107 protein-coding genes, 2 tRNA genes, 1 other RNA gene, 1 pseudogene and 2 riboswitches (1 of these 113 running past the window's edge) are annotated in these 115,343 nt (G+C 47.4%); of the genes and pseudogenes, 76 read left to right on the forward strand and 35 right to left on the reverse strand.

The genetic code is table 11. The features are described 5' to 3' along the window. Positions 1-216 precede the first annotated feature (216 nt). The gene (locus tag ACJMM4_RS06830) at positions 217-1,275 is read right to left on the reverse strand and encodes an alpha/beta hydrolase (protein WP_405381085.1); all 1,059 of its coding nucleotides are present in this window, start codon (positions 1,273-1,275) and stop codon (positions 217-219) included. Between the two features lie 191 nt (positions 1,276-1,466). On the opposite strand from ACJMM4_RS06830, the gene ACJMM4_RS06835 reads away from it, so the two are divergent. From ACJMM4_RS06835 to thiC, 4 genes are all read left to right on the forward strand, one after another. Next, positions 1,467-1,925: a MerR family transcriptional regulator gene (locus tag ACJMM4_RS06835; protein ID WP_405383719.1), complete on the forward strand. Its 459-nt coding sequence runs from the start codon at positions 1,467-1,469 to the stop codon at positions 1,923-1,925. A gap of 177 nt (positions 1,926-2,102) precedes the next feature. Further along, on the forward strand, positions 2,103-3,194 hold the full coding sequence (locus ACJMM4_RS06840) for an alpha/beta hydrolase (RefSeq protein ID WP_405381081.1): 1,092 nt from the start codon (positions 2,103-2,105) through the stop codon (positions 3,192-3,194). Between the two features lie 38 nt (positions 3,195-3,232). Beyond that, on the forward strand, positions 3,233-3,850 hold the full coding sequence (locus ACJMM4_RS06845) for a flavodoxin family protein (protein ID WP_405381079.1): 618 nt from the start codon (positions 3,233-3,235) through the stop codon (positions 3,848-3,850). A 56-nt stretch (positions 3,851-3,906) separates the two neighbouring features. Further along, positions 3,907-4,005: riboswitch (TPP riboswitch) on the forward strand. 67 nt (positions 4,006-4,072) lie between these two features. After that, positions 4,073-5,374, forward strand: coding sequence for a phosphomethylpyrimidine synthase ThiC (thiC, locus tag ACJMM4_RS06850; protein ID WP_405383721.1), 1,302 nt, complete (start codon positions 4,073-4,075; stop codon positions 5,372-5,374). A gap of 225 nt (positions 5,375-5,599) precedes the next feature. On the opposite strand, the gene ACJMM4_RS06855 is transcribed toward thiC, so the two are convergent. The 8 genes from ACJMM4_RS06855 to ACJMM4_RS06890 form a co-directional block, all read right to left on the reverse strand. Continuing rightward, positions 5,600-6,838 carry a 2-hydroxyglutaryl-CoA dehydratase gene (locus ACJMM4_RS06855; protein WP_405381075.1) on the reverse strand — a complete coding sequence of 413 codons (1,239 nt, stop codon included), beginning with the start codon at positions 6,836-6,838 and terminating at the stop codon, positions 5,600-5,602. A gap of 11 nt (positions 6,839-6,849) precedes the next feature. Beyond that, complete coding sequence (locus tag ACJMM4_RS06860; protein WP_405381073.1) at positions 6,850-9,783, reverse strand: acyl-CoA dehydratase activase-related protein; 2,934 nt, start codon at positions 9,781-9,783, stop codon at positions 6,850-6,852. A gap of 187 nt (positions 9,784-9,970) precedes the next feature. Continuing rightward, complete coding sequence (locus ACJMM4_RS06865; protein WP_405383723.1) at positions 9,971-11,368, reverse strand: FAD-binding oxidoreductase; 1,398 nt, start codon at positions 11,366-11,368, stop codon at positions 9,971-9,973. Positions 11,369-11,397: 29 nt separating this feature from the next. Continuing rightward, positions 11,398-12,798, reverse strand: coding sequence for an FAD-binding oxidoreductase (locus ACJMM4_RS06870; protein ID WP_405383725.1), 1,401 nt, complete (start codon positions 12,796-12,798; stop codon positions 11,398-11,400). 11 nt (positions 12,799-12,809) lie between these two features. Continuing rightward, complete coding sequence (locus ACJMM4_RS06875; protein ID WP_405381067.1) at positions 12,810-14,216, reverse strand: FAD-binding oxidoreductase; 1,407 nt, start codon at positions 14,214-14,216, stop codon at positions 12,810-12,812. After that, positions 14,216-14,992: an EFR1 family ferrodoxin gene (locus ACJMM4_RS06880; RefSeq protein ID WP_405383727.1), complete on the reverse strand. Its 777-nt coding sequence runs from the start codon at positions 14,990-14,992 to the stop codon at positions 14,216-14,218. Before ACJMM4_RS06880 ends, ACJMM4_RS06875 begins: the two co-directional genes overlap by 1 nt. A 167-nt stretch (positions 14,993-15,159) precedes the next feature. Then, on the reverse strand, positions 15,160-15,993 hold the full coding sequence (locus ACJMM4_RS06885; RefSeq protein WP_405383729.1) for a nucleotidyl transferase AbiEii/AbiGii toxin family protein: 834 nt from the start codon (positions 15,991-15,993) through the stop codon (positions 15,160-15,162). Continuing rightward, positions 15,990-16,583: a hypothetical protein gene (locus ACJMM4_RS06890; protein WP_405383731.1), complete on the reverse strand. Its 594-nt coding sequence runs from the start codon at positions 16,581-16,583 to the stop codon at positions 15,990-15,992. Before ACJMM4_RS06890 ends, ACJMM4_RS06885 begins: the two co-directional genes overlap by 4 nt. Before the next feature lie 297 nt (positions 16,584-16,880). On the opposite strand from ACJMM4_RS06890, the gene ACJMM4_RS06895 reads away from it, so the two are divergent. Continuing rightward, complete coding sequence (locus tag ACJMM4_RS06895) at positions 16,881-18,551, forward strand: choice-of-anchor I family protein (RefSeq protein WP_405383733.1); 1,671 nt, start codon at positions 16,881-16,883, stop codon at positions 18,549-18,551. Positions 18,552-18,883: 332 nt separating this feature from the next. Here ACJMM4_RS06895 and ACJMM4_RS06900 read toward each other — a convergent pair whose 3' ends face one another. The 6 genes from ACJMM4_RS06900 to pcrA all read right to left on the reverse strand — a co-directional run bounded on the left by ACJMM4_RS06900 (position 18,884) and on the right by pcrA (position 27,799). After that, entirely contained in the window at positions 18,884-20,146 is a 1,263-nt protein-coding gene (locus tag ACJMM4_RS06900; protein ID WP_405383735.1) for an S-layer homology domain-containing protein, read from the reverse strand. Positions 20,147-20,396: 250 nt separating this feature from the next. Then, positions 20,397-21,698, reverse strand: coding sequence for an OmpP1/FadL family transporter (locus tag ACJMM4_RS06905; RefSeq protein ID WP_405383737.1), 1,302 nt, complete (start codon positions 21,696-21,698; stop codon positions 20,397-20,399). Between the two features lie 107 nt (positions 21,699-21,805). After that, positions 21,806-22,624: a hypothetical protein gene (locus ACJMM4_RS06910; RefSeq protein WP_405383739.1), complete on the reverse strand. Its 819-nt coding sequence runs from the start codon at positions 22,622-22,624 to the stop codon at positions 21,806-21,808. Positions 22,625-22,639: 15 nt separating this feature from the next. Then, the gene (locus tag ACJMM4_RS06915) at positions 22,640-23,518 is read right to left on the reverse strand and encodes a hypothetical protein (protein WP_405383741.1); all 879 of its coding nucleotides are present in this window, start codon (positions 23,516-23,518) and stop codon (positions 22,640-22,642) included. Continuing rightward, positions 23,515-25,563, reverse strand: a complete 2,049-nt coding sequence (ligA, locus tag ACJMM4_RS06920) for an NAD-dependent DNA ligase LigA (protein ID WP_405383743.1) — start codon at positions 25,561-25,563, stop codon at positions 23,515-23,517. The genes ACJMM4_RS06915 and ligA overlap by 4 nt, the downstream gene beginning before the upstream one ends. A gap of 10 nt (positions 25,564-25,573) precedes the next feature. After that, a complete protein-coding gene (gene pcrA, locus ACJMM4_RS06925) occupies positions 25,574-27,799 on the reverse strand; it encodes a DNA helicase PcrA (RefSeq protein WP_405381047.1) in 2,226 nt (741 codons plus the stop codon). A 457-nt stretch (positions 27,800-28,256) separates the two neighbouring features. Between pcrA and ACJMM4_RS06930 the strand changes: the two genes are divergently transcribed. Genes ACJMM4_RS06930 through ACJMM4_RS06940 form a run of 3 tightly spaced genes read left to right on the forward strand, consistent with a single transcriptional unit; the run spans position 28,257 to position 31,304 of the window. Continuing rightward, a complete protein-coding gene (locus ACJMM4_RS06930; protein WP_405381045.1) occupies positions 28,257-29,531 on the forward strand; it encodes an ATP-binding protein in 1,275 nt (424 codons plus the stop codon). A gap of 56 nt (positions 29,532-29,587) precedes the next feature. Then, positions 29,588-30,442 carry an ATP-binding protein gene (locus ACJMM4_RS06935; protein ID WP_405381043.1) on the forward strand — a complete coding sequence of 285 codons (855 nt, stop codon included), beginning with the start codon at positions 29,588-29,590 and terminating at the stop codon, positions 30,440-30,442. Next, entirely contained in the window at positions 30,435-31,304 is an 870-nt protein-coding gene (locus ACJMM4_RS06940) for a DMT family transporter (RefSeq protein WP_405381041.1), read from the forward strand. The genes ACJMM4_RS06935 and ACJMM4_RS06940 overlap by 8 nt, the downstream gene beginning before the upstream one ends. 62 nt (positions 31,305-31,366) lie before the next feature. Here the strand turns inward: ACJMM4_RS06940 and ACJMM4_RS06945 are convergent, their stop codons facing one another. The 3 genes from ACJMM4_RS06945 to ACJMM4_RS06955 all read right to left on the reverse strand — a co-directional run bounded on the left by ACJMM4_RS06945 (position 31,367) and on the right by ACJMM4_RS06955 (position 32,688). Next, the gene (locus ACJMM4_RS06945; protein ID WP_405381039.1) at positions 31,367-31,795 is read right to left on the reverse strand and encodes a hypothetical protein; all 429 of its coding nucleotides are present in this window, start codon (positions 31,793-31,795) and stop codon (positions 31,367-31,369) included. Between the two features lie 106 nt (positions 31,796-31,901). After that, positions 31,902-32,189, reverse strand: a complete 288-nt coding sequence (locus tag ACJMM4_RS06950) for a LysM peptidoglycan-binding domain-containing protein (RefSeq protein WP_405381037.1) — start codon at positions 32,187-32,189, stop codon at positions 31,902-31,904. A gap of 160 nt (positions 32,190-32,349) precedes the next feature. Continuing rightward, positions 32,350-32,688: a hypothetical protein gene (locus ACJMM4_RS06955; RefSeq protein WP_405381035.1), complete on the reverse strand. Its 339-nt coding sequence runs from the start codon at positions 32,686-32,688 to the stop codon at positions 32,350-32,352. Between the two features lie 193 nt (positions 32,689-32,881). Between ACJMM4_RS06955 and ACJMM4_RS06960 the strand changes: the two genes are divergently transcribed. Both ACJMM4_RS06960 and ACJMM4_RS06965 read left to right on the forward strand, forming a co-directional pair. Then, positions 32,882-33,301 (forward strand): RrF2 family transcriptional regulator, encoded by a 420-nt coding sequence (locus tag ACJMM4_RS06960; RefSeq protein ID WP_405381033.1) that lies wholly within the window; start codon positions 32,882-32,884, stop codon positions 33,299-33,301. 47 nt (positions 33,302-33,348) lie between these two features. Further along, positions 33,349-33,927 (forward strand): hydrolase, encoded by a 579-nt coding sequence (locus tag ACJMM4_RS06965; RefSeq protein ID WP_405381031.1) that lies wholly within the window; start codon positions 33,349-33,351, stop codon positions 33,925-33,927. Between the two features lie 61 nt (positions 33,928-33,988). Here the strand turns inward: ACJMM4_RS06965 and rsmA are convergent, their stop codons facing one another. From rsmA to ACJMM4_RS06995, 6 genes are all read right to left on the reverse strand, one after another. Continuing rightward, entirely contained in the window at positions 33,989-34,843 is an 855-nt protein-coding gene (gene rsmA, locus ACJMM4_RS06970) for a 16S rRNA (adenine(1518)-N(6)/adenine(1519)-N(6))-dimethyltransferase RsmA (protein ID WP_405381029.1), read from the reverse strand. Between the two features lie 2 nt (positions 34,844-34,845). Beyond that, positions 34,846-35,382, reverse strand: coding sequence for a ribonuclease M5 (gene rnmV / locus ACJMM4_RS06975; RefSeq protein WP_405383745.1), 537 nt, complete (start codon positions 35,380-35,382; stop codon positions 34,846-34,848). Between the two features lie 9 nt (positions 35,383-35,391). Continuing rightward, positions 35,392-36,360, reverse strand: a complete 969-nt coding sequence (locus ACJMM4_RS06980; protein WP_405378263.1) for a 3D domain-containing protein — start codon at positions 36,358-36,360, stop codon at positions 35,392-35,394. A gap of 202 nt (positions 36,361-36,562) precedes the next feature. After that, a complete protein-coding gene (locus ACJMM4_RS06985) occupies positions 36,563-37,390 on the reverse strand; it encodes a MetQ/NlpA family ABC transporter substrate-binding protein (RefSeq protein ID WP_405378261.1) in 828 nt (275 codons plus the stop codon). A 78-nt stretch (positions 37,391-37,468) separates the two neighbouring features. Further along, complete coding sequence (locus tag ACJMM4_RS06990) at positions 37,469-38,128, reverse strand: methionine ABC transporter permease (RefSeq protein ID WP_405378259.1); 660 nt, start codon at positions 38,126-38,128, stop codon at positions 37,469-37,471. Beyond that, a complete protein-coding gene (locus ACJMM4_RS06995; RefSeq protein WP_405378257.1) occupies positions 38,118-39,155 on the reverse strand; it encodes a methionine ABC transporter ATP-binding protein in 1,038 nt (345 codons plus the stop codon). The genes ACJMM4_RS06990 and ACJMM4_RS06995 overlap by 11 nt, the downstream gene beginning before the upstream one ends. 78 nt (positions 39,156-39,233) lie before the next feature. Then, a riboswitch (SAM riboswitch) is annotated at positions 39,234-39,333 on the reverse strand. 294 nt (positions 39,334-39,627) lie between these two features. Between ACJMM4_RS06995 and ACJMM4_RS07000 the strand changes: the two genes are divergently transcribed. The 14 genes and pseudogenes from ACJMM4_RS07000 to ACJMM4_RS07065 all read left to right on the forward strand — a co-directional run bounded on the left by ACJMM4_RS07000 (position 39,628) and on the right by ACJMM4_RS07065 (position 50,711). After that, the gene (locus ACJMM4_RS07000; RefSeq protein WP_405378255.1) at positions 39,628-39,936 is read left to right on the forward strand and encodes a YerC/YecD family TrpR-related protein; all 309 of its coding nucleotides are present in this window, start codon (positions 39,628-39,630) and stop codon (positions 39,934-39,936) included. Further along, positions 39,926-41,095, forward strand: coding sequence for an ATP phosphoribosyltransferase regulatory subunit (hisZ, locus tag ACJMM4_RS07005; protein WP_405378253.1), 1,170 nt, complete (start codon positions 39,926-39,928; stop codon positions 41,093-41,095). Before ACJMM4_RS07000 ends, hisZ begins: the two co-directional genes overlap by 11 nt. A gap of 16 nt (positions 41,096-41,111) precedes the next feature. Then, a complete protein-coding gene (gene hisG / locus ACJMM4_RS07010; protein WP_405378251.1) occupies positions 41,112-41,762 on the forward strand; it encodes an ATP phosphoribosyltransferase in 651 nt (216 codons plus the stop codon). A 2-nt stretch (positions 41,763-41,764) separates the two neighbouring features. Then, positions 41,765-43,114: a histidinol dehydrogenase gene (gene hisD / locus ACJMM4_RS07015; RefSeq protein WP_405378249.1), complete on the forward strand. Its 1,350-nt coding sequence runs from the start codon at positions 41,765-41,767 to the stop codon at positions 43,112-43,114. 1 nt (position 43,115) lies between these two features. After that, on the forward strand, positions 43,116-44,318 hold the full coding sequence (locus tag ACJMM4_RS07020; RefSeq protein WP_405383747.1) for a pyridoxal phosphate-dependent aminotransferase: 1,203 nt from the start codon (positions 43,116-43,118) through the stop codon (positions 44,316-44,318). Next, positions 44,312-44,899, forward strand: coding sequence for an imidazoleglycerol-phosphate dehydratase HisB (gene hisB, locus ACJMM4_RS07025; protein WP_405383803.1), 588 nt, complete (start codon positions 44,312-44,314; stop codon positions 44,897-44,899). The genes ACJMM4_RS07020 and hisB overlap by 7 nt, the downstream gene beginning before the upstream one ends. 226 nt (positions 44,900-45,125) lie before the next feature. Continuing rightward, positions 45,126-45,737, forward strand: a complete 612-nt coding sequence (hisH, locus tag ACJMM4_RS07030; protein WP_405383749.1) for an imidazole glycerol phosphate synthase subunit HisH — start codon at positions 45,126-45,128, stop codon at positions 45,735-45,737. Beyond that, positions 45,734-46,462, forward strand: a complete 729-nt coding sequence (gene hisA, locus ACJMM4_RS07035) for a 1-(5-phosphoribosyl)-5-[(5-phosphoribosylamino)methylideneamino]imidazole-4-carboxamide isomerase (RefSeq protein ID WP_405378243.1) — start codon at positions 45,734-45,736, stop codon at positions 46,460-46,462. Before hisH ends, hisA begins: the two co-directional genes overlap by 4 nt. A gap of 1 nt (position 46,463) precedes the next feature. Next, positions 46,464-47,222 carry an imidazole glycerol phosphate synthase subunit HisF gene (gene hisF, locus ACJMM4_RS07040; RefSeq protein WP_405378241.1) on the forward strand — a complete coding sequence of 253 codons (759 nt, stop codon included), beginning with the start codon at positions 46,464-46,466 and terminating at the stop codon, positions 47,220-47,222. Further along, positions 47,222-47,533 (forward strand): annotated as a pseudogene (hisI, locus tag ACJMM4_RS07045) (phosphoribosyl-AMP cyclohydrolase); the annotation flags it as partial. The gene hisF and the pseudogene hisI, both read left to right, overlap by 1 nt. A 263-nt stretch (positions 47,534-47,796) precedes the next feature. Continuing rightward, positions 47,797-48,366, forward strand: coding sequence for a tryptophan transporter (locus ACJMM4_RS07050; RefSeq protein ID WP_405378239.1), 570 nt, complete (start codon positions 47,797-47,799; stop codon positions 48,364-48,366). Continuing rightward, positions 48,366-49,238, forward strand: coding sequence for an energy-coupling factor ABC transporter ATP-binding protein (locus tag ACJMM4_RS07055; RefSeq protein WP_405378237.1), 873 nt, complete (start codon positions 48,366-48,368; stop codon positions 49,236-49,238). Before ACJMM4_RS07050 ends, ACJMM4_RS07055 begins: the two co-directional genes overlap by 1 nt. Then, positions 49,238-50,038 carry an energy-coupling factor ABC transporter ATP-binding protein gene (locus tag ACJMM4_RS07060; protein WP_405378235.1) on the forward strand — a complete coding sequence of 267 codons (801 nt, stop codon included), beginning with the start codon at positions 49,238-49,240 and terminating at the stop codon, positions 50,036-50,038. Before ACJMM4_RS07055 ends, ACJMM4_RS07060 begins: the two co-directional genes overlap by 1 nt. A 1-nt stretch (position 50,039) precedes the next feature. Beyond that, the gene (locus ACJMM4_RS07065; RefSeq protein ID WP_405378232.1) at positions 50,040-50,711 is read left to right on the forward strand and encodes an energy-coupling factor transporter transmembrane component T; all 672 of its coding nucleotides are present in this window, start codon (positions 50,040-50,042) and stop codon (positions 50,709-50,711) included. Between the two features lie 145 nt (positions 50,712-50,856). Here ACJMM4_RS07065 and ychF read toward each other — a convergent pair whose 3' ends face one another. Further along, entirely contained in the window at positions 50,857-51,963 is a 1,107-nt protein-coding gene (ychF, locus tag ACJMM4_RS07070; RefSeq protein WP_405378230.1) for a redox-regulated ATPase YchF, read from the reverse strand. A 12-nt stretch (positions 51,964-51,975) separates the two neighbouring features. Beyond that, the gene (locus tag ACJMM4_RS07075) at positions 51,976-52,686 is read right to left on the reverse strand and encodes a hypothetical protein (protein WP_405378228.1); all 711 of its coding nucleotides are present in this window, start codon (positions 52,684-52,686) and stop codon (positions 51,976-51,978) included. Between the two features lie 206 nt (positions 52,687-52,892). Between ACJMM4_RS07075 and ACJMM4_RS07080 the strand changes: the two genes are divergently transcribed. From ACJMM4_RS07080 to ACJMM4_RS07190, 23 genes are all read left to right on the forward strand, one after another. Further along, positions 52,893-53,735: a universal stress protein gene (locus tag ACJMM4_RS07080; protein WP_405378225.1), complete on the forward strand. Its 843-nt coding sequence runs from the start codon at positions 52,893-52,895 to the stop codon at positions 53,733-53,735. A gap of 155 nt (positions 53,736-53,890) precedes the next feature. Continuing rightward, positions 53,891-53,980, forward strand: a tRNA-Ser gene (locus ACJMM4_RS07085). Further along, positions 53,976-54,157, forward strand: an RNA gene (gene ffs, locus ACJMM4_RS07090) — signal recognition particle sRNA large type. The genes ACJMM4_RS07085 and ffs overlap by 5 nt, the downstream gene beginning before the upstream one ends. 99 nt (positions 54,158-54,256) lie before the next feature. After that, positions 54,257-56,134, forward strand: coding sequence for a DNA polymerase III subunit gamma/tau (dnaX, locus tag ACJMM4_RS07095; RefSeq protein ID WP_405383751.1), 1,878 nt, complete (start codon positions 54,257-54,259; stop codon positions 56,132-56,134). A 48-nt stretch (positions 56,135-56,182) separates the two neighbouring features. Further along, positions 56,183-56,509 carry a YbaB/EbfC family nucleoid-associated protein gene (locus tag ACJMM4_RS07100; protein ID WP_405378221.1) on the forward strand — a complete coding sequence of 109 codons (327 nt, stop codon included), beginning with the start codon at positions 56,183-56,185 and terminating at the stop codon, positions 56,507-56,509. Position 56,510: 1 nt separating this feature from the next. After that, the gene (recR, locus tag ACJMM4_RS07105; RefSeq protein WP_405378219.1) at positions 56,511-57,110 is read left to right on the forward strand and encodes a recombination mediator RecR; all 600 of its coding nucleotides are present in this window, start codon (positions 56,511-56,513) and stop codon (positions 57,108-57,110) included. Between the two features lie 21 nt (positions 57,111-57,131). After that, on the forward strand, positions 57,132-57,419 hold the full coding sequence (locus ACJMM4_RS07110) for a pro-sigmaK processing inhibitor BofA family protein (RefSeq protein ID WP_405378217.1): 288 nt from the start codon (positions 57,132-57,134) through the stop codon (positions 57,417-57,419). Positions 57,420-57,780: 361 nt separating this feature from the next. Then, positions 57,781-58,992: a dicarboxylate/amino acid:cation symporter gene (locus ACJMM4_RS07115; RefSeq protein ID WP_405378199.1), complete on the forward strand. Its 1,212-nt coding sequence runs from the start codon at positions 57,781-57,783 to the stop codon at positions 58,990-58,992. A gap of 419 nt (positions 58,993-59,411) precedes the next feature. Continuing rightward, positions 59,412-60,092, forward strand: coding sequence for an NUDIX hydrolase (locus tag ACJMM4_RS07120; protein ID WP_405378197.1), 681 nt, complete (start codon positions 59,412-59,414; stop codon positions 60,090-60,092). Continuing rightward, positions 60,089-61,468, forward strand: coding sequence for an LCP family protein (locus ACJMM4_RS07125; RefSeq protein ID WP_405383753.1), 1,380 nt, complete (start codon positions 60,089-60,091; stop codon positions 61,466-61,468). Before ACJMM4_RS07120 ends, ACJMM4_RS07125 begins: the two co-directional genes overlap by 4 nt. A gap of 256 nt (positions 61,469-61,724) precedes the next feature. Continuing rightward, positions 61,725-62,585: a DegV family protein gene (locus ACJMM4_RS07130; RefSeq protein WP_405383755.1), complete on the forward strand. Its 861-nt coding sequence runs from the start codon at positions 61,725-61,727 to the stop codon at positions 62,583-62,585. A 17-nt stretch (positions 62,586-62,602) separates the two neighbouring features. Then, the gene (locus ACJMM4_RS07135; RefSeq protein WP_405383757.1) at positions 62,603-64,219 is read left to right on the forward strand and encodes a DAK2 domain-containing protein; all 1,617 of its coding nucleotides are present in this window, start codon (positions 62,603-62,605) and stop codon (positions 64,217-64,219) included. 6 nt (positions 64,220-64,225) lie between these two features. Then, positions 64,226-64,657: a Fur family transcriptional regulator gene (locus ACJMM4_RS07140; RefSeq protein WP_405378189.1), complete on the forward strand. Its 432-nt coding sequence runs from the start codon at positions 64,226-64,228 to the stop codon at positions 64,655-64,657. 138 nt (positions 64,658-64,795) lie between these two features. Then, positions 64,796-65,605, forward strand: coding sequence for an MBL fold metallo-hydrolase (locus ACJMM4_RS07145; protein ID WP_405383759.1), 810 nt, complete (start codon positions 64,796-64,798; stop codon positions 65,603-65,605). Positions 65,606-65,625: 20 nt separating this feature from the next. Then, positions 65,626-66,723, forward strand: a complete 1,098-nt coding sequence (locus ACJMM4_RS07150) for a S1C family serine protease (protein WP_405383805.1) — start codon at positions 65,626-65,628, stop codon at positions 66,721-66,723. Continuing rightward, positions 66,720-67,199, forward strand: a complete 480-nt coding sequence (gene rlmH, locus ACJMM4_RS07155) for a 23S rRNA (pseudouridine(1915)-N(3))-methyltransferase RlmH (RefSeq protein ID WP_405378185.1) — start codon at positions 66,720-66,722, stop codon at positions 67,197-67,199. The genes ACJMM4_RS07150 and rlmH overlap by 4 nt, the downstream gene beginning before the upstream one ends. 106 nt (positions 67,200-67,305) lie before the next feature. Continuing rightward, the gene (locus ACJMM4_RS07160) at positions 67,306-67,749 is read left to right on the forward strand and encodes a GtrA family protein (RefSeq protein ID WP_405378183.1); all 444 of its coding nucleotides are present in this window, start codon (positions 67,306-67,308) and stop codon (positions 67,747-67,749) included. 1 nt (position 67,750) lies between these two features. Next, positions 67,751-68,692: a diacylglycerol/lipid kinase family protein gene (locus ACJMM4_RS07165; protein ID WP_405378181.1), complete on the forward strand. Its 942-nt coding sequence runs from the start codon at positions 67,751-67,753 to the stop codon at positions 68,690-68,692. A gap of 16 nt (positions 68,693-68,708) precedes the next feature. Beyond that, complete coding sequence (locus ACJMM4_RS07170; RefSeq protein WP_405378179.1) at positions 68,709-70,733, forward strand: LTA synthase family protein; 2,025 nt, start codon at positions 68,709-68,711, stop codon at positions 70,731-70,733. Positions 70,734-70,824: 91 nt separating this feature from the next. After that, complete coding sequence (gene dcuC, locus ACJMM4_RS07175; RefSeq protein WP_405378177.1) at positions 70,825-72,081, forward strand: C4-dicarboxylate transporter DcuC; 1,257 nt, start codon at positions 70,825-70,827, stop codon at positions 72,079-72,081. 334 nt (positions 72,082-72,415) lie between these two features. Beyond that, on the forward strand, positions 72,416-73,204 hold the full coding sequence (locus ACJMM4_RS07180; RefSeq protein WP_405378175.1) for an MBL fold metallo-hydrolase: 789 nt from the start codon (positions 72,416-72,418) through the stop codon (positions 73,202-73,204). Between the two features lie 7 nt (positions 73,205-73,211). After that, positions 73,212-75,467, forward strand: a complete 2,256-nt coding sequence (locus ACJMM4_RS07185) for a heavy metal translocating P-type ATPase (RefSeq protein WP_405383761.1) — start codon at positions 73,212-73,214, stop codon at positions 75,465-75,467. A 27-nt stretch (positions 75,468-75,494) separates the two neighbouring features. Then, a complete protein-coding gene (locus ACJMM4_RS07190) occupies positions 75,495-75,701 on the forward strand; it encodes a heavy-metal-associated domain-containing protein (RefSeq protein ID WP_405378171.1) in 207 nt (68 codons plus the stop codon). Between the two features lie 238 nt (positions 75,702-75,939). Here ACJMM4_RS07190 and ACJMM4_RS07195 read toward each other — a convergent pair whose 3' ends face one another. From ACJMM4_RS07195 to ACJMM4_RS07225, 7 genes are all read right to left on the reverse strand, one after another. Beyond that, a complete protein-coding gene (locus tag ACJMM4_RS07195; protein ID WP_405383763.1) occupies positions 75,940-77,286 on the reverse strand; it encodes an MATE family efflux transporter in 1,347 nt (448 codons plus the stop codon). Positions 77,287-77,395: 109 nt separating this feature from the next. Then, positions 77,396-78,160 (reverse strand): fumarylacetoacetate hydrolase family protein, encoded by a 765-nt coding sequence (locus ACJMM4_RS07200; RefSeq protein ID WP_405378167.1) that lies wholly within the window; start codon positions 78,158-78,160, stop codon positions 77,396-77,398. Then, the gene (locus ACJMM4_RS07205; RefSeq protein WP_405378165.1) at positions 78,157-78,945 is read right to left on the reverse strand and encodes a PHP domain-containing protein; all 789 of its coding nucleotides are present in this window, start codon (positions 78,943-78,945) and stop codon (positions 78,157-78,159) included. The genes ACJMM4_RS07200 and ACJMM4_RS07205 overlap by 4 nt, the downstream gene beginning before the upstream one ends. 115 nt (positions 78,946-79,060) lie before the next feature. Beyond that, a complete protein-coding gene (locus ACJMM4_RS07210) occupies positions 79,061-80,008 on the reverse strand; it encodes a dipeptidase (RefSeq protein ID WP_405378163.1) in 948 nt (315 codons plus the stop codon). Between the two features lie 113 nt (positions 80,009-80,121). Beyond that, positions 80,122-81,492, reverse strand: coding sequence for a C4-dicarboxylate transporter DcuC (gene dcuC / locus ACJMM4_RS07215; protein ID WP_405383765.1), 1,371 nt, complete (start codon positions 81,490-81,492; stop codon positions 80,122-80,124). 162 nt (positions 81,493-81,654) lie between these two features. After that, entirely contained in the window at positions 81,655-82,653 is a 999-nt protein-coding gene (locus ACJMM4_RS07220) for a sirohydrochlorin cobaltochelatase (RefSeq protein ID WP_405383767.1), read from the reverse strand. Between the two features lie 132 nt (positions 82,654-82,785). Continuing rightward, on the reverse strand, positions 82,786-83,148 hold the full coding sequence (locus ACJMM4_RS07225; protein ID WP_405383769.1) for a metal-dependent transcriptional regulator: 363 nt from the start codon (positions 83,146-83,148) through the stop codon (positions 82,786-82,788). Between the two features lie 106 nt (positions 83,149-83,254). On the opposite strand from ACJMM4_RS07225, the gene ACJMM4_RS07230 reads away from it, so the two are divergent. From ACJMM4_RS07230 to ACJMM4_RS07280, 11 genes are all read left to right on the forward strand, one after another. Continuing rightward, positions 83,255-84,334 (forward strand): FkbM family methyltransferase, encoded by a 1,080-nt coding sequence (locus tag ACJMM4_RS07230; protein WP_405383771.1) that lies wholly within the window; start codon positions 83,255-83,257, stop codon positions 84,332-84,334. 107 nt (positions 84,335-84,441) lie between these two features. Further along, positions 84,442-84,516: transfer RNA gene (locus ACJMM4_RS07235), tRNA-Gly, on the forward strand. Positions 84,517-84,694: 178 nt separating this feature from the next. Beyond that, complete coding sequence (gene tig, locus ACJMM4_RS07240; protein ID WP_405378153.1) at positions 84,695-85,978, forward strand: trigger factor; 1,284 nt, start codon at positions 84,695-84,697, stop codon at positions 85,976-85,978. Between the two features lie 36 nt (positions 85,979-86,014). Next, positions 86,015-86,608 (forward strand): ATP-dependent Clp endopeptidase proteolytic subunit ClpP, encoded by a 594-nt coding sequence (clpP, locus tag ACJMM4_RS07245; protein ID WP_405378151.1) that lies wholly within the window; start codon positions 86,015-86,017, stop codon positions 86,606-86,608. A 21-nt stretch (positions 86,609-86,629) separates the two neighbouring features. After that, positions 86,630-87,883 carry an ATP-dependent Clp protease ATP-binding subunit ClpX gene (gene clpX / locus ACJMM4_RS07250; RefSeq protein WP_405378149.1) on the forward strand — a complete coding sequence of 418 codons (1,254 nt, stop codon included), beginning with the start codon at positions 86,630-86,632 and terminating at the stop codon, positions 87,881-87,883. A 58-nt stretch (positions 87,884-87,941) separates the two neighbouring features. Next, positions 87,942-90,284 carry an endopeptidase La gene (lon, locus tag ACJMM4_RS07255; protein WP_405378147.1) on the forward strand — a complete coding sequence of 781 codons (2,343 nt, stop codon included), beginning with the start codon at positions 87,942-87,944 and terminating at the stop codon, positions 90,282-90,284. Position 90,285: 1 nt separating this feature from the next. Then, positions 90,286-90,942, forward strand: a complete 657-nt coding sequence (gene yihA / locus ACJMM4_RS07260) for a ribosome biogenesis GTP-binding protein YihA/YsxC (RefSeq protein WP_405383773.1) — start codon at positions 90,286-90,288, stop codon at positions 90,940-90,942. Between the two features lie 60 nt (positions 90,943-91,002). Then, positions 91,003-92,037 carry an AbrB family transcriptional regulator gene (locus ACJMM4_RS07265; protein ID WP_405383775.1) on the forward strand — a complete coding sequence of 345 codons (1,035 nt, stop codon included), beginning with the start codon at positions 91,003-91,005 and terminating at the stop codon, positions 92,035-92,037. Between the two features lie 8 nt (positions 92,038-92,045). Next, positions 92,046-93,362 carry a hypothetical protein gene (locus tag ACJMM4_RS07270; protein ID WP_405383777.1) on the forward strand — a complete coding sequence of 439 codons (1,317 nt, stop codon included), beginning with the start codon at positions 92,046-92,048 and terminating at the stop codon, positions 93,360-93,362. Between the two features lie 370 nt (positions 93,363-93,732). Beyond that, positions 93,733-94,989 carry an amidohydrolase gene (locus ACJMM4_RS07275; protein WP_405383779.1) on the forward strand — a complete coding sequence of 419 codons (1,257 nt, stop codon included), beginning with the start codon at positions 93,733-93,735 and terminating at the stop codon, positions 94,987-94,989. A gap of 19 nt (positions 94,990-95,008) precedes the next feature. Continuing rightward, complete coding sequence (locus ACJMM4_RS07280; protein WP_405383781.1) at positions 95,009-96,451, forward strand: MFS transporter; 1,443 nt, start codon at positions 95,009-95,011, stop codon at positions 96,449-96,451. A 138-nt stretch (positions 96,452-96,589) separates the two neighbouring features. Here the strand turns inward: ACJMM4_RS07280 and ACJMM4_RS07285 are convergent, their stop codons facing one another. Then, on the reverse strand, positions 96,590-97,624 hold the full coding sequence (locus ACJMM4_RS07285; RefSeq protein ID WP_405380909.1) for a threonine aldolase family protein: 1,035 nt from the start codon (positions 97,622-97,624) through the stop codon (positions 96,590-96,592). Positions 97,625-97,715: 91 nt separating this feature from the next. Then, positions 97,716-98,360: a DedA family protein gene (locus ACJMM4_RS07290; RefSeq protein WP_405380911.1), complete on the reverse strand. Its 645-nt coding sequence runs from the start codon at positions 98,358-98,360 to the stop codon at positions 97,716-97,718. 148 nt (positions 98,361-98,508) lie between these two features. Between ACJMM4_RS07290 and ACJMM4_RS07295 the strand changes: the two genes are divergently transcribed. The 18 genes from ACJMM4_RS07295 to ACJMM4_RS07380 form a co-directional block, all read left to right on the forward strand. Next, entirely contained in the window at positions 98,509-99,378 is an 870-nt protein-coding gene (locus tag ACJMM4_RS07295; RefSeq protein ID WP_405380984.1) for a methionyl aminopeptidase, read from the forward strand. Between the two features lie 25 nt (positions 99,379-99,403). Next, positions 99,404-100,780: an NCS2 family permease gene (locus ACJMM4_RS07300; RefSeq protein WP_405380913.1), complete on the forward strand. Its 1,377-nt coding sequence runs from the start codon at positions 99,404-99,406 to the stop codon at positions 100,778-100,780. Between the two features lie 27 nt (positions 100,781-100,807). After that, entirely contained in the window at positions 100,808-102,523 is a 1,716-nt protein-coding gene (ade, locus tag ACJMM4_RS07305; RefSeq protein ID WP_405383783.1) for an adenine deaminase, read from the forward strand. 3 nt (positions 102,524-102,526) lie between these two features. Next, entirely contained in the window at positions 102,527-103,834 is a 1,308-nt protein-coding gene (locus ACJMM4_RS07310) for an ATP-binding protein (protein WP_405380917.1), read from the forward strand. Between the two features lie 108 nt (positions 103,835-103,942). Then, entirely contained in the window at positions 103,943-104,146 is a 204-nt protein-coding gene (gene rpmE / locus ACJMM4_RS07315) for a 50S ribosomal protein L31 (protein WP_405380919.1), read from the forward strand. A gap of 61 nt (positions 104,147-104,207) precedes the next feature. Continuing rightward, positions 104,208-105,098 carry a DUF1385 domain-containing protein gene (locus tag ACJMM4_RS07320; protein ID WP_405380921.1) on the forward strand — a complete coding sequence of 297 codons (891 nt, stop codon included), beginning with the start codon at positions 104,208-104,210 and terminating at the stop codon, positions 105,096-105,098. A 20-nt stretch (positions 105,099-105,118) separates the two neighbouring features. After that, on the forward strand, positions 105,119-106,186 hold the full coding sequence (gene prfA / locus ACJMM4_RS07325) for a peptide chain release factor 1 (RefSeq protein WP_405380923.1): 1,068 nt from the start codon (positions 105,119-105,121) through the stop codon (positions 106,184-106,186). A gap of 1 nt (position 106,187) precedes the next feature. Next, on the forward strand, positions 106,188-107,114 hold the full coding sequence (prmC, locus tag ACJMM4_RS07330) for a peptide chain release factor N(5)-glutamine methyltransferase (protein ID WP_405383785.1): 927 nt from the start codon (positions 106,188-106,190) through the stop codon (positions 107,112-107,114). Further along, positions 107,077-108,174: an L-threonylcarbamoyladenylate synthase gene (locus ACJMM4_RS07335; protein ID WP_405380927.1), complete on the forward strand. Its 1,098-nt coding sequence runs from the start codon at positions 107,077-107,079 to the stop codon at positions 108,172-108,174. The genes prmC and ACJMM4_RS07335 overlap by 38 nt, the downstream gene beginning before the upstream one ends. Before the next feature lie 34 nt (positions 108,175-108,208). Continuing rightward, positions 108,209-108,652, forward strand: a complete 444-nt coding sequence (gene rpiB, locus ACJMM4_RS07340) for a ribose 5-phosphate isomerase B (RefSeq protein ID WP_405380929.1) — start codon at positions 108,209-108,211, stop codon at positions 108,650-108,652. Between the two features lie 35 nt (positions 108,653-108,687). After that, positions 108,688-109,248, forward strand: coding sequence for a TIGR01440 family protein (locus ACJMM4_RS07345; RefSeq protein ID WP_405380931.1), 561 nt, complete (start codon positions 108,688-108,690; stop codon positions 109,246-109,248). A 31-nt stretch (positions 109,249-109,279) separates the two neighbouring features. Next, positions 109,280-110,533 (forward strand): serine hydroxymethyltransferase, encoded by a 1,254-nt coding sequence (glyA, locus tag ACJMM4_RS07350; protein ID WP_405380933.1) that lies wholly within the window; start codon positions 109,280-109,282, stop codon positions 110,531-110,533. A gap of 31 nt (positions 110,534-110,564) precedes the next feature. Continuing rightward, positions 110,565-111,185 carry a uracil phosphoribosyltransferase gene (gene upp / locus ACJMM4_RS07355; RefSeq protein ID WP_405380935.1) on the forward strand — a complete coding sequence of 207 codons (621 nt, stop codon included), beginning with the start codon at positions 110,565-110,567 and terminating at the stop codon, positions 111,183-111,185. A 1-nt stretch (position 111,186) separates the two neighbouring features. Beyond that, positions 111,187-111,642, forward strand: coding sequence for a deoxycytidylate deaminase (locus ACJMM4_RS07360; RefSeq protein WP_405380937.1), 456 nt, complete (start codon positions 111,187-111,189; stop codon positions 111,640-111,642). Between the two features lie 347 nt (positions 111,643-111,989). Continuing rightward, complete coding sequence (locus tag ACJMM4_RS07365) at positions 111,990-113,537, forward strand: AbgT family transporter (protein WP_405380939.1); 1,548 nt, start codon at positions 111,990-111,992, stop codon at positions 113,535-113,537. Positions 113,538-113,617: 80 nt separating this feature from the next. Then, the gene (locus ACJMM4_RS07370; RefSeq protein ID WP_405383787.1) at positions 113,618-113,974 is read left to right on the forward strand and encodes a peptidase dimerization domain-containing protein; all 357 of its coding nucleotides are present in this window, start codon (positions 113,618-113,620) and stop codon (positions 113,972-113,974) included. Position 113,975: 1 nt separating this feature from the next. Further along, the gene (locus tag ACJMM4_RS07375) at positions 113,976-115,154 is read left to right on the forward strand and encodes an amidohydrolase (RefSeq protein WP_405383789.1); all 1,179 of its coding nucleotides are present in this window, start codon (positions 113,976-113,978) and stop codon (positions 115,152-115,154) included. Between the two features lie 7 nt (positions 115,155-115,161). After that, positions 115,162-115,343 carry the 5' portion of a type II asparaginase gene (locus ACJMM4_RS07380; protein WP_405383791.1) on the forward strand. The gene runs 820 nt beyond the window's last position, so only the first 182 of its 1,002 coding nucleotides appear in the window; it begins with the start codon at positions 115,162-115,164; its stop codon lies beyond the right edge, outside the window.

The following is a 115,343-nucleotide window of genomic DNA, read 5'->3' on the forward strand; positions in this document are numbered from 1 at the left end:
GCAACGGAGTGGGCTAACAACCTACCTAGGAAGTGCTTGGGGTACAAGTCCCCCAATGAGTATTTTGATGAATATCTAGACCGCATATATGCAGCCTAGAGGATTGAAAAAAGTGTGCAACTTGCTATTGCAATTTAGATAATATTTATTCTTAAAAATTAAGCCTCCCGCTGTTTTAATTTTAGCGAGAGGCTATTATTATACCTAGAATTTATTTTACAGAGTTCTGCCAAAGAATTCTTGCAGTTTATTAACTTCTTGGTCTACAAATTCTGGAACGTAATAAGTTTTAATATGGGTTGCCTTGGGGATTAGGTATAGCTCTTTATCCTTGGTACCTGTAGCTTTGGCAAAAGCCTCTTCGGTCATATAGAGGGAGTCCGCTTTTTCTCCAGCCATCATCAGCAGGGGGACATTGATTAAGTCAATATTATCAGTAGCATCCCAGCTCATTAGTTCCATAAGGCTGCTAGTAGTATAGCGGAAGGTGGAATTAGGGTGACGGTGGCTGCGACCGTAGTATTCCATGCCTTCACGATAAAGGTCATTGGTTATTTTAGCAATGCTTTCGTCAGTAAGGGCATCAAAATCCACAGTGCCGTAGTAGCTGATTTTACCAGTTGCAGTTTCTTCTGCACGGGCTGTGGCAGCTGCTGCCATCCGTTCTTGGATGCTGTCTAATTGGCTGTCCATATAGCCATTGCGGCGGACGCGGCCGGTGTTGAACATGCTGAGAGTTGCTACAGCTTTAACACGTTTTTCGCTTTTGGCAGCATTCAAGGTGTAACCGCCGCCACCGCAGATACCAAAGGAACCAATGCGGTCAGTATCAACGCCGGGGTATTGGCTAATGAAGTCCACCATGCCATGAATGTCCTCTGTGCGGTAGTAAGGGATATCCAAGTTGCGAGGATTACCGCCACTTGCGCCTTGGTAGGCAGCGTCGGCTGCAATGGTGATGTAACCAAGTTCTGCCAAGCGTTGGGCAAAAAGGCCGGCAACCTGTTCCTTAGTACCGCCGTTAGGATGAGCCACAACAATAGCTGCGTATTTTTTGGAGGGGTCGTAGTTGGCAGGGGTGTAAATATTGGCGGCAATTTTTACACCGTGCAGCTTATAGTTTATGGGATGAATATTTACTTCACCTTTTACGTTTTTGGTAATGGCGTGGTCGTAAACCAAAGTATAAGGATTATCTTTGTGCGGAGCTGCGAAACCAACACCGGATACGCCGAGGGCTAAAGTCATCAATGTTGCTAAATAAATTTTCTTCATAATTTGTGCCTCCTTAATAGGTAAGATTGATATCGTTTGATTTACAAATTACTTATCTCTTGTTATAATCACCTTAGAGCTTGCTTAGAGCATATCAGTTAAAGTCAACTTTAAGTCAAGAGGCTTTTTATAAAATTTTTGAGAAAATATTTTGTAGGGTAACGACTGCAGATATAGAAAGGACGATGGTGATGTATTACACAATCGGAGAAATGGCAAAGCTTTTGCATATTGCTACTTCTACCCTGCGCTATTACGACAAAGAAGGTTTGCTTCCATTTGTAGAGCGTAGCAGCGGCGGTATTCGGATGTTCAAGGAAATCGATTATGAATGGCTTTGTGTTATCGAATGCCTAAAGGGTGCAGGGATGCCTTTGAAAGATATTAAAGAGTTTGTGCACATGTCCATGCAAGGTGATGTTACCATGCAGGAACGCTTGAAGCTGATTTTGAAACAGCGGGAAGCTGTGCAGCAGCAAATGGCGGAACTGCAGCGCACTCTTGATGTTTTGGATTACAAAAAGTGGTACTATGAAACGGCGGTATCCGCAGGCACGACAAAAGTGCCTCGGGAAATGAGCGATGAGGAAATGCCACCGCGTTTTGTACCTGTCCGTAAATATTTAAAAGATATTCATTCCAGATCCTAAAAGAAGCTCCTTGCTTATTTGCAGTAAGCAGGGAGCTTTTTGCTGGTAGGAGTTGTCCTGCTAAATTTTGCAAGGATACAAAATTTTTACGCCTCCGTAGGCTTGACTTAAAGTCAACTTTAAGTTGTAGAATAATAGTAGAAGTTCAATAAGTAATACGGACGGAGGTATAAAGAAATGCAAAAGTTGCACAAGAGAATTTGTTTAGGGTTGTTGTCCATGGCTTTTGCCGGTACGGTTATGTTCGCTAGTAACAGTGCTTTGGCAAAGCCCCTAGTAATTGCAGAGCAGGGCAGCTTCGCTGCCGGTGGTACGGTGGTGCAGACTGCAGGGGAGTTTGATTATACTAAGCCCACTAATCCTGCAGGACAGACTCTTCATGGTGATCATGCTTATGTGTTTTATCAAAGGCCCGTGCATGCTAAAAAGCTACCATTAGTTTTCCTTAATGGGGCAGGGCAGAGCGCCAAGACATGGGAAAGTACCCCCGATGGTCGGGACGGATTTCAAAATATTTTCTTGCGCAAGGGTTACAGTACCTATTTAGTTGATCAACCTCGTCGTGGGCGTGCAGGACAATCTACGGTAGCAGCCAATGTTCCTGCTGCCACTATCGATCAATTATGGTATAGTAATTTCCGCCTTGGCAATTGGCCTGACTTTTATCCCGGAGTGCAGTTCCCACAGGATAAAGCTTCTTTGGAACAGTTCTTCCGTCAGATGACACCTAATACGGGGGCCTATGATGAAGGTGTAATTGCCAAGGCCATGGCCGCAACTTTTGCTAAAGCAGGGGATGGTATTTTAGTGACCCATTCCCAAGGCGGTGGTCCGGGTTGGCGTACTGTGATGCTTAGCGATAAAGTGAAGGCAGTGGCTGCTTTTGAACCGGGGAGTGGTTTTGTCTTCCCAAAAGGGGAAGTGCCAGACCCCTTGCCGTCCACCAGTCCCTTTGGTGCTTTGGGCGCCAGTGCTGTGTCTATGGAAGATTTTATTAAATTGACCAAGGTGCCCATTATCATCTACTATGGTGACTATATTCCTGCGGAAATGACTGACGAGTGGAATAAGGATAACTGGCGTGTGCGCCTGATTATGGCACGTAAATTTGCGGATGCTATTAATCGTCATGGTGGTGATGCTACAGTGGTACATCTGCCGGAGATTGGCATTTATGGCAATACCCATTTCCTTTTCTCTGATTTGAATAATGTGGAGATTGCGGAGCATTTTGCTAAATGGCTCAAGGAAAAGCATCTTGATAAATAAAAAAGTGGTATAATAGACGGAACGAGGAGGTAATTTTCATGAAAGTTTTATTGATTAATGGCAGTCCCCATGCCAATGGCAACACTGCTTTAGCTTTACAGGAAATGATAAAAGTCTTTAATGCTGCCGGAGTGGAAACTGAATTGGTGCACGTAGGCAATAAAGTGGTACGTGGCTGTATTGCCTGCCGTAAATGCGCAGAGATTGGCAAATGCGTTTTTGATGATGTGGTTAATGAACTAGCTCCTAAATTTGCCGCCGCAGATGGCTTGGTAGTGGGCAGCCCTGTTTACTACGCTTCTGCTAACGCAACTTTGATTGCTGTTTTGGACCGCCTGTTCTTCAGCACTAAATTCGATAAGACCATGAAGGTTGGTGCCAGCGTAGTTGCTGCCCGTCGCGGCGGCCTTTCTGCTACCTATGACGAGCTGAACAAATACTTTGGCATTAGCGGTATGCCCATTGCTTCCGGTCAATATTGGAACAGTGTGCACGGTCGCGAACTGGGCGAAGCAGCTCAAGATGCGGAGGGTATGCAAAGTATGCGCACTTTGGCTCGCAACATGACATTCCTGATGCAGAGCATTGCTTTGGGCAAGGAAAAATACGGCCTGCCGGAAAAAGAGCCTTGGATTGGTACTCATTTCATCCGCTAATTTTTTAGCTTGCCAAAAAAGTAGATTAGTGTTAAACTACAGCTGTATAACTTCATAAGATCCGCTAGGGGCGCAGAAATGCTGAGAGGACGCAAGTCCGACCCTTTGAACCTGATACGGTTAACACCGACGTAGGAAAGCGATGTATTTGTTCTTTGGGCATAAAAATAGCCGCTTTCCCTGCAGGGAAGGCGGCTTATCTATTTCTAGGAGGTAAAGTATATGGCAACACAAATGCAGTTAGCCCGTCAGGGCGTCATTACTGAGGCAATGAAGCTTGTTGCAGCTCAGGAGCATGTTAGTGAAGAATTTATTCGTGAGGGCGTAGCGAAAGGTACCATTGCTATTCCCTGCAATATTAATCATAAGAACCTTGTACCTCGCGGCGTGGGACAAGGACTGAGCGTCAAGGTGAACGCCAACATCGGCACTTCCAGCAGTTACCATGACCCTGCGCCGGAGCTGGAGAAATTGGCTGCTGCTGTGGCCGCAGGTGCCGACGCTGTAATGGATTTGTCCACGGGGCACAATATCAGCGCTTCCCGCCAAGCAATCATCAACGCATCTACAGTGATGGTAGGCACTGTGCCTATGTACCAAGTTACTGTAGAAACTATTTTAAAACGTGGTGCTGTTGTGGAAATGACCAAGGAAGATATTTTTGACGTTATCCGCCAACAGGCTGCAGATGGTGCGGACTTTATGACGATTCACTGCGGCATTAACCGTAATGTGCTGAAAGCGTTGTTGGACGAAGGCCGTGTGATGGACGTTGTCAGCCGTGGCGGTTCCTTTATTACCGGTTGGATGTTGCACAATGACAAGGAAAATCCTCTTTACGAATACTATGACGAGATTCTTGATATCTGTGCCGAGTACGATGTAACCATCAGCTTGGGTGACGGTCTGCGCCCGGGGTGCATTGCCGATGCTACGGATAGAGCGCAGATCCAAGAACTGCTGAGCTTAGGCGAGCTGACCCAGAGGGCGTGGGACAAGGGTGTGCAGGTTATGGTGGAAGGTCCGGGACACGTACCTTATAACCAAATCGCTGCTAATATGCAGCTGCAGAAACGTCTTTGCCATGGTGCACCATTCTACGTTCTGGGGCCTTTGGTAACGGATGTTGCGCCCGGTTATGACCATATTACCAGCGCTATTGGCGGCACTTTGGCAGCAGTGAGCGGTGCGGACTTCCTTTGCTACGTAACTCCTGCAGAGCATCTTGGCCTGCCCGATATTAATGATGTGCGCGAAGGCGTAGTAGCTGCCCGTATTGCTGCCCATGCTGCTGATCTTGCCAAAGGCAACAAGCAGGCGTGGGAGTGGGATTTGGCTATGGCTAAGGCCCGCAAGGCGTTGGATTGGCCGGAGCAGCTGCGTCTTGCTATCGACCCGGTGAAGGCGACAGAGTATCGCAAACGCAAAAATAAGAGCGATGACGAAGCCTGCTCCATGTGCGGTGACTACTGTGCTGTAAAGATTGTAGGACAATATTTAGAAGAACATATGCGTAAACGCTAAAAAAAGACTGTGACCTTTTGTGTCATTTCATCATATCCCCGCCTCACGTGCGATTTTGTAACGCTCACTTCGTGCAGAATCACAACGAAGATTCGCGGCCGATCTTGTTCGTGGAACAATTTGCTATTGGGTTCGCATCACTTCGGTGATTCTAAGCACTCGTGTGCTAAAATCGCAAATGATTCGTCTGGGGATATGATGACAATGAAGGTAGTCACAGTCTTTTTATTTTGCTGTTGCCAGCATGAGTTTGATGCGGTTTTCTTGGTTTACTTTGGAAGCGCTGGCATCGTAGTCGATGGCTAGGATGTTGGCTTCTTCTGCAATTTCTTTGATTTTGTTAATCATGCCGCGTCCGGCGATGTGGTTGGGGAGGCAGCCGAAGGGTTGGGCGCAGATAATGTTGGTATAACCATTGCGTACCAGTTCCAGCATTTCTGCAGTCAAAAGCCAGCCTTCGCCCATGTTGTTGCCGTAGCCGATAACGCCTTTGACCATAGCTTTAGTTTCTTCATAGGCAGCAGGGGCGGTGAAGGGCGGCGTGTCCAGAGCATCACGCAGGATACTTTCCAAATGCTTTAGATACCACATGGCAGCTTTATTGGTGCCATATTTCCAAAAACTACCGCCGTACAGCTTGTAGTCTGTCAAATAGGTATCTACGCAGTACATGACAAAGTTGAGCAGGCCGGGGAGCATATATTCGCAGTTTTGCTGCTGTAGAAATTTCTCCAGATTGTTATTGCCCAAAGCAGCGAATTTAATATAGATTTCGCCTACGATACCGACTTTGATTTTTTCCTGATTGGTAATGGGCACTTGGGAAAAATCTTCCGCAATGGTTTTGGTAAATTTCTTCATGGTGCTTAAAGCTTGGGCTTTACCATCATGGAAAGCTTTGCCCAGCTTTGTCAACCATTGTTGGGCGAGGGCATCCGTTGCACCTTGCACCACTTCGTAGGGACGCACTTTGTTGGTCAGGTACATTAAAGCATCACCATAAATAACGGCAGCCAAGAATTTGCGTAGCATGGAGCCATTAAGGTGGAAACCCGGTTGTTTTTCTAAACCATTAACATTGAGGCTGATAACGGGAATATGGGCAAGTCCTGCCTTTTCCAATGCTTTCCGCAGTAGGAAGATGTAGTTGGACGCTCTGCAGCCACCGCCTGTTTGAGTGATAATCAAGGCGGTGTGTTCCAAGTCATATTTCCCGCTTTTCAGGGCGTTGATTAGTTGGCCGATGACCAAGAGCGCAGGATAGCAGATATCGTTATTTACATACTTCAACCCTGTCTCTACCACTTCGCGACTGGTGTTCTGCAGTACCTCTGCTTTATAGCCGCAACTATTTAGGGCATCACGCAGTAGGGAAAAGTGGAAGGGCAGCATGCCGGGGATGAGGATGGTATGGGTCTTTTTCATGTCCTCGGTGAAGGGAACAAAATGAGTTGCTTCTAACATAGGGTAACTCCTTAGTTATTATCTAAATCGAAAAGGTTGGCTGCTGAGAAAAGACTGCGAATACGGATTTTGGCAGCACCAAGATTATCGATATCATCGATTTTGATTTGGGTGTAAATGCGGCCGTTGCTTTCTAGAATACGGCGACATTCATCGGCAGTGATGGCATCGCAACCGCAGCCAAAGCTTACCAACTGGATCATATGCATATCAGGGTTGTCTTTAACGTATTCTGCAGCGGCGTACAGGCGGCCGTGGTAGGTCCACTGGTTGAGCACCTGTAGGTCGCGCTCCAATTCTTGGGGCTTAATATGGCTGCTGACAGCGTCCTCACTGACCACGGCTGCACCCATAGTGGTAATCAGGCGGTCGATACTGTGGTTGACTTTGGGGTCGATGTGGTAGGGACGGCCTGCTAAAATTACAATGGGCTTATGGTTGGCACGTGTTTCCGTAATAATCTTCTGCCCACGTGCCTTCACTTGATCTTCAAAAGCGTAGTAACAGGAGAAAGCTTTATTGACGGCCTCTTTGACTTCGCTTTTAGAAATATCCTTGAAGGAAGGATGGAGCATTTCGTAAAGCTTATCTGTCAGCTTGTCCTTATGGAGAAGTCCTAAATAATCAAAAAAGAAATGAATCTTTTCTAATTCCCGCATATTAGCGTGGAGCACTTCCGGGTAGTAGGCTACAACAGGGCAGTTATAGCAGTTTTCCGTGCCGTGTTCATCAATATTATAGGTCATGCAGGGATAGAAAATATTGGTAATGCCTTGACCAAGAAGCCACTTGATGTGTCCGTGCATCAGCTTGGCAGGATAGCAGACTGTATCGCTGGGAATGGTGTTCTGACCTAAGCGGTAAATAGTTTTATCTTCAATAGGGCTGGTGACTACTTTGAACCCTAAGCTGCTGAAAAGACCTTGCCAGAAGGGCAGCAGTTCGTACATATTGAGTCCCATGGGAATACCCATAATGCCGCGGGTAGGTTTTTCGTTAACAGGCAGTTCCTTTAATAGCTGCAGTTTTTGGCGGTAAAGATTGTAATCATCTTTCGGCGCCATGTGGGTAATGGGACGTTCACAGCGGTTGCCGCTGATAAAACGCTTGCCGCTGGCGAAAATATTGATGGTTAAATGGCAGTGGTTATTGCACAAGCCACAAGTGGCACCTTTCACCTGATGGCTGAAGGTGGCAAGCTCCTGCTCTTTGATAATCGTAGTTTCCTTGGGATTGTCCGTATAGCGGCGTTGGGCGTACAGGGCAGCACCATAGGCACCCATCAGTCCTGCGATGTTGGGGCGTACTACTTCTAACTCCAACTCCTGTTCAAAGGCGCGGAGAACGCAATCGTTGAGGAATGTACCGCCTTGGACAACAATGTGCTTGCCGATGGCTTCCTTGCTGCTGGGGCGGATAACCTTGTAGAGGGCGTTCTTTACGATGCTGATAGAAAGGCCGGCACTGATATTGGCTACGGAAGCACCATCCTTTTGTGCCTGTTTGACGCTGCTGTTCATAAAGACGGTGCAGCGACTACCTAAATCTACAGGCATATCGGCAAAAAGGCCGATGTGGGCAAATTCTTCCGCAGTGTAGCCTAAAATCTCGGCAAAGGTCTGTAGGAAACTACCGCAACCGCTGGAGCAGGCTTCGTTTAAGAAAATGTTATCAATGGCACCGTTATGGATTTTGAGACACTTCATATCCTGTCCCCCAATGTCCAAGATAAAGTCTACATTGGGCTGCAGGTAGCGTGCTGCGTAGAAATGGGCCATGGTTTCCACAATGCCGTAATCCATGCCAAAAGCGTGGCGAATCAAGTCCTCACCATAGCCTGTGACAGCGCCTGCCAGTAAACGGCAGTGGGGATATTTTTTATAAAAATTAGTCAAGTAATCGCGGACAGCGACTACGGGATTACCCTTATTGCTTTGGTAGAAAGAGTCCAGCAGTTCTCCCGTAGGACTCATAATAGCTATTTTAATAGTGGTGCTGCCGGAATCGATACCGATAAAAGCTTCTGTCGCTTTTTCCGGTGTGCTGATGGTCACGGAGTCCCGCTCATGGCGTGCCTTAAAAGCATCATATTCTTCTTGACTGGCAAAAAGCGGAGGCAGATGTTCAAAAGTATGGTTTTTAACTGCTGCCTCTAGCTTAGCAGGCAGAGTCGTTAAATCTACACTGCGCTCAGCGCAGAAGGCTGCACCCATAGCTACGTAGTAAAGGCTGTTTGCTGGGCAGTGGCCTTTAATGTTTAAAATATTGTCGAAACTATCCCGCAGGCAGCTCATAAATGTTAAAGGTCCGCCTAAATAGAGAACGTTGCCTTCGATGGGGCGTCCTTTGGCTAGGCCGGTTACCGCTTGGCTGGCAACAGCGTGAAAAATGCTGGCAGCTAAATCGCTTTTGGCTGCACCTTGGTTTAACAGGGGTTGGATATCGCTTTTAGCAAAAACACCGCAACGGCTGGCGATGGTGTAGTTAGTCGTAGATTGGGAAGCAAGGTCGTTCATGTCCGTCGTTTCTACGTTAAGCAGGGATGCCATTTGGTCGATAAAGGCACCGGTACCACCGGCGCAGCTATCATTCATGCGGGCATCGAAATGGCGGCCGAGGAAAAGGATCTTGGCATCTTCACCGCCAAGCTCGATTACGGCGTCTGTGCCGGGATTCAAGCGTTCGGTACAGATTTTTTCGGCAAAAACTTCCTGTACAAACTGCAGGTCGCAGTCTTCAGCTAAGCCGATGCCGGCGCTGCCGCTAACTGCTAGACGTGCCGTACGCAGATGGGGAAACTTCTGCAGCACTTCTTTCTGTAATTCTAGTAATTTGGACGCAATCTGGCTGTAGTGGCGTTGGTATTTGCTAAAGAGCAAAGTACCGCTATCATCCATAACTGCAATTTTGATTGTTGTACTGCCTATATCTAAACCTATCTGCATAGTGACCTCCATGAACATGCTTTGAGCAAATCATAATATATCACTATATATTTTAATACTTTCGCTGTTAATAGTAAAATGTTAGGGGCATTTAGAAAGTAAAAAAAGTGCGAACTTTTTACTCTTTCAATTAAAAAGAAAACGCTTACGTAGATTGTTATGTCTACGTAAGCGTTTTTTCACTTTTTTATGCGTTGATCAGTTTGCCGGGGTTGAGGATGTTGTTGGGGTCCATAGCGCGTTTGATAGTCTTCATAATGGACATTTCTACAGGGTCGCAGTATTTTTCCAATGCTGCAGCCTTTTTCGCGCCAATGCCGTGTTCGCCGGACAGGCGGCCGCCCAGGCTGTAAACATATTCATAGCAGATGCTGTGGAATTCTGCCAGTTGGCGTTCCCACTCTTCGTCGCTCATATCCATCTTTAAAACGTTGAAGTGCAGATTGCCGTCGCCGGCGTGAGCCAAGCACATGCATTCAAAGTCATAGTTTTTGGAAACTTCCATCAGATGATTCAAGCAAACTGCAATCTTATCAATAGGCACAACCAAATCATCGGAGGTAGAAACTTTGCTCTTAGCTTTGGAGCCTTCCAAGCAGCTGCGGCGTACTTTCCACACGCGTTCATCAGCTTCTACAACATCGGTAGCGCCGCAAGCAGTGCAGATTTCGTCCAATTGTTCCATCTTCATGTCTAATTCGTCTTCGTTAAAGGTTTCTACAGTAACGATTACATAGCTGCCGTCTTCATAATGGGGCAGGCGCAACTCTGCGTAATCGCTGGCAGCACGTACAAAGCCATTATCCATAAACTCTACGCTGGTGGGATTCAGGCCTGCTTTAATCAGGTTGGGTACCAGGTCAACTGCTTTGGCAACATCGGTGAATACTGCCAAAATATCCAGACGATAAGGGCACAGGGGTAGCAGCTTCAAGGTTGCTTTAGTGATAATGCCCAAAGTACCTTCACTGCCCATTACCAATTGGTCCAGGCAGTAACCGGTGCTGCATTTTTTCAGGCGGTTGCCCAGCTCTACGATTTCACCGGTAGGAGTAACAACTTCGATGGAATATACTTGGTGACGGGTGGTGCCATAGCGTACAGCTTTATTGCCGCCTGCGTTGGTTGCGATGTTGCCGCCAATCAAGCAGCTGTCTGCGCTGCAGGGGTCGCCTGCATAAAGCAAGCCTGCATCGTTAGCCATTTTTTGGATTTCTACAGTGCGTGCGCCTGCTTCTACAACCATGTACATAGCATCAGTATTCATTTCGATAATTTTGTCCATGCGTTCCATGAGCAGCACGATACCGCCGAAAGTGGGGATAGCACCGCAGGATACGCTGGTGCCGGCGCTGCGGGGAGTTACGGGAACCAGATATTTATTAGCGATTTTCATAACAGCAGCTACTTCTTCGGTGCAGCCGGGCAGTACCACTACTTCCGGCAGATGGTGGTAATGGGGGTCCGGCTCTTCGTCGGTTTTGTAGCGCTCCAAGGTTTCGGGATCAACTTTAACGTTTTCTGCGCCCAGGGCTGCGCGCAGCTCCTCTAGGACTTCTTCGGTTACAGGATTGAATTTAGACATATACTTTTTCTCCTTTTCTACCATTCTACTTAAATATCAAAAACTTTGCCGGGATTCAAGATTAAATTAGGATCCCAAGCCAGTTTGATTTTCTTCATCAAAGCAAGCTCGCCACGAGGGGTGAATTCCTCCATAAAGCCTGCTTTTTTGGAGCCGATGCCGTGCTCGCCGCTTAAACGGCCGCCATGAGCATAAACGTAGGTATATACCTCGCGGGTGAATTTGCCCAGCTGTTCTTCCCATTCTTCGTCGCTCAAATCCATTTTGCAAAGGACGATGTGCAGGTTACCGTCGCCGATGTGGGCGTTGATGCGTAGGGGGAAGGGGTATTTGGCTACAGTTTTAATAATATATTGGAGCATGGGGCCCATTTCGTCCACAGGTACAACCACGTCATCAGTGGTGCAGACCAAACTTACCAGTCGCACAGATTCCAAGCAGTTACGGCGCATTGCCCAAATGCGGTCATCGGCTTCCAAAACGTCGATAGCGCCACATTCTTCGCAAATATCGTTCAACTGCTCCATCTTCATATCCAGTTCGTCCTCATTAAAGGCTTCGATGGTAAAGATAACGTAAATACCGTCTTCTTTGTGAGGAGCACCGGGGAAGTCCAAAAATTGGCTGGTAGTGCGTACGTTGGGGTTATCCATGTACTCGATGCTGGTGGGGTTGATGCCTGCTTTGGCTACCTTGGGTACTACGCTGATAGCTGCCAAGGGGTCGGTAAAGACTGCCAGCATATCAAGACGGCAGGGAGGCAGGGGCTGCAAGCGCAAGGTTACTTGGGTAATAATGCCCAAAGTGCCTTCGCTACCGATTATAAGCTGTTCCATGCAGTAACCGGTGCTGCATTTTTTCAAAGGCGCACCCAAATCCACAATGTCGCCCATGGGGGTGACAATCTGCACAGCGTAAACTTGGTTGCGGGTTACGCCGTAGCGTACTGCCTTATTGCCACCGGCATTGGTAGCAAGGTTGCCACCGATTTGGCAGCTTTCCGCACTGCAGGGGTCACCTGCGTAAAGGAAGCCGTTTTCATTGGCTAATTTTTGGATATCGATGGTGCGTACGCCTGCTTGGGCAATCAGGTACATGCCTTCGCTGTTCAGCTCGATAATCTTGTTCAAGCGCTCCATGAGTAGTACAATACCGCCGCAGTTGGCAATGGAGCCATCCACAATACCGCTGCCGCCACCGCGAACGGTAACAGGGATAAGGTATTCGTTGCTCAACTTCATAATGGCAGCGATTTCTTCAGCGTTAGCAGGATCCACCACTGCATCAGGCAGGTGGAAACAGCGCTCGTCTGTTTCTTCGTCGGTTTTATATCTATCTAAGGTTTCCGCATCCATGCGCACATGCTCCGCACCTACAATGGTTTGGAGTTTGGCGATGAATTCCGGAGTCAGGGAATTATAAGTCTGCATGGGTTCATCTCCTAGGCATTGAAAACTTTGCCTGGGTTGAGAATGTTGTTGGGGTCCCAAGCACGTTTGATAAGGCGCATCAGATTCAGTTCGCCTGCAGGGGTAAATTCTTCCATATAGGATAGCTTTTTAGCACCAATGCCGTGTTCGCCTGCCAAACGGCCGCCTTGGGCATAGGCATAAGCATAAACTTCTTCATGGAATTCATGGACATATTTTTCCCAATCGGCGTCGCTCATATCGCATTTGCACAGTACCAAGTGCAGATTGCCGTCGCCAATGTGGGCGTTAACCTTTACAGGTACGGGGAAGGGATATTTAGTGCTGATTTCCATAATTTCTTTAATAGTGGAAGCAATCTTGTTGACAGGCACAACTACATCGTCAGTCAAAGATACTTTGCTGATCAGGCTGACGGATTCTTGGCAGTTGCGGCGCATGGACCAAATACGGTCGTCTGCTTCCAAAACATCCACAGCGCCTGCTTCTTCGCACAGTTCGCTGAGCTGTTCCATCTTCATATCCAGTTCGTCTTCGCTGTAGGTTTCTACAGTAACGATTACATAGATGCCATCTTCGTAATGGGGAGCGCCTTTGAACTCGATAAAATCCGCAGTGCCGCGTACGTAGGAATTGTCCATGTATTCGATGCTGGTGGGGTTGATGCCTGCTTTGTTAATGCGTTCAACAAGGCTCAGCGCCATGTGGGGATCAAGGAAGACTGCCAGCACATCAAAACGGAACGGAGGCAGGGGCAGAAGCTTCAAAGTAGCTTTGGTGATGATGCCCAAAGTACCCTCGCTGCCCATTACCAGTTGTTCCATGCAGTAACCGGTGCTGCATTTCTTCAAACGGGCGCCCACTTCGACGATTTCGCCGGTAGGAGTAACCATTTCCAAGCTATAGACTTGGTTGCGGGTTACGCCATAGCGTACTGCTTTGTTACCACCTGCGTTGGTAGCCAGATTGCCACCGATCAAGCAGCTTTCTGCACTGCAAGGGTCGCCTGCATAGAGGAAACCGGCTTCATTAGCCATTTTTTGGATGTCAATAGTACGCACGCCTGCTTCTACAACCATGTACATACCTTCGGTGTTCATTTCGATAATCTTATTCAGACGTTCGGTCAGCAGGATGATACCGCCGCAAACAGCAATAGCACCATCTGCCAAGCTGGTACCACCGCCGCGTACGGTTACAGGCACCATATATTTGTTGCACAGTTTCACAATTTCAGCAATTTCTTCCGCACTGCCGGGAATCACAACAGCTTCAGGCACACGGAAACGGCGAGGGTCGTATTCCTCGTCAGTTTTGTACATATCCAGTTTTTCTGCGTCGGTAAGCACGTAGTCAGCACCAATAACGGCACGCACTGCGTCTAAAAATTCAGCGCTTACAGGATTATATGTGGTCATTATTTACCCTCCTCATGATACATTTCTTGAATATTTATATTAGGATTGGTATAACTTTCTTTTGCTTTGGACTTCATGCCGCCCATTTTAATAATGTGTTGGGGACACCAATGACGGCAGGCGAAGCAGGCAACGCAGTTGCTGCCAAAAACGGGGCGACCGTTTTCCATAGTAATATTGCCCACAGGGCAGACCTTGGCGCATTTGCCGCAGCTGATGCATTTGCCTTGCATCAGACTCAATTGCCCAATATGCAGTATATCGTGCATAAACCACCAACACGCGTCTACACCGAACCATTTCAGCAGACCGCTTTCTCGGCACAGGGAAGTGTCTTCCTGTCTGCCGTGGATGGCGTCCACAATCTTGAGCAATGCTTTATCCGCATCCGCCAACATTTGCGGGAATTTGCTCCTGCCGTTCAAAAAGAAGTTGTCCGGCATGACGAGGGTAGCCGCGTAGTTCAGCGTGATGCCTCTGGCTGCCAACAGTTCCTGCAGGTGCTTCAAGGTACGGCCTTGGCTGCCACCCATAGTGGCGATGGCAAAGGTGTAGCTGGGCTTGGCTTCCAGCTTGCCCAAGAACTCCTGCACAAAAGGAGGCAGGTCAAAGCAGTGGACGGGGAAGGCAAAGCCAATCTCTGTATCTTCAATTGTGTAGGGCTGCTTGAGGTAGGCAGCCATGGATTCCAGACGGCAGTCAGCCAACGCGGCGGCAGCTTGTTTGGCTGCATCCAGACTGTTGCCGGAGCCGGAAAAGTAAAAAATAACTGACATAAGCGTCACCTACAATACAGTGTATTTCAACTTTTTATTATAATATAAAACCAGCTTTTTGTCTTGCTTTTATCCATAAAAAAGTGTTACAGGCAGGGCGTAAACGTAAATTTTACACAGCCTTTGCATACATTTAAAACGTGTTTAGTTGCAAGTGTATTTTTGATTTATACTAAATCTTCTACCAAGGCTCTAAGTGTTTTCACAATCATCTCGTAAGTGATTTCCTTCGCATAGGCAAACTGCTTACGATATTTTTCCCACATGTTGCGTAGATTCTGGTTGGTTTCGACTTGTCGGAGAATTTCCGAGACTTCTGCAATCTGCTCTGTTGTGCCGCGATGAGCGGCTGTTGCTGCTAATGCTTCGAAGAAAACAGTTTTATCGAACTTCTGCGTTGTTGCAAGTATGTAGGCGTCGTAGAAATCCCTGGGGCGGGTAGTGAACACGCCTCTGCGGAGAATGGTTTCTACTTTTTCTGCCATAACAGTTTCAATATTGTAGGCCCAAAGTTCATAGGATTTTTCATCATCGAAGATTTCTGCGAACTGATAGGAAACAGCATGGGGCGTGATAACATCCCCTGTGGAAACATCGATGCTTAAGGGAGTAAGCAGTGTGTCAAAGCGGGCATTCAACATTACACGGTAGCCTCCGTAAATATCATCTTCCCGTATGGGTGAGATTGTCCCTAGCTCAAAGGTTACAGCATCATCCATGACGATTGAGCAGATATGTTGCAATGCACTCCTGATTGCCTCTGGGGTGAGGGGGAAGTTTTTAAGCGTGGTGTCTAAATCCATGGTGGCTCTATTATCTAAGCCGACGATGGCGGCTACGAGCATACCACCTTTCAGTAGAAATTTACCTTTGTATTCTGATTTCGATAGTCGTACTAATAAACGTTCAAACATATAATTCTGCAAAATTACCTGAGCAGGTATATTTTTCTGCTTGGCAATGTTGCGTATACGTGCTTTCAAACTCATGGCATTGTTCATAGAAGTACCTCCAAATATTGTCGTAGCACATTGGCGATTCGTAGTTGGGTAGCGTAAGAGTTTAGCTTATTCAAATTTTTCTTCGGATTTGCCGCATACATCTTCAGTGCCGCTAGGAAGGTTTCGGTTCCCAGTTTGTTACGGCTGCGGATGATATCGCAAATGGTTCTTTCCAAGTCATAAACAGGAACCATATTCCCCGCAGGGGTAGCCAAAGTACTCTTACCCATCTCGAACAGTTCCGGTTTTATATAGTAGACTTTGCATTCCGCTTTGATGGCTGCGGAAGGCACGCAGTCAGAGGGTGCCGTTATGGTGTGCTCGAAAGGGGTTCTGTCTGAAATTCCGTGGAGAAACAGAGCTGTTTCATGGGAAAAGATAATTCGATCAGAGCGCCTGCTTATGGATAGCAGTTCATCTTGCATATCATCAGGCAGGATGTACTGGCCTTTTACAATGCGATGGATTTTTTCATTTTTACATAGTTTGGAGAGCATTGCCTTTGAGATGCCACGGTCCGTAGCTGTTTTTGTATCTATAATTCCACCATGCTCTTTGGCGATGGCAGACAGTTCCTCCATATAATTCATTGGCTCACCTCCCGATAACAATTCAATAATATTGTAGTTGAAATTATGATTAAAGTCAACGATGTGATAATAACAATATCATAATATTACGACTGATATTGTGATGAAAGTAAATATTTACTGCGGAAGGAGTGGCTTTTCTGATGCATAGTCATAAGCGAAGTATTCTTTACTTTTTTAAGCCGTAAATTTTACACAGCCTTTGCATACATTTAAAGCACTGCTGCTAGTTAGACACGCATTCTTGTTTTATACTGAAACTGGCTAAGAAAGCCTAAAGAAGAAAGGATGAAATGAATGTCTAAAAATATTGCTAGTAAAGTAGCCTATCTGCTGTGCGCAGGCTCCATGTTCTGCAGCGTGGCAGTTGCTGCAGAAGTTGCTCCTCTGCCTGCCTATACTGTGCAGAACGCAGGCTTTGAAAACGCTTATTCCCCTCTTGATGTCCAAAAGGTTGGCGCCTACCACGCAGGCATGAGCGATGCTGATGGCGGTGTGTTGGAAATAGTTGACTATTGCAAGGCCAACGGCCATGCTTACGCTGTTAACGGTAAAAGCGGACAGTTGGTAGTGATTGCGATGGCTGATTTGAGAAACGGTGTAGGAGTAACGGAACTCTCCGGTACTAATGTTGACGTTAAAGCTTTAGTAGAAGATGCTACCTTTGTTTATGGTGATATGACCTCCGTAGCAGTTAGCCCCGACGGTAAAACTTTGGCAGTGGCTATTCAAAGCGAAGACTACGCTGCCAATGGACGGGTAGCCTTGTTCGACTGCCAGGCAGATGGCTCTTTAAACTTCCGCCAAACCTACGTTACCGGTGTACAGCCTGATATGGTGACCTTTACCCCGGATGGTAGTAAGATTCTGACTGCTAACGAAGGCGAACCGCGCAAAGGCTATGGTGCGGGAGCGATTGATCCTGCAGGCTCCGTGACAATTGTAGATTTGGCAAAAGGCAGCACGGCTGTAACCGTAGGCTTCACTGCTTTTGATAGTGCGGAAGCACGCCAGGCAATGGTGAATAAGCAGATTGTGCTGAAAAAAGGCGCTGCTCCTTCCGTTGATTTAGAGCCTGAATACATTGCTTGTAACAACGACACTGCCTATATTTCCTTGCAGGAGGCAAATGCCATCGCCGTTCTTGATTTGCACAGCAATAGCTTCAAGGGCATCCATTCCGTAGGTTTTGAGGATTACTCTAAAGTGGCAGTGGACATTGATAAGAAAGACGGCAAATATCGTGGCAAAACCTATGCTTCCCTGCGTGGCGTGCGTATGCCGGATGCTATTGCTTTGACTAATATTGGCGGTCAAGATTATCTGCTCACTGCCAACGAAGGCGATTCCCGTGATTGGGATGGCTACTGCAACGAAGATGCCCGCAATTTTGGCAAGGGACAGACTTCCCCCAGTGGCAAAATTACTGCTGCTAACGGTTTAAGTGGCAAGGTAACTTTCCTCAACGCCAAAGACAACGATGGCTTGGACAGCAGTCTTGATTATTTATACGGCAGCCGTTCCTTTAGCTGCTTCCGCATTGGCGACAATGGTTTGGAAGAAGTTTTTGACAGCAGCAATGATTTTGAAAGCAAAACTGCTTTGTACTTGCCTAAATACTTCAACTGCTCCAATGATGATGTAACTATTGACGACCGCTCCGGCAAGAAAGGTCCTGAACCGGAAACTGTGGTTACAGGTAGGGTTAATGGCAAAGATGTAGCTTTCGTAACCTTAGAGCGCATTGGCGGCGTGATGATGTACGAGCTGTTGCCCGGTGGTAAAGCTAAATTTGCTAACTACATCAACACCCGTGACTTCAACCAACACATTGGCGATGACGACTCTCCCGAAGGCTTAAAATTTATTCCTGCAGCGGACAGCCCCACAGGCAAGGCTCTGCTTTTGGCAGCCTGCGAAGTGGGGGGGACTGTTGCTGCTTATGAAATTACATATAACGGTAAATAATCACACACCATTAAACATATCCATCCTAGGCAGAAGGGCCGTTCCTACGGGGGCGGTCTTTTTGCTACGCTTTTTCAAGGCATAAAAAAGAGACCGGGACAATGAATAGTCATGTTACCATATCCCGACTCACGCGCGATTTCTTAACGCTCATTTCGTGCAGAATCACAACGAAGATTCGCGGCCGATTTTGTTCGTAAAACAAGTTTCTCTTCGGTTCGCTTCACTTTTGTGATTCTAAGCACTCATGAGCTAAAATCGCAATGATTCGTCTATGGATATGGTAACACTGACTTGTTTCGTCCTAGTCTCTCAAAAAGGAGTAAGCGGGATTAGAATTTGAAGACTAATTCACTGTAGATGGTTTTTTGGTCTACATCGCCAACTTTGGATTCTAAATCATAGTATTTAACTGCGCCGACAATGTTTTTAGCAAAAGCATATTCAGCACCGATTTCGTAGCCTTTGAAGCCTTCGCGTTCAACCTTCATACCGGGGTCTTTAGCATCCATGGTGTGGGTTACATAGGTGCCGTAGCCTTGGTCGAAGTAGTTAGCCCACACGCCCCAAGAGCCTGCTTTTTTAGATTTAGCACCTTTGTATTGCAAGCCTACTACGTAGCCATCGTCATCGCCATTGTAGGTTTGCATATCTAAATCGGATTTCAAGTAGTTAGCATGGAGTTTTAAATCTTTAGCAATGGGGGCTTTGAAGCCTACTGCCCATACTTTGTTGTCGCGGGCAAATTCCTTCTTTTTGCCATCAACTTTAATTTTTTCGGTAAAGTCAGCAGCACATTCGTCAAATTTGTAGTAGCCTGCTTTGACTTTGACAACGCCAACTTTAGCGCCCAGTTCGCCATAGTACATAGTATCGCAAGCACTGGGGTCTTCGCTTATTTCGTCTTCGTTAGAGCCTTTGCCTGCACCCAGAGTCAGCTTCAAATCTTTGCCATAGGAAATTTGCGCGCCGTCCATAAGATCGTCGTAAATCCAACCATCAAAGGTGTCAGTGAATTTGTAACGGCCTGCTTGTACTTTCAAACCACCCAATTTACCATTTACGTAAGCGCGGGGCAGTTCAGTTCTTTCGTCGCCGTTGTTGTTCTTTAAGTCTTGGGTGTTTTCCAGCATACCGGTGTAGGACCAGTCTTCATTGATTTGGCCGTTAACGTAGATACGGGTACGCATTTTGTTTTTATATTCGTTTTTGGATTTTTCATGGTCGCCAGAGTAATCCCGGTAGCGGTATTTTACTTCGCCGGTTACGCGGACATTATCAGCCTTCTTTTCCAAGTTGGCAACACGTACGCCCAAGCTGTCCAGTTCGTCTGCAAATTCTGCAGCAAGTTTGTCTACGTTAGCACCTTTAGCCATCGCACGCGCTACGATTTGCGCCATTTCGTAACGGGTCATCAGCTTATCACCACCGAAGGTAGCATCACCGTAGCCGTCTACTACGCCTGCTGCTGCCAGTTGGTTAACGCTGTCATATGCCCAATGGCCTGCGGGTACATCGCTGAAAGGGTTGGCTGCATAAGCGGAGGCAGTTACGCCCAGTGCCATAGCCATAGCTAAAATTAAAGACTTTTTCATCATATTTCCTCCTCGATTATCTGCAAATAAAAAGCAGTGCATGCCGCAATGCGGTCAAGCCCGCCTGTTAAATATTGTAGCAAAGGAGGAGTATGGTCAAAAGCAAGGCTGTGTTAAATTGCTTGTTCCTATGTAAAATGTAGGCAAGGTACTGAGGACTTATGTAAAATCGCTTTACATTGCTAAGAATAGACGTATGAGAACGCAAAAAGAGCTTCCTCTTGTGAGGAAGCTCTTTAACTTTTTTAAATTAGAAGTTGCGTTGGTAGGAGATGCTGTACATCTTGGTGTAGCTGTCGCGAGTGTGCGCGCGGTCGAACATGTCGGTGGTGCCATTGCCCACAAAGTCCAAGGAGCCTACATCCATCCAACCAATGGATACAGCTAAGGTTTGATCTTTATCCTTGTATTGAGTACCCAAGGAATAGGTTTTACGGGTACCGGTAGGAATCATGAAGTCGCCGCCATCGTAGGGGATGGAGCTTTCGTCGAAAGCATAGCCAGCCAGCAGAGCATATTTATCGCTGAGTTTGTGCTCTACGCCGATGGCATAACGCCAGCCATTAGACCAGTTTTTATCGCTAGGTACAGTACCCAACATGCCTACACCACCACCGAAGGTAATGTCCAAAGATTCGTAACGATCCCAGCGGGTCCAGATACCATTCAATTCTACACGAGTCTTATCGTTAAATTTGTGGTTATAACCAATGGATAAGCTTTCCGGCAGAGTAACAACACCATAAGCGGAGCCGTACATATGTTGACCAAGCATAGGAGTGTGCATGTCAGCATCTGCTTCCATGGAGTGCTTTACTTTGCTGCGGTACACTATACCAATTTCGTTTTTGTCATCGAATTCATAGTTGGCAGCAGCATTCCAACCTAATGCATAGGTGTCGCCTTCAATATGAAGTGCAGAACGGACAGCAGGCTTGGCGGTATGATCCATGGGAAGAGTAGGAGTGCCATCGGCAATAGTGGTTTGCTGATTAATATCTCTATTCATATACAGGTTTTTATCTAATTGCAAACCAACATAGTTGATTTCTGCACCCAAGGATGCAGACCATTTATTAGTCAGTTTACGAGCGTAGTTAAAGCCAGTGGAAACACCGAACATTTTGGAGCTTACTGCATTGGAGCCAGCGATGGAGTTAGCTTCAAACTGGGAGATCAGACCGAAACGGCTGTAAACGCCCATACCAATCCATTCTTTATCGTTCAATTGTTGTACATAGTAGGTGCCAGGGGCCCAAGCAGGATGAATGCGGTTAGATGCAGTTTCTACTTTCTTATCACCTTGGAAAGAATCGAACTTACCGTGGGGACTCATATAGGTAGCGCTGATTTTAGCAGCTTTACCTTTTACTTTAGTAATGGAAGCAGGATTATAAGCCATGTTAGCAGCATCGTCCTCTGCAAACATGCGGGCACCTGCCATGCCCATACCTTCTGCGGACCATTCATATACAGCGTAGCCTTCAGCGCCTACGGCTTGAGGAGCAACAAAAGCAGCGGCAACAGCCAAAGCCAATAATTGTTTCTTCATCAGTTTTATACATCCCTTCTCAAAAAATTACAAAAATTAACTGTCATTTCAAACTGTTCTCTATTGTATCAGTTTTTTTGAGAATGCGTATAAAAACCTTTAATTACTCATTTTAACTGATTGATTAAGTTAGCCACGCCTTCCGCGCCCTGTGCTTTCGCTGCCTCGCGCTTACGCATGTTTTCTTCCTGCAGACGGCGCACATCGTCCAAGGTGGGGATGTTGCCGCGTTCCCAAGGTTGGTACTGAATGGTAGTGCAGTGGTGGTAAGCTTCGTAACGTTCTTTGGCATCCGCCAGTGCTGCAGCCTCTGCCAAATCACGCTCTGCTGCTTCCGTTACGGGGAAGGATTGGTATGCTTCCGTAATCAAGATGGAGCCTTTGTTGTAGTCACCTTGGGCAGCCATACTTTCCGCAATAAACTTCAATGCGTGGAAACGATAGGGGTTGATGCCTGGGGTAGCCTTTTCAGCTTCCAACATAGCGTGGGCCTGCACCAATGCTTTTTCTTCTTCGCCACAGCTGCGCATGATTTCCAACGCACGTACCCAGATTTTGCCTCTGTCCGCGCTGCGGAAAATATGCTCGTAGTCACGGCACAGCTTATAGGCTTGCTTCAGGTAGAAGACGGGAGCATCGCCTGTACCTGTGAGCTGCCACACGATTTCCGCAATATCGCGGAGGCAGAGCACCTTATGCTCCGCTTCGCTGAGGCCGTATTCGGGAGCGTCGTTCATGTCGGGCTGCACATCCTTAACAGTGGCAAGCACTTCCATAGCGCCTTCCATATCTTTTAAAATCAGCAGCATACGGCCAACGATGCTGCGGCATTTCCAATCTTCAAAATCATTGATCATGGTCAGGGGGATGGGGACATCGCAGGAAGCTACCTTCTGCACATAACCTTGCCAATCAAGTTTATCCATGACTATTCCTCCTTTTTATTCAAAACTGGTCAGGAAAAATTCCATACATTCATTAACACCGCGTTTTACGGCTTTAGCGCGGCTGGGCTCGCCAATCTTCCAAAAGTTGATGGAGGTGGAGGAGCCAATGCCTTCTACATTTTGGTTAAAGAGATATTTTTCTTCATTAACATCGACACATTTCAACTTCATCATTACTGTAGCGCTGTAGGTTTGGCTGCCTGCAATAACCATAAAGCCTGTTTCCTTTTCCCTTGCAGGCAGGATGCTGACAAAAATTACGCGGTCAGCGCCGCAGTCCTCGCCAATGGCAACTAATTCGCTCAGTGTGGGCGTTTCTGCATTTTCCATGGGATTAGCTAATAACGCCGCTTGTACCGCATTATTGCTGGCGATTTTCGTAACGCTGGTGTTCTTGCCGGGGTATTTCTTTTTCAAAGCGTCTTTAATAGCACCGATTGCCATTTCTCTGCTGCGTCCTTCCAAGCCGGAAGTGTCAACGTAGGGAAGCACGGCAACGGTGTAGGGCAAAGTACATTCGGTAACTTTTTTATCGGTTTTCGTAAAATGGGTTTCGCCTGTATCGGCAACGCCCATATCCAAGGCATCGATGGAACTTACTTCTTTACCATTATTCTTGGCAGGCTCTACCGTTACTTTGGGTGTAGCTTTAGGGGCAGTGGCCTTAGTGGGCTTATTGCTGACCACGGTTTCCGCCACAGGCCTTGCTTCGCCATTGCGGGCATCCACAATATCCATGGTGGAAGTAGTTGCTTCGCTAGTATTTTGCTGATTAATAGGAATAGCTTCGGACATGGTGGGTTCTGCTGCCAAACCAGTGCAGGTTACACCGCACAGGAGCAATCCTAAAGCCATATTTAATGCTTTTTTCATTCTGCATCATCTCCTTTAAGCATTTGCAGAAATTCTGCTTCATCAATAACCTTGACGCCAAGGGCGTTGGCTTTATCAAGCTTGCTGCCTGCTTCCTCGCCGGCAACAACGTAATCGGTCTTTTTGCTGACGCTACCGCTAACTTTGGCGCCTGCATCCTGGGCCATGGTTTTAGCTTCTGCTCTGCCAAGGGTGGGCAAGGTGCCGGTAAAGACAATGGTCTTGCCAAAGAAGGGATTGTCCTCCTGGCTGGCGGGAGCAGTAAAGGTCATGGTCAAGCCTGCTGCGGCAAGGCGTTCCAGCAAATCCCTATTAGTGGGGACGCTGAGCCAGGTAACTACGCTTTCTGCAATTTTGTCGCCAATATCGCGAATAGCTGCCAATTGTTCCGGCTGTGCTTCCAAGAGACGCTCCATGCTGCCAAACTCTGTAGCCAAAGTCCTAGCAACCTTAGCGCCCACGTGACGGATGCCTAAAGCAAAGAGCAACTTGTCCAATTCGTTGGCTTTGCTGGCTTCCAAAGCTGCCAAAAGCTTGTCAGCAGACTTTTCGCCCATACGGTCTAATTTTAGTACATCTTCTTTTTGCAGATTATAAAGGTCCGCTGCATCGCGCACCAAGCCTGCATCCATAAGAGCGTTGATAACGGAAGGACCGCAACCATCGATGTTCATTGCATCACGGCTGACAAAGTGGATTAAGCCTTCGCGGCCTAAAGCGGGACAGTGGGGGTTGGTGCAGCGGATGGCTGCTTCGGCGCCCTTGCGCTCCACGCTCCAACCACATTCGGGGCATTTATCGGGAATCACAACAGGTTTTTCCGCGCCTGTGCGCTTATCCACGGCTACACGGAGCACTTCGGGGATGATTTCCCCTGCTTTGTTGATAATAACGCGGTCGCCGATGCGGATATCTTTCGCTTTAATAAAATCTTCGTTGTGCAAGGTGGCACGGCTGATGACGCTGCCACTAAGCTTTACAGGAGTCAGTACTGCCGTAGGGGTGAGCACGCCTGTACGGCCTACGCGCCAGTCGATATCTTCTAAAGTGGTTTCTGCTTGCTCCGGGGGATATTTATAGGCAATAGCCCAACGGGGGTCTTTACCCGTAGCGCCCAAAAGCTGCTGCAGATGTACATTATTGACTTTGATAACAGCACCATCAGTATCGTAGGCGAGGGAGGCGCGTTTTTGGTTGAAGTCTTCTATATATTGCAGTGCGTCGTCAATATTGGGCACCACTTGATAGTTTTCGCTGACTTTAAAGCCATACTTCGCTAAAGTTGCTAAGCTGTCGCTGTGGTTGGCTTTGGCACCTTCGCCCACAAGGTAGTAGGCAAAGAAGCTGAGAGAACGGCTGGCGGTGACTTGGGGGTCCAGCTGGCGCAAGCTGCCTGCAGCAGCATTGCGAGGGTTGGCGAATTCGCTTTCGCCACGCTCGGCACGTTCTTCGTTGAGCCGCATAAAGGCTTGGCGTGGCATATAGACCTCGCCGCGCACATCCAAAAGTTCCGGAACAGTTTCGCCCTCCGGTACTTTCAGCACCAAAGGAATCGTACGGATGGTGCGTACATTAGCGGTAACGTTTTCGCCTACGATGCCGTCGCCACGGGTAGCAGCGCGGACCAGTTTGCCGTTCTCGTAAATCAGGCTGCACGCCAGACCGTCAATCTTAGGCTCCATAACGTATTCTACTTTCGCATCGGCAGGCAGACCGCTTTTCACGCGTTCGTCGAAAGCGCGCAGTTCTTCCGCACTAAAGGCGTTGGAAAGACTCAAGAGAGGCTCTAAATGACGCACTTCCGTAAATTGGGAGTCGGCGCGGCCGCCCACTCTTTGGGTGGGGGAGTCCGCAGGAACGCTGTCCGGATAGGCTGCTTCAATTTCGCGCAAGCGGACCATGAGGCGGTCATACTCGCTATCTGTAATCTCCGGAGCATCCAATACATAATATAAATATTCGTGATGGCGGATTTCTTGGCGCAAGTCCGCTGCTTCTGCCAGGGCTTGTGTTTTTTCGTCCGCAAATAAATCTATTTCTGCCATAATGAACCTCTTATAATTTCTGCAGCACTGCGTATTTGGTCAGCAGGCTGCGGATACCGCCGCCGGCAAAAGCAACTTTTACCTCTTGACCGTCTTCACTGTCTTTCACGGAAACAATGGTGCCTACGCCCCATTTCTTGTGGTTGACTTTATCGCCTGCCTTGAAGGTGGCAGTGGCGCTGCTTTCCTTGGGCATAAAGCTGGTCTGGGGTTGCAGGAACCAGTTGGCAGTGCGAGGACGTGTTGTTTGGCGGGCAGGTGCTTCCTGTACTAAAGCTTTTTGGCGTACAGGGCGTTTATAAACATGGATCAAATTTCTCGGTACTTCCTGCAGAAAGCGGGATGGGGGATAGGAAATAGTGTGACCGTAAATCATACGCATACGGGCGTTGCTCAGATAAAGATGCTTTTCTGCTCTGGTAATGCCAACGTAGCAGATACGGCGTTCTTCCTCAATTTCTTCTTCATCTAAAAGGGTGCGGGCGTGGGGGAAGATACCTTCTTCCATGCCTACGAGGAAGACGGTGGGGAACTCCAAACCTTTAGCGGAGTGGAGCGTCATCAAGGTTACAGCTTCGTCGCCCATTTCTGCATCGTCGATATCGGAAACAAGGGCTACATCGGCAAGGAAGTTTTCTAAAGTAGGCTCATCGTTGTTGCGGGCAGCTTTGTTGGCAAAGTCTTCCGCAACACTGAGCAATTCCTGCAAGTTTTCCAAACGGCTTTGGTCCTGGGTGCTGCGGCTCAGCTCTAGTTCCTCCCTGTAACCGGTGCGCTCCATAACATCCATAATCAAATCTTTTACAGAAGCTTCCTCTGCTTCTGCCATGTATTCGATAATCAAACCTGCCAGTTCGTCCAGCTTGCCTACAAAACGGCTGCTGAGACCGGGTACGGCAGCTGCGTTGGAGATAACTTCAAAGAGGCTTTGACCTGTTTCTGCTGCATAGGCTTGCAGTTTAGCCAAGGTAGCGTCGCCGATACCGCGGCGGGGGACGTTGATAATGCGCAGCAGGCTCAGGCTGTCATGGGGATTATAGATCAGACGCAGATAGGCGATGATATCTTTAATTTCTTTGCGTTCGTAGAACTTGGTGCCGCCGACCATGGTGTAGACAATACCGCTCTTAATGAGCATTTCTTCAAATACACGGGATTGGGTATTGGTGCGGTACAGGACAGCCATGTCGCCCAGCTTAGCGTTTTCCGTACGCTGCAGCTCCTGCATTCTTTCAATGACGAAACGTGCTTCGTCCCTTTCATCTACTGCTTGGTAGTAGGTGATTTCCGTACCGGTGCCGTTATCCGTCCATAGGTTCTTGGGCTTGCGGCCGGTGTTATGCTCGATTACAGCGTTGGCTGCGTCCAAAATTACTTGGGTGCTGCGGTAGTTTTGTTCCAGTTTTACTAATTTGGCGTCAGGGTAATCGCTTTCAAAATCGAGGATGTTGCGAATGTCGGCACCACGCCAACCGTAAATGCTCTGGTCCGCATCACCTACAACGCAGATATTGCGATGCTTGCCTGCCAATAGCTTGGTCAACAGATATTGGGCGTGGTTGGTATCCTGGTATTCGTCTACCATTAGGTAGTCGAATTTGCTTTGGTATTTTTCTCTAACTTCTGCGTTTTCCTGTAGCAGGCGCAAGGTTAAGAGCAGCAGGTCGTCAAAGTCCAGCGCGTTGTTGGCTTGCAGTTTTTCTTGATAAGCCTGATAAATCTTAACAACCTGCTGGTCGAAGAAGTCCCCTGCTTGGCGGGCAAACTCTGCTACATCCTGCAGTTGGTTCTTGGCGTTGCTGATGCGACCTAAAACGCCTGCAGGTTGGAAACGCTTTTCGTCAAGATTCATTTCTTTGAGAATTTGCTTGATTAAATTTTTAGTGTCGGTAGTATCGTAAATCGCAAAGTTGTTGCCATAGCCTGCGTTGAGCTTGTCAATATCACGGCGCAGTACCCTAGCGCAGAAAGCGTGGAAGGTGAACAGCCACACGTCTTTAGCTGCGGCGCCCGCCATTCTATCTACACGCTCGCGCATTTCTGCGGCAGCTTTGTTGGTAAAAGTGATGGCTAAAATGCGGTAGGGGGCAACGCCTTGGTTGAGCAGATAGGCTACTCTGCAGGTGAGGACTTTGGTCTTGCCACTGCCTGCCCCTGCCAAAATCAGCATAGGACCGTTAATGTGTTGTACGGCCTCCGCTTGTTGTTTATTTAATCCTTGAAGTGTATCGGTCATAATTGTGCTCCTGTTTTGCTTATAGTATATCTACATTATTATACCACGAAAGGGGGCGTTTGTGCTTTAGTGGACTTGTGAAAGTTTGTGGCTGTAGGACGAGGGCGGATTTTATAGATTTTCCGCGCCTTAAACTTAGGACGGAAGTGTATAAAGTTTAAGGTGAGTTGAACTGTGAGCAATAATTTTTCAGAAAAACGTTACAAACTCGCTTTATATTTTGCGAAAAACGTTACAAGCATGGTGTTGAAATGCCCTGTTTATACCTTGAACTTAGGACGGAGATGTACAAAGTTTAAGGTGAAATTGTTGCGGTGATGCCTTGCGAATGATATAATTATATTAAACTTAGGACGGAAGTGTACAAAGTTTAAGGTAGACTTCTTCGGCGGAAAGAGTATATTTTATATTTGAGCTTAAACTTAGGACGGAAATGTACAAAGCAAGAGGTGTAAAAATGATAAAGCGTGACTTATATCTTCGGCGTATTATCAGTAATATGTGGAATGGTGAGATCAAAGTAATTACCGGTATACGCCGTTGTGGAAAATCAGTATTGCTTTTTGAGCTGTTTTATAAATATTTATTACAAAAGAATATTGCCGATGAAAATATCATTAAAATAGCCCTCGATCAAAGAAGGTACTACAAATTCAGAGATCCTATCGTTCTTTGTGATTACATTGAAGAATTTGTAGAAAAAAACAAAAATCAGAAGTTTTATTTGCTCATAGATGAAGTACAATTCACCAAAAAAGTTATAGACAAGAAAAATGGCGATGTTGAAGTTAGTATTTATGATATGCTAAACGAGCTTAAAGCTTATAAAAATCTTGATGTTTATGTAACTGGCAGCAATTCCAAAATGTTATCTAAAGATATAGCTACGGAATTTAGAGGAAGAGCTACGCAAATCCACGTTCAACCACTTTCTTTTGCAGAGTTTTATAGTGCTGTCGGTGGAGATAAACGTGATGCTTTAGATCAGTATATGCTTTATGGTGGTATGCCTAGGATTGTTGATATACATGATGTTACCGATAAGAAAAATTATCTTAAAAATCTTTATGAAGAACTATATGTTAAAGATATTATTGAGCGTAATAAATTAGAACGACCTGACATACTTAATGCTATTTTAGATTTTACAGCTTCGCAAATAGGTTCATTGACTAACCCAACGAATATAGCTAACGCGCTTACTAGTTTGAGAAGAGAGAATGTAAATAGTACGTTAGTTTCTAAGTATCTTGATCATGTTATGGATGCTTTTTTACTCAGCCTTGCTAAGCGTTATGATATCAAAGGGAAAACTTATTTTAACTACCCTAATAAGTATTATTATACTGATATAGGTTTACGTAATGCGCGTTTGCATTATCGTCAATATGATCCGGGACACATTATGGAAAATATTATTTATAATGAACTTATTGTACGTGGTTATTCTGTGGACGTAGGGCAGATTACAGAGAGAAAAAATAATGAGAAAATTTCCCGTGAAATAGATTTTGTTGTCAATAATGGAGACCGTAGAGTATATATCCAATCTGCTTATCAAATGAACACGGAGCAAAAAGAGAATTCTGAATTACGCTCTCTAGCTATTACTAAGGACTTCTTTAAGAAAGTTGTAATTCGTATGGATATTCCTCATAATTTTTATGATGATAATGGATTTTTCCATTGTAATCTGATAGATTTCTTATTAGGTGAAGTAGAACTTTGGTAAGACTTGAGATATGTAAATATAACTAAAGAATAATACTATAAAAAGGATGACTTAACATGTCTAAAAATATACCTTTTGTTCCTGCTGCAGATTTGAGCAAGTTGTGGCGGGCGATTATTGAATTTGATATGCTACAGCCTGGGGACCGTGTCCTCATCGGCCTCAGCGGCGGCAAGGATAGTATGCTTTTGACCGCTATGCTGGCGGAAATCCAAAAGCACGCTCCCTTCCATTTTGATTTGGCGTGCTACACGGTTAACGGCATGTTCGCGCCTAATTTTCCCAAAGCGGAGCTGGAAGCATTCTGTTCCCACTATGGTCTAAAGCATTATAGTGATGATGTGGATGTAATGGCAGCCCATGGGGCTAAATGCGGCAGTCCTTGCTTTACCTGCGCTTATTTTCGTCGTGCTGCTACCAATCGCCGTGCGAAGGAGTTAGGCTTCAACAAGGTAGCCTTGGCGCACCATAATGATGATGCGGTGGAAACTTTCTTTATGAATTTGATGACCAGCGGTCAGCTGCGTACCTTCCTTCCGGTAACGCCTTTGTCACGGACGGGGATTACTGTGCTGCGTCCCTTGCTCTACTATCGGGAAAGCGAGATCCGCCAACTGGTGGAGAAGCTGCAGCTCAAACCTTTGAAAAACCCATGTCCTTACGATGGGCACACCATGCGTCAGGACATTAAGGAGCATTTAGTGGAGCTGGATGCACGCTATCCGGAAGTGTACGACCATTTGGCTGCAGCCATGCGTTGCGGCGATACCAGCGAACTGTGGCCTGCTAAGCCGGGCAAAGAGTTGGTAGGCAAATTCCGTGCCTTTTGGGGGCAGAAGCAGAAACCGGCGCAAGCTGCTGCAGGCACTAGCGCTACAGCACAGGACCATGGGGAGAACGCAGATGTTTAGTCAGCATACCTTATATATTATCGTTGCTGCTGCCTTGTGGGGCTTGATAGGCCTTTTTGTGAAACTGATTGCAGGGCAGGGCTTTGACTCTATGCAGATTGTAGCTTTACGTGCAGTTGCTTCCGCAGTGTGTATTACCTTGGTGCTGTGCTATAAAGGTTTGGAAAATTTGCGTATCCGTTGGCAGGATTGCTGGTCGTTTGTCGGCACGGGCATCCTTAGCTTGACTTTCTTCAACTACTGCTACTTCAACTGCATCCAAAGCAGCAGTTTAGCTGTTGCTGCTTTATTGCTTTATACAGCGCCAATTTTTGTGATGCTGATGTCCTTGGTGCTTTTTGGTGAAAGCTTCGACCGTTACAAAGGCTTGGCGTTAGTTTGTACCTTCATCGGTTGTGCTTGCGTTACCGGTGCTTTCAGCAGCGGGCTGACGTTAACTGTCAGCGGTCTTGTCTATGGCTTAGGCAGTGGCTTTGGCTATGCCCTGTACAGCATTTTTGGCAAGTACGCAGTACAAAGGTATTCTTCTCTAACTATTACCGCCTACACCTTTTATTTTGCCGCTTTAGCGGCAGTGCCTTTGGCAGGTTTTACGGCTGCAGAGATAAGCAGAATCAACACTATGACTATCGTAGGGGCTTTAGGCTTGGGGCTGGTGTGCGCTGTAGTGCCTTATTTGTTGTATACTAAAGGTTTGGAAAAGGTAGAACCTGGGCGTGCCTCCATCCTGGCGACTATTGAGCCTTTTGTGGCTGCAGGGGTCGGCGTGCTTGTTTTTGTAGAGCCTTTGACCTTTAGCAAGGTTATCGGCATGGGTTTGATTTTCTTAGCCATCGTCATCTTGAATATGAAAAAGACGTAAGCAATAAATATGCCTCAGATAGCAAAATACCCGGCTTAAGCCGGGTATTTTGCTTGCAAGCACTATATTTTAACGTCCAGAGAAGCGCTGACACCAACGCCTTGGACACGGTTGACATTTTTGTAGTCCACATTATCTACAGGAATCAAAATCTTTGCACGAACACCGATAATGGTTTGTTCAATGATTAAAGCAGCCTTTACTTGGTCAACTTTGCTTTGGGGGCCACTTACTTGGGCTGCGCCGGCACGACTGCCGTCGCCTACGGAAATAATAGGTACGACCTTGGTGGCATCTGTGGAGCTAACTTTATATTTCGCAGTGACGGCATTGATACCATCGTTAAGAGGCCCTGCAGTAGCGTCAACAGCGTAACCGATGACACCGCCTTTAATAACTTTATCTAGAATACCTGCTTGAGCAGGTGCCATGCCATTACCTAAAACAAAGCCTGCAGCTAAAGCTGCGGCGATCCATTTTTTACTTTGCATAACTCTTGCCTCCTTATGAACACATCATCAATTACTTTTATAGTTCGACAAGAGCACTAAAAAGCCTTGTTAGTTCTTTGTGAAATAATCGTAGCAGTGTTTGTGATTATTTTTTGGCAAGCATTAAACCATCGTCTTGAATAGCTACAGGAACTTTGAGTACTTGGCCGGGCTGGAGGTGTTTGCTTTTTAAGGAATTCGCACGGGCGATGCGATCTATTACTAAGCGTACATCTTCGCCGTTATTGTTGTAGCGGCCTGCAATATCCCACAGGGTATCGCCGGCAGCAACGGTTACAGTGCAGTCGCGATAAATAGGCTCAACGGCAAACGCACTGCTGAAACCACTGTATATCATGCTGGCAAATGCTAATGCGAACAAAATAGCTTTCATAAATCTCACCATCCTGTGAATTTTTGTTTGTATATATAATAATACGGATGACGAAATTTGTCAATAGAAATTTAAATTTTTGTTCGTATTAAAAAGAAATATATGAACGCGTACGTTGCAAATAAAAAGTACCGAAACGTATGCTTCGGTACTTAGAAAATTAATTTTTCTCTTTTTTTACTTCTTCCAGCTTGTTTTTCATCCAGTCGATCATAGCAAGCTTGCCGAAGTCATGCCAAGTTTCGCAATCGGTGTTCTTAGCGATGTATTCGTTCCACTTGTCTTGATTAACGTTTTCTACTTCCAACAGGTTCATAATGCCGAAGCCGCTACGCCACAGGATATCGTCCATGGAAGTGAATTTGCTGTTGGCTTGCAGGAACGTAGGGTTGAACAGTTGTTGGAATGTAATTAAGCTCATGGCTTTGCCCAGTTCTTTATCTGCTTTGAACTTATCAAAGTACTCATTAAAAGTTTTATCTAATTCTTTTTTATCCATTGTGCATCCTCCAAATTTACATCATATAGAATTATTTTAACACAAATTCATCGGAATGGCACTGCTTTAGAAAAATTATTTCCATAGAGCCTAAAGGAATCTCAAGGGGCAGTTGATTTTTTGCGATATTAAAGGGTTGTATTCCCACTATTTTAGTATTAAAATAAAATACGTAAGAAAGGTTGTGAAGGTCATGAAAATTTCTACCAAAGGACGCTACGCCTTGCGCTTGATGCTGGATTTGGCGATGCACTATTCCCAAGGGTACATTCCGCTGAAGGCAGTTGCCCAAAGGCAAGAAATTTCCGATAAATATTTAGAGCAGATTATCCACCGTTTAAGCAAGGCGGGATTAGTACAAAGTGCCCGTGGCGCCCAAGGTGGCTATCGTTTGACGAAGGACCCTGCTGCCTACAGCGTAGGCGAAATCCTGCGGACGGTGGAAGGTAGTTTGGCGCCTGTTTCCTGTTTAGACTGCGCAACTACCTGTGATAAGATTGAAAGCTGTTTGACCATTGGCCTGTACAGAAGGATTCAAGAGGCAGTGGATGGAGTAGTTGATAACACTACTTTGGCAGATATGCTGCAGGAAGCGGAGCAGAAGCAAGCCTAGGCTAAGGGATGATACCGGTTGTAACCGGAAAATTAAGGAGGATATCAATGTTAACTAGAGAAGAAGCATGGAAACTATTAACCACTTATAATAAGGAGCCTTTCCATCTGCGTCATGCTCTGACCGTGGAAGGGATTATGCGTTACTTTGCCAAAGAATTGGGCTATGGTGACGAAGTAGAGTATTGGGGCATCGTAGGTCTTTTGCATGACCTTGATTTTGAACAATACCCTGAAGAACACTGTGTAAAATCTCAAGAGCTGATGCGCGAGCATGGCGTGGATGAAAGCATTATCCGTGCCACCGCCAGCCACGGCTGGGGATTGAGCGGCAGTCAGTTTAAGCCTGAGCATCAGATGGAAAAGGTGTTGTTCGCTGTGGATGAGCTTTCCGGTCTGATCGGCGCTGCTGCTTTGATGCGTCCTTCTAAAAGCGTACAGGATATGGAACTGAAATCTTTGAAGAAGAAATTCAAAGATAAAAAGTTCGCAGCAGGCTGCAACCGTGATGTTATTAAAAGCGGTGCGGAAGATTTGGGCTGGGAACTGGATGACCTGCTGGACAGAACTATGGCTGCTATGCGTGTGGACGAAGCTGCCATTAACGAAGCCTGCGAAAAATTTTAAGGGAATAATACATACGGCGATAAAAAATACGGCTCGAACCATTGGTTCGAGCCGTTGTTCTTTATTGTACTGCTTCTCTAAAGCTGTTGGTGAGTTTGGCGAAGTCTTCTAGGCTGAGGGTTTCTGCGCGGCGTTTGCCGTCCACACCTGCTAGCTCCAGCCAACGGGTAACTTGTTCGCCCTTGATGCCCATGTTTTTGAGAGAGTTGCTGAGCATTTTGCGGCGCAAGGAGAAGGCTGCTTTGACTACGCGGAAGAACAATGCTTCGTCGCACACTTCTACAGGAGGCTTGCTGCGGCGTTTGCAGACAATAACTGCGGAATCAACTGCAGGCGCAGGGATAAAGGAAGTGGGCGGCACGATGAAGGCGATTTCTGGTTCCGTGTAATATTGAATCGCTACGGAAAGAGCGCCGTAGTCTTTGCCACCTGGCTGTGCTGCCATACGTTCAGCAACTTCCTTCTGCACCATGGCAACCAAGCGCTCCATGGGTAAGCGTTTCTCCAGCAGGGCGAAGATAATAGGCGTGGTGATATAGTAGGGCAGGTTGGCGCAGACTTTGAATTCTTTAACGCCGACAGTTTCCATAATATCAACTTGCAGAATATCGCCGCTGACGATGCGGACATTGTCATAGCCTGCCAAAGTAGTGTCCAAAACAGGCAGCAGGCGCTTGTCCAGCTCTACTGCTACTACGTTGGCACCGCTTTCTGCCAAGCCTTGGGTGAGGGTGCCGATGCCGGGGCCGACTTCTAAAACAGTATCTGCTTCACTGAGTTCGGCGGCTTCGACAATGGAACGGACGATGTTTTCATCAATCAAAAAGTTTTGACCAAGCTTTTTATCTGCACGAAGTTTGAAACGGTGCAGAATATGGTTAGTCACTTGGGGGGATGCGATAATTGGTTTATCCACGTTTATTCTCCTATTTTAGCTAATGCAGCTTGGAATTCTTCCCTGCTGACTCCGTAATGGTTCAATCTTTCTAAAAAGCGTTTGGCGTTGCCGTAGCCAATGCCCAGCTCTGCACCTAAAGCGTCGCGACGGGCTGCGGCTTGGGGGCTGCCGTTCAAATTATTATTAAACAGATCCATGTGGTTGAATTCTGCTTGGGGACGGTATTCATGGTGGCGTACTTTCGCTAGTGCTGCCAAAATAGCCTCCGGTTGCGCCTGCTCCACGCCTACATCATTGTGAGCCGTAGCTTTGATTTTGGGGATGAAGGCTTGACCTGCCTCCGGAAAGCGTTCTGTTAAAAAGCGGCGGATGCGTTCGCCTGCACCATCTGGGTCGGTCAGGATGATGATACCACGTTTTTTATAAGCTGCTTCGATTTGGCGCAGGGTATAGGGGGCAAGGGTAAAGCCACCTGTTTCAATGGTATCGGCTTCTAAGGCTTTGCGGATGGCAACAGTATCCATTTTGCCTTCCACTACCAAAACTTCTTTTAACATCTTTCTACCTCATTCTGCAAGAATGTAAACATCGACATTGCGGCGTCCGAAGTGGATGGCGCGACGATAATCACTAAAAAATAAATCTATACGGTGATGCACCATGTCGCCACCGGTATCTCCTGCCATGGCGATGCCGTAACCGGGAATGTACATTTTAGTATAGTAAGGAATCATGCGGGGATCCACTGCAACAATACCTTCATAGGGCCAAATGCCGATGGAAGTGCGGTTGCCTGTGGAAACGTAGGCAGTTGCTTCGCAAGTCAGCTTTTTAGTATAGCGCTTGTAGCCTTCGGGGGTAAGGACGCTCATAGCCATGCCTTTGCGGATGATTTTCGCTTCAGGCTCTACGATTACCTCTCTTACTAATTCCTTAGTGGAATGACTGCCATCTTTGTTTTTGATGCGCTTGGAAATGACTTTGGCTTTGCCTTCTTTGCCATGAGTGGCGATTGTTTCCGTACCAAAGTTAATGCTATGGTCCTCTTTATACTGTACAGGGATTTCTACGGCAGCTTCGCTAAAATCCAATTCTTCGCCTTTTTCTAAAACGTAGATGGTCATGCCTTTTTGCAGGCTGTCCTTAACATCGGGATAAACACGATTTTTGCTGTAGGAGATGCCCACATCTTTTAAAGCTTCGCCAACAGTTGCTTTAGCACTTTTGTATTCCACAGTGGCTTCACCACGGACAACGGTAAAGGGGATGCCACGGACTACTTGGATGACGCTGCCATCCTGAATGCTTCTGTTGGGGCCTTGCAAGCGCCAGCCGTCACCGGGCTGGAGGGTAACGCCTGCCTCCTTGAGAATATCCTGGGGCTTATCGCTGTTAGTGCGTAGTTGTTGGGTTTTGCCATCTACCTCGACGGTAATATGACGGGTTATATCAAAGCCTGTTAAGAAGGGGGCCATACAAATCAGTATAACCGCCAACAGGCAGTGCAAATGGATTTTGCCTTTGGTTACAAACATGCTCGTCCTCCTTAATACTGTAATATTTTAACATAGAAGGAGCGAAACCGTCAAATTTGTGGCGTTTTTTACAGTTTTAGGGCTATGGCAGGACGAAAATTTTATTTGTAAAGCTTAAAAAGGTGGGTGTGGAATGGTGACCTAGGTCCTCTTTCAACACAAAAACCCCGCAGCCTGCGCTACGGGGTTTATTATTATGCAATTAGAAGCCTGCGGTAATGGTGCCTTTGAAGTGGTCTTCGATGAATTTTTTGTTTTCAGCGGATTGGTAAACCTTCTTCAAAGTTGCAATGCGGGGATCTGCTGCGTTAGCTTTGGTAGTAACGAAAATGTTCAGGAACGGGTTGTCCGGACGTTCAATCAGCAGGGAATCCTTGGAGGGGTTCAGCTTAGCAACCAGTGCGTAGTTAGCGTTGATTACAGCGATGTCCAGGTCCGGCATAGCTTTAGGAATGGAAGCTGCATCCAGCTCTTGGATTTTATAGTTTTTGGGGTTTTTGGTAATATCAGCAACGGTAGCGGTAACGGAGTTTTTATCTTTCAGTTCGATAAAGCCTTTGTCAGCCAGAACCAAGAGAGCACGAGCACCGTTGGAAGGATCGTTAGGAATACCAATGGTTGCGCCTGCAGGAATATCTTCTACTTTTTTATATTTAGTAGAGTAAATAGCCATGGGGAAGTTTACAGTTTTGAAAACTTCTACCAATTCGAATTTAGGCTCTTTTTTCAAAGTTGCTGCCAAATAAGGAGCGTGCTGCATGCTGTTAGCAAAGAGTTCGTTTTGGCTCAAAGCTACGTTGGGGGATACGAAGTCAGAGAACTCTACAACTTCAACCTTCAAGCCTTCTTTTTCAGCCAATTTTTTGACATTGTCCATGATTTCAGCATGGGGGCCTGCGGTTACACCGATTTTTACAGGTGCATTGGGGTCAGCTTTTTTAGCATCTTTTTTGTCGCCACCGCAACCTGCTGCAATGATGGTCAGAGCGCACAGGGCAACGGTAACCAGGATTTTAACTAATTTGCTCATCTTACATACCTCCACAGATGAATTGTTTTTTAGATATATGCAAACCCAAAGCGGAGCCTTGGAAATTGCCAAAGATTTTTACAGCTTATTTTTATTAAGCTTTTTGGATGCGTAGTCACCCAAGGATTGCATTGCTTGTACCATAACAATCAGGACAACAACGGTGGCCAGCATAACGTCCATTTGGAAACGTTGGTAGCCGTAGCGGATTGCCAAGTCGCCCAAGCCGCCGCCGCCCAAGGTGCCTGCCATTGCGGAGTAGCCAATCAAGCTGATGATAGCAAGGGTTACACCCAATACAATGGAGTGCAAGGATTCAGGCAGAAGCACTTTAGTGATAATCTGCATGGGGCTGGCGCCCATTGCTTGTGCAGCTTCGATGATGCCCGGGTTGATTTCCAGCAGGGAGGATTCAATAATGCGGGCAATAAATGGTGCTGCGGAAATAGTCAAAGGAACGATGGCAGCGGTGGTGCCGATGGAGGAACCAACAATCATACGGGTTAAGGGGATGATTGCTACCATCAAGATAATGAACGGAGTGGAACGGGTGGCGTTAACAATAGCGCCCAACACACTATTGATGGTGGGGTTAGGCAGGATGTGGTCTTTACGGGTTACAGTAAGGATAACGCCAAGGGGAATACCGATAAGCGTGGAAAGTGCGGTAGAAGCAAAAACCATGTAGCAGGTTTCCCAGAAAGACTTTAATAAAAGATTAAGCATATCAGGATTCATAACCAAGCACCTCCAATTTCAGATTCTGTTGATGCAGGTATTCCAGTGCGTGCTTTACGCCGTCCCTGTCGCCTGCAACTTCGATAATCAAGGTACCAAAGGGAACATCCTTCAGTTGGTCGATGTTGCCGTACAGGATGCTGACATCTACAGCGAAACGCTTAACCATGCCGGAAACAATAGGTTCGCCGGCAGAATCGCCGATGAAGGAGATGCGGACAATCAGCTTGCTGCCTTCCTTATAGGTATCGGTAAGCTTCATGTTCTTAATCATATCAGGGATTTCGGCGTTGATTACGCTCTTAGTAAATTCTTTGGTGGTGGGGTGTTGGGGATTGGTGAAGACATCGACCATGGGGCCTTCCTCGATAATGTTACCGCTTTCAATAACAGCAACACGGTCGCAAATGGCTTTAACAACCTCCATTTGGTGAGTAATGAGGACGATGGTTAGGTTTAACTTCTTATTAATATCCTTCAACAGCTCCAAAATAGATTTGGTAGTTTGGGGATCCAGCGCGGAAGTTGCTTCGTCGCAGAGCAGAACTTTCGGATTGCTTGCCAAAGCGCGGGCAATGCCTACACGTTGCTTTTGACCGCCGGAAAGCTGGCTGGGGTAGTAGCCTGCGCGCTCTTCCAGCTGTACCAGTTCCAGCAAAGGTTGTACGCGTTTGCGGATTTCTTCTTTGCTCATGCCTTGGATTTCCAAGGGGAAGGCAATGTTGTCGTAAACAGTGCGACTGGTGAGCAGGTTGAAGTGTTGGAAAATCATACCGATGCTTTGACGTGCCTTGCGCAGTTGGGAATCGCTCATGGCTGTCAGTTCGGCACCGTCCACAAATACTTGGCCTTTAGTGGGTTTCTCCAGCATGTTGATGCAGCGTACCAAAGTGGATTTGCCTGCACCGGACAGACCGATAATGCCGAAGATTTCGCCGGCTTTGATGCTCAGGTTAGTTTGATGGAGAGCATGGATGTCACCGGCTTTACTATAGTAGGTTTTTTCTACATTAACAAGTTCTATCATCTCGTTAGTCCTTTCTCGTTGGTTACACAAAAAAATCCTTCGCCGGCACGGCGAAGGATACAAATTGCGCTTTTGTAATCTTCATCTGCCGGAATAATCCGTTGGAATTGGCACCGTTCACCGCAGTGTGGTTGCCGTAGCTTCATCGGGCCAGTCCCTCGGCTACTCTTGATGAAATTTCTGTGAAGTTAACACTTATCATATCGCTATTTTGTACGAATGTCAATAAAAATATCGAGATATTTACGCTATTGACCACTCATAAAGCAATGTTGCTGCTCTTTGTGTAACTATGGTAATATGCTAGTAAGCTTGCAACAAAGTATACTACAACAGTAGGATATTGTAAAGCGTTTTTGAGTAAAATTTTTGCAGAAATTCTCTTGACTTTCACAAGATAAAGTATTAAAGTAATGATACAAGTTGTTTGAAAAACACGTTGATATTTACGGAATGTTACAGGAGGAATACTATGGCTGCTAATATTCATGACCATTTGACCGATCAATTATTCAAAGTTATCCTGAGCTTGAAGGATCAGGAACAATGTTATAAATTTTTTGAAGATATTTGCACTGTAAGCGAACTGAAAGCTATGGCGCAGCGTTTGGAAGTAGCGCGGATGTTGGATGAAGGCTGCATCTACGAAACCATTGTGGAAAAAACAGGTGCCAGCACTGCCACTATTTCCCGTGTTAAACGTTGCTTGGTTTATGGCGCGGACGGATACAATTCCGTTATGGATGTGTTAAAAGGAGAGAAGGAGCAAAATGCTGAATAAAGTGTATCAGGTGCCGTACGGCACTAAGGATATTCTGCCGGGTGAAATGAAGACTCGTCGCCGTATCGAAGATGCTATCATCAGTGTTTTTGATAAATGGGGCTACGATGAAGTAAAGACTCCCGATTTTGAATACGTGGAAACTTTTGGCAACACCGGTAGTGAAGGCGATTTCCGTTTCTTCGACCGCAGTAACAAGCTGCTGGTGTTGCGCAATGATATGACGGCGCCTATTGCCCGTTTGACGGCTACACGTCTGCAGGGCGGTGAAAAGATTAAGCGCTTATGCTATTTGTCCAACCTGTACCGCTATGAAGAGATTCAGGCGGGCCGCCAATGCGAATTTGAGCAGGCTGGTGTAGAAATGTTGGGCGCCAGCGGTGCAGCTGCAGATGCGGAGATTATCGTGCTGGCTGCAGAAGCGCTGCAGGCAGCAGGAGTGCAGAAATTCGCCATCAGCCTAGGCCACGTAGGTTTTATCAATGGCTTGGCAGAGGAAGCAGGTTTCAGCGCCGAGCAAAAGGTACAGTTAAAAAACTGCCTGCGCAACCATGATGCAGTTGCTATGCAGCAGATGGCGGACGCTATGGAGAATATCCGCCCGGAAGTAAAGCAGCTTTTTGCTGATTTCCTGTTCCTGCAAGGCGGTGTGGAGCTTTTGGACAAAGTGGATGCTATTGTTACTAATCCGCAGTGCAAGGAAGCTTTAGCAGATTTGCGCAACATTTACGCTCTGCTGGAAGCCTATGGCGCCGCAGCCTATTTGAACTTTGACTTGGGCTTATATCGTTCCCTTGATTATTATACGGGGATGCTCTTTGAAGTGTATCTGCCGGAAATGGGCTATCCTGTTGCCGGTGGCGGACGTTATGACAAGATGATGCAGGGTTTCGGCCTTGATTGTCCTGCTACAGGTTTTGCTTTGGGCGTGGATCGCGTTGTGCTGGCGTTGGAGCGCAGCGGTGCGGCTCCAGGGGTGCGCAGCTGGGATGTGCTAGTGGCGTGGAGCGAGGGCAAACTGCCCGAAGCTATCGGCAAGGCAAGTGCTTTACGTAAGGAAGGACGCAGCGTGAAGCTGTGTACGGAAGCTATGGATTTGGCACAGGCTGCAGCTGCGGTGAAGGAATACTGCTGCAACAGCTTGGTATACGTATCCTAAAGGAAGGGTGAAGGAAATGGACGAATATATTACCATTGCCCTGCCTAAGGGCAAGCTTTTTAATAAATCTGTACGTCTGTTGGAAAAGGTTGGCTACAGTGCGGAAAACGTTACGGAGGATTCCCGCAAGCTGGTCATCAGCAACGAGGAAACCAAGGTGCGTTTTATCATCGCCAAGACGGTGGATGTACCTACCTATGTAGAATACGGTGCTGCAGACATCGGCATTATTGGTAAAGATGTGCTGTTGGAGCAGGAAAAAGATGTTGTAGAACTGCTGGACCTTGGCTTTGGCCGTTGCCGTCTGATGATGGCGGTGCCGGAGGCTAAGCGCCGGGAAAAACTGACTGATTACGCCCACCTGCGGGTAGCAACGAAATACCCAAACTGCGCTAAAGCGTACTTCAACAAATTGGGCATTCAGACAGAAATAGTCAAACTGAATGGTTCCATCGAACTGGGGCCTATTGTGGGACTCAGCGAAATGATTGTAGATATTGTAGAAACAGGGCGAACCCTGAAAGAAAATAAATTGGCGGAGGTGGATTCCATCTTTACCGCTACGGCCCGCTTGATTGCCAACAGAGCTAGCTTCAAGCTGAAGTTTGCCCGTTTGCGCAAATTGGTGGAAGATTTACGTGTTGTTTTAAATGAGGAGGCAAAATAAAAATGCAGGTTACTGACGCAAGAGAGATGAACGCGGTAGAGATTGCCGCTTTAATGCAAAAGAAAACGTTTGATGAAGTGGAACTTTCCCCACGTATCCAAGCAGGTACGGATGCTATGTTCGGCCGCCACATGACTGCGGCCCAAGTAGTAGAGCAGATTGTGGCAGACGTGCGTGCAGAAGGCGATGCTAAGCTGTTTTATTACACTAAGTTGATTGATAGAGTAGAGCTGAATGCCGACAACATCCGTGTTACCGAGGAAGAATTTGCTGAGGCAGAAGCTATTGTGAAGCCGGAAGTAAAGGCTGCTTTGGAGCGTGCTATCGCCAATGTTATGAAGTTCCATGAGGAGCAAATGCCCAAAACATGGCTCACCAATCGTCCCTTTGGCTCCATGCTAGGACAAAAGGTTACGCCTGTCGATTCCGTAGGCATCTATGTTCCAGGCGGTACTGCTGCTTATCCTTCTTCCGTCATGATGAACGCCTGCCCTGCCAAGGTTGCCGGCGTGCCTCGCATTGTTATGGCTGTGCCTCCCGGAAAGGATGGCAAAGTCAACGCCAATGTTTTAGTAACTGCCAAACTGATCGGCGTAACGGAAATCTACAAAATGGGCGGTGCTCAAGCTATTGCTGCTTTAGCTTTCGGCACAGCAACGGTGCCCAAGGTAGAAAAAATCACCGGTCCTGGCAATATCTTCGTAACCCTTGCTAAAAAAGCAGTTATCGGTCATGTGGATATTGATATGCTGGCAGGTCCCAGTGAAATTTTAGTCATTGCCGATGATAGCGCCAAACCGGAATATTTGGCTGCCGATTTGCTGAGCCAAGCAGAACACGATCCTTTGGCCTGCGCTATCCTAGTAACGGACAGCGAACGCGTGGCTAAGGCTGTGGCAGAGGAAATCGAAGTACAGCTGGACAAGCTGCCCCGTAAGGAAATAGCAGGTACCAGCCTGGCGCAAGCAGGCAAGATTATCCTGGCTAAAGATATGGACACGGTTATTGAAATGGCAAATCTGAGTGCTCCCGAGCACATGGAGATTATGACTAAGGCTCCCTTTGAGGTTCTGCCCTACATCCGCAATGCAGGCGCCATCTTCCTGGGACAATACAGTCCTGAACCTTTGGGCGACTACTACGCAGGTCCCAATCACGTCCTGCCCACCGGCGGTACTGCTAAGTTCTATTCCGTGCTGAATGTAGAAACCTTTATGAAGAAGACCAGCATTATTTCCTACACAGCTCCTGCTCTTTATGCAGCTGCTGACGATATTATCACTTTGGCTGAGGCTGAAGGCTTGACTGCTCATGCCAACGCTATCCGCCAACGTGTGGGCAAGGAGTATTAAGATGGCTGATTTTAGTGTACGTAAAAGTATTGAACGGATGGAGGAATATTCCGTAGAAACGGTGGCAGCGGACATTATTGTCAATGCTAACGAAAGCAATTATCCCATGCCTGAGGAAATTGCCAAGAGCATTGCTGCCCGCACTGCCCGCTTTCCTTTTAACCGTTATCCGCCGATGAAAAGCGAAAATCTGGCTCAAGTAATTGCTGACGAGCTGGAAGTAGATATGGATTGCGTCAAGATTGGCAATGGTTCCAGCGAACTTTTGGAAAAAGCCTGCTATGTTTTTGGCGGGCCCGGGAAGAAGATTGCCGTGCCTTGGCCGTCTTTCTCCATGTATGGTGAATATGCAGATTTAAGCGACAGCGAGGCTGTGCGCTATCCTCTGACGGAGGATGGCTACGTAGATGCGGACAGCGTTATTGCTTTCTGCAAGGAGCAGCAGCCTGCTTTGCTGATTGTCTGCAATCCCAATAATCCCACTGGCAATTATAATCCTTTGGTGGTGATGGAAAAAATTATTGCTAATGTGGACTGCCCTGTAATCATGGACGAGGCGTATATGGAATTTGCCGATGGCAAGGACGTGCCTCCTAATGATATGCGTCCTTTGAACAAGCTGTGGCTGGTGGCAGGCTCTACTTTGAGCCTGTTAGGCAAGTATAGCAACTTTATGGTATTCCGCACCTTCTCTAAGGCTTATGGATTGGCAGGTATGCGCTGCGGCTACGCTGTAGGCGCTTTGGGCTTGGTACGCCAGTTGGGTAAAGCCATCCTGCCTTATTCTGTGAACGCTTTTACTTTGATGGTTGCTAAAACATTGTATGAAAATAAACTGCTCTACAAGCAGCAGGTGAAGACGATTCGTGAAGAGCGGGATAAAATGGCAGCCTATATGGCAAATTTGGGCTTCCGCGTTTGGCCTACTGCTACCAACTTTGTTATGCTGCGGGCAGAGGGCGCACTGATGGAGCAGTTGACTGCGGCCTATGCTGCTAAGTACGGTGATGATTTGCCCAAACAGGCAGCCAGCGGCAAGCTGATTTTCAAGTATTATTTGGAAAACAGCATTTTGGTGCGTGACTTTACCAGCCATCCGGTGCTGACAGGTGCTTTACGCATTACTGTAGGTACTCCGGAAGAAAATAAACAGATTTTAAGCAAGCTTACCGAATTAGTTGTGGCTACAGGAGGTAAATTATGAGAAAGGGCAGCGTAGAACGCAAAACCTTAGAAACAGGTGTCAGTGTGGACTGGTGCTTGGATGGCAGCGGTCTTTGCGACATCAGTACGGGCATTGGCTTTTTTGACCACATGCTGACTCTGCTTGCCAAGCACAGCTTTAGCGATTTGACAGTACAGGCTACAGGGGATCTTGATGTGGACAGCCACCATACGGTGGAGGATTGTGGTATTGTGCTGGGGCAGGCGCTGAAGGAAGCTATTGGTGATAAGGCAGGTATTCATCGTTATGGCAACTGCTTTTTGCCCATGGATGAAGCTTTGGTGCAGGTGTGTTTAGATTTTAGTGGTCGTCCCTATCTTGTTTTTGCTGCCGATATCCCCAAGGTGCAACTAGGCATCTACGATGCGGAGATGACGGAGGAGTTTTTCCGTGCGGTAGCTATGGCGGCAGGGCTCACTTTGCATATCCGCGTGCTTTATGGCAAGAACACCCATCATATTATCGAAGCTATTTTCAAGGGCTTTGCTAGGGCGTTGGCGGAGGCAGTGGCTATGGACCCGCGGGTGCATGGGGTGATGTCTAGCAAGGGTGCTTTGTAAATGCAACATAGTAAGTAAATATCGCAGAAAGCTGCCACTTGTTCACGTGCAATTTCTTAACGCTCATTGCGTGCAGTACAATAACGAAGCTGCGGGGTGCAATTTGATTGTGGTGAAATTTAGTATAGAGAACCCTTGCGTCTATTGTACTAGGCACTTATGAGCTAAAATTGCAATGTTCTCGTCGTGGCAGTATTCCTGCTTGGTATTACTAAGGAGTACGTTGATGAGTAATAAAATTACTATTATAGATTACGGCATGGGCAATCTGTACAGTGTGTGCAATGCTATTAAGGCTGTAGGCGGTGAGCCTGTGGTTACAGGTGATAAGAATGTCATCGCTGCAGCGGAAAAGATTATTCTGCCCGGTGTAGGCGCTTTTGGCGATTGTATGGCTAATTTGGAAAAGAGCGGTCTGATTCCCACCATTATGGAGGCTTTGAATAGCGGTAAGCCCTTTTTAGGCATTTGCTTAGGGATGCAGGTGCTGTTTGAGGGTAGTGACGAAGCACCGGGCGTGCAAGGGTTGGGCTTTTTCCAAGGGCAGGTCAAGTATCTGACTACGGATTACAAGATTCCTCATATGGGATGGAATAAGCTACGGTTGGGAGCGTCTTCTCCTTTACTGCAGGAGGCAGAAGGACAGTATGTGTACTTCGTCCACAGTTTCCACTGTGTACCTGAGGATAAGGGCATTATTACAGCAACCTGCGACTACGGGATGGAGGTAACTGCTTCCGTAGGTCGTGGTAATGTGCAAGGTTTTCAATTTCATCCGGAAAAATCCAGCACTGTGGGCCTTGGCCTGCTGCGTGCATTTAAGGAGTGGCAACCATGATTATATATCCTGCAATAGATATCCGTGGCGGACGTTGCGTGCGTCTGACAGAAGGGCGCTTTGATGCGGAAACAGTTTTTGCTGATGACCCGGCGGAGATGGCTTTGAAGTGGGCTGGAATGGGGGCTGAATGGCTCCATTTGGTAGATCTTGACGGTGCACTGGCGGGGGAAGGGAAAAACCTGCCTGTTATCAAACGCATTTTGGAGTGCGTAAAGATTCCTGTACAGCTTGGTGGTGGGATTCGCAATATGGCGGCTATTGATAAGCTGTTGGAGCTGGGCGTAACCCGTGTGATTTTGGGCAGTGCTGCCGTAAAAAATCCTGCTTTAGTAGAAGAAGCCTGCAAGAAATATCCCGGACATATTGCTGTGGGCATTGATGCTAAGAACGGCGATGTAGCTATTGAAGGCTGGGGTCAGGGTAGTGGTGTTGCTGCAGTGGAACTAGCGAAAAAGATGGCTGTTTATGGCGTGGATAAGATTATCTTTACAGACATCAGTCGTGACGGTATGCTTAGCGGTGTTAATGCGGAAGCGACTGCTGCTTTGGCAAAAGCTTGCGGCGTGCCTGTTATTGCCAGCGGTGGCGTGGCCTCCTTGGATGATATCCGTAATCTGCAAAAAGTGGCTGAGGACGGTATCGCCGGCTGTATTATCGGCAAGGCTATTTATACAGGCGCTGTGGATTTACAGGACGCATTGGCTTTAGCCAAGGAGGGTTAGGATGCTGACGAAAAGAATTATACCTTGCTTGGATGTAAAAGAGGGCAGAGTGGTAAAAGGGACCAATTTCGTAGGCCTGCGTGATGCAGGGGACCCTGTAGAGCGTGCTGCTGCCTACGATATGGAAGGTGCCGATGAGTTGGTTTTCCTTGATATTACCGCTACTTTTGAAGAACGTAAGGCGATGCTGGACGTAATTCGTAAAACTGCAGCCAAGGTATTTATGCCCTTGACTGTAGGCGGCGGTATTAGCAGTGTGGAGGATATCCGTAACGCTCTTTTGGCAGGTGCGGATAAAACTTCTTTAAACTCCGCTGCTGTGAAAAATCCCCAGCTGATTGCCGATGGTGCCCGTATTTTTGGCAATCAGTGCATTGTGCTTGCCATTGATGCCCGCCGCGTAGGCGAAAATAAATGGGAGGTCTACGTGCAGGGCGGTCGCAAGCCTACGGGTATTGATGCTGTGGAGTGGGCGAAGCAGGGCGTAGCCTTGGGTGCAGGGGAAATCCTGCTGACCAGCATGGATGCTGATGGTACTAAGAATGGCTATGATATTCCTTTGACTAAAGCCATTAGCAGTGCGGTCAATGTGCCTGTTATTGCCAGCGGCGGTGCAGGCAAGCTGGAAGACTTTTACGAAGTGCTGACGGAAGGTGGCGCTGATGCAGTGTTGGCTGCTTCCGTTTTCCACTACAAGACTTTTACGATCCAACAGGTGAAGGAGTACCTGCGTTCTCGCGGAATCGAGGTAAGACTGTAATGGCTTTTGATGTTTCCATAATTAAATTTGATGCGCAAGGCTTGGTGCCGGCAGTGGTGCAGGATGTAAAGACAAATGCTGTAGTGATGTTGGCATATATGAATAAAGAGTCCTTGGAGCTGACGCTGAAAACAGGCTACACCTGGTTTTGGAGCCGCAGCCGCCAAGAGTTGTGGAACAAGGGCGCTACCAGCGGCAACCTGCAGAAAGTAATTGAGCTGTACTATGACTGTGATGCAGATGCTGTTTTAGTGAAAGCGGAGCTAAACGGACCTGCCTGCCACACAGGCAATTATAGCTGCTTCTTTAACAAGGTGGTATAAATTGTATTATGCAGATTCGCCCTCTGTGCTGCTTTATGTGGCAGGAGGGCGGTCACTTTCCTGAAGCGATGTTGAATTTAGGATAAAATAAAGTAGACTTTAGATTTTCCTAAAAATTATGAAACTGTCAACGAAGAAGATAACGGAAGTAGATATTTTTATTTGGCTAAAGACTACATAAATGATATAATAAATGCATCTATACTTTGGAGAGGGATATAGCTTTCTCCCGTACAAAAGAGGTGTTTGTGATGAATGAAAATAAGCCTGTGCCGCAGCTAATTGAAATCGAACCCATGCAGGATGGTTATCGTTGGGTAGCGATTACGGCTATGCTGCTAGCTATTGGCATTATCCTGCATACAGTTAGCCCTAACGTGGGCGGCGTAACTCCTAACTGGACCATCGCCATGTATTCCATTGTTATCAATTTGACACGTCCTAAGCTGAGCCAAGCCATCGGCATTGGCTTCATCGCCGGTTTGACCTTGGTGCCTTCTTCCAAGTCTGCCTTTCCTTTGGGCAATGTAGCCAGCGAGGTAGCAGGTGCAACTGTATGCTGCCTGTTGATCAAGGCTATGTTTGCTGTAGGTATGGGCGATTGGAAGCTGCGTCCTTTAGTAACCGGCTTTTTGGCAACCTGCGCCAGCGGCGGCCTGTTTACCTTTATTTTGAAGATTGTTTTAGGCTTGCCTTTGCACGTATGGATTTATGCCATGCTGCCCGTTGTTGCTATTATCGGCGTGCTTAACGGCTTGATTACCTTCTTCCTGTTCGCACCTGTGCGCAGGTTATTCTTTGTACAGGAGGGCGGTAAATAATGGAGCACGTAATTAAAGTTAAAGACTTTTATTTTGCTTATAAGTCTTCTCCCAATCTGGTGTTGCAAGATATTAATCTGGAGATTAAAAAAGGTAGCTTTACAGCCATTACCGGTCCTAGCGGTGCCGGCAAAACTACCTTATGTAAAGCCTTGACCGGCATTGTGCCTTACTACATGGGCGGCCGTTACAGCGGTGATGTGGAAATCCATGGCGAAAGCACTAAGGGCAAGCGTGTTTCCGACATTGCTATGCGCGTAGGCTTTATTATGGAGGACTACGAAAGCCAGCTTGTTTCCCTCACTGCAGGGGAAGAAATTGCCTTCGCTTTGCTCAACCACGGCTTTGCTCCTGCAGAGATTGCGGAGCGTACCGCCCGCGCTTTGGAGGACGTAGGTCTGCCCGGACGCGAAAGCTATCAACTGGACGAACTGAGCGGCGGCCAGCGCCAACGTTTGCTGTTGGCAGCTACTTTGGCCGTGCATCCGGAGATTATCGTTTTGGACGAGCCTGTGTCTGCTATGGACCCGGACGGTGCCCAATCCTTGTATAAACTTGTTTATGATATTCATCAGCGCTATGGCACTACTATTGTTGCGGTAGAGCACCGCATGGATTATCTGCTGCCCTATGTGACGGATATGGTGGTGCTGAAGGAAGGCAGACTAATAGCTGCAGATGCTTACGAAAGCGCTGCTCCCAAAATGTACGAAGACCCTGCTTTGCGACCTTTGCTGCCTACCTTGTGGCAGGTTAAGTTAGGCTTGGAAGAAAAGCTGTCTATAGATTTGGGAGATTGGCGCTGTGAGCAGGATGCGCTCAGCGATTTTAAGACCTACGGTATTGTGGCTAGAGAAGGGAGGGCTGACTGATGCTGGAGGCTAAGGATGTGAATTTTGCCTACCTGCGTGGGCAGCCTGTTATCAACGATATGGAGTGCCGTATTGAAGATGGCGAATTTGTGGCGCTTTTAGGTCATAACGGCAGTGGCAAGACTACTTTGAGCCGTTTGTTTATGGCACTCTGCCACCCCCGTAGCGGGCAGATCCTTGTGGATGGCGAAGATATTGTTAAATGCGAGCCTGCAGATTTGGCAGATAAGATTGGTTATGTTTTCCAAAACCCAGATCTGCAGATTTTGGAAGATACTGTTTTTGACGAAGTGGCTTATGGTCCGCGTGCTAAAAAGCTGACGGAAGAAACCATTACTCGCCAAACTTTGGAAGCCTTGGAAGCTATGGGCTTAATGGAGTTGAAGGATGAATATCCCCGTCTGCTTTCCTTCGGGCAAAAGCGTCGTTTAGGTGTAGCTGCGGCTTTGGCGCTGAATCCGCGTACTTTGATTTTAGACGAAATTACCAATGGTCAGGATGCGTTGGAAAAGGAAAACATGATGGCTTATTTGCAAGCTATTAACGAAAAACGCGGCATTACCATTGTGCTGATTTCCCATGATATGGACATTGTCCGCCGTTATGCTAAGCGTGCAGTGGTGCTCCATAGCGGTCGCAAGGTGTTCGATGGTACGCCCAAAGAGCTGTTTAACGGTACTCATCCGGTAGAACGCTGGGGGCTGCGTCGTCCTACAGTTTCTTCCTTGGCAAGTGCTTTGGGTGTAGAAGCTGCTACAGCCCAAGAACTGGTAGATGCAGTAGTAAGGGAGGCTGAGTAAGATGAAATTGACAGCCTTTACCCAAATTATTGTGACTTTGGCGATTACTGCTTGGGTGTTCATCCTGCCTGTGGAGGCAGTAGCGACGATTTTAGTGTTGGAACTGGCGCTTCTGCTCTACATCAAGCATGACCGCATGACTATGGCGGCTATTGGCGGTCTGGCAGTGTTCACTGGCATGATGGTACTGTTGCAGCTGCTTTTCGGCACACCGCTGGACACTTCCCTCATCGGTGGTCTGCGGATGCTGGTTATGACTATGGCGTTTTTGTGCCTTTTGGCTGCCACACGTATCCAAGATATTGCTAAAGCTTTGGTGGATCGTTTTCATATGCCCTGCGAATATGCTTTTATGCTGACTACAGCGTTGCGCTTTGTGCCCAACTTTTTGACGGATAGCGAAATTACCCTTGATGCCCAAAGCTGCAGAGGCTACTCCAACCGTGGCAATATCATCAAACGCTTTTTGGCATATTTGGTAGTAATTCGTCCGCTGGTTATGCGTGCGGTGGCTAAGTCCGAGACTTTGGCGCTGTCCATGGAATTGAAAGGTTTTGGCGGTAATACTTATAAGAATATGCCATCCGAGCCCTTGGGCTTTGCAGATTTTGTAGTGCTGCTTCTGACTGCGGTCCTCAGTACGTATCCTTTCTGGATTAAATATTTGGGCTAAACTTTATATGGCAAGATTAAACCCTCGCACTGTGCTTCGGTACGGCGCGAGGGTTTTGTGTTTCCGCTTTATGCACAACAAAAAACAGGCACAACCGCAGTTATGCCTGTTTTGAAAACTTATATTATGTGGCTGAGTGAAGGGATTAGACGTTAAAACGGAACTCAACTACGTCGCCGTCCTGCATAACGTAGTCTTTGCCTTCCAAGCGAACCAAGCCTTTGTCGCGGGCTGCAGCTTTGCTACCGCAAGCCACCAGGTCATCGTAGGAAACGATCTCCGCACGGATGAAGCCGCGTTCGAAGTCGGTGTGGATTTTGCCTGCTGCTTGGGGGGCTTTGGTATTTTGCTTAATGGTCCAAGCACGGGATTCAATTTCGCCTGCGGTGAGAAAGGTCATGAGGCCCAGCAGTTTGAAACCTGCTTTAATCAAGCGGTCCAGACCGGTTTCTTCCAAACCTGCCATAGCCAAGAATTCAGCAGCTTCTGCGTCATCCAGCTCTGCAATTTCGCTTTCCATTTTAGCGGAAACAACGATAACTTCTGCGCCTTCTTCGGCAGCGTATTTCTCTACAGCTTGTACGTATTTGTTATCGCTGTAGTCAGCAACTTCACCTTCGGCTACGTTAGCAACGTACAGGGTGGGTTTCATGGTGAGCAGGTGCAGTTCGCCCAAGAACTCTACTTCTTCATCGGACAGACCTAAGCGGCGTGCAGGAACTGCATCGCCCAAACCAGCCATAACTTTTTCCAGCACAGCTTGTTCCAGCTTAACCTTCTTGTCACCGGTTTTAGCCAGTTTTACAAGACGCTCTTGGCGTTTTTCTACAGTTTCCATATCTGCCAAGCACAGTTCGGTGCTGATGATTTCAATATCGCGAATAGGATCGATGCTGCCTTCTACGTGGGTGATGTTGCCGTCTTCAAAGCAACGTACTACTTGGGCTACAGCGTCAACTTCGCGGATGTGAGCCAAGAACTTATTGCCCAAGCCTTCGCCTTTAGAAGCGCCTTTTACCAAACCTGCAATATCTACAAAACGCATAGCTGCGGGAACGATTTTGCGGGATTTGAACATTTCACTTAAAACATCAAGACGTTTGTCAGGAACATCTACTACACCAACATTAGGTTCGATGGTGCAGAAAGGGTAGTTGGCTGCTTCGGCGCCAGCCTTGGTAATAGCGTTGAACAGGGTGCTTTTGCCTACGTTAGGCAAACCTACAATACCTACTTCTAAGTTTGTACTCAAATTAATCTCTCCTTATTTTCTGTTTGCTCTTTCCAGCAAACGGTTTGCATAGTTACGCATAGCGGGATCGGCAACCTGCTTGAAATCTGCAGGCGGCAGAGCAAAGGCTGCTTCGTCCACTACGTTGGAAACTTCTACTACGTGGAACATAGGCAGGTAGCTAGCTTCGTAGCCCTTCCAATTTTCAGTATCTTTTTCATAGTAGAATTTCAAATTGCTTTCGCCTTTGGTCATCTTGTCGTAATCATAACCGGTAGCAACGTCATTGCCTGCTTCGGGACGATTATTGAACCAAGTAATCATAGTTTCTGCAAAAGCAACGCTCATGCCGGGCAGCTCAGGCACGCGGTCATAAGATTTGTGGGCGTAGTCAATGGAGTACCAGTAACCGTCGCGGCAGAAGCTGACAACGTCTTTAATAACCTTGCCGTCGCCGTCGGTAGTGGTAATGCGTTCAGCATTGATGCCATTGGCTTCATTATATTCTGTACGATTAGTGCGTTTTTGTTGAGCAGTTGTCAGTTTGGCATAAGCTTCGCGGGTCAGCACTTCCCGCATATCGATGGTTTGAGTAACCACCAGATGTACAGGGTGCTTATCGCTGTTTAAGGTTTGACCAAGCAGTTTGATGGTGCGTTGGCCGGGGTTGTAAGCCAAAGCAACTGCGGCGCACATAATGGTAAAGATAAAGGTTAACATTAAAACCAATAAGGATTTGCGCATGTAATTCACCTCGTTTTAGATTATATATAGCTATTATAACACGAGAAAGCTTAATTTACCTAAGTTTTTTCTGTCGAAATAGGGAGGAAGGCAAAAAAGATAGCAGTAAGTATAGCAGGATTTTTGCAATTTGTGGCGAAATACACCTATGATATATATTTTCGGGTGTGCCTGTGGCAAAAATGCCCGGATTAAGGAGCAGATAAATGAGCACATTCACCAAGGTCCTGTTGGCAACGGATTTGTCGCCTCAGGCCGATAAGCTGACTGAGTGTCTGTTTAGCTTATGCCCCGATACGGAAACAGAAGTGGTTGTGGCGCACGTTTTCGAAGATGATGATGACGCCGACCCTGACGGTAGCAACTATAAAAAAGCGCGCAGCCGTTTAGAGGGCTATAAAAGTGATATAGAGCAAGCAGGCTATGAAGAAATTTCCATTGTAACGCCCCAAGGGGACACTAGCCAAACATTGAATGCGTTGGCTGACGAGCATGACGCTGATCTGATGCTGGTTGCCTCACACCGCAAGGGCTTTTTGCAGCGTGCCTTGATGGGCAGTACTACCTTTGAGTTGGCTCGTGCCACCAATATTCCTTTGTTGATTAACAAGGATGAGGAAGACGAGTCCACCGATGATTTGCTGGCTACAGTGATGCTGCCTACGGATTTTTCCCGTAAGTCCTTAGAAGCGTTGAATATTATCCGTAGCCTACGGGAATACGTGGGCAAGGTAATTTTTGTCCATGTTATTGAACATAGCCGCAACAAACATGATTATAAGGAAAAATATGGCAGTGCTATGCTCTTTTTAAAAGAGTTGGTGGATGAGATGAAGATTTTCGGCATTGAAGCTGATTATCGGATTGCCCATGGCGTTGCTTCTAAAAAGATTCGCGCTATCTGCGAGCGTGACAACGTAAGCTTGGTAATGATGGCGAAGACCGGTGCCGATATGACTAATGGCGAGGAACTGGGCAGCACAGCGGAGAACGTAGTGCTGAACTGCGACTGTGCCGTAATGTTAGTGCCTGCAGATGACGATGATTAAGTTTTGTTAGCGAAGGAGGCGTAGCAGTGCTGCGCCTCTAAAAAAATATAAAATTTTTTACAAAAAGTGCTTGACTTTGTTGCCTCAAGCCAGTATAATAATATTCGCAGTTGTTTTACTGCGTAAAATTGAAAATTACCTAAGTTTTCAACCTTGGAGAGATGACCGAGTGGTTGAAGGTGCACGCCTGGAAAGCGTGTGTACGGGATACCGTACCGAGGGTTCGAATCCCTCTCTCTCCGCCATTAAAAATCGGCCGCGCATGCGGCTTTTTTATTACTTCTCTGTAGGACCGTAGATTTGGGTCCTGCGCAATGGGAGCCTGTGAACCAGGTCAGGTCCGGAAGGAAGCAGCCTTAAGCGGATACTTTCATGTGCCGTGGGGGTGCCCAGGTTTGCGGCCCTACAGGGAAGCAATAGCGCGCTGAGCGAATGCTCAGCGTTTTTTTTATTCTTGCGGCTTTAGGCTGAATATACTATAATAACTATGTATATACTTTTCATGGAAGGGAGCAGGGCTTATGGCTTATGTGGCATTGTACCGCCAATGGCGGCCTCGTAATTTTGATACGTTGGTAGGACAGCAGGCGGTCAAGACTGCACTGACTAATGCACTGACTAGCGGTAGGATTGCTCACGCTTATTTGTTTGCAGGACCCCGCGGCACAGGCAAGACTAGTACGGCCCGCATTTTAGCTAAGGCTTTGAACTGCGAACATGGTCCTACACCCGTACCATGCGATGCATGCGACAATTGCAAGCGCATTGCCGAAGGAACTTCCATGGACGTGTTTGAAATCGATGCTGCGTCCAACCGCGGTATCGATGAAATAAAAGCACTGCGCGACCAGTTAGCCTTTACACCGGTGGATTGCCGGTACAAGGTTTATATTATCGACGAAGTGCATATGCTGACTACAGAAGCTTTTAATGCTTTGCTAAAAACTTTGGAGGAACCGCCTGCCCACGTAATCTTCATTTTGGCAACTACGGACCCTCATAAGATTCCTGCGACCATCCATTCCCGTTGCCAGCGCTTTGACTTCCGCAGGGTGACGGTGGAGGAAATAACTGCCCATTTGGCGATGGTTGCTAAAGGCAGCGGCATTACTGCTGACGAAGAGGCGTTGCGTTTGATTGCTGTGCAGTCCGAAGGCGGTATGCGTGATGCTTTGAGCCTTCTCGACCAATGCGGCGTTATGGATAAACAGGTTACTGCTGCTACCGTACGGCAGGTGCTGGGCATTGTCGGCCGTGATGCTTTACGGGAGCTGGTAGCAGCTATCGGTCGTAAAGATGCGGCAGTGGCACTGGCTCAACTGGAGCAGCTCCTTGCCCAAGGTAAGGACCCGCGCCAAGTTTTGGTAGAGTTAGCGGAATATTTGCGGGCGTTGCTTTTGTATCAGGCTGTGCCTGGATATAATGAAGTATATTTGACAGATACGGAAGAACAGCTTCATGCTTTAGCGCCTTTCTTTGGTCGTGATCGCCTAATGGCAGCGGAAGAAAGACTGCACGCAGCTTTGCAGGAGCTCAAGGGTACTATGCGTGCTAGAATTACGGCGGAACTGTGCCTGTTGGATTTATGCCGCATGGAAGGTAGTACGCTGGCGTCCTTGCTGGCGCGTGTAGAGCAGCTGGAACGTCAGTTGGCGCAAGGAGTGCCTGCTGTAGCAGTACCTGCAGTTAATGTGCAACCTGTAGCAGCACAAGTCGCCCCTCAACCAAAACCTGCTCCGCCAAAGCCTGTTATTCCCCAAGATAAATTATATGATGGTCCTGATTATTTCGGACCGGAAGAGGAAGATGCGCCTTCTGCGGATGAGCTGTCCAATTTGAGCGCTGCACCTCCTGCTGTGCAGCAGCCTGCGGTTGTTTCTCAGCCTGTTGCTGCACTTAAACCTAAATCTGCGCCTATCGCACATCCTGCGGTAGCAAGCAAGCCTGTGGCTGCACCCGCTCCTAAAGCAGTAGCTAATGAGAAAACTGTCGAGGAGTTTGGTGGCGACATTGCTGCCGGCGAAGATTTTTGGCAGCAGACTTTGGAATTGGTGCGTTCCGAAAAGAAGATGTCCATGCATTCCTGTGCTAAGGCAGGGCGTGTCTGCAGTTTTGATAATGATGTGCTGACTGTAGCTTATAAAGCAGCTTTTATTGCCGGCAGAATGAGCAAGGACGATTACCGCGGCTATTTTGAAGAAATTTTGTTGCGTTTGGCTCGTCGTCCTATCCGTTTGCAGTGTATTGCAGAAAGCGAAGTGCAGAAGGCAGCGCCGAAAAAGGCGGCAGTTAAGGCTGAACCTGCAGCGCCTGCGCCCTCTCCTGTGGCGGAGAGCGCATTGCCCGATAATTTACGCAAGGCAATGAATGTTTTAGGCGGTACCATAACTAAGGTATAAATTAAATTTATATATAATTATTTTTGATATTTAAGGAGGATTTTAATTATGTTTCCTGGTGGCATGGGTAATATGCAAGCAATGATGAAAAAGGTTCAAAAAATGCAAGCTGATATGGCTAAAATGCAAGAAGACCTGAAAAAACGTACTGTCGAGACTTCTGTTGGCGGCGGTGCTGTAACCGTAGTAGTTAGCGGTAAAAAAGAACTGCAATCCATTAAAATCAAACCGGAAGCTGTTGACCCGGATGATATGGAAATGCTGGAGGATATGATCCTGACCGCTGTGAACGATGCTATGAAGCAAATCGACGAAATGACTGAAAAAGAAATGGCTAAAGTTACCGGCGGTATGAAGCTGCCCGGCATGTTCTAAAATGGCAAGGATGATCAGGCCTTTGGCTAATCTTTACGAGCAGCTGCGCCGTTTGCCCGGCGTAGGCTCGAAGACTGCCATGCGCCTGGCCTACCATATTATTGATATGCCTGAAGGCGAGGTGCGGCAGCTGGCTTCCGCGCTCATGGGAGCGAAGGACAGCATTCATTACTGCACCCGCTGCTTCAATCTCACTGACGGAGATTTGTGCAGCGTCTGCGCCGATAGTGCTAGGGACCGCCACACCATCTGTGTGGTGGAGCAGCCTCAGGATATTGCGGCTATGGAGCGCAGCCACGGCTATAATGGCTTGTACCATGTGCTGCACGGGGTGCTTTCTCCTTTGGACGGTATCGGTCCTGATAAGCTGCGCATTCGCGAGCTCTTCCTGCGTTTGCAGCAGGAAGATATCAGCGAGATTATTATCGCTACTAATTCCGATGTGGAGGGCGAAGCTACTGCCACTTATCTGGCGCAGCTTTTAAAACCTGTCGGGATTACAGTGAGCCGCATTGCCCACGGTCTGCCTATGGGCGGCGATTTGGAATATGCGGACGAGGTCACCTTATCCAAAGCTTTGGAAAATAGGCGGGCCATGTAAGAAAGGGATGACATTTTCATAATGGCAACATTAGATGGTCTGGCAGCTAGTGCCGGCCTAGGACCCCTTGGCTCTTTAGGGCCGATGGTGGTGGGCGTGGTGCTGCTGCTTTTGGTAGTGAAGCTTTTATCCATGCCTTTCAAACTGGTGTGGAACGGTATTTGCGGTGCAGCGTTGCTGTGGATTGTTAACTTCTTGGGCTCCTTTGTGGGCTTTACCTTGAAGATTACGGTTATCAAAGCGTTGATTGCAGGGTTCTTCGGTATTCCCGGTGCCGTTGCCGTAATTCTGTTTGAACTTTTTGGTTAAACTTATATGTAAGAGGTTGGGACACAACGTATAGTCATGTCACCATATCCCGACTCACGTGCGATTTCTTAACGCTCATTTCGTGCAGAATCACGACGAAGATTCGCGGCCGATCTTGTTCGCAAAACAAGTTATTATTCGGTTCGCTTCACTTCGGTGATTCTAAGCACTCATGAGCTAAAATCGCAATGATTCGTCTTGGATATGGCAACAATGACTATTAGGGTTCCGACCTCTTTTTGTTTACAAAACAAGTATACTTGTATACATTTCCTTTATACTGTATACAATCTGACTTTTTATAAATCCTCTGATATAATGAGTTTAAGATTTTTTCACATTTTATTAGGGGGTTGTTTCTATGAACTTGTCTACAAAAATTTTAATCGGCTTAGCCCTCGGTATTATCGCCGGCTTAGAACTGGGCGCTGAAGGCGCAGGCTTTGCTAAAGCTTGGATTGGACCTTTGGGCACCATCTTCATGAACATGATCAAGATGGTAATCGTTCCCTTGGTATTCTCCAGCTTGGTTATTGGTGTTTGCAGCTTGGGCGACATTAAAAAGGTTGGCCGTATTGGTGTAAAAACCGTTGCTTGGTACCTGGGCACAACTGCATTCGCTATCGTTATCGGTTTAGCAATCGGTACCATCATGCAACCGGGCGCTGGTTTGTCCATGCCTGTTGAAAGCGCTAAGGTGGCAGCAAAATCTGCTCCTCCCATCATGAAGGTTATCATCGACATTTTCCCGACTAACCCGCTGCAAGCAATGGTTAAGGCTAACATGCTGCAAATCATCGTCTTCGCACTGTTCACCGGCGTTGGCATCACTGCTGTTGGTGAAAAAGCTGACTACCTGAAACACACCATTGATGGTTTGGCAGAAGTTTCTTACAAAATCGTTGGTATGATCATGGCAGTTGCTCCTGTCGGCGTATTCGGCTTGATTACTCCTGTAGTTGCTGCTAACGGTCCTGCAGTTCTGCTGCCCTTGCTGAAGGTTGTAGTCGCAGTTTACCTGAGCTGCCTGCTCCATGCAGTGTTCGTATACGGCGCTTTGCTGAAATTTGTTGGCGGTACCGATGTAGTCAAATTCTTCAAAGGTATTGCTCCTGCATCCCTGATGGCATTCAGCTCCTGCTCCTCCGGCGGCACCCTGCCCTTGACCATGAGCTGCGCTCAAAAAATGGGCGTATCTAAAGAGGTTTCTTCCTTCGTTCTGCCCTTGGGTGCTACCATTAACATGGACGGCACCGCTGCTTACCAAGGCGTATGCGCACTGTTTATTGCCCAACTGTACGGCATTGAACTGACAGGCGCTCAATACTTCACCATCATCGTAACCGGTACTTTGGCTTCCATCGGTACTGCAGGTGTTCCCGGTGCTGGCTTCATCATGCTGACCATGATTCTGACCTCTCTGGGTCTGCCTTTGGAAGGTTCCGCGCTGATTGCAGGTATCGACCGTATTCTGGATATGCCTCGTACTTCTGTTAACATCACCGGTGACGCTACTGTTGCTTACTTGGTTGACAAGAGCGAAAGAGCTAACCAACAAGAACCTCTGTACTAAGAGCGCAGCTAACTAAACATTGTCTTTCCCTGGCGTCGCTCCGCGTTTTGCGGACGGCGCCTTCTTTATTATGCTCCGGAGTAAAGCCTATTCGTTCTACCTATTAGCGGATCTTTTTCCGTCATTCTGCGTCTAAAATATTTTGACGTAGCTCTGCTACGCCTGCAATATTTTTTCCTTGTCTGACGAAAAAATCTCTCGCTAATAGTACGAACTCACACGGCTTTACTCCTACGCGGTTTTATAAAATTTATTGGAAGTATTAGAAACGATTATCATAAATAGCAGCGAATAATTTTTGCGGTTGAGTGGTTGAAATCATGTCCTTAATTTATAGTTTGAAATTTTTTCACTTGTCAAAGGGAACAAGATGGAGTTTAATGGTATAATAAAAGAAAAGCGTGTTGAGGTATACGTTTATGACTAAGCTGGATAAGTTGCAACAGGTTATATATGAGCGTCTGCACAGGCGGTCTGCTGGTATTGATAAGTTGGACCGTTTGTGGGAGGCGGCAGTGCTGCTGCCTTTGGTGGAAACAGCAGAGGGCATCGCGGTGCTTTTTGAAGAACGCGCCCATAGCCTGCGCCGTCAACCGGGGCAGATTTGTTTCCCCGGAGGTAAGGTGGAGTGCGCTGATGCGGACTTTGCTGCCACTGCAGTGCGGGAAACCTGCGAAGAATTAGGGTTGCAGCCTGAAGATATCATTCTTTGCGGTGAGCTGGACAGCTTAGTTACCCACATGGGGCCCATTATTCATCCTTTTGTTGGCTTGATCAAGGACACGAGCAAGATTAGCTACAGTCCCAGCGAAGTGGAACAGGTCTTTACGGTGCCCTTAAAGGAACTGCTGGCTATGGAACCACAGCGCTGCTCTATGCAGTTGGCGGACCATCCCGGGGAGGACTTTCCTTTTGATTTAGTGCCGGACAGGATGAAAGGCTGGCGCAAGCACAAGGAGTATTACGTATATTTTTACAAATATAAGGACCATGTAATATGGGGCCTGACAGCCAGAATGCTTTATGGTTTTCTCTATCGAGGACGCAAAGAGCTGGAAGCATTCTTGCAGGCTGACGCTAGAGAGGATATGGTGGAATGAGAAGTATTTTTGAAGCAAAAATTTTAATGATTGTCGCAGCTGTATGTGCAGTTGCTTATATGCTGTTCGGCTATCTGAATCCGGAGAAGGGTATGGATAATCTGGCACCTTCCGACCGCTTGAATATGAAGAAAAACATTGTGGTCTTAGGCGTGGATGAACGTGCGGAAGAACACGATGTAGGCCGTAGCGATACCCTTTTTGTGGTTATGTTTGATACTGATAAGAAGGCAGCTTCCTTGCTGTCCATTCCCCGTGATACCAGAGTGCGCATTAAAGGTCATGGTTGGGACAAGATCAACCATGCCTACGCTTATGGCGGACGCGAGCTTACCCAAAATACAGTGGAAGAGCTTTTGGGCATCCATATTAATAACTACGTTATGGTAGACTTTAAAGGCTTCAAAGGTCTTGTAGATGCTATCGGCGGTGTGGATATTGATGTAGAAAAAGATATGTACTACCACGATACTTGGGATGGTTTTAAAATTGACTTAAAGAAAGGCAGACAGCATTTGGACGGGCAGACCGCTATCCAATATGTGCGCTATCGTGACGAGGAAGGCGATATCGGCCGTATCCGCCGCCAACAGCATTTTATTATGGCGGTATACGAACGCATTACTTCTGCTAATATGCTGCTACATATTCCCGGTCTGGCTAAACAGCTGACCAATATGGTGAAGACGGACCTACCCTTGAGCGATATGGTGGACTTGGGCAGAGCGCTGCACTCCATGGTTAAGGAAAAAGGCTTGGCTATGGCTACTGTGCCCGGTACTCCTGAATATATTGACGGCATTAGCTATTGGTTGCCGGATATTACGGACTTGCGCGAGCAGATGGTAAAGATGCAGGGCGCTACTATGACCGACCGCTACAAATCTGCGGCGGAACTGATGGAGCAGGAGTATACTGCTGCTGTGGAAAAAGCTAAGAGCGGCGATGACAGCGCCGAAAATAAAGAAGCTGTAAAAGAAGAAAAAGAACAGCTGGAAAAGAAAAAAGAAGCTGAAGCAAAAGCAGGTAAAGTAAGCAAGGATGCGAAAGATGATAAAGATGCTAAAGCTGGCAAAGCAGACCAGACCGCGGAAGTGAAAAAGTCCGCAGGTACTACGGTAGTACGCCTTGTCAACTGCAGCGGCAGCAAAACTGCCGGTGCTGATGCAGCTGCGCGTCTGCGTAGTGCAGGGTTCACCGTTATTAGCGGTGGCAGTGGCGAAGTGGTAGCGCAGACTACGGTTATTTCTACCACTAACAATGGTGCTGTGGTAGGTCGCTTGTCCAATGTGCCCTTCTCTCATAAGCTGCGTATTAGCCGCGATGGTGCTGCTGATTGCGATGGCGTCATTATGTTAGGCGCAGATTATAAATAAATTGTTAGAAAAATTACAAAAAAGACTTGCATTTTGTATACAAATTTGTTATACTAAGACTATCAAAACAGCCCCTCATTTGGCCCTTCTTCGTAAGGGCTTTTTTTTTTGCTATTTTTAGATTTTCGTGGAAAAATCCTACTGTAGAGCAGGAATATGTAGCAAAAGTTTTCAGAATATGTTAAAATATAATATAATTAGAATACGTGTAATTATTTTTGATTAATAGATTAAATTAAAATTTTAGGAGGCACTTATGCGTGACGAAATACATGTTGTAGTGGACAGCATCGCCATTTCCGGCGAGACTCCCTTGAAGGATGATTCCCGCTGTCATGAACTACGTTTGATTGCCCGCCATGGCAAGGAAGAATGGCGTGACGGCGAACGTTCTTTGGAAGAGTTGTTCGCTATGGTGGAAAAGGACAGCACCCTGCCGGGAACATCCCAACCGCCCATTGGCGAAATTCTGCAGCTGTTTACAAGCTTGGTACAGGACGGTAAAAAGGTACTGATGGTTTGTGTAGACAGCATTCTGAGTGGGACCTTCCAAACCTGCTGCGTTGCGGCTCAACAGGTTATGGATGAAAATAAAGGTGCGGATATCCGCGTTGTGGACGGCAGAACTGCTGCCTGCCCTTTAAGCGGCGTGGCTATGGCTGTGCTGGAAAAGGTGGATGCAGGTGTTACGGATATGGACGAGCTGGAAAACTATGCTAAGGACCTTGTAGCTCGTACGGAAACCTATTTTACCGTGTCTACTTTGGATTATTTGCAAAAAGGCGGACGCATTGGCGCCGTAGGCGCCTTGGTTGGCAATATTTTGGGGGTAAGGCCTGTTATCCATTTGGATAGAGAAGGGCGTTTGATGATTGCCGATAAGGTGCGTACCCGCAAGAAAATTTTAAAGAGAATTATCGAGCTTGCCTGCTCCCATGGGCCTGTAGAAGCAATTTACGTGGCCCATGCGGTGGTTCCTGATGAAGCGGAAATGCTGCGTCAGCAAATGCAGGAAGCATATCCCGGTGTGCCGATTATCGTAACCAGCATTGGTACCGTATTGGCAGCTCACTTGGGGCCGGGCTGTATTGGCGTGTTCGTGCGCCGTAAAGCCTGAAGGAAAGGTGTGGATAGATGGTGGAAGTTAAGGAGATAACCGGTAAGCAGGTCAAAGACATGCTTTTAGGTGCCTATCATAGCTTTGAGAAAAATTTTGAAGCAATCAATGATTTAAATGTTTTCCCTGTACCCGATGGTGATACAGGTACCAATATGATGCATACTATGGCCTCTGTAGCTAGGGAGCTGAGCGCTATGAGCGATACTGCGGAAGCAGGCGAAGTTGGCGCAGCTGCTGCCCGCAGCGCCATTATGGGTGCAAGAGGCAATTCCGGCGTAATTTTGTCCCAACTGCTGCGTGGCATCGGTAAGGGCGTAGCCGGGAAAAAGACTTTGAATAATACGGAAATCGGTAAGGCTTTCCAATTCGGTATTCTTTATGCTTATAGAAGCGTTTCCAAACCGGTGGAAGGCACGATTCTGACTGTTGCCAGAGGTATGGCTAAAGGTACTTACCAGGCCATCCGTACTGCCAATGTAAGCTTGGAAGACGTGTTGCTACAGGCTATTGCCAGCGGTAAGGAAGAATTGGCGAAGACACCGGATATGCTGCCTGCTTTGAAGGCGGCAGGTGTAGTTGATGCCGGCGGCCAAGGCTTAATTGCCTTCTTCGAAGGCTGTTTGGCAGGCTTGCGCGGCCAAGATTGCCAAGTACTGCCTGTTACTGCAGGTAAGGCGACGGCTCGTATTACTAATACTGCGGAACCTTTAGATTTGGAATTCCCTTATTGCACGGAGTTCATCGTCAAAGGCGCCAATGTTGATAAAAAGACTGTTAGCGAAGCCTTGCAGGGCTTTGGTAACTCTATGATCGTGGCAGTGGTAGAGGATATTGTGAAGGTGCATATCCATACCAAGCATCCCGGTGATGCGCTGAATGCTGCCCAACAGTGGGGCACTCTCCACGACATTAAAATTGAAAATATGCGGGATCAACATGAAAACCGCCTGTTTACTGCGGAAGATATTCAACCGGTTAAACATGGTGTGGGCGTGCTGAGCGTGGCTGCCGGGGATGGCATTGCCAAGATTATGCACGAAATGGGCGCTGCCGAGATTATCAGCGGCGGCCAGAGCATGAACCCGCCTGTAGAGGATTTTGTACAGGCTATTGAAAACGGTACTTGCGAAGAATATGTAATCCTGCCTAATAATAAAAATATTATCCTAGCTGCAGAGCAGGTACGCAAGCTGTTGGGCAATTCCAAGGTTTCCTTTGTGCCCAGCACCAATATGGCGCAAGGTTTGGCTGCTTTGCTGCGTTTTGACGCTACCAAGAGCTTGGATGAAAATACCGTGGTCATGACTAAGGAAGCCAAAGAAGCCAATGGTGGCAGCGTTACCGTTGCTGTACGCGATAGCGTGGTTAATGGGCTGGAGGTTCACGAAGGTGATTACCTGGGTATTTTAAATGACAAAATCGTCTGCACCGGCAGCAGTATTGCCCAAGTGTTGGAGCAAATGCTGGCGGATGTCGATTATGAATTGATTAGCATGTACTACGGTGCAGATTTGACCGCAGATGATGCAGAGGAACTGGCCGAAGTTGTCGGCGCGATGAATGATGATTGGGAAGTGGAAACCTATTACGGGGGTCAACCATTGTACCCCATACTTTTAGCAATGGAGTGATGAAGCATGCTTACTAGCCAGGAGCTGACTGCAATTCTCCGGGATAACGGCTATAAAGTTACGCCCCAACGCTTGGCTGTATACGAGGCGTTGGCGGATGAAACATGGCATCCCAATGCGGAAATGCTTTATAACAAGCTGCAGCCCCGTTTTCCGGCGATGAGCTTTGCCACAGTTTACAAGACTGTGGAAATTTTGCATGATATTAAGGTTATCCAGATTCTGAACACCGGTGAGGATAGCTATCGCTATGACGCCAATGTGGAAGAACATTACCACCTGCGTTGTCTGCAGTGCGGTGCTGTTGATGATGCCACGATGGATGAAACAGCGAAGCAGCAATTAACCCAGCTGGTGGAATCCCAAAGCGGTTATGAAATTAGCGGCAGGCAGTTTTATTTCTATGGTATCTGCCCCAAATGCCGTAAGATCCATTAACCAAAAACTTAGGCGCACCGGTAGCACGGTGCGCTTTTTTTGTAGCAGAATTTTTACGGAAACGCCACAATAATGTAATATTTTTTCGTGGCGGATTTGTTATAATAAATACGATAAAATGATAGGAGTGTCCTGATTTTGTCTAAGGATTTTCAAGTAGTGATGTTGGCTAGCGGTAGCAAGGGGAACTCTGCCCTGATTAGCACGGATAGCCAACGCTTTTTGGTGGACATAGGCTTGAGCTGCAGGGAACTAGTAAAGCGCCTCCACGAAGCGGGCGCCAGCCCCAAAGAATTGGAGGGTGTGTTCATTACCCATGAGCATATTGACCATGTAAAAGGCTTAGTAACTTTTGCTAAAAATTATGATGTTCCTATTTACGCAAGCGAAGGAACCTTTCGTTTTTTATTTAACAAATATGGTAAGTTGGAACGGCGCAACTGCCGTTTGACGGGGCCCTCCATGCTGTGTGGTGATGTGCGTGTGGATGCTTTTGCCATCCCCCACGACGCAGTGCAGCCCCAGGGCTATAGCTTTACTTGGAAAAGCGCAGGGAGCAAATGTACCTACATTACTGATACAGGCTTTGTGACGCCTTTAGTCAATGAGGCAGCCAAGGACAGCGATGTCCTAGTGCTGGAAGCCAACCATGATGTGGAGATGTTAAAAAATGGCAGCTATCCCTACGATTTGAAGCAACGTATTTTGGGGACTAGGGGCCATCTTGCTAATGTAACAGCGGGGCAGTTCCTGTTGACCATGCCTAAACTGCCCAAACAGGTTATCTTGGCGCATTTAAGCCAGCAGAACAATACACCGAAGCTGGCTTATGAAACTGTAAAGCATATACTGGAGCAAAAAGGACGCTTGCAGGAAACGGAACTGATTGTAGCAGCTCAGGACCATCCTGTAGCCAATGAAGCGGTATTAATGCCGCGCTTGTATTGATTTTACGAGGAGTGAGAATGATGCAAAAAAATATGTGGAAAAAAGGAATGAATATCTTCCTGTGCGGCTTGCTAGGCGCAGCCGTGCTGATGGCAGGCTGTGGCGACAAAAAGACAGCGGCCGCTGTAGCGGAGAAACCTGCTAAGCAGGAACAGCAGTTGAGCTCTGCCCGCAATACTCCCATTGTGGCAGCAGCAAAGAAAGTGGGTCCTGCGGTAGTAGGTATTACCAATAAGGCTTATGTACGTAACTTTTGGACTAACCAAGTCAAATTGACGGAACGTGGCACAGGCAGCGGCGTTATTTATGACAAGGCAGGCTATATCGCTACTAATAACCATGTAGTAGAAGGTGCTTCCGAGATTATTGTCAGTCTGCCTGACGGACGTAGTGTAAAGGGCAAAGTTCTGGGTGCTGACGCAGCTACGGATTTGGCAGTGGTAAAAATTGATGCGAATAATCTGACTGTGGCTGAATTCGGTGACAGCGATACTTTGCAGGTAGGCGAGCCTGCTATTGCTATTGGCAACCCCTTGGGCTTGGAGTTCCGTGGCAGCGTTACCGCCGGCGTAATCAGTGCTTTGAACCGCAGCATTGAAATTGGCGAACGTAAATATAATCTGATTCAGACGGATGCAGCTATTAACCCCGGTAACAGTGGTGGTGCACTCGTAAACGCAGATGGCGAAGTTGTAGGCATCAACAGTGCGAAAATTGCTGTTAGCGGTGTCGAAGGCATTGGCTTTGCTATTCCTGTGAACGCTGCCCGCCCCATTTTGAAGGAGTTGTCCGAACGTGGTAAAGTTGCCCGTCCATATCTTGGTATTTCCATGATGGATAAAGATATTGCTGCCCGCTATGGCTTTGAAGGCGATTTCCACAACGGTATTATGGTGGTGAAGGTTGTTCCTAACAGTCCTGCCGCTAATGCCGGTATTAATGCGTGGGATATTATCCTCAACTTCAACGGTAAACGCGTAAAAACTGCTAAGGAGCTGCGCCAATTGGTTTCCGAGTGCAAAGTTGGGGAAAATATTGATGTGGTGATTATGCGCGGTGGTTCTACTCAAACTGTAACTATTAAATTGGCGGAAGTTCCTGAGGAGTATGGCAATTGAAGATAACTATTGCTTGCGTAGGCAAGATTAAAGAAAAATATCTGACGGCAGGTATTGAGGAATTTACTAAAAGGCTGACTCCTTTCTGTAAGCTGGAAACAGTTGCCATTAACGAAGAAAAGATGCCTGATAATCCTGCGCCTGCAGAAAAGCAGCAGGTGCTGGAAAAGGAAACCCAGCGTTTGCTGGCGGTGATTCCTGCTAATTCCTATGTTATTCTGCTAGATGTAATCGGCAAACAACTTTCATCTCCAGAGCTGGCGGCGAAAATGGATAGTTTGGCTTTGAGCGGTAATAGTCATATAACTTTTGTTATTGGTGGTGCTTTTGGCTATACGGACGCATTACGCAAACGTGCGGACTTGGCTTTGAGCTTCTCTAAAATGACCTTTACCCACCAAATGATCCGCTTGCTTTTGGTAGAGCAAATCTACCGTGCCTTTAAAATCAGCCGCGGGGAAAAGTATCACTGGTAAAAAGTTAACACTACAAAAGTGGAACGAGGCTGAATAATATTTTTTCATGTAAACTCCGCGTAAAGTGTGGTATAATGTACTATCATGCTTTAGGTGGAGTTTATTTATGCGGAGAAAAGTTTTATTTGGCATTGATTATACGGACAGCGAAGTGATTAAGCTGGTGTTGTACCTGTTCGTAGGCGGTACGGCGGCATTGGTGGAATGGGGCTTGTTCTACATCTTCCTGCATTATCTTTTAGCAGGCTTAGGGTTGGGTATCACTTCCTTGTCCATGCTGTGCACCTCTTTAGCTTTCTGCCTATCCACGCTCTACCATTATTTTTTAGGCAATGTGCTTGTTTTTGACAGTGGCAGCCGTTATGAGCGGGGCAAGGAATTGACATTGGTCTTTGCCGTAAGCATTATGGGCTTGGTCTTTAACCTGCTATTGATGTATATTTTTGTAAGCCTTTTAGGATGGGAACCCATGCTTTCCAAAGTGCTTACTAGTTGTATCGTAGTCGTATGGAACTACCTTTCTCGTAAGAAATGGATTTTTAGGAGTTAGAATGGCCATTAATTATATTGACGTAGGTGAATTTAAAAAAGTAGTCTTAGTTTATAACCGTAATTCCGGCAAGCAGCTTTTCGCCAGCATGATGGCAAGAGTGAATGAAGTCTTCAAACGCTTGAAGGATGTTTATGGTAGCAAAAAAACGGAAATGATCGATATTAGATATTTTGATGATATTCCTGACATTGCGCAAAAGCTGAAGGATGAGCAGGTGGATTGGTTGATCATCGCCGGTGGTGACGGTACCATTCGCGCTTTGATCGAACAGCTTGCCAACAGAAGCTATATGCCCTATATCAGCGTTTTCCCTGCAGGCACGGTCAATCTGGTAGCCAAAGAACTCTTGGTGAGCAATGATCCTGCTAAATGGATTAAGCGGGTGCTGAAGGGTGTAGAAACGCCTGTGTACTTGGGCAGAGCTAACGGCCACGTCTTTTTGACGGTAGCAGGCATCGGCTTTGACTCTTTGGTAGTGGATAGCGTATCCGAGAAGGAAAAGAAGCTTTTGAACAAACTCGCCTACGTGTGGCAGGGGACGGAACTGATGCGTAAAGAACTGCTCTTTAGCAACTGGCGCTACCGTTTCCAAGTGCGCTTTGACGAGGAAACGGAATGGCACGAGGCCTCTTCCGTCATTGTGGGCAAAAGCAGATACTACGCAGGCCGCTACAATTTATTCAGCGAAGCGAACCTGTCTTCCCCCATGCTCCATGTGGCGCTCTTTACAGGCTATGGCCGTGCAGATTTTATCCGCTATGCAACCTGCATTGCTTTGGAAGCGTTGAACTTGGACAAGGATATCATCGTTCGCAAAGCCAAAAAGTTGGAAATTCGCTGTAATGAAGAAAACTTTGCTGCCGAGCTGGATGGCGATGCCATTACTACTGCTCCGCTGGCAATTGAATTAGAACCTGTGCCTGTGAGATTCTTGGCATAAACTAGGGTGATATGAAGTGGGATTGAAAACAACCTATCTGCTCTTTGTCTTGGTGGCGGGGGCAGTGGAGGGATATTTAGCCTACAGTGGTTTTGCAGGCATGGATCCCTTTCCTTATGAGGAGTTTTATTTTAAATTAATAGACCATCTTTTGCGGGACTGCCTTTTAGGTGCTGTAGCATGGGTAGGCTGGTTCCGCCGTAACCGCGTGCCGGACAGGGTGCGCCGTTACTTCCCGGTGGTAGTAGTGGGCGTGCTGTATGTGGCAGTGGCTTGCTTTATGGTACATCAGCTAAGCTTGGACAAAGGCTTGCAGACTACCCTGAGCATTTTGGCAGGTATTAACAATAATATTCTGTTGCTTTTGGTTACGGCAATGTGCTACCATAAATGGCCCAATATGCTGATGAAGTTTATTTACTTCGTCATGTATATGTTTACGGCGCTGACGCTGATTTTTGACGCTTTTTATTTTTGGCAGACTTCCATGCACGTGGAAAGCGTGCTTTTCCAAAATCTCAATATTTACGCAGTTAAAGGCATATTTGCTACCATGGACAATAAGCTGATTGCCGCTATTATTGGTGCAGTAGCAATTATTTTGTTGTTGTTCCGTGTGTCCAAACCCGGGCGGAGAAAACCCAACTTCGCTTGGTCTTTGTTATGCGTAGCCATGTTTTCCATTGGCTTGAACCTAACGGACCGCGTATTGGGGGCGCTAGGAATGTACGGCGTGGAAAACCTCATAGGTATGTACGTGGAGATTGAAAACGAAAAAACACGTATGACCTACCGCAATATGCTTTCCGTGCCTATTAATGTCAACTTTTTGAGTAAAGCACTTTTTGATACGGATAAGCTGGCAGGCGCCCAACATGTGGAGATGCGGGAACTGACGGAGAAGGACAAGACAGTTTTAGCTAAGCTAGGCATTCCTGAGCCTAAGGCAGCGGTGGAGAAGACTGCACCGCAATATGATAAGATTGTCATGCTGGTTTTGGAATCCATGCATCGCGATTATATTAACTACTACAACGAAAATATTCCCGAAAAGGCTACGCCTTTTTTGAACAGCTTGGTCATCCGCTATCCCCATCTGAATAGGTATTATTCTTCCGCAGTGCCTACTACCCAAGGCTTGAATGCTACCTTCCGTTCCCATGTGATTATGGATAAGGATGTACCGGGCAAGCTGAATCCTTCTCTCTTCCGCAGTGTGCAGGAGCAGGGAATGCGGGGCATCTTTATGAATGCTTCCAGTCAGTATTATGCCAACGAACTGCGGGAATACCCTGACCAGTTTGGCATGAAGGAATATTATGCTAAAGAATATTTAGAAACCCAAGGATACACCGGTGCCAGCGGTTGGGGCTTCCACAACGACGTTATGTATGAGGAAACCTTGCGGATGTTGGAGCGTGGCAAAGGCGACAGAATGTTGCTGGTAACGAAGACACTGGATATGCATCAGCCCTATCCTTATACAGGCTACAGCTGGAGCGAAATGCCTGAAGGCGTACGTGATAATCCCAACGCTACGGTTCGCGGGGTGTACTGGGTGGATAAAACCTTGGAGCACTTCTTTAAGGAAGCGGAAAAACGCGGCCTTATGGACGAACGGACTTTGTTCATCATTACCAGCGACCACAATCCCCATAGTGGTGGCGAGTACACCAAATTGGTGACTAAAGCCAATGATAAGCTGAGTATTGCACCTATTCCTTTGATTTTTGTCAGCAAAAACCTGCGTCCTTTGGATGGGCTGCGTACTAACCAGTATGCCTCCCAAATTGATTTGGCGCCGACACTGCTGCATCTTTTAGGTATAGATGTACCGGAGAAGTTTATGGGACGTAATCTGCTGCAGTACACAGCAAAACCCTACGCTTTGGGCTATTTTGGCGGCAAAGCTTTTTATTGGTCGGCAGAGCGCCATTTTGTAGACCAAATGGATAAGCCCGTACCCGATAGCGAATACGAAGATGCTTTGAGCAACTACATTATCCATTACTATGGCTTGTGGCATCAAGGAAAAGAATAATGTATACAATACCGCTAGGACTGTAATCCTAGCGGTTTTTGTTTTATAATATAATGTACCAAAAATTTTGGAATGTAATGGAGGGTTTTATATGTTTTTGATGATTGGTGCCCTTGTTGTTTTGGGCGTAATCTGGCTGCTGTTGAAACGCCATGAATCTCGCATGGTGCTGATTGCAGCAGGTATTTTGATGTGTATTATTGCCGGTAAGCCGATGGCTTCCTTGGATGCTTTTGCTAAGAGCATGACCAACGCAGGTTTGATTACTTCTGTTTGCTCCTGCATGGGCTTTGCATGGTGCATGAAATACACTGAATGTGACAAGCATTTGGTTGTTGCGATTGGTAAAGTGCTGAAGAAAATGGGTTTCCTGCTCATCCCCGGTGCTACCTTGGCAACCTTCGTTGTTAATATCGCTATCCCCAGTGCTGCAGGCTGCAGTGCTGCTGTAGGCGTTATCTTCATCCCCATTCTGATGGCTGCAGGTATTCATCCTGCAATGGCTGCTGCTGCTGTTAAGTCCGGTACTTATGGCAGTATGCTGAACCCCGGCCTGGTGCACAACGGCGTTATTGCTAAATTGGCAGGCACCCAAATTACCGACGTTATCGGTAACCACATGATGGCTACTGTTGCCGGCGTACTGGTTGCTGCTGCTGTGTTGACCGTAGTTGCTATCGTACTGAAAGAAAACAAAGGCTATGTTCCTGAAGGCGGCGTAATGGAAGAAGAAAACTTCTCTATCAACCCCTTGTATGCAGTTATGCCTCTGGTTCCTGTAATTATCCTGCTGTTGGGTGCTACTAAAGTTGTTCCCGCGCTGAAAATGGGCGTTCCCCATGCAATGGTTATTGGTGCTATCCTGGCTTTGGCTGCAACCCGCAAGAGCCCTGTAGAACTGACTAAGAGCTTCTTCAACGGCATGGGCGATGCTTATGCTAACATTATCGGCATCATCATCTCCGTTGGCGTTTTCGTAGCTGGTTTGAACGCGCTGGGCCTGATCAAAGCTTTGATTGCTTGGATGCTGAACTCCACCGGTATCGTTAAGATTGCTGCTACCTTTGGTCCTTTCCTGCTGGCCCTCATCTCCGGTTCCGGTGATGCTGCAACCGTTGCTTTCAACGAAGCAGTTACTCCCCATGCCGCAGAATTTGGCATTGCAACCATGAACATGGGCTCCATTGCTGCTTTGGGTGGTACCTTAGGTCGTACCATTTCCCCGATTGCAGGTGCAACCATTATCTGCGCAGGCATTGCAGGCGTAGATCCTATGGAAGTTTGCAAACGTAATGCTCTGGGTATTGTTTGCGCACTGCTGGTTGGCATGGTTCTGCTGCTCTTCTGATAAAATAAAAAACATTAAGGCTGTGGCTGTAAGGTCACAGCCTTTTTTGTATTTCAGTGCAGAAAGTCGGCAAAAATCACAAGTTTTTGCACTGAAGTGCAGAAACTTGCAATTCACCAACTAGCTAAGCAATGGTAACTTTCTTTGTAGAAAAAGGAAGAATTAACTTCACGTTTCGGCTAATCTCTAATCAGAATATGAATTGGCCGAAAAATCGTTGACTCACTACGCCTGCTATTGCAAAACAGTTTGCCAAGGCTAACTTTGTGGAGTATAATATAGGCAAGATTGATACGTGCTGAATTTTGTTCGGCGCTAGGAAAGGAGTACGACAATGAAGATTTATACTCTGATGGAAAATACAGCTTGCGAGGAGCGTTTTTGCTGCGAACATGGCTTGAGCCTATACATAGAAACTAAAAATCACAAGATTCTTTTTGACACCGGTGCAGGCGCTGCCTTTGCAGAAAATGCTGCCGCCTTGGGTGTGGATTTGGCAGCGGTGGATGTGTGCATCATTTCCCATGGGCATAACGACCACGGCGGTGGTCTGGCTAAGTTTTTGGAAATGAACAAGACTGCGCCGATTTATATCAGCCGTTATGGCTTTGAACGCCATTTCGCCGGTAGCGACAGGGAAATCAGCATTCCTGCAGCTTTGCAGGAGAGCGGACGTTTTGTCTTAGTAGGCGACTATCTCAAGCTCGATGACGAATTGGAGCTGTGCAGCTGTAATGATAAGCTTGCCAAACATTTTGCCGATAGCTTTGGTTTGAATATGCTGCAGGATGGCAAGTTGCTGCCTGACGACTTCCGCCACGAGCAGTATCTGCTTATTCACGAGGGTGGGAAGAAGATACTTTGCAGCGGCTGCTCCCACAAGGGCATTTTAAACTTGATGGAATGGTTGCAGCCCGATGTGTGCATCGGCGGTTTCCACTTTATGAAGTTGGCTACGGAAGGTGCGGACAAGGCGGTGCTGGACGAAGCTGCTGCGGAGCTGGATAGTCTGCCTGCAGAATATTACACCTGTCATTGCACAGGCGAAGAACAGTATGCTTATCTCAAACAGCGGATGAACAAACTTCATTACTTGGCAGCAGGTGCTGTAGTCGAGGTTTAGAAATTTTATGCGTAAGGAAATTTTGCAGATTACCGGGATGAGCTGCAGCGCTTGTAGTGCCCGTATTGAAAAAGTAGTGGGCAAAATGGCAGGTGTGCAGCAGATTGCCGTAAATCTTTTAGCCAATAAGGCTGTAGTTGAATACGATGAAACTGTGGTAGATTTAGAAGCTATCTGCAGTCGTATAGCCAAACTGGGCTTTGGTGCTGCTCCCCAAGCTCAAATTACTGCACCGACGGCTAAGGCGGTGGACACAGCTGCCGGCGAGCTGGCGGAAATGCGCCAACGCCTGCTGCTTTCCCTGCTGTTCACCCTGCCTTTGTTCTACCTGCACATGGGGCATCTATACCATTGGCCTCTGCCTTGGTTCGTTCAAGGACAGGAGAATATGCTGATTACGGCTCTTTTACAAATGTTGTGCTGCGTGCCCGTGGTGGGGGCAGGGCGCAAGTACTTTGTCCACGGTATCAAGAACTTGTGTAACGGCGCACCCAATATGGATTCCTTAATTGCCATTGGCAGTGGCGCGTCCTTCCTCTATGGTCTTTATGCAGTTTTTGGCTTGGCTTATGCGTTCGGTCATGGGCGGTTGGATTTGTTGCAAGGGTTCCACGATGCATTGTACTTTGAATCGGCAGCCATGATTCTGACGTTGATTACCTTGGGCAAATTCCTAGAGGCGCGGGCTAAAAGCCATACTTCCGACGCCATTACGGCGCTCCTAAAGCTGACGCCGCCGATGGCGCTAGTGGAACGCCATGGGGTGCAGGGGGAACTGCCTGTGCCCGAAGTGGTGGCAGGGGACATCTTGATTGTAAAAACAGGAGCGGCGGTGCCTGTGGACGGGGTGCTTGTGGAAGGCAGCGGTGCTGTGGACGAAAGCGCTCTGACCGGTGAAAGCATTCCTGTGGACAAGGTATGCGGTGACAAGGTAACAGGCGGTACCATTAATAAAAGCGGTTATTTTAAAATGCAGGCTACTGCTGTAGGCGGCGACACTACTTTGGCGAAAATTGTTGCTCTAGTGGAGGATGCTACGGCATCCAAGGCGCCTATTGCGAAGTTAGCAGATAAGATTAGCGGTGTGTTCGTGCCTGTGGTTATTACCTTGGCGGTAGTAGCAGGGTGCGGATGGTTGGCTCTGGGCGCAGGCTATCACTTTGCTTTGACGATTGCTGTTTCCGTACTGGTTATTTCCTGTCCCTGCGCCTTGGGACTGGCTACGCCCACTGCCATTATGGTTGGCACAGGGCGCGGCGCCAAGCAGGGCATTCTAATCAAGTCTGCTGCAGCGCTAGAAACGGCGCATAATGTGGATACGGTTATCCTAGATAAAACGGGTACCGTTACGGAAGGCAAGCCTGTAGTGACGGATATTTTGCCTTGGGGCGACGTAACTAGGGAAGAACTGTTGACTGCGGCCGCTGCTTTGGAAAAGTTGTCCGAGCATCCTTTGGGGCAGGCAGTGGTGGCTGCGGCGGCAGAGTTAGAGCTGCCTGTGGCCGAAGGGTACCGACAACTGCCCGGGCGTGGCCTTACAGGCGTTATTGACGGCGTTACTTATGTTGCAGGCAATCTGCAGCTGATGGCGGAGCAAGGTGTAGCTGTGGAGCCTATCCAAAGGCATCACGAAACTTTGGCGCAGGCAGGCAAAACGCCTTTGTATTTTGCTCGTGGCAAGGAGCTTTTGGGTATTATTGCCGTAGCCGATACAGTTAAGCCCACTAGCAAGGGCGCCATTGCAAAATTAAAGGCGATGGGTTTGCGAGTGGTCATGCTCACAGGCGACAATGCTTTGACGGCGGAAGCTATCCGCAAGGAAACAGGCTTGGATGAGGCGGTGGCGCAGGTGCTGCCCCAGGATAAGGAGCAGCTGGTGCGCAAGCTGCAGGCAGAAGGGCACACTGTTGCCATGGTTGGCGATGGTACCAATGATGCTCCTGCTTTGGCAAGAGCCGATGTGGGCATTGCTATTGGCGCAGGCACGGATGTTGCCATTGAAGCGGCGGATATGGTGCTGATTAAAAGTGATTTGCTGGATGTGGAACGGGCGCTACAGTTAAGCCGTAAGGTAATGCTGAACATTAAGGAGAATTTGTTCTGGGCGTTTATTTATAATACCATTGGTATTCCGTTGGCTGCAGGGGTGTTTTTCCCTGCCTTTGGCTGGTTGTTGAATCCTATGCTGGCTGCGGCTGCTATGAGCTGCAGTTCTGTATCCGTAGTAACCAATGCCCTGCGTTTAAGGGCAGTAAAATTATAAATGATTAGATAAGGAGATGTTTTCTAAATGGTTAAAACTATTGCGATTGAAGGTATGCACTGCCAACACTGCGTACAAGCAGTAAATGAGGCACTGGCTGCGGTAGCAGGCGTTACTAGCGTGGCTGTTTCTTTGGAGCAGAACAACGCTGTGGTAAACGGCGAGAACTTGGATGACGCTGCTTTGAAGGAAGCAGTGGAGGACATGGGCTTTGACGTAACTGCTATTGCCTAAAAAAAGCGCAAAAAGGCTGGGACAGGTATCGTCATGTTGCCATATTCTTACTCACGTGCGATTTTTAACGCTCATTTCGTGCAGAATCACAACAAAGATTCGCGGCCGATCTTGTTCGAAAAACAAGTTATTCTCTGGTTCGCTTCACTTCGATGATTCTAAGCACTCATGAGCTAAAATCGCAATGATTCGTCTAGAAATATGGTAACGATGACTGGTTTTGTCCCAGCCTTTTCTTTTACAGTACAAGTTTGTTTTTGCGTTCCAAAAGTTTGATGAAGTAATGGTAGCTGACGAAGACGAAGATGGCGCAGCTAATCCAAGAAATAGGCTCTGCCAAGCAAACGCCCAAGAACCCTAAAATTTCACTGAGATAGATGGCTGCAAAGGAACGAGTAATCAATTCTACAATGCCTGAAAGCATAGGAATCATGCCTACGCCCATGCCTTGGCAGGCGTTGCGGTAAATAAAGATCTGCCCTAAGAAGAAGTAAGCAGGAACAGTGTAGAAAATATACATGTGGGCTGCTTCCATTACTACAGGGGAAGGATTGTCCAAGAAGATTTTAATAACGACTTCACCGAAGAAGAAGAGCAATATCGCCGCAGCGCAGCTGAAGCCTAAGAGCAGCAGGGAGCATTTGCGTACTGCTTCGCGAATGCGGTCAAAGCGGCGGGCACCGTAGTTTTGGGCGGTGAAGACCGCCATGGCGATGCCCATGGAAATCATGGGCTGCAAGGCAAGCTGTTCCACACGGATGGCAGTGGTGAAGCCGGCAATCTGTTCGCCACCGAATTTGTTGCAGACGGACTGCAGAATAATAATGCCTGTACCAAGAACGCTGAACTGTACTGCCATGGGCAGACCCATGCGCAGGTGCGCCCACAGTTCAGGCCAGTCCAGTTTGATATCCTTACGCTGCAGATGCAGTTGCGGGAAGCGCTTATAAATATAGGCAAGGCAGAGCACGGCAGATATTGCCTGGGCAATAACCAAGGCGATGGCACTGCCTGGGACGCCCCAGCCAAAGTAGAGAATGAAGACTAAGGCAAGAATAATATTAACGATGGAAGAAACAATCAAAAAATACAGAGGCGTTTTGCTATCGCCTAAAGAACGCATAACGCCGGAAAGCAGGTTGTAGCCCATCATGGCGAAAAGACCGTCGACAATGATCATGACGTAGGCTTTGGCATCAGCCAAAAGCTCTGCGGGGATGTTCATCAGCACCAGTACAGGGTCGATGACTAGATGCATAATGGCCATGATTAAAATCACAGCAAAGACGCTGAGTACGGAACAAGTGCCGATACTGCGGCGCATACCGTCCATATCGCCTGCCCCATAGCGTTGGCCTGTAACTACGGTGAATCCGTTGGAGAGACCGATGGTGAGCACCATGGTGAGCATAAACAAGGGGGATACAGCGCCTACGGCTGCCAAGGCTTCTACGCCGATGGTGCGACCGACAATAATAATGTCTGCAATATTATATAGTTGTTGGAAGACGTTGCCGATTAAAAGAGGTACCACGAAGGGTATCATCAGCTTTAAGGGAGCGCCTTCCGTCATATTTTTCAACATAGCATTAACCTCCTGTGACTCGTCAGTCACACTATAGCACAAAGAAATTTGCTTGTAAATAGAGAAAGCGCATGCGACCGCATGCGCTTTGCTTTCAATTTTGGAATAACTAGTTGCGAACTACTCGGTTAGTGATTTTACCGATACCTTCAATTTCTACAGTAACTTCGTCGCCTTCACCCATCAAGCCCGCACCTACGGGGGTACCGGTCAAAATCAAATCACCGGCATCAAGGGTAAAGCTTTTGGAAATATAGCTGAGGATTTCGTAAGGATTATAAATCATATCCTTAGTATTAGCGTCCTGTTTCAGTTCGCCGTTGAGCCACAGCTTGATTTGCAGTTCCGTGGGATCCAAATCTGTTTCCAGCCAAGGACCTAAGGGGCAGAAAGTGTCAAAGGATTTGCAGCGCAGCCATTGGCGTTCCTTCTTCTGTAAATCACGGGCGGTGATATCGTTGGCGCAAGTGTAACCCAAAATATATTTGTGGACATCTTTAGGTTCGACGTTCTTCATCTTCTTCTTGATGACAATGCCCAATTCTGCACCATAAGCCAATTCCTCTACCTGCTCCGGCCAAATGATGTTTTCACCTGTGCCGATAACGGTATGGGCTGCTTTAGCAAAAATGCTGGGCTCTTGGGGAATCTTGGCGCCACAGGCTTGGGCGTGCTTGCGGTAGTTGAAACTTACGCAGATAATTTGCGTAGGTACGCAGGGAGCCAGAAGGCGGATTTCGTTCATCGCATAGGTGTCGTCAGTAATCTGCCAAAAGGTTTGCAAAGAGCCTTGGACACGGCGGACGATATTGCCATCGATATAACCGATGCAGATGCGTCCGGTTCTTTTATCTTCAAAGCGTACACATTTCATTTGTCTACCTCCATAATCTTCATCTGTCTGCCAACAAAGTAAACAGGGGTCAAATCGCAAGCCTGAGCTAAGGACAGGGCTTCGTTTAAGCGCCTGCCTACGTGCTCCTTATAGTGGGCATCGCTGCCCAGGGTGCAGTATTTACCGCCCAATTGGCGATAGCGTTTATACAGGGGCAGAAGACCTGCTACCGCTGCGGCATCGTCCAAGCGGCGGGTGTTGATTTCAATGGGCTTTTCTTTGGCAATAAGCAGGTTAAACAGCTTATCGAAAAGTTCCGGCGCGTCTTCAAGGCGCAGTTCCCGTTCTGCGCCTGTGTAAGGCCAGTAGCGGCAGATATAGTCAATGTGGGCAAAGGCGTCAAAATCCCTATCCTGCTCCAAGCAGGTAATGGAATCGCCTAAGAATTCTTCCACGATTTGTTGACGGGTACGGCCTGCGTAACATTCAGGCTCGTATAAATCACGTCTGCCAATGCAGTGGATGGAGCCTAGCACGTAGTCGAAAACGTGGCTTTGGGCAATCTTTTTGTCTGCTGCGGCAGTGTGGGTCTGCATGCCGATCTCGATACCGATAAGCACTTTGTCGTTGCACAAAGGCTGCAGGCGGGAGAAGTAGTCGTCTATATCAAAAGTAAAAGCATCAGGATTAGTAGGATAGTCATAATCCCAATGTTCCGTAACTGTCATACCGATTTGAGCTTCCTTGGCAGCAGCAATGGCGTCAGCAAGCTGCATGTGGCTGTCACAGGAATAATCGCAATGCATATGAGTATCAAAAAGCATGCGTGCACCTTCCTTTCACGTGTTCTATTTTACCAAATTGCAAGGAAAAATCAACGGCAAAACAGGCTAATTTACATAGTTAACAAAAATATTACGATTCAAGGTATGCCGTGGCTTACAGCACTTTCTGTAGCAGGTTCAGCACGTTTTGATGAGTGATTTTTTCGATGGTGCTGTCGCTGTATTTGGTGGCGAGGAAGTCGACCAACGGCTTGTAGTCCTGTACGCCTTGAATGTTGTAGGGAGGATGGCTGATGCCGTCGAAATCGCTGCCGAAGCCCACATGGTCATCATTGCCCATTAGGTTGAGCATGTGGTCGATGTGGCGGTATACGCTTTCGATGCAGGCGTCGTTATAATCGTTTTCCAAGAACTGGCCTGCGAAGGTGATGCCTACTAAGCCGTCATTAGCATTAATTGCCAAAAGCTGTTTGTCATCTAAATTGCGGGGATGGGGGCACAATGCTTTGGCGTTGGAATGGGTAGCGATAATGGGCTTGGTGCTGGTTTCGATTACATCCCAGAAACCTGCAGGCGCCATGTGGGAAACGTCCACCAGCATACCCAGTTTGTTCATCTCTGCTACGACTTGACGGCCGAAAACAGTAAGACCGCCGCCGCTACATTCTTCGTTGACACCGTCGGCAATATCGTTGCGGTTGCTCCATACTAAGGTCATAGCGCGTACGCCTAGTTCGTAGAGGCAGCGCAGTGCTTCCAAGCTGCCGTCGATGGCGCCGCCTTCTTCAATAGCCAGCAGGGTAGCTGCTTTGTGGTTTAAAGCGTCGGCAGCATCAGCTGCAGTGCGAATTTGCAGCACATCCAAGCCTGCTGCCTGCATCTTTTTGGTTTCTTGCAGGTATTTGTCCAACAGCTTCAGAGTATAGCGCAGACCGCCGCCGTAGCGGTACTCCGGGGTGGGTACGAAGATGGCGCAGAACTGCAGACCGCCGCCTAAAGCCATCAAGCGCTTCATATCAAGATGTTGGTCGTTGCTATATAAATCAGTACCTTTTTTATATAATTCTGTCAGTGTATCACAGTGGCAATCACAAATATACATAGTTATGGGTCCCTCCAATAAAATAAACTACTTAAATAATACTCTTTTTTGCGATGTTAGTAAAGTAAAAACGGCAGCCGCACAGAGCAGCTGCCGTAATTTTTTTCGATTGATTAATAACCGGTGTAGTAGAAGAAGAAGGTCATACCGATGGTTACAATCATAGCGCCTATCATGGGGATGAAGGTGCGTTTAACCAGATCGAAGGAGCTTACGCCGCCCATACCGGAGGAAACAACGATTACTGCGGTAATAGGGGAGCAGTTACGCATGATGGATGCTGCAAAGTGCATAGGCAGCAGCATCAGTACGGGGTGCAGACCGGTTGCGGCTGCAACTGCAGGAGTCAGTGCTGCGAAGGCGAAGAAGGGAGCGTTACCGCTGCCCATAACTACAGCGGAGCAACCGATGATGGCAACCATTACCAGCATCATAGCCATAGGACCGAAGCCCAAGCCTTTAGAGCCTTCAATCATAGCGTTGATGGTGCCCATGCACAGCAAGCCTTTAGCGAATACTTGACCTGCCAAGATCAGGGTGATTACGTTTGCCATCTGCATGCCCAAACCATCGAAGAAAGCTTGAATATCAGCAAAGACTTTTTTGCCATCGCGCCAGCGGATGTATTCACAGCATACGCCTACGAACAGGCCGATGAACATAGCCATAACGATATTCATTTTAATGGTGGTGATCCACAGAGAGCTGAAGCTCAGGATCAAAGCCAAGGGGATAACGGGCAGGATTGCGTAGAACAATGGCGCGTTATCGGATTCGTCCTGCACTCTTTCTACTTCCATGGGTTTTACTACATGGCCGTCGCGTTTATCCATGTATTTTTGAGTCAGGTAGTGGAGCACGCCTACTACTACGAAAGCAACAGCAACGATGGGTACTTGGTAATGGCTCCAGTAGAATACAGGGTCAACGCCTGCGGTTTCTGCGGAAAGAATGGTACCGGTGTCACTGGGGCTCCAGTCGAAGCACAAGGTGGTGGCAACAGCTGCAGTAGCGGACAGACGGCTAACGCCCAAACCAATCAGAATGGGGAACATAGTAACCATCAGCAGCATTGCCAGACCGGAAGCACTGTTGATGCACAAGCCAATCAGCATACCTACAATCCAGGTACCGGACATAACAAGATAGGGGGATTTAAGTGCTAAAAGCGGTTTGATGGTCAAGCGAACCAGAGAACGGGAAGCACCGATTTTGTCCATATACTTGGCAAACGCGCCTACGGACATAATGTTCAAGCCCAGCTTGCCGGCGGTGGAGCTGAGGGTTGCACGCATAAATTCAAATGCGTCAAAGAAAACGGAACCGGTGGAAACTTTAGCTCCCAAAATTTGGCCGATGCCCAAAACAGCAGCCAGCCACATCATAACCATGCCGCCCATAAAGAGCACAGGTTGGGGTTTGTACTTTTTGTAGATTAAATAGCCTACCCAAAAAGTTACAAGAGCAGAGATAACAACACCCATTGGCAAATTCCTCCTCACTATATTTCGTATACACAATGGTTTTATAATTATAGCATATAAGTATACTTTAACGCAATAAAAAGCCGTGCTTCCCATGTGTATACATGCTGGCACGGCTGTCTTTTTAAATATTAAATTTATTGTTGGGTTTTATTTTTTGCTCTATTTTGCTTGCAATGCATCCCAAGCTTGTTCTGCCTTATCTACAAAGAGCTTTTGCACAGCAGGGTTTTCACCTAAGCCGTGAACGTAAGCGGAAACCTTGAAGCCTTCTTTTTCCAGAATGGATTTGAAGGAGTCAGGTTCGTCGCCTGCCATATCGTTGTTAGCGTGGTCGCCTGCAACCATCATTAAGGGCATCAAGGTAACGTTTTTAATGCCTTTAGCTTTGAGCTTGGGAATAACGGTTTCCAGATGGGGCCAGCCTTCTACGGAGAAGATGAGGACATTGTCATGACCCATTTCCTCCAAACGGTCCTGCATTACTGCATAGTAAGCGTTAGCAGGATGGGGAGTGCCGTGAGCCATTACCAAAACAGCATCCTTTTTGCCCAGCTTGGGGAATTGGGTGGAAAGAGCTTCCATGGTAGCGGTGATGTCGTCTGCTTGGCCTTCTTGACCTTGCCAGTACATCAGCGGAGTGCTGAAGGTAGCTTTTTTGAAATTGTTTTTATAGCTTTGGTAAACTGCGTTCTTATAATCATATTCCATACCGGGGATGATGTCCAGGCTTGCCATTGCTACACGGCTGTAGCCTTCTGCCTTCAGTTGGGCAAGAGCTTCCTCCGGAGTAGGATAGGTGATGCCTTCTTTAGCTTTAATGCGGTCGATGATAATGTGGGAAGTAAAGGCGGTTACTACCTTTACACCGGGATGGTTGGCTTTAATAGCATTAATGGTAGCATCAATGGTTTTGGCACGGGTGTCAGTAAAAGTGGTGCCGAAGCTCATTACCAAAATAGCATCTTTGTCCGGGAGAGCTGCTAAAGCAGGGTTTTCGTTAGTTTTGAGACCGATTTCGGTAGCAGCAAGCAGCGCCGGTGTAGCTGTAGTTACTTCGTCGCTTAATTTATAACCAGCGGAGGCAGTGGCGCCAACGCCCAGTAACAAGGTGAGAGTGAGAGATGCAAGCAGAACTTTTTTCAGAGATTTAAACTTCATGAATAGCACTCCTTTACAATATAAGATATACTTAGATTATAACACACTCAAATAGAGTGTCAAGCGTATTAATAACTATTACTATTATGTCAAAAGAAAAGCCATCCCGTAGGATGGCTGGGTTTCAAAGGGTTATTTCAGTAGTTTTTTGATGCCTTTAAAGGTCTCGTCGCTGATAATATGCTCGATACGGCAAGCATCTTTTTCTGCAATTTCCAAATCAACCTTTAAAATTTTGTGGATGAATTGCGTCAGGGTGGTGTGGCGTTCATAGATAGCGTTGGCTTTTTTCAAGCCTTCTTTAGTCAGGTGGATAGAGCCGTCAGGATCCATGATGATATAATCTTCCTTTTTAAGGATGCTCATGGCGCGGCTGACGCTGGCTTTAGTGAAACCCATGGCTTCCGCAATATCTATGGAACGGACACTGCCGTTTTTCTGCATAAGGACGAGGATTGTTTCTAGATAGTTTTCACCGGATTCTAGTAAGGACATAATGGGACCTCCCAATTTACTAAGATATTAATATTTTATCATATTTCTATAGGCTAGTATAGTGTATAATATGTAGATATAGATAATCATAGAACGGAGGAGCATAATGTTGGACTTTATGATAGAAAAGCAAAGCGTGTGGGAAAATTTAAAGAGCACGGCGAAGCCCATCGTGCTGTATGGCATGGGCAATGGTGCTGATAAAATACTGGATTGGTGCGAAGCAAATGGTGTGTGCGTACGGGGGGTTTTTGCCAGCGATGAGTTTGTGCGCGGGCAGCAGTTCCGCGGCTTTACGGTAGAACGCTATGCTGCCGTTAAGGAGCGTTTGGGGCAGGAACTTTTGGTGGTCATCGCCTTTGCCAGCGAACTGCCTGAAGTTTTGGCACGGTTTCAAGAACTGGCGAAGGAGCAGGAAGTGGTAGCGCCCCACCTGCCTTTGTTCGACGAAGAAGAAACAGTGAGTCTTGCGTGGTTGGCGAAATATGAAACGCAGCTGCAGCAGGTGTATGATAAATTGGCGGACGACTGGTCCCGCAAAGTTTTTGCCTGCACTTTGAATTACAAGCTGAGTGGGAAGATTAGCTATCTTTTTGCTTGCGAAACCCAAAGGGAGCAGGATATTGCGGAGCTGATTAAGCCCGCGTCTGACGAAGTGTATATGGATTTGGGTGCATATAACGGCGATACTATCCAAGAGTTGGGGCGTTTGACCAATTGGCAGTGGCGACGGGTGATTGCAGTGGAGCCCGATAGGCGCAACTGCCGCAAACTGCGTGCTTTGGTGGAGAGTGCTGAAAACTGGCAGGCACCTGTAGCAATACATGAAGCGGGTATTTGGGATGAGAAAACTACTCTTAGCTTTAGCGACAGCGGCGGCAGGCAGAGCACATTTATCGGCGCAGTGAAGCGTGAGGTGCCTGTAACGACCATTGATAAGCTGGCGGAGGAATGTAAACCTACCTATATCAAGTTTGATGTGGAGGGGGCGGAGGTGCGCGCTATTGCCGGAGGCAGGCGCACTATTGCGGAATGTGCGCCGAAGCTTTTTATGGCGGCGTATCATTACGATGTGGATTTGTTCCGCTTGCCTTTGCTTTTGTGGGAGCTGGTGCCTGATTATAAAATTTATTTGCGTAAGCATCCTTATGTGCCTGCGTGGGAGTTGAATTTTATTTGTGTGTAGAGAGGAGCAACCCCCTATGCAAAACTTTTTCAAAAAAATCTAAAAAACTTTCAAAAAAGGTGTTGACAAATATACTGATATGCCTTATAATCATACTCGTTGCTGATGCGGAAATAGCTCAGTGGTAGAGCACCTCCTTGCCAAGGAGGGGGTCGCGAGTTCGAATCTCGTTTTCCGCTCCATTTAAAAAATTGCCCTGCAGACCGCGTCTGCAGGGTTTTTTAGTATTGTCAAGACGCGTCGCTTGTGATATGATATTATGAGCGATTTATGTCGGCTTGTGCGTGGCGCACAGGGCTTGACGACCTAATCCGATTATATTATTTTTTACCCACATAAATTTAAGGGAGGATTTTATTAATGAACGTTACTGTTGAAAGAGTAGAAAATGAGGCAACTTTAAAAATTACCGCTCCGGCTGCTGTTGTAGATGCTGGTTTCAAAAAAGCTGTTACCAAAATTGCTAACAGCGTAAACATCCCCGGCTTCCGTAAAGGTAAAGCTCCCCGTGCTATCATCGAAATGCACTATGGCAAAGATGCTGTAAAACAAGAAGCTTTTGAAGAAGTTTCCAACAAACTGTACAGCGAAGCTCTGGAACAAGAAAAACTGATCCCTGTTGAAGATCCGAAACTGGAATCTTCCACCTTCGAAGAAGGCAAAGACATGGAAATGACCATTAAAGTTACCGTTAAACCGGAACCCGAACTGGGCGAATACAAAGGCCTCCATGTAGACAAAGAAGAAGCAGTTGTAACCGACGAAGACGTTGAAGCACAAATGAAAGAACTGTGCAACCGTAACGCTAAAATGGTAGCTGCTGAAGAAGGCCACGTAATCGAAAAAGGCGACTTCGCTATTATCGACTTCGCAGGCACTGTTGGCGGCGAACCCTTCTCCGGTGGTGAAGGCAAAGGCTATCCCCTGGAAGTAGGCTCCAACTCCTTCATCCCTGGCTTTGAAGATCAACTGGTTGGTCTGTCCAAAGGCGACGCTACCGATGTAGAAGTTACTTTCCCCGAAGAATACTTCGTTAAAGAACTGGCTGGTAAAGAAGCCGTATTCAAAGTTAACATCCAAGACGTTAAAATTAAAGAACTGCCTGAACTGACCGACGAATACGTTGCAGCTAACAGCGATTTCAAAACCGTTGAAGAACTGCGCGCTAACTACAAAGAACGCATGCAAGCAGCTGCTGAAGAAAATGCTAAAAACGCTTACGAGCATGCCCTGATCGACATGGCTGTAGCTAACGCTAAATTCACCGTTCCTGCTATCATGATCGAAGACCGCATCAGCCAAATGGTTGAAGAAATGAAAATGAGCCTGGAAAGCCGCAAAATGTCTCTGGATATGTACATGCAATACACCGGCATGGACATGGCTAAGATCCGCGAAAACCAACGCCCTGTAGCTGAAGAAAACGTTAAGACCGACCTGGTTCTGGACGCTATCGCTAAAGCTGAAAACATTCAAGTTGACATGGCTGACGTTGATGCAGAAATCGCTGCAATCGCTGGCCAACACGGCGCTTCCGTTGACGAAGTTAAGAAAATCATTAAAACCAATGGCACCATGGGCCTGCTGCTGGCTAACATCCTGCGCCGCAAAGCTGCTCATGTAGTAATCGACACCGCAAAATAATTTTGCCCGGCTTTTACAGTAAAGGGGTGTGACAAAATGAACTATGTGCCTATCGTTGTTGAACAATCCAGCCGTGGAGAACGTTCCTATGATATTTATTCCCGTCTGTTAAAAGACAGGATCGTCTTCGTGACCGGGCCTATTGATGACAATATGGCAAATGTTGTCATTGCTCAATTATTGTTCCTGGAGTCCGAAGATCCTGATAAGGATATCCATCTGTACATAAATAGCCCCGGTGGCAGTGTAAGCGCCGGCATGGCTATTTATGATACTATGCAATATATTAAACCCGATGTTTCCACCATCTGCATGGGTATGGCAGCCAGCATGGCCAGCGTTCTGCTTGCGGCAGGCGCTCCCGGCAAGCGTTTCGCTCTGCCTTACTCCAGAGTGATGATCCACCAACCTTTGGGCGGTGCCCAAGGCCAGGCAACGGAAATCGAAATCCACGCTAGGGAAATACTGCGCATCCGCGAGGAAATGAACCAAGTGCTGTCCAAGCATACCGGTCAACCTGTGGAGAAGATTGCCGCTGATACCGAGCGCGATCATTACCTGACCAGCAGGGAAGCAAAGGAATACGGCCTGATTGACGAGGTCGTTACCCGCAGCAAATCTGTGGAATAAGGTACCAAGGAGATTTACAACATGAATTTTGACGATGGTCAAGGCAAGGAGCTGTGCTGTTCCTTCTGCGGTAAACGCGAAGGCCAGGTACGCAGACTTATTGCCGGACGCGGCGTGTATATCTGCGACGAGTGTATCGAATTCTGCAAAGATATGCTTGACGAGGATAACGAGCAAGCTGCCGCAACTACAGTTGCAGAGGCTGGTGACCTGCCCCGTCCTAAAGAAATCAAGGCTATTCTTGATGAATACGTAATCGGTCAGGACGAAGCTAAGAAGACTTTGTCCGTGGCTGTTTACAATCACTATAAACGCATTAACTACGAGCTGCAGAACCCGCAGGACAAACGTGATGTGGAACTGCAAAAGTCCAACATCCTGATGCTGGGTCCAACCGGCAGCGGCAAAACCCTGCTGGCGCAAACTTTAGCAAAGATTCTGCAAGTGCCTTTTGCCATGGCTGACGCTACTACCTTAACGGAAGCAGGCTATGTAGGCGAGGACGTAGAAAACATCCTCCTGAAGCTCATCAGCAATGCAGATTATGATATAGAATCTGCCCAACGCGGCATTATCTATATCGATGAGATTGATAAGATTTCCCGTAAATCCGAAAACGTTTCTATTACCCGTGACGTTTCCGGTGAAGGTGTACAGCAAGCCCTGCTGAAAATTTTAGAGGGCACTGTGGCTAGCGTGCCTCCCAAGGGTGGGCGCAAGCATCCCCATCAGGAATTTATCAATATCGATACAACCAATATTCTCTTTATCTGCGGTGGCGCTTTTGCCGGTCTGGAGCATATTATCAACGCCCGCGTTGGTAAGAAGAATCTGGGCTTTGGCGCCGATATCCGTAAAAAAGAGGAAATCAATACCAGCGAAGCGTTTAGCAAGGTATTGCCTGAGGATATTATGAAGTTTGGCATTATCCCTGAATTTGCAGGTCGTTTGCCGGTTATGGTAACTCTGGAATCCTTGGATAAAGCAGCTTTGGTTAAGATTTTGACCGAGCCTCGCAATGCCCTTGTAAAGCAGTACCAGCGCTTTTTGGAAATGGACGGCGTGGAGCTGGAATTCGAGACCGGTGCTTTGGAAGCAATTGCGGAAGAGGCTCTCAAACGCAATGCCGGTGCCCGCGGTCTGCGAGCAATTATTGAGTCCATTATGCGCAATGTAATGTATGATGTTCCTTCCCGTGATGATGTAAAGAAATGCATTATTACCGAAGCCACTGTCCGCGAGCATTGTGAACCGCAGCTTATTGTGGAAGAATAAAACCATTAGGGGGAAGGTGCACGCCTTCTCCCTTATTTTATCGTAAAGGAGGGATTGGATGCCTGAGACAATGATTAGCAACGATAACCTGATAACAAAACCATTACTGCCTTTACGGGGTCTACTGCTTTTGCCCGGAATGCTGGTAAATGTGGATGTAGGCCGCGATAAATCCATGGCAGCAGTCAACGCGGTCTTGGAAACTGATAAAATGCTGTTGGTAGCTGCCCAAAAGGACGCTTCCATGGCGGAAGTTGGTACTGATGACTTATACGCGTGGGGCGTACTGTGCGAGATTAAGCAACAAGTGCAGCTGCCCAGCGGTGCTATGCGTATTTTGGTGGAAGGTAAGGAACGTGTCCATATTAGCGATGTGACGGAAGTACACCAAAATGATAGCGACTTTTTTGTAGGCCAAGGCACCATTGAGCCCAGTATTGCAGGGGATATGACGGAAGCAGAGGCGTTGCGCCGATTGCTGTTGGAATCCTTTGAAAAATGGGTGCTGCTGTCTAAAAAAATCAACGTAGAAGTGGTGCAGGCTTTTAAGTCCCAACCGGATACCGGCCGTGTGGCTGATATGATTACTGGTTATCTGCCTGTTTCCTTGGAAGAAAAGGAAAAGGTGCTGGAGACCTTGGAAGTCAATGTTCGTCTGCGCTATCTCTACGAGCTGCTGACCCGTGAACAGGAAATCGCCGATGTGGCGAAGAGTATTTCCCAACAGGTTCATGAACAGGTAGAGCAGAACCAAAAAGAATATTATCTCCGTGAGCAGATTAAAGCGATTAGCAAAGAATTAGGCGAAGCAGAAGACGTACAAAGCGAAATTGCTGAATACAAACGCCAAGTAGCAGAATTGGATATGCCTGAAGATGTGGCGACCAAGCTGAACAAGGAGTTTGCCCGTCTCTTAAAGATGCCTCCTATGACTCCCGAAGGCGCTGTAATCCGCAGCTATATTGATGCGCTGCTTAGCCTGCCTTGGGGCAAGTATACGGAAGATAATTTTGATATGAATAAAGCCCAAGCAACTTTGGACGCCGACCATTACGGTTTGAAGAAGGTTAAAGAGCGTATTCTTGAATATTTGGCAGTACGCGCTTTGGCTCCTCATGCCCATGGTCCCATCCTCTGCTTGGTTGGTCCTCCCGGCGTGGGCAAAACAAGTTTGGCTTTTAGCATTGCTAAAGCTATTGACCGTAAGTTTACCCGTGTATCTTTGGGCGGTATTCGCGATGAAGCGGAAATTCGCGGCCATCGCCGTACCTATATCGGCTCCATGCCCGGTCGTATTATCCATGGTATGCAGACTGCAGGCTGCATGAACCCTGTCTTCCTTTTGGACGAGGTTGATAAAATGGCAGCCGATTTCCGAGGCGATCCTGCTTCCGCATTACTGGAAGTGTTGGACCCGGAACAAAACCACGCTTTTAGCGACCACTTTATTGAGTTTCCCTTTGATTTGTCCCATGTATTCTGGATTGTAACTGCCAACACTGTAGAAACTATTCCTCCTGCCTTGTTGGACCGTATGGAAATTATTCAGCTTTCCAGCTATACGGACGAAGAAAAAGTAAAAATTGCCCAACTACATCTGCTCCCCAAGGAGTTGAAACAAAACGGCTTGGATAAATACAAAGTATCCTTTAGTGAGAAGGCAATCCGTCGCATTATTCACGATTATACTCGTGAAGCAGGCGTGCGTAATTTAGAGCGCAAGCTGGCAGCAGTATGCCGCAAGATTGCTTATAAGATCGTTAAAGGCAAGGGCAAGGGTGCCCAAGTTACAGGTAAAAATTTGGAAAGCTTCCTTGGCAAAGTCCTCTTTATGGATGACGATATCAGCTTGGAGCCTGCAGTAGGTACCTGCAATGGTTTGGCGTGGACCAGCGTAGGCGGTGAACTGCTGAAGGTAGAAGTGCTGACTTTCAAAGGCAAAGGTGGCTTGACTTTGACCGGCCAACTGGGCGATGTCATGAAGGAAAGTGCGCAAGCAGGCTATACCTACATCCGCAGTCGTGCCAAAGCTTTGGGGATTGCGGAAGACTTTGGCGAGAAGAACGATATCCATATTCACTTGCCGGAAGGCGCAGTGCCTAAGGACGGTCCGTCTGCAGGCGTAACTATGGTTACCGCTATGGTTTCTGCATTGACAGGGCGCAAGGTGCGCGGCAAGTTGGCAATGACCGGTGAAATCACTCTCTCCGGCAAAGTATGGCCTGTAGGCGGCATCAAGGAAAAAATGCTGGCTGCCTACCGCTACGGCGTTAAGACTGTACTGTTGCCTGAGCGCAATATGCAGGATTTAGAGGATCTGCCGGACAATGTACGTAAAGAAATGGAGTTTATTCCCGTCCGTCATTTGGACGATGTGCTGAAGATAGCCTTGGAGGATTAACATGAACAAAGGAACCTGGGATATTATCCGTGCCAAATACGTGGCTTCCGCAGTACGTGCCGACCAGTACCCTGCGGATAAGATGATTGAGGCTGCTTTTATCGGCCGCAGTAATGTGGGGAAATCTTCTTTGATCAATTCCCTGTGCCGTCGCAACGGTTTAGCACGTGTCAGCGCTACTCCTGGTAAAACCCAAACCATCAACTTCTACGAATTAGAAGCTAAACGTGCCAGCGAAGGCTTGGACGAGCGCGCACGTTTTTATTTGGTGGATTTGCCCGGTTACGGCTTCGCCCGTACCAATAAGAGCAACAAGGAGCAATGGTCCGGCTTTATCAGCAAGTATCTGTCCGGTAGTGAAAATTTGGCGCTGGTGTGCCAATTGATCGATATCCGCCACAAGCCTTTGGAAAGCGATTTGGAATGTTTCCGTTGGCTGAAGCAATGCGGGCTCAACGTACAAGTTATCTTGACTAAGAGCGATAAGCTGAGCAAGAATGCAGCTATGAGCCAAAAGGCGCTGTTCAAAAGGGAAATGGGCCTGAAAGAGCACGAAATTATGACCTATACTTCCTCCGCTCACACTAATCGCGGTGAACTTATTAGCCGTATTATGCAGGCTTTGGGTGCGGACCACGCTGAGGTGGAAGAGGAGTAAGACTTCTGATTTAAAGAACTATTGATATTTTTCCTGTTGGGGGATAAGGAGGGGGAGCCTATGCTGTTGAATCGTATACTATTGTTTATCATGGCTCTGTGCTTAGGCAATATTTTAGTGCGTCTGCACCTTCCTATTCCCTTTCTGCTGGGAGGTTTGCTCACAGGCGTCCTCTGCAAAACTTTTGCTAGGCGCAAGGCTGTTTCGTGGCCGAAACAGTGGCGTGAATACGCTTTGATGATAGCAGGCTACGGCATCGGCTCTACCTTTACAGGAGATACTTGGAATCGTTTTTTAGAAGAACTGTTGGGGGTAACGGAAGCCACCGTAGTTATTCTTGGTGCAAGTATGCTTCTTGCCTTCATTACAGCTAAAATTTCTCAGGAAAATTTGAAAAGCTGTATTATGGGGATGCTGCCGGGTGGCATGACTTTGACCATGCTGCTGGCGGAAGAAGACAAGGACGTTAACCCTAACGTGGTAGTAGTAATGCAGGTGCTGCGCCTGCTTAGCGTAGTCGTTACGGTACCGTTTTTAGTAATTTGGCTGTTGGATGCTAAAGTGATCAGCAACAGTATTACCATGCCTAACCATGGGGGCGTGCACTGGTTGGTGTTCATCCCTTTGGCAGTGCTGGGCTGCTTTATTGCAGGCAAGGTGCATCTACCCACACCGCGGCTTTTGGGGCCTATTTTGGCAACGGCTGCCTTTGCTGTTTATAGCAACGGTGTGCAGCCCGTGCCTGCTTATTTGATGGCTCCTGCCCAAGTAAGCATCGGTCTTTATATGGGGATGCAGCTGGAAGCGGAACGGATTTGGGCTACACGGAAGATGGTGCCCTTTATCATGGTGGGTACTGCTTTCTTAATCGTGGTGAGCATTGGCATGAGCTACGTTCTTAGTGCCCGCTACGGCTTTAGTCTGATTACCGCTTTTTTAGCTATGGCGCCAGGTGGTATTGCAGAAATGTGTTTGGCAGGCATGAGTATGCAGGAAAATGTTTCGGTTATATTAACATATCAATTGGTGCGGGTGCTGGCAATTAATTTGTGCATTCCGCCACTGTTAAATTTGATGTTTGGGAAGAAAGGGTAAGGATTAAGATGAGATATCGTATTGGTATTATCGGTTTTGCTTCGTCAGTAGATAGAATTATGGACGTAAGCGTGGACTACAGCACTGATGTGCAGTTTATTCCTTTTCCTTTCCAAAGCGAGCAGGAAATGCCGGAGATTCTGCAAAAGGCAAGGCATAAAGTGGATGGATGGCTGTTTTCCGGCCCCATGCCCTACGAGCTGGCGAAGCCCTATCTGCAGAACGATTACACAGCGGATTACTGCCCTACTTTGGGCGCAGGCTTGTATCGCACCATTATCCAGATTATGGCAAGGTTAATAACTTCCGTTCCTCGCGTATCTATTGATATGTATAAGGGAATGCTGGATATTGAAAGCGTTATTGGGGAGATGGGGATTAACTTCCCTGAAATCCACATTAAATATTTTGAAGATATTGGCTCGGAGATGGTGGAGCAGGTAGCACGTTTCCATCAGCAACTGTGGCTGCAGGGGAAGATTGATTACGCTATTACTGCAGTAGCAGGCGTGCGTAACTGTTTGGAAGAAATGGGCGTACCGGTAATGTACCTGACACTGACTAAGCAGGAGATTGCCCAAGGCTTGAAGTTGCTTTCTGAAAAAATCAAAACCAATTATTTTAGAACTTCTCAAGTTGGTACTGTCGTAATTTCTATTTCCGATTATGCCAAGCTGGTAGCAAAGAACCAATATGCTTCCACCATGCAGATGCTGGATTGGAAGTTGAAGGGGATTCTGCTACCTTTGTCCGCCACGTTGAACGGCTATTTGATTGATAAGGGCAGTGGCCGTTATGTTATCTTTAGCTCCCGTGGCGTAGTAGAAAATTACGTACAGGCTATCCAAGAAGCATTGGCGCAGATGAATGTAGCCATTAATTTCGTGGTGCCCATCCATATCGGCATTGGTTACGGCGAAACTGTAGCTCAAGCGGAGTTCAACGCACAGAAGGCGCTTTTGGCTTATGCTGAAAGAAAACAGGCAGGTCTGGTTATTATTGAACATAACGGCAAAATGGTAGAGTTGGACGAAAGCGGTTCCCATTTGGAATACGATTATTTTTCCGATGATCCGCAGGTTGTGGCACAATTGCATCAAGCTGCGGTCAGCGTCAAAACTTTTCGCAAGTTGGTAGCTGCAGTAAACTCCTTTAGCAGTGACCGTTTTACAGTGGCACAGATGGCTGCTAAGCTGGCTGTCAGCGAGCAAAATATCCGGCGCATTCTTGGTTCTCTCGCCGGTGTAGAACTTGTGCACGTAGTGGGCGAGGAACTGTCCGCTAATCGCGGCAGACCAGGCAAAATTTATAAATTGAATATCTAAGAGAAACTGTAAGGACTGTGAGTTGTCCTCGCAATGGCATATCACCGCTCACGTGGGATTTTTTAACGCTTGCTTCGTGCAGAATCACAGCGAAGATTCGCGGCCGATCTTGTTCGAAAAACAAGATACTATATGGTTCGCTTCACTTCGGTGATTCTAAGCACTCGCAAGCTAAAATTCCAATGATTCGCTTGTGATATACCATTGCTTGGACGGACAGTCCTATTTCTTTTTTTTTATTAAAGAAATATTAAAAAAACACTTGCCAAAATAAAAAGAGTAGTGTATAATTCAGATTAAGGAAACAGTTTCTTTAATGTTGTTATAAAAGTTATTACTTACATTTATGAGAAGGAGTTGATTTTTTACAATGGCATTCGTTGATGTAGTAAATCCCGCAATTGTAGAAGTAATCCCTAAAGTCGAAGCAATTTACAAAGAACTGCACATGGCACCGGAATTGTCCATGCAAGAGTTCAATACTGCTGCTAAGGTTGCAGCTTATCTGCGTAATATCGGCGTAGAGGTAACGGAAAAAGTTGGCGTAACCGGCGTAGTTGCGCAAATCAAAAATGGTGAAGGCCCCGTAATTATGCTGCGTGCCGACATGGACGGCTTGCCCATGAAAGAAGACACCGGCGTCGACTACGCATGCACTGCTACTACCGTAGATAAAAGCGGTAAAACTGTGCCTTTGGCTCACGCTTGCGGCCACGATATGCACATCACCTGGCTGCTGGGCGCTTTGACTGTAATGAACGCTAGCAAGAATGCTTGGAAGGGTACTGTAATCGGTATCTTCCAACCCGGTGAAGAAATTGCTGCAGGTTCCAAAGCTATGTTGGCAGATGGTCTTATGGACCGTTTCCCCAAACCGGATATTATCTTAGGTCAACATTTGGTACAGGGCATGGCAGGTACTTGCTCCTACAGAGCAGGACAAATCCTCACTGCCGGCGACAGCATGAAAGTAACTTTTTATGGCAAAGGCGGCCACGGCGGTATGCCTAACAACGCCATCGACCCCATTATTATGGCTGCTTCCGCAGTAATGCGCCTGCAAGCTGTAGTTGCTCGTGAAGTTCCTCCCCAAACCCAAGCTGTTATTACCGTAGGCGAGTTCCACGCAGGCACTGCTGAAAACATCATCCCTGATGAAGCATATATCAAACTCAACATCCGTACTACCGACGAAGAAGTACGCGAACATGTTCTGGCTGCTGTAAAACGCGTTTGTGATGCTGAGGCTGCCGCTTCCAACGCACCGAAAATGCCCAGCTATGAACCTATCAATGATTTCCCCCTGACTGTTAATGATAAAGAAGCAACCATGAAGATTGCTGAGGCCTTTGCGGAACATTTTGGTCAAGAAAACGTTACCGAATGTCCTCCTGCAGGCGCTAGCGAAGACTTCAGCCGTTATGGACGTGCGTGGAATGTACCTTATGTGTATTGGTTCGTGGGCGGTACTGCACCGGAAAAATATGCTAAGGCTGTGGCTGAAGGCACTGTGGCAACTCTGCCCGGTCCTCACTCTCCTTTCTGGGCACCCGTACTGCATCCCACCATTGAACACGGTATCAAAACTATGCTGATTGCCGCAGGCTTGTGGCTGATCAAGAAATAATCGAAAGGCGGATTTTATCATGAGTAACAACACTGCTACCCAATACCAAGGCAATGATAAACTGCTGTTGGGCATTGTCCTTGGCGTAATTACCTTCTGGCTGTTTGCACAAACCACTTTAAATATTGCTCCTACCATGAGCGCTGAACTGGGCATCGAAGCAACTTGGATGAACATTGCCGTTTCTATCACCGCACTGTTCTCCGGTATCTTCATCGTAGTAATGGGCGGCTTGGGCGACCGTATCGGCCGTGTAAAAGTAACTCTGTTGGGCGTAATCCTCAACGCTGTTGGCTCTCTGTTGATTGTGCTTTCCCCTGCTGATACTGTTACCTTCCTGATGGCAGGTCGTATTATCCAAGGCCTATCTGCTGCCTGCATCATGCCTTCTACCTTGGCGCTACTCAAAGCCTACTATGATGGCGTAGCACGTCAAAGAGCTGTAAGCTTCTGGTCCATCGGTTCTTGGGGCGGCAGCGGTCTGTGCTCCCTCTTTGGCGGCTACATGGCTTCCAACTTTGGTTGGCGCTACATCTTCTGGATTTCCATTGCCATCTCCATTGTAAGCTTCCTGTTGATTTATGGCACTCCCGAATCCAAAGTTGAAGATGACGGCAAGAAGAAAGGCTTTGACTGGTCCGGTCTGATCACTTTCATGATTGCTTTGGTATCTTTGAACGTAGTAGTAGGCCAAGGCTCTAAACTTGGTTGGACTAATCCCCTTATTATGGGCTTGGCAGGCGTATTTGCGGTAGCCTTTGCTGCCTTCTACAAAATCGAAAACTCTAAAGATAACGCTTTCGTAAACTTCAAAATCTTTAACAATAAAACTTATTCCGGTGCAACCCTGTCCAACTTCCTGCTGAACGGTGCTGCAGGTACCTTGTTGGTATCCTTGTCCTTAGTACAACATGCTTCCGGCATGAGCGCTTTCGAAGCAGGTATGCTGACTATCGGTTACTTGGTAGCAATTTTGGCAACCATACGCGTAGGCGAAAAACTGTTGCAACGTTGGGGCGCACGCAAGCCCATGATCATCGGCTGCTCCATTACTGCAACCGGTATCCTGCTGCTCTCCATGAGCTTCCTCTATGAATGGCAATACATTATTGCTGCGGTTATCGGCTATACTCTCTTTGGTATCGGCTTAGGCTTCTATGCAACTCCGTCCACCGATGCTGCCCTGTCCAACGTTCCCGAAGACCAAGTTGGCGCTGCTGCAGGTATCTACAAAATGGCTTCTTCTTTGGGTGCTGCCTTTGGCGTAGCAATTTCCGCTGCTCTGTACACCGGTCTGATGCACGTATCCAATGTACCCATGGCTTGGCTGTTCGTTGGCCGTGCTGATAACGTAGCTATCCGTTATGCTGCTGCCATTGCCCTCTTGTTCAACGTTTTCATGACTTTGGTAGCAATTGTCTCCATCATGAGCACTGTTCCCAAACACAAAGCTGAAAAATAATCCTTCTTAAAAATCACAAATCTTCAAACCTTCCTCCATAAATGTAAAAGATAAAAACAGAAACGCCCTTCGCCTATGGCTAGCAACGAATCCATAGGAAGAAGGGCGTTTTACGTTATAATTTTTTGCGGGAGCTGATTACAGTTCGTTAATCATAGCGATGAGTTTATCCACCTGCTCATCTAGAGTTGCCCAGCTGGTGCAGATACGCACGCTGTAGTTGCCGTCGGGCAGGTAGGCAATGTGGCTTAGGGCGAATTCTTCGCTGAGCTTGGCAAATTGCTCCGGCGTCATAATTACAAATTGCTGGTTGGTGGGAGAGTCGGTGACGAATTTAAAGCCTTTAGCTAGTAGGGCATCGCGAATCTTTAGAGCCTGCAAAGTAGCTTTAGCGCAGATCTTGGTGTAGAGTCCGTCAGTAAAGGCTGCACCGAATTGCACGCCTAAAAGACGGCCTTTGGCTAAAATAGAACCGCATTGCTTAGCGATGGTGCGGAAATCAGGCTTGAGTGCATCGTTTAGAATTACTACTGCTTCGCCAAAGAGCAGGCCGCATTTTGTACCACCGATGTAGAATACGTCGCAGTTGGCAGCAAGTTCTGCTGGGGTAATATCGTTATCAGGAGCGCCTAAAGCGTAGCCTAAACGGGCACCGTCAATGAACAGATATAAGCCTGCTTCCTTACATACAGCGTAAAGTTCTTCCAGTTCGCGTTTGCTGTACATGCTGCCGATTTCCGTAGGCTGGGAGATGTAGACCATTTTGGGTTGCGCCCAATGCTCGCGGGCAGGGTCTGTGTCATATTTAAGCCATTCTGCTTTGATTTGGGCTGCAGTCAGCTTACCGTCTTCCGTAGGCAAGGGCAGAACACGATGGCCCACATGCTCGATGGCACCTGCTTCGTGGGTGTTGATATGGCTGGCGTCCGTGCCGAATACGGCTTGGTGGGGACGCAAAGCAGCGCAGATAACGGTTAGATTAGTTTGGGTACCGCCTACTAAAAAGTGTACATCCGCATTAGGACAGCCAAAGTATTCTTTGATTTTGGCACGGGCGTCGTCGCAGTAAGGGTCTAAACCGTAGCCGTCGGTTTGGTCCATATTAGTAGCAACCAAACGCTCTAAAATGGCAGGATGGCAGCCTTCGGTGTAATCGCTGTTAAATCTGTACATGAGGATTCCTCCTAATACTTATTTGTTATTAAAATACCATGGGAGAAGCAGACGTAACTGCTACACCCATGGTTTAATTTTTTATGTGCAATTATTCCCTGTGGAAAAGTTTTTTGCCAACCAGCTCCCACAGGACGGGCAGGACGGAGAAAATTACGATGCCCAAAGTTACTAAAGTAAAGTTTTGTTTAATTACAGGAATGTTGCCAAAGAAGTAACCACCGCCAACAAAGAGGAACACCCACACTACAGCGCCGACAACATTGTAATGTGCGAAAGTCATGTAGTGCATTTTGCCCACGCCTGCCACAAAGGGGGCAAAGGTGCGGACAATGGGCACGAAACGTGCCAAGAAAATAGCTTTGTGACCATGTTTGGCGTAGAAGTTGCTGGCTTTGTCCACGTGCTCCTTCTTGATAATCTTGGAGTTGATCATGCGCATACCCAGCGTTTCGCCAATCATATAGTTGCACGCATCGCCGAGAATGGACGATACAAGGAAAATAACCGTGATGATTTTGATGTCCATGCCGTCGGGAGCAGTGGCTGCCAAAGCGCCGCAGGCAAAGAGCAGGGAGTCGCCGGGGAGAAAGGGGGTTACAACCAGGCCTGTCTCGCAGAAAACTACTAAGAAAAGAATAGCGTAGATAAAATGACCATAAGCTGCCATGATCTCAGGCAAATGCTTATCCAAATGAAGCACCAGGTCTATAAAGTACATTGCATATTGTTCCATAAAATTTTTAGCCTCCGTTTTTATGTATAGAAGTATTTTAGCAGAAAAAACTTGCTTTGTCATAATAATTTAGTAGGAAAATGTGAAAAGTCGCTTAATTCGTGTTACAATAAGGTGTAATAGTTTTTTTGAGTGCAAGTAAAGGAGAATAAAGATGACTGATAATAATTTGTGTTGGTGTGGCAGCGGTAAAGCTTATGCAGACTGCCACCAGATGAACGATGCTAAACTGGCACTGTTGCAATCCCAAGGCAAGGAAGTGCCTACCCGTGAGATGATCAAGACTCCGGAGCAGATTGCCGGCATCCGTGAAGCCTGCGCTATTAATACTGCAGTACTGGATGAGGTTGCTAAGCATATTAAAGCAGGCATGACTACGGAAGAAATCAATACCATTGTATATGATTTCACTATTGCTCATGGGGCAACTCCCGCACCTTTAGGCTTTTGCGGCTTCCCCAAAAGTGTGTGCACTTCCGTTAATGACCAAGTGTGCCACGGTATCCCCAGCCAGTACGACGTGCTGAAAAGTGGTGATATCGTCAATGTGGACGTGTCCACTATTTACAAAGGTTATTATGCGGATGCTTCCCGCATGTTTATGATTGGCAAGGTGCGTAAGCCTGCAGCCGATCTGGTGGCAATCACCAAGCAGTGCCTGCTGAAAGGCATTGAAGCAGCTCAGCCCTGGGCGCATTTGGGCGATATTGGTGCAGCAGTATCCGCATTGGCAAAGAAACATGGCTACAGTGTAGTTACCGAGTTCGGCGGTCATGGTGTAGGCGTGGAATTCCACGAAGACCCCTTTGTCTGCCATGTGGGCAAACGCAACACGGGTATGGTTCTGGCACCGGGTATGATCTTCACCATCGAGCCTATGATCAATATGGGGCGTAAAGGCGTTTTTGTAGACGCTGCCAACGATTGGACAGTTTATACCGAAGACGGCAGTCTGTCCGCCCAATGGGAGCACACCATTTTGATTACGGAAAACGGTCCGGAGATTTTGACCTACTGATTTTTGTTTTAAGGAGGGCGTTAGTATGGATTTCTTGGCTAAATTTTTCAAGCTGGAGGAGCATGGCACCACAGTAAAGACTGAATTGGTGGCAGGCTTGACTACCTTTATGACTATGGCCTATATTTTGGCTGTTAACCCGGGTATTTTAGGTTCTTCCGGTATGGATGCAGGCGCTGTTTTCACTGCTACGGCTTTGGGTGCTTGTTTAGGTACTTTGTTCATGGCGTTCTTTAGTAATTATCCTTTCGCATTGGCTCCCGGTATGGGGCTCAACGCTTTTTTTGCATATACTGTCTGCGGCGTTATGGGTTATTCCTGGCAGGTTGCTCTGGCTGCCGTTTTTATGGAAGGTATTCTCTTCATCATCATGTCTCTGACAAAAATCAGAGAGGCTTTGTTTAACTGCATTCCCGTTTCTTTGAAACTGGGCGTTACCGGTGGTATCGGCCTTTTCATTGCTTTCATTGGTCTGCAGAACTCTAAAATTATTGTGGATGGACCTTGCTTGGTTGGCCTGTATCCCTTCCGTCAAGCGTTGGCTGATGGTTCCTTCCATTCCACCGGCATCGGTGCCTTCCTGGCACTGGTAGGTATTATCCTTACCACTGCTTTCTTGATTAAGAAGGTTCCCGGCGGTATCCTCTTGGGCATTTTGGCAACTTGGGGCTTGGGCGTTATCTGCGAATTGACCGGCATCTATATTCCTAATCCTAAGCTGGGTATGTTCTCCGTACTGCCCAACTTCTCCAATGGTTTCTCCATTCCCAGCTTGGCTCCCACTTTTATGCAGCTTGATTTTAGTATGGTAGGCACTTTTAACTTTATCGCTGTTATGATTGCCTTCATGTTTGTTGACCTTTTTGATACTTTGGGCACTTTGATCGGCGTAGCCTCCAAAGCGAATATGCTGGACAAGGATGGCAAGCTGCCGAAAATTGAGGGCGCTTTAATGGCTGACTCCTTGGCTACTACCGTAGGTGCAGTTTTGGGTACTTCTACCGTTACTACCTTCGTAGAAAGCAGCACCGGTGTTGCTGTAGGCGGTCGTACCGGTTTAACCTCCTTGACTGCAGCTGTACTTTTCCTGCTGAGCTTGTTCCTGGCACCTATCTTCTTGGCAATTCCTGCTTTTGCCACCGCTCCTGCTCTGATTGTAGTAGGCTTCCTCATGGTAGGCGGTTTGGCGAAGATTGACTTTGAAGATTATTCCGAAGCTGTTCCTGCATACATGGCAACTATCTTCATGCCTTTTGCATACTCCATTTCCGAAGGTATTGCTTTTGGCGTTATTGCTTATGTAGCTATGAACCTGTTGGCAGGCAATAGCAAGACCAAGAAGATTAACTGGATTCTCTATCTATTAGCTATTATCTTTATTTTAAAATATATCTACATGTAATTGTGTTTGCAGTAAACGAGGCGTGTTATGAATAAGCATGTACGAGCAGTAGCCTTGGGCAAAGAACCCGGTGATGTGCTGCTGCGTAATGGCAAAATTGTAGATGTGCTGACGGAAAGCGTTTACGGGGGCGAGGTCGTACTGGCGGACGGAGTGATTGCCGGGATTGCGCCCTACGGAACCTATTCTGCAGCAAAAAAGGAAATTGACGTGGCGGGGGCATTTATTGCCCCCGGTCTTATTAACGCTCATTGCCACGTGGAAAGCAGTATGGCGGCTCCTGAGCATTACTGCGCCGAAGAATTGGCTTGGGGCGTTACGACCTTGATTACGGATCCCCATGAGATTGCCAATGTGGCAGGGGCGGAGGGTATCCGCTACATGCTGCAGGCAGGTGGGCACATGCCCATCAACTACTATGTGCAGCTGCCTAGTTGTGTGCCTGCAACTCCTTTTGAACATGCAGGCTGCATTATGGATGCTGCAGCCATGGTGGAACTTATGGATGAGCCCGGTGTTTTGGGCGTGGGCGAAATGATGAATGTGCCCGGCGTCTTGAACGATGCTCCTGATGTGTTGGCAAAGTTGGAGTTGGCGTTGCAGAAAAAACGCGTTATTGACGGGCACGCTCCCATGTTAGGCGGTACGGCGCTGCAAGCTTATGCAGCCAGCGGCATTGATACGGATCACGAAAGCATTTCTTGGGCGGAAGCTAGGGAAAAACTGCGTGCAGGGATGGCGGTGCTGGTACGCCAAGGCAGTGCGTCTAAAAATTTGCAGGTTGTTTTACAAGGTGCCTTGGCAGAGGGCGTGGATGTACAGAACATGGCCTTTTGCACTGATGATAAACATTTAGCTGATATCCGTAAGGAAGGCAGTATCCGCCACTGTGTAAAAATGGCTGTGGCTTTAGGAATGAACCCTGTGCGTGCGCTGCGCATGGCATCCATCAACGCTGCTAAGATTTACGGCTTACACCGTTTGGGTGCTATTGCACCGGGGTGGCAGGCGGATATTGTTGTTTTTGACAATCTGGAAGCGTTACGTCCTTTGCACGTATTCCACAAAGGTGAAGATGCTGTGGCAAAGGCTGCTAAAGTAGTGCCTCTTGTCCCAGCTCCTGCACTGCAGGGCAGCGTACGTCCTGCTCCCTTTACTGAGGCGGACTTTGCTGTGGAGAAATTTGCGGCGGAAAAAGAATATCCTGTCATTAGGATGCTGCCCGGGGAAATTCTAACGGCAAAGGAAAGCATTGGCGGTGCAGATGTTCCCGCTGCTTTGGCGGCAGGCAGTTTGCACATGATTGCTGTCTTGGAACGTCACCATGGCACAGGCTACATGGGATTGGGACTCATTGCAGGCTATGGCTTGCGCAACGGTGCCGTTGCCACTACGGTTGCACACGATTCCCACAACTTGATTGTTATTGGCAGTACACCCAAGGATATGGCAGTGGCTGCCCATCAGCTGGTACACTTGCAAGGCGGTTATACCTTGGTAGAAGCAGGGCAGGTGAAGGGCAGTGTGCCTTTGGCTATTTGCGGCTTGATGAGCAGTGCTCCGGCAGAACAGCTCATAGTTTCCTTAGAAGAAATTCGTACTTTGGCTCATGCACAAGGCGTGCCCAAGGGTATTGATCCTTTTATCAGTTTAAGTTTTATGGCTCTGCCCGTTATTCCGCACTTACGGATTACGGATATGGGTATGTTTGATGTAGATAAATTTGCTTTTTGTGAGGGGTAAGATATGCATAGATTAGTTTCCCAACTTATTGTTTACCGCAATCTGCCGGAGGATAATTTGCTCTATCCTTTAGCGGATGTGTGCGAAGAATTTGCTACCGGTAATTATGTGAAGGAAGATTTGGTAGATCGCATTTATGACCAAATCCATCGACTTTTAGATATTGCTACTGTTTACGGCTTCAACCATAACTTGTGGCAGAACTACTTGACCTATCTGCTCATCAGCTGCGAGAATCCTTTTGCCATTACTTGCGAAAAAGTGGGCGCTTGCCATGGCAGTGTAAACAGCTTTGCTAAAGCTGATTATGCTGTGTTCAAAAAGCTTTTCCACTATAACTTTGCTCCCTTGGAAAAGGAATTAGGTATTAACTGTTTCTCCATTATTACGGATTATGCGGCAGTGGAGAAGAAGGAGCGTCGTTATAACAAGAATATCAGCGATAAGGTGCAGGCGTTGAGCAGCGCTATTGCGGCAGCTAAGGATGGGGAAGAAGTCTTTGCTCTTGTCACTGATTTTTATAAAGCATATGGCGTGGGCACTCTGGGCTTGAACAAGGCTTTCCGCCTGATTCACGAGGAAGGCTGCGAGGCAGAATTGGTGCCTATTTCCAATACGGAAAACATCACTTTTGATGATTTGGTGGGCTATGAACGCCAAAAGCAGCGCCTTTTGGAAAATACGGAAGCCTTTGTGGAAGGTCGCCCTGCTAATAACGTCCTGCTTTTTGGCGACAGCGGCACAGGCAAGTCTAGCAGCATTAAGGCGTTGATTAACAAGTACTATGACCAAGGCTTGCGCATGATTGAGATTTATAAGCATCAGTTCCGCGATTTGTCCCAGGTTATTGCTACAATTAAGAACCGCAATTATCGCTTTGTTATCTATATGGATGATTTAAGCTTTGAAGAATTTGAGATTGAGTATAAATATCTCAAGGCGATTATCGAAGGCGGTCTGGAAGTGCGTCCTGACAATATCTTGATTTATGCTACCAGCAATCGCCGTCATTTGATTAACGAGACTTGGAAGGACCGTAATGATGTGACGGAAGAAGACGGTATCTACAAGTCCGACACCATGCAGGAGAAGCTGAGCCTAGTCAACCGTTTTGGTTGCACTATTTACTATGGCCAGCCCAACCAAAAGGAATACTTCAACATTGTTTGCGAGCTTGCTAAAAAGCAGGGTTTGGATATTCCCGAAGAGAAGCTGTGTGCGGAGGCTAAAAAGTGGGAGCTGAACCACGGTGGTATTTCCGGACGTACAGCCCAACAATTTATCAATTACGTGCAAGGCGTAGGGATTTGAAAAATAAAATAAAAATCTCTTGCTTTACATTGTGCTATGTGATACACTAATGTAGTGTTAATTTCTTAACTGATGAAACTAATCTGTTCTAAAAGTGAGGTGTAAAGAATGAAAGAAAAGATTCATCCCAATTATGGTGAAGTTACTGCTACCTGCGCATGTGGCGCAAGCTTCGTAACCGGTAGCACTAAGAAAGAAGTTCGCGTGGATGTTTGCTCTAAATGCCATCCATTCTTCACTGGTCAACAACGTAACGTAGCTGCTCGCGGCCGTATTGAAAAATTCAACAAACGTTACAACAAAGAACAATAATTTTTATATTTACAGCAGAGCAGCTTAGTTGCTCTGCTGTTGTTCTTTTTCAGGAGAAATTATGAATAACAGTTGCTGCAAGAAACCTAATGTAGGCGGACAAGCTGTAATTGAGGGCGTTATGATGCGCGGCGTGGACAAGGTTGCCGTAGCCGTTCGCAAGCCCGACGGGGAAATCGCAGTGGACGTGAACCCGGTAAACAGCATCCGCGATAAATATCCGATTTTGAAAAAACCGCTGCTTCGCGGCGTTATTGCTTTATTTGAATCTTTATATGATGGTATGAAAGCCTTGGCTTATTCTGCACAAATCAGCGGCGATGAAGACGAACAGCTTTCTGATAGGGAAATGGTGTTGACTATTATCACCTCTGTGGCTTTAGCCATTGGTCTTTTCATCATCATCCCCACTTGGTCCATGCGCTTTATGCATAGCTTGACCAATGACCCCATGCTGCTCAACTTGGCAGAGGGCGTGCTGCGTATGATTATTTTCTTGGCATATATTGCCGGAATTTCCTCTATGGAAGAAATTCAACGGGTGTTCCAATACCATGGTGCGGAGCACAAAACCATCTACACCTATGAGGCAGGTCTGCCCCTTGTAGTGGAAAATGTACGCCCTTTCAGCACCCTGCATCCCCGTTGCGGCACCAACTTTTTGATGATTGTCATGCTGATCAGCATGTTTATCTTTACTTTTTTAGGCTGGCCCAATTTGGTGGAACGTATTGCTTCCCGCATTATCCTGATGCCTGTCATTGCTGGTGTCAGCTACGAGTTGATCCGTTTCGCCGGTGCTCATGCGGATAATAAGCTGGTACATTACGCTATTATGCCGGGACTGCTTTTGCAAAAGCTCACCACCCGACAACCGGACGATAGCCAAATCGAAGTAGCTATTGCTTCTTTGAAAGCTGTCCTGCCGGAAGAAGAACTGACTGAACAATAATTAGAATAGGGAGAGAAAATATGCTCGATAAATTACAGGCCATTGAAGACAGATATTTAGACCTGGAAGCGAAAATCAGCGACCCGGATGTTATTGCCGACCAAGCCAATTGGTTGAAGGCAACAAAAGCCCATGCCAAACTGGAACCCATTGTCACTGCTTATCGTGAGTACCGCGATATGTGCGCTGCCCGTGACGAAGCAGAAGAAATTCTCAATGCCAATGAGGATGACGAACTGACGGAAATGGCGAAAGAAGAATTGAAGGAGCTGAAACCTCAAATCGAGGAGTATGAACAGCGCCTGACCATTCTGCTTCTGCCTTCCGACCCCAATGATGATAAAAACGTAATTGTGGAAATCCGCGGCGGTGCAGGCGGCGAGGAAGCAGCTCTCTTTGCAGGCGTGCTCTTCCGCATGTATATGCGCTACGCAGAAACCCGTGGCTGGAAGGTAGAAGTTATGGATTCTTCCCCTACCGAACTGGGCGGATTCAAGGAAGTTGTCTTTCAGATCAACGGCGACAGTGTGTACAGCCGCATGAAGTTTGAAAGCGGCGTACACCGCGTACAGCGTGTGCCTGAGACCGAATCCCAAGGCCGCGTACACACTTCTACCGTTACTGTAGCAGTGTTGCCGGAAGCGGAAGAAGTGGATGTAGAAATCAATCCTGCAGACTTGCGTATTGATACCTACCGTGCAGGTGGCGCAGGCGGCCAGTACGTTAACAAGACCGAGTCCGCAGTACGCATGACCCATATTCCTACCGGTATCGTGGCTCAATGCCAGGATGAAAAATCCCAGCTGAAGAACCGCGAAAAATGTTTGCGCGTGCTCCGTGCCCGCATTTTGGAAAAAGCCCAGGAAGAACAACGTGCCGCTACTGCTGAAGATCGTAAGAGCCAAGTAGGTACAGGCGACCGTTCCGAGCGTATCCGTACTTATAACTATCCCCAAGGTCGTGTTACCGACCACCGCATCGGTCTGACACTGCATAAGTTGGACACCATTGTCAACGGCGATATGGACGAGCTTTTGGATGCATTGATTACCGCTAAGCAGAGCGAGCAATTACGACAGGTGAAATAAAATGGCTGATTCTGTTTGGACCATTATGAAAATCATAAATTGGACAAAGCAGTACTTTGAAGCAAAGGGCGTGGAAAATCCACGCCTGGATGCCGAAGTACTGCTTTGTGCTGTCTTAAAGTGCCAACGCATTACTCTGTATGTGGACTTTGAACGTCCGCTGACGGAGGAAGAGTTGGCGATCTATAGGGAGTACGTCCGCCGTCGCGGCAATTTTGAACCCTTGGCCTATATCCTTGGGGAAAAGGAATTTATGCGTAACACCTTTAAGGTGAACAAGGCAACTTTGGTCCCTAGGCCGGAAACAGAGTTGCTGGTAGAAAGCTTGCTTAAAGCAGCACCATACCTACGCAGGGAAGGTGACGTCAAGATTCTAGACATCGGTACCGGTAGCGGTGCTATTATCGTTTCCTTGTTGGACTATCTGCCCCATGCCAAGGGCGTAGGTGTGGACATTAGCGTGGATGCCCTTGTAACTGCCAAGGCTAATGCTGATGCCATCGGCGATGTCAAGGAGCGCATTGGCTTTGTGCGTAGCGATGTGTTCAGCAAACTGCCTGTAGAGAAAAAGTTTGATATTATCGTTTCCAATCCGCCCTATATTCCTGCTGGGGATATTGCTGCTTTGGATAAAGATGTACAGCAGGAGCCGGTAACTGCTTTGGACGGCGGTGAGGATGGTCTTGATTTTTATCGCCGCATTACAGCGGAAGCTGCCGAACATATGGAGGCAGAAGGTCTGCTGGCCTTTGAAGTGGGCATCCACCAAGCAGAGGCTGTGGCACAGCTGTGCAGAAATGCAGGCTTCGCTAAAACTGCTATTCGCAAGGATTACGCAGGCATCGAGCGTATGGTCTTTGCTGTAAAAACTACGAAGGGAGGGGATGCTTATGAAGACATGCTATTGGAAATTACAAGGGAACTCTGAGGATGCGGAAATCTTCCGCAAAGCAGGTGAATTGATCCGCCAAGGCGAGGTTGTAGCTTTCCCTACGGAAACAGTGTACGGCTTAGGCGCCAATGGCTTGAATCCTGAGGCAGTGGCAAAAATTTTTGCAGCTAAAGGACGTCCTCAAGATAATCCCTTGATTATGCATATTGCCCGCAAGGAAGATATTGCTCAGTTGACTACGGGCTTGAATGCCAATGCGGAAAAAATCATGGAGCATTTTATGCCCGGACCTTTGACCATGATCGTGCCCAAGGCACCCATCGTTCCCGATGTGACCAGCGCAGGTCTGGATACTGTAGGCGTACGCTTCCCGGGCAATAAGTACGCCCAGGAATTTATCCGCGCCTGCGGCTGTCCTATTGCTGCACCATCCGCCAACATCAGCGGGCGCCCCAGTCCCACTAACGCCCAAGATGTGTTGGAAGATATGGACGGCAAGATAGCTGCCATTATTGATGGTGGGGCCTGTGGCGTTGGGTTGGAGTCCACTGTGGTGGATACTACCAGTCCGATTCCCACTATCTGCCGACCGGGGGGCGTTACCTACGAAATGCTGACGGAGGCACTGGGGGCGATGGAGATTGATCCTGCCCTTATGGGAGATAAAAATTTTAAGCCTAAGGCTCCGGGGATGAAGTATCGTCACTACGCTCCTAAAGAGCCTGTCTACCTCTTGGAAGGGGAGGCTGTAGCCTTGCTTCCTGAGCTGGTGGCTAAGGCAGTGGCGCAAGGGATAAAGATTGGTGTTCTTTGCAGTTCCGCAATGGCAGCACAGCTGCCGCAATCACCGCAAGTGCTGTTGTCCTGTTGGGGCGATAGCAGGGAGCAGTTGGCAGGTGATTTATTCTATCTGCTGCGCGATTTCGACCGCACTAAACCAGAGGTTATTTTGGCACAGGGCGTCAGCGAGGATGGCATCGGCCTAGCAATCATGAATCGTTTGCGCAAGGCTGCAGGCTATCAGATCATTACTTTGGAAAAGGGTACATTAATATTAAAAAATGGTAAACAATTACCGGGATTTATGATAGAATAAGAATATGTGAATTCGATTACAAGGAGGTAATTTTATGAAAATTGCTATGGCATGTGACCACGGTGGCGTGCATCTGAAGGATCATATCAAAAAATATTTGCAAGATAAAGGTATCGAGGTTGTTGACCATGGTACTTTTGGTGAAGAATCTGTTGACTATCCTGATTTTGCAGAAAAACTCTGCAAAGATATTACTAGCGGCGAAAGCGGTGCAGAACGCGGCATCCTGATTTGCGGTACCGGTATTGGTATTTCCATTGCTGCTAACAAATGCAAGGGTATCCGTGCTGCCTTGTGTGCAGATGTATTCTCTGCAAAAATGAGCCGTGAGCATAACAATGCCAACGTACTGTGCATGGGCGAGCGCACCACCGGTGTAGGCTTGGCTGAAATGATTACCGATACTTGGCTGGAAACCGAGTTTGCCGGTGGTCGTCATGCGCGTCGCGTAGATAAAATCATGGCACTTGAGAAATAAAAGTGCCGAGTATAGTAAGGTAAGTGGCTATGGATATGAAGTTAGTTGAAAAAGAAGCTGCAGATCAGCTTGCTGCGGCAGCGGAAGAATTAATCAGCATCGCTAAACCCCGCAAGGGACAAATCTTCGTTTTAGGCTGTAGTTCCAGCGAAGTGCTGGGTGCTAAAATCGGCACCGGTGGTAGCAGTGATGTAGCCGTAGCCATGTTCAAGGCCCTCAAGGCTGTGTGTGATAATCACGGCTTGCGTTTGGCCGTACAATGCTGCGAGCATTTAAACCGTTCCCTAGTTGTGGAAGCGGAAACTATGGACGCTTACAATCTCACCGAGGTTACTGTGCGCCCCGTTGCCCACGCAGGTGGCGCTATGGCCACGGCTGCTTACGAAAATTTCGCAGAGCCTGTGGTTGTAGAAAGCATTTGCGCTCATTTGGGCTTGGATGTCGGCCAGACGCTTATCGGTATGCATTTGAAAAGAGTGGCTGTACCGGTACGTTTGCAATATAGCAAAATTGGCGAGGCAGTTTTAACTGCCGCCAGAACCAGACCGCCCCTAGTAGGTGGCCCGCGGGCGCAGTATTTGGAAAACCGCCCGTAATGCTTTGAATTAATATTGGAGGGACTTGGAAATGAATCTGGAAAAATTGGCTGTTGTAGACCCTGAGATTGATGGTATTATCCATGAGGAATTGAACCGTCAACGTAACAAAATCGAATTGATTGCTTCTGAAAACTTCGTTACTCCCGCAGTTATGGAAGCTATGGGCACCATCCTCACCAACAAATATGCTGAGGGCTATCCCGGTCATCGTTATTATGGTGGCTGTGAATATGTAGACAAGATTGAAACCTTGGCTATCGAGCGCGCAAAGGAGTTGTTTGGCGCTAAATTTGCCAATGTACAGCCTCACTGTGGTGCTAGCACCAATATGACCATTTACTTTGCTTTCTTAAAACCCGGCGACACCATGATGGGTATGGATTTATCCCAAGGCGGTCATCTGTCCCACGGATCCCCGGTAAATATTTCCGGTACTTACTATAATGTAGTTCACTACGGTGTAAACAAAGAAACTGAACTGATTGACTACGAAGCTATGGAGGCGATGGTTAAGGAGCACCATCCCAAAATGATCGTAGCAGGCGCTAGCGCTTATCCCCGCATTATCGATTTCAAACGTATTGCTGATATCGCTCATGCAAACGGTGCAATGCTTTTAGTAGACATGGCACACATTGCCGGTCTGGTAGCAGCAGGTCTGCATCCGTCTCCGGTTCCTTATGCTGACTTTGTTACCACCACCACTCATAAAACTCTGCGTGGCCCTCGTGGCGGTATTATCCTGACCAATAACGAAGAATACGCTAAGAAGATTAACAAAGCTGTATTCCCTGGCCTGCAAGGCGGTCCTTTGATGCACATTATCGCTGCTAAGGCTGTTGCTTTTGGTGAAGCTTTGAAACCTGAATTCAAAGAATATCAAGCTAACATCGTTAAGAACGCTAAAGCTTTTGCAGAAGGCTTAAAGGCAGAAGGCTTCCGTTTGGTATCCGGCGGTACCGATAACCACTTGATCCTGGTTGACGTTCGCAACAAGAACCTGACCGGTAAAGAAGCAGAACACCTGCTGGATGCAGTAGGTATTACCTGCAATAAGAACACCATCCCCTTCGATCCTGCCAGCCCCTTCGTAACCAGCGGTATCCGTCTGGGCACTCCTGCAGCTACTACCCGTGGCTTCAAGGAAGAAGACTTCAAAGAAGTTGCTGCTATCATGGGCTTGGTATTGAATAACCCCACCGATGCAGAAAAACATGCAGAAGCAGCTAAACGCGTAGCAGCTCTCTGCGCTAAATATCCTATGTATCCTAATATCCAATAAGCTCCGATTTTAAAAAGAGAGGAACATCCCTATGCAGATTACAGTTGTTGACCATCCCCTGTTGAAAGCAAAAATGACACGCCTGCGCGACATCAATACCGATTGCGCTACTTTCCGCCGTACTATCGGCGAAGTGGCAATGCTGTTGACTTTTGAAGCAGCTGCAGGCATCCCCATGGAAGAATGCCAAGTTACCACTCCATTGTGCGAAACTACCGGTAGCCGTATCCATGGTACTGTCAACGTTATCCCCATCCTGCGTGCAGGCCTGGGCTTTATGGAAGGCGTTTTGACCGTGTTGCCGGAGGCTAATGTTGGCCATATCGGCATGAGCCGTAACGAAACTACCTTGGAGCCTATGGAATATTATTGCAAGCTGCCCAAGGATCTGGATGCCTATACCATTGTGGTAGACCCCATGCTGGCAACCGGTGGTAGCGCTGTAGCTGCTGTGGATCAGCTGAAAAAGCGTGGCTTGAAGAATATCTGCTTCATGTGCTTGGTAGCTGCACCGGAAGGCGTGCTGAAGCTCAATGCTGCGCATCCGGATGTAAAGATTTACGCAGCTGCTCTTGACGACCACCTGAACGAGAAAGGCTACATCGTTCCCGGTTTGGGCGATGCAGGCGACCGTATCTTCGGTACGCTTTAAGATGATGGCAGAGCAAGTACGTCCTGATTGGGATGAATATTTTATGGAAATCGCCCAGGTGGTAAGCAAACGCTCCACCTGTCTGCGCCGCAGCGTTGGCGCGGTGATTGTCAAAAACCGTCAGATTGTTGCTACCGGTTATAATGGTACGCCTAAGGATCTGCCTCACTGCGCAGAAGTCGGCTGCCTGCGGGAGCAATTGAAGGTGCCATCCGGGAAGAACCACGAACTGTGCCGCGGTATCCATGCGGAGCAGAATGCTGTTGTGCAGGCTGCCTACCATGGTGTATCCGTTAACGGCGGTACTTTGTACTGTACGCACCAGCCCTGCGTGGTTTGCACTAAGATTCTTATTAATGCAGGCATTGAGCGTATTGTTTACGCCAACCCTTATCCTGATAAGCTGGCTGAGGACATGATGCGCCAATCCGGAATTAAGATTGATATTGTTAAATAAAATGTGAGATGGCTGGGGCGTTTGTCATACTATCATATCCGCGGCTCACGTGCGATTTCTTAACGCTCACTTCGTGCAGTATCGCAACGAAGATTCGCGGCCAATCTTGTTCGCAAAACAAGTTACTGTATGGTTCGCTTCACTTCGGTGATACTAGGCACTTGTGATCTAAAATCGCAATGATTCGCCTAGGGATATGATAGTAATGACATTTGGTCACAGCCTTTTTTCTGCAATAATAAACAATTTGTTGACAAAATACAGTACATCAAGGTATAATATTCTTGTCAATGGAGACTACACGGGATGCGTGTAGTCTCTTTTCGTTTTATTAGGGAGGCGTGTTTATGGAAAAAGAAAAACAACAACAACGGGGCTTTTTAGATAAGCTCATGGACTTTGTAGAGCGCATTGGTAACGCTCTGCCGGATCCTGTAACTCTATTCGTTATTTTGGCTGTTATCGTTTTGGCGTTGTCCGCTATTTTCGGCAGCATGGGCGTTAGTGCTGTACATCCCGGTACCGGCAAAACCATCAGCGTAGTCAACATCCTGACGAAAGACGGTTTCCGCCAAATGTACAGCAAGGCTGTAAGCAACTTCACTAACTTTGCTCCCTTGGGCATGGTATTGGTGTGCGTAATCGGTGCGGCTGCCGCAGAAAAGAGCGGTTTCTTGGTTGCATTGATGCAAAAGGTTATGCGTGGTGCTAAATCCTGGCTGGTAACTTTTGCTATTATGTTTGTTGCTATTAACACCAACGTTGCCGGTGATGCAGGCTTCATCGTTATGCCGCCTCTGGCTGCAGTAATTTACATGGGCATTGGCCGTTCTCCCGTGCTGGGCATGTTCGTAGCTTATGCCGGTGCAGCTGCAGGCTTCTGCGCTAACATTATGCTGGGTATGTCCGATGCTTTGGCATACGGCTTCACTGAAGCTGCTGCCAAGATGATCAACCCTGCTTACCAACAAAGCATGGCTGTTAACTGGTACTTCCTCATTGTTTCCTGCGCAACTTTGTCCATCGCAGGTACTTTGCTGGTAGAAAAATTCTTGATTAAACGTTTCCCTTGCACCAAGGAAGACTTGGCAAAATACGATTTCGACAGCGATTCTACCGAACTGACCCCTGCGCAACACAGAGGTATTAAATGGGCGCTGATGGGTTTGGCTGCTTATGCAGTAATTCTGGTTGCTATGTGCGTAGGCGACGATCCGCTGCTGGCAGACCCTAAAACTCATTCCATTATGGCTCCTGCTGCTCCCTTCATGAGCGGTATCATCCTGACAGTTGCTTTAGCTTTGCTGGTTGTAGGTGCGTTCTACGGCTTTGGCAGTGGCAAATATAAGAACGATAAGGATTTGTTCGCAGACATCGTACTGGGCTTTAAAGATATGGCAAGCTACATCCTGCTGTGCTTCTTCATCGCTCAATTCACCAGCTACTTTGCATGGTCCAACTTGGGTATGGTTTTGGCTATTAAAGGTGCGCAATTCCTGCAGGCTGCTAACTTTACCGGTGCTCCGCTGTTGATTGGTTTGGTTGTCGTATCCTGCTTCATCAACATCTTCATCGGCTCCGCTTCTGCAAAATGGGCGATTTTGGCACCTATTTTCGTGCCTATGCTGATGATCATGGGTTATGACCCTGCAGTTACCCAAGTTGCATATCGTATTGGCGACTCCATCACCAATCCTCTGTCCCCGCTGTTCTACTACAGCCCTGTAATCTTGGGTTACTTGAGACGTTATGCTCCGGAAGCTGGTTTGGGTACTTTGATCGCTAACATGGTTCCTTATTCTGTAACCTTTACGCTGGTATGGATTATCCAATTGTTGATTTGGGTATTCTTGGATCTGCCTCTGGGACCCGGCGGCGGTATCTTCTTGAAATAAGTTAAAATTTATATGGTATAATGTAATGAAGCAGCTTGTTTGGCAGGCTGCTTCATTCGTGCGTTAAAATGGAGGTAAAAATGCTCTGTCAAAAAATCGATATTATTGTACATGGCTGTTCTGCCCATGGCTCCCAACCACATTTAGGTCATGATGCTATTGTAGCAGCCAGCGCTTTTGTAATGAACAGCCAATGTTTGGCTAGCCGTGTAACCGATCCTCTACAGGATATGGTGCTGACTTTTAACAAGGTAGCAGCAGGCAGCCAATTTAATATTATTACTGATACTGCTGTGTTAAGCGGTGCTTTGGGTTATAATACTGTGGAACATGGTGCGTTGCTGCGCAAGGCACTGGAAAAGATTTTGCGTAACACTGTGGCTATGCTGGACTGCACTGCCGAGATTACCTTTGGGGAAGTAGAGGAGAGAGCGTAAGATGGAGTTTAAAGAGAAAGCATTACAACAGGCAGATTACGTAGTGGGCTGCCGTCGTTGGTTCCATGCTCATCCTGAGCTGGGTACTAAGGAATATGAAACCACTGCTTTTATTAAAAAAGAATTGGAAGCTATGGGGGTAGAGGTACAGACCTTTGCCGATATCACCGGCTGCATTGGCACTATTAAAGGCGCACATCCCGGCAGGACCGTCATGCTACGTGCTGATATTGATGCACTGCCCATTCAAGAGTTGAACGAGTGCTCCTACGTTTCCCAAACTCCCGGCGTGATGCACGCCTGTGGGCACGACTGCCATGCTGCTATGCTTTTGGGTGCTGCGAAAATGTTGGTGGCAGCTAAAGAGGAAATTCACGGTACTGTAAAGCTACTGTTCCAAATGGCGGAGGAAATCGGTACGGAATCCCGCCATTATGTGGAAAAAGGCTGTCTTGACGACGTGGACGCTTTAATGGGCATGCACGTATGGGCCATGGTGGACAGCGGTACTGCTAACTTTGAAGATGGTCCCCGTATGGCTTGCAGCGACCGTTTTATTGTGAAAATTAAAGGTCAGGACGCTGCTTGGAACGAGCCCCACAAAGGTGCAGATGCTTTGGTAGGTGCCGCTGCGGCAGTAGTTGCTTTGCAGGGCATTGTCAACCGCATTAACGCTCCTGATAATGCTTTGGTAGTTACTGTAGGCATGATGAACGGTGCTGCTGCTGAAGAGCGTTTGGCTACTGAGGTAGAGCTGGTAGGTACTGTGCGTACTTTTGCTAAAGATTTCCGTAAGCAAATGCCTGAAATTATTAAGAAGGTTGCTACTGATGCTGCAGCAGCTTATGGTTGCACTGTGGAAAGCCAATATATTTTCGGCCCCAGCCCGCTGATTAACGAACATACAGAATTAAACGAAATTGCCCGCGGTGCGGCAGTGAAGGTTTTAGGCGAAGGCTGCCTGGCTAGCTTGAACAAGATGACCGGTGCGGAAGACTTTTCCGTATTAGCGGAAAAAGTGCCTGCAGTTTACGGTTATTTGGGCATTCGCAATGCTGCCAAAGGCATTGAAAGTACCCACCATCATCCTTTGTTCCAAGTGGATGAGGAACAATTACAGTATGGCGCAGGCATTTACGCTCAATTTGCCCTGGATTATTTAGATAAACATAAAGCGTAGGTGGAACATGGAAGCTAAATCCTTAAAACATATTGTGATTTTGGCTACAGGCGGTACTATTGCCGGGAAAGCAGGCAGTGCCCTGCAGATGACAGGCTATCAAGCAGGTGCTTTTAGCGTGCAGGATTTGTTGGACAGCGTTCCTGGGTTGGACGCTCATGCTAAAATCAGCGGCGAGCAACTGTGCAA

This window comes from Phascolarctobacterium sp. (assembly GCF_045124115.1).
Classification (GTDB): Bacteria; Bacillota; Negativicutes; order Acidaminococcales; family Acidaminococcaceae; genus Phascolarctobacterium_A.

Bases quoted from the DNA above. Each gene is read 5' to 3' on its own strand.
- ACJMM4_RS06830 (WP_405381085.1), bottom strand. From the start codon at position 1,275: ATGAAGAAAATTTATTTAGCAACATTGATGACTTTAGCCCTCGGCGTA.
- ACJMM4_RS06835 (WP_405383719.1), top strand. From the start codon at position 1,467: ATGTATTACACAATCGGAGAAATGGCAAAGCTTTTGCATATTGCTACT.
- ACJMM4_RS06840 (WP_405381081.1), top strand. From the start codon at position 2,103: ATGCAAAAGTTGCACAAGAGAATTTGTTTAGGGTTGTTGTCCATGGCT.
- ACJMM4_RS06845 (WP_405381079.1), top strand. From the start codon at position 3,233: ATGAAAGTTTTATTGATTAATGGCAGTCCCCATGCCAATGGCAACACT.
- thiC (WP_405383721.1), top strand. From the start codon at position 4,073: ATGGCAACACAAATGCAGTTAGCCCGTCAGGGCGTCATTACTGAGGCA.
- ACJMM4_RS06855 (WP_405381075.1), bottom strand. From the start codon at position 6,838: ATGTTAGAAGCAACTCATTTTGTTCCCTTCACCGAGGACATGAAAAAG.
- ACJMM4_RS06860 (WP_405381073.1), bottom strand. From the start codon at position 9,783: ATGCAGATAGGTTTAGATATAGGCAGTACAACAATCAAAATTGCAGTT.
- ACJMM4_RS06865 (WP_405383723.1), bottom strand. From the start codon at position 11,368: ATGTCTAAATTCAATCCTGTAACCGAAGAAGTCCTAGAGGAGCTGCGC.
- ACJMM4_RS06870 (WP_405383725.1), bottom strand. From the start codon at position 12,798: ATGCAGACTTATAATTCCCTGACTCCGGAATTCATCGCCAAACTCCAA.
- ACJMM4_RS06875 (WP_405381067.1), bottom strand. From the start codon at position 14,216: ATGACCACATATAATCCTGTAAGCGCTGAATTTTTAGACGCAGTGCGT.
- ACJMM4_RS06880 (WP_405383727.1), bottom strand. From the start codon at position 14,992: ATGTCAGTTATTTTTTACTTTTCCGGCTCCGGCAACAGTCTGGATGCA.
- ACJMM4_RS06885 (WP_405383729.1), bottom strand. From the start codon at position 15,993: ATGAACAATGCCATGAGTTTGAAAGCACGTATACGCAACATTGCCAAG.
- ACJMM4_RS06890 (WP_405383731.1), bottom strand. From the start codon at position 16,583: ATGAATTATATGGAGGAACTGTCTGCCATCGCCAAAGAGCATGGTGGA.
- ACJMM4_RS06895 (WP_405383733.1), top strand. From the start codon at position 16,881: ATGTCTAAAAATATTGCTAGTAAAGTAGCCTATCTGCTGTGCGCAGGC.
- ACJMM4_RS06900 (WP_405383735.1), bottom strand. From the start codon at position 20,146: ATGAAAAAGTCTTTAATTTTAGCTATGGCTATGGCACTGGGCGTAACT.
- ACJMM4_RS06905 (WP_405383737.1), bottom strand. From the start codon at position 21,698: ATGAAGAAACAATTATTGGCTTTGGCTGTTGCCGCTGCTTTTGTTGCT.
- ACJMM4_RS06910 (WP_405383739.1), bottom strand. From the start codon at position 22,624: ATGGATAAACTTGATTGGCAAGGTTATGTGCAGAAGGTAGCTTCCTGC.
- ACJMM4_RS06915 (WP_405383741.1), bottom strand. From the start codon at position 23,518: ATGAAAAAAGCATTAAATATGGCTTTAGGATTGCTCCTGTGCGGTGTA.
- ligA (WP_405383743.1), bottom strand. From the start codon at position 25,563: ATGGCAGAAATAGATTTATTTGCGGACGAAAAAACACAAGCCCTGGCA.
- pcrA (WP_405381047.1), bottom strand. From the start codon at position 27,799: ATGACCGATACACTTCAAGGATTAAATAAACAACAAGCGGAGGCCGTA.
- ACJMM4_RS06930 (WP_405381045.1), top strand. From the start codon at position 28,257: ATGATAAAGCGTGACTTATATCTTCGGCGTATTATCAGTAATATGTGG.
- ACJMM4_RS06935 (WP_405381043.1), top strand. From the start codon at position 29,588: ATGTCTAAAAATATACCTTTTGTTCCTGCTGCAGATTTGAGCAAGTTG.
- ACJMM4_RS06940 (WP_405381041.1), top strand. From the start codon at position 30,435: ATGTTTAGTCAGCATACCTTATATATTATCGTTGCTGCTGCCTTGTGG.
- ACJMM4_RS06945 (WP_405381039.1), bottom strand. From the start codon at position 31,795: ATGCAAAGTAAAAAATGGATCGCCGCAGCTTTAGCTGCAGGCTTTGTT.
- ACJMM4_RS06950 (WP_405381037.1), bottom strand. From the start codon at position 32,189: ATGAAAGCTATTTTGTTCGCATTAGCATTTGCCAGCATGATATACAGT.
- ACJMM4_RS06955 (WP_405381035.1), bottom strand. From the start codon at position 32,688: ATGGATAAAAAAGAATTAGATAAAACTTTTAATGAGTACTTTGATAAG.
- ACJMM4_RS06960 (WP_405381033.1), top strand. From the start codon at position 32,882: ATGAAAATTTCTACCAAAGGACGCTACGCCTTGCGCTTGATGCTGGAT.
- ACJMM4_RS06965 (WP_405381031.1), top strand. From the start codon at position 33,349: ATGTTAACTAGAGAAGAAGCATGGAAACTATTAACCACTTATAATAAG.
- rnmV (WP_405383745.1), bottom strand. From the start codon at position 35,382: ATGTTAAAAGAAGTTTTGGTAGTGGAAGGCAAAATGGATACTGTTGCC.
- ACJMM4_RS06980 (WP_405378263.1), bottom strand. From the start codon at position 36,360: ATGTTTGTAACCAAAGGCAAAATCCATTTGCACTGCCTGTTGGCGGTT.
- ACJMM4_RS06985 (WP_405378261.1), bottom strand. From the start codon at position 37,390: ATGAGCAAATTAGTTAAAATCCTGGTTACCGTTGCCCTGTGCGCTCTG.
- ACJMM4_RS06990 (WP_405378259.1), bottom strand. From the start codon at position 38,128: ATGAATCCTGATATGCTTAATCTTTTATTAAAGTCTTTCTGGGAAACC.
- ACJMM4_RS06995 (WP_405378257.1), bottom strand. From the start codon at position 39,155: ATGATAGAACTTGTTAATGTAGAAAAAACCTACTATAGTAAAGCCGGT.
- ACJMM4_RS07000 (WP_405378255.1), top strand. From the start codon at position 39,628: ATGGCTGCTAATATTCATGACCATTTGACCGATCAATTATTCAAAGTT.
- hisZ (WP_405378253.1), top strand. From the start codon at position 39,926: ATGCTGAATAAAGTGTATCAGGTGCCGTACGGCACTAAGGATATTCTG.
- hisG (WP_405378251.1), top strand. From the start codon at position 41,112: ATGGACGAATATATTACCATTGCCCTGCCTAAGGGCAAGCTTTTTAAT.
- hisD (WP_405378249.1), top strand. From the start codon at position 41,765: ATGCAGGTTACTGACGCAAGAGAGATGAACGCGGTAGAGATTGCCGCT.
- ACJMM4_RS07020 (WP_405383747.1), top strand. From the start codon at position 43,116: ATGGCTGATTTTAGTGTACGTAAAAGTATTGAACGGATGGAGGAATAT.
- hisH (WP_405383749.1), top strand. From the start codon at position 45,126: ATGAGTAATAAAATTACTATTATAGATTACGGCATGGGCAATCTGTAC.
- hisA (WP_405378243.1), top strand. From the start codon at position 45,734: ATGATTATATATCCTGCAATAGATATCCGTGGCGGACGTTGCGTGCGT.
- hisF (WP_405378241.1), top strand. From the start codon at position 46,464: ATGCTGACGAAAAGAATTATACCTTGCTTGGATGTAAAAGAGGGCAGA.
- ACJMM4_RS07050 (WP_405378239.1), top strand. From the start codon at position 47,797: ATGAATGAAAATAAGCCTGTGCCGCAGCTAATTGAAATCGAACCCATG.
- ACJMM4_RS07055 (WP_405378237.1), top strand. From the start codon at position 48,366: ATGGAGCACGTAATTAAAGTTAAAGACTTTTATTTTGCTTATAAGTCT.
- ACJMM4_RS07060 (WP_405378235.1), top strand. From the start codon at position 49,238: ATGCTGGAGGCTAAGGATGTGAATTTTGCCTACCTGCGTGGGCAGCCT.
- ACJMM4_RS07065 (WP_405378232.1), top strand. From the start codon at position 50,040: ATGAAATTGACAGCCTTTACCCAAATTATTGTGACTTTGGCGATTACT.
- ACJMM4_RS07075 (WP_405378228.1), bottom strand. From the start codon at position 52,686: ATGCGCAAATCCTTATTGGTTTTAATGTTAACCTTTATCTTTACCATT.
- ACJMM4_RS07080 (WP_405378225.1), top strand. From the start codon at position 52,893: ATGAGCACATTCACCAAGGTCCTGTTGGCAACGGATTTGTCGCCTCAG.
- dnaX (WP_405383751.1), top strand. From the start codon at position 54,257: ATGGCTTATGTGGCATTGTACCGCCAATGGCGGCCTCGTAATTTTGAT.
- ACJMM4_RS07100 (WP_405378221.1), top strand. From the start codon at position 56,183: ATGTTTCCTGGTGGCATGGGTAATATGCAAGCAATGATGAAAAAGGTT.
- recR (WP_405378219.1), top strand. From the start codon at position 56,511: ATGGCAAGGATGATCAGGCCTTTGGCTAATCTTTACGAGCAGCTGCGC.
- ACJMM4_RS07110 (WP_405378217.1), top strand. From the start codon at position 57,132: ATGGCAACATTAGATGGTCTGGCAGCTAGTGCCGGCCTAGGACCCCTT.
- ACJMM4_RS07115 (WP_405378199.1), top strand. From the start codon at position 57,781: ATGAACTTGTCTACAAAAATTTTAATCGGCTTAGCCCTCGGTATTATC.
- ACJMM4_RS07120 (WP_405378197.1), top strand. From the start codon at position 59,412: ATGACTAAGCTGGATAAGTTGCAACAGGTTATATATGAGCGTCTGCAC.
- ACJMM4_RS07125 (WP_405383753.1), top strand. From the start codon at position 60,089: ATGAGAAGTATTTTTGAAGCAAAAATTTTAATGATTGTCGCAGCTGTA.
- ACJMM4_RS07130 (WP_405383755.1), top strand. From the start codon at position 61,725: ATGCGTGACGAAATACATGTTGTAGTGGACAGCATCGCCATTTCCGGC.
- ACJMM4_RS07135 (WP_405383757.1), top strand. From the start codon at position 62,603: ATGGTGGAAGTTAAGGAGATAACCGGTAAGCAGGTCAAAGACATGCTT.
- ACJMM4_RS07140 (WP_405378189.1), top strand. From the start codon at position 64,226: ATGCTTACTAGCCAGGAGCTGACTGCAATTCTCCGGGATAACGGCTAT.
- ACJMM4_RS07150 (WP_405383805.1), top strand. From the start codon at position 65,626: ATGCAAAAAAATATGTGGAAAAAAGGAATGAATATCTTCCTGTGCGGC.
- ACJMM4_RS07160 (WP_405378183.1), top strand. From the start codon at position 67,306: ATGCGGAGAAAAGTTTTATTTGGCATTGATTATACGGACAGCGAAGTG.
- ACJMM4_RS07165 (WP_405378181.1), top strand. From the start codon at position 67,751: ATGGCCATTAATTATATTGACGTAGGTGAATTTAAAAAAGTAGTCTTA.
- dcuC (WP_405378177.1), top strand. From the start codon at position 70,825: ATGTTTTTGATGATTGGTGCCCTTGTTGTTTTGGGCGTAATCTGGCTG.
- ACJMM4_RS07180 (WP_405378175.1), top strand. From the start codon at position 72,416: ATGAAGATTTATACTCTGATGGAAAATACAGCTTGCGAGGAGCGTTTT.
- ACJMM4_RS07185 (WP_405383761.1), top strand. From the start codon at position 73,212: ATGCGTAAGGAAATTTTGCAGATTACCGGGATGAGCTGCAGCGCTTGT.
- ACJMM4_RS07190 (WP_405378171.1), top strand. From the start codon at position 75,495: ATGGTTAAAACTATTGCGATTGAAGGTATGCACTGCCAACACTGCGTA.
- ACJMM4_RS07195 (WP_405383763.1), bottom strand. From the start codon at position 77,286: ATGTTGAAAAATATGACGGAAGGCGCTCCCTTAAAGCTGATGATACCC.
- ACJMM4_RS07200 (WP_405378167.1), bottom strand. From the start codon at position 78,160: ATGAAATGTGTACGCTTTGAAGATAAAAGAACCGGACGCATCTGCATC.
- ACJMM4_RS07205 (WP_405378165.1), bottom strand. From the start codon at position 78,945: ATGCTTTTTGATACTCATATGCATTGCGATTATTCCTGTGACAGCCAC.
- ACJMM4_RS07210 (WP_405378163.1), bottom strand. From the start codon at position 80,008: ATGTATATTTGTGATTGCCACTGTGATACACTGACAGAATTATATAAA.
- dcuC (WP_405383765.1), bottom strand. From the start codon at position 81,492: ATGGGTGTTGTTATCTCTGCTCTTGTAACTTTTTGGGTAGGCTATTTA.
- ACJMM4_RS07220 (WP_405383767.1), bottom strand. From the start codon at position 82,653: ATGAAGTTTAAATCTCTGAAAAAAGTTCTGCTTGCATCTCTCACTCTC.
- ACJMM4_RS07225 (WP_405383769.1), bottom strand. From the start codon at position 83,148: ATGTCCTTACTAGAATCCGGTGAAAACTATCTAGAAACAATCCTCGTC.
- ACJMM4_RS07230 (WP_405383771.1), top strand. From the start codon at position 83,255: ATGTTGGACTTTATGATAGAAAAGCAAAGCGTGTGGGAAAATTTAAAG.
- tig (WP_405378153.1), top strand. From the start codon at position 84,695: ATGAACGTTACTGTTGAAAGAGTAGAAAATGAGGCAACTTTAAAAATT.
- clpP (WP_405378151.1), top strand. From the start codon at position 86,015: ATGAACTATGTGCCTATCGTTGTTGAACAATCCAGCCGTGGAGAACGT.
- clpX (WP_405378149.1), top strand. From the start codon at position 86,630: ATGAATTTTGACGATGGTCAAGGCAAGGAGCTGTGCTGTTCCTTCTGC.
- lon (WP_405378147.1), top strand. From the start codon at position 87,942: ATGCCTGAGACAATGATTAGCAACGATAACCTGATAACAAAACCATTA.
- yihA (WP_405383773.1), top strand. From the start codon at position 90,286: ATGAACAAAGGAACCTGGGATATTATCCGTGCCAAATACGTGGCTTCC.
- ACJMM4_RS07265 (WP_405383775.1), top strand. From the start codon at position 91,003: ATGCTGTTGAATCGTATACTATTGTTTATCATGGCTCTGTGCTTAGGC.
- ACJMM4_RS07270 (WP_405383777.1), top strand. From the start codon at position 92,046: ATGAGATATCGTATTGGTATTATCGGTTTTGCTTCGTCAGTAGATAGA.
- ACJMM4_RS07275 (WP_405383779.1), top strand. From the start codon at position 93,733: ATGGCATTCGTTGATGTAGTAAATCCCGCAATTGTAGAAGTAATCCCT.
- ACJMM4_RS07280 (WP_405383781.1), top strand. From the start codon at position 95,009: ATGAGTAACAACACTGCTACCCAATACCAAGGCAATGATAAACTGCTG.
- ACJMM4_RS07285 (WP_405380909.1), bottom strand. From the start codon at position 97,624: ATGTACAGATTTAACAGCGATTACACCGAAGGCTGCCATCCTGCCATT.
- ACJMM4_RS07290 (WP_405380911.1), bottom strand. From the start codon at position 98,360: ATGGAACAATATGCAATGTACTTTATAGACCTGGTGCTTCATTTGGAT.
- ACJMM4_RS07300 (WP_405380913.1), top strand. From the start codon at position 99,404: ATGGATTTCTTGGCTAAATTTTTCAAGCTGGAGGAGCATGGCACCACA.
- ade (WP_405383783.1), top strand. From the start codon at position 100,808: ATGAATAAGCATGTACGAGCAGTAGCCTTGGGCAAAGAACCCGGTGAT.
- ACJMM4_RS07310 (WP_405380917.1), top strand. From the start codon at position 102,527: ATGCATAGATTAGTTTCCCAACTTATTGTTTACCGCAATCTGCCGGAG.
- rpmE (WP_405380919.1), top strand. From the start codon at position 103,943: ATGAAAGAAAAGATTCATCCCAATTATGGTGAAGTTACTGCTACCTGC.
- ACJMM4_RS07320 (WP_405380921.1), top strand. From the start codon at position 104,208: ATGAATAACAGTTGCTGCAAGAAACCTAATGTAGGCGGACAAGCTGTA.
- prfA (WP_405380923.1), top strand. From the start codon at position 105,119: ATGCTCGATAAATTACAGGCCATTGAAGACAGATATTTAGACCTGGAA.
- prmC (WP_405383785.1), top strand. From the start codon at position 106,188: ATGGCTGATTCTGTTTGGACCATTATGAAAATCATAAATTGGACAAAG.
- ACJMM4_RS07335 (WP_405380927.1), top strand. From the start codon at position 107,077: ATGAAGACATGCTATTGGAAATTACAAGGGAACTCTGAGGATGCGGAA.
- rpiB (WP_405380929.1), top strand. From the start codon at position 108,209: ATGAAAATTGCTATGGCATGTGACCACGGTGGCGTGCATCTGAAGGAT.
- ACJMM4_RS07345 (WP_405380931.1), top strand. From the start codon at position 108,688: ATGAAGTTAGTTGAAAAAGAAGCTGCAGATCAGCTTGCTGCGGCAGCG.
- glyA (WP_405380933.1), top strand. From the start codon at position 109,280: ATGAATCTGGAAAAATTGGCTGTTGTAGACCCTGAGATTGATGGTATT.
- upp (WP_405380935.1), top strand. From the start codon at position 110,565: ATGCAGATTACAGTTGTTGACCATCCCCTGTTGAAAGCAAAAATGACA.
- ACJMM4_RS07360 (WP_405380937.1), top strand. From the start codon at position 111,187: ATGATGGCAGAGCAAGTACGTCCTGATTGGGATGAATATTTTATGGAA.
- ACJMM4_RS07365 (WP_405380939.1), top strand. From the start codon at position 111,990: ATGGAAAAAGAAAAACAACAACAACGGGGCTTTTTAGATAAGCTCATG.
- ACJMM4_RS07370 (WP_405383787.1), top strand. From the start codon at position 113,618: ATGCTCTGTCAAAAAATCGATATTATTGTACATGGCTGTTCTGCCCAT.
- ACJMM4_RS07375 (WP_405383789.1), top strand. From the start codon at position 113,976: ATGGAGTTTAAAGAGAAAGCATTACAACAGGCAGATTACGTAGTGGGC.